Genomic DNA, 112,500 nt, shown 5'->3' on the forward strand with positions numbered 1-112,500 from the left:
GACACCGGCAACGGTGGGGACTGCCGATAGACGGAGCGGTTCCGGGCATTGCAGGTGCCCCGGAGCAAGCCGCTTAGTGGTCTTGCGAGGCGATGGAATGGACTACCATGAAATCGCTAACTGTTAGTTCAGCATCTCCCCACGATAGATCGCACCGGAGGTATGGGTTTCCCTGACCATGATTGTCGAGAGTGGGAGCGTCTCCATGAGCTGTTGCCAGAGCCATACGCAAAGGTTCTCGCTGGTGGGGTTCTCCAGACCGTCGATCTCGTTTAATAGATGGTGATCAAGCTGAGTGAAGAGTGGGGCAAAGGCCGTTGTGATTTCGGCGAAATCCATGACCCAGCCAAAGATTGGATCAACCGTGCCTTGGACATGGATCTCCACGCGATATGAGTGGCCATGCAGACGAGCGCATTTGTGTTCTTCCTCGACATTGGGCAGAAAATGCGCGGCCTCGAAGGTGAACTCCTTAAAGATCTCCATCAGCGAATTCCAGTGTATTTGTGGGTCTGGAGGCTCAGTCTCCACTGTGGATGAGCAAGACAGTACGCGATGGCGAGAGCCGTGTTGTGTTCACGCTCTGGCCCGTCCATCGGCTGGAGGAAGTGATGGTTAAAGTCGAGGTGCTCGAACTGCGTCGGAGGAGCAAGAGGTTGTGGAAAGACCAGTTTGAGTTCATCGCCACGATCCAGTCGAAGGGGAGCGCCAGCTTTGGGGCTGACGCAGATCCAGTCCAATCCAGGTGGCGGGGCTTGGGTTCCGTTGGTCTCCACGCCAACGCTGAAGCCAGCGTGATGGAGCGCCTCCACGGCGTCGGCGTCGAGTTGTAGCAGTGGTTCGCCTCCTGTGCAAACCACATAAGGTTTGGCTCTAGCGTGTGCCTCTCCGCCCCAGGTGCTTAAGACCGCAGCGGCAAGATCGGTGGCTGTCGTAAATCGTCCGCCCCCTGGGCCGTCGGTCCCAATGAAATCGGTATCGCAGAACTGGCAGGTTGCACTCATGCGATCCGACTCACGTCCGGTCCAGAGATTGCAGCGTGAGAACCGACAAAACACCGAAGGTCGTCCGGCTTGGGCTCCCTCACCCTGGAGAGTGTAGAAGATCTCCTTGACGATGTAGGACATTAGCGAAGCCCTTCGACGAGTGCGGGGTCATCAAGGCCAGCTTCGCTGAATCCCTTTGTACGAAGGAGGCAGGAGTCGCATGTACCACAAGGTGCTCCCTGGAGATCGGGGTCATAGCAGCTGTGTGTGATGGAGTAGTCGACCCCAAGGCTAAGGCCGAGTTTGATGATCTCAGCTTTGGGGAGCTCGATAAGGGGAGTGTGTATGCGCAGGTGCTGTTCTCCCTCGACCCCGGCCTTTGTAGCCAGATTTGCCATCGTCTCGTAGGCACCGATATACTCCGGTCGGCAGTCGGGGTATCCAGAGTAGTCGAGAGCGTTGACACCGATAAAGATATCGCTAGAACCAATCGTCTCAGCCAACGCCAAGGCGAAGGAGAGGAAAATAGTGTTTCGGGCAGGTACGTAAGTGGTGGGAATGGTATCACTGAGTTCCCCAAGATCTCGATGATGGGGCACCCCAATGTCGTCCGTGAGGGCTGAGCCACCGAATATGCGCAGATCGATCGTCGTGATGACATGATTCACAACCCCCATTGACTGAGCAACGCGCCGAGCTGCTCGAAGCTCGATTGAGTGTCGTTGTCCGTAGTCGAAGCTGAGAGCATGTGGATCGTAACCCTGATGTTGAGCAATAGCTAGCACTGTTGTGGAATCGAGACCGCCACTGAGCAGTACTACCGCTGGTTGATTGTTCAAGCTTCCTCCTGGAGCCAGATGGTAGGCCTTTCCAGGCTAATCGGAGAGTGTTGGGACTAAGCAAAGACGACTACGTCGGACCGAGGTTAGTCATACCGTTCGGTGACTCGTTGCGTCCAGGTCAAGGTTGGCGAGATTGCCGCGAACAAGAGGTCGTGTGACTAGACATCGTGTATCCTCTGTGGACCGACTCTGTTGGTGAGGGTATCGTTAACCTGGTCTGCGGATCGTCACGCGACGGGAGCTCGAGAGTCCGGGTTGTCTATCTCGATTGTCCCGTCCCAGTGCCGAGGGGAGCGTGTTGGCTTACCGTCGACGTCGGCCTCTCCTGGGGCTAAGCACGGCGGCCAGGAGGATGCCCAGCGCGCCCAGGACGATAGGAAAACCGCGAAAGAGCTCAGCTCGAAACAGGGAGATTCCCGAGAGTTCAGTCAGTGGATCGTTCTGGAAACGACTTCGACTGCTTGCCTCTCTTCGTAATCGGAACTTGCCGATGACAGCGATGCCTCCTACTGTGATGGCAAGCAGTCCGATAGAGGTAGCTGCGGTTGGAAAAGCCAGCACGAGGATCAGGCCCGCGCCAAGGAGTAACTCAGCTGGTTTCGTGGCAAGGATGCTCGACTTCTGTGGTGTTGCATTGGCGTTGGTGGCATGGTAGCTAGCGCCGCCATATCCACCACCGTATCCGGCATCACTGTATCTGGCGCCCTGGCGATTCGCATCACCGTTGGGGTTTGTCCCTGTCTCGGAGCCGGCAGTTCCGTCAAGGCTCACGTTATAGGCTCGTCGAGCCTCGGGGTTCGAGAGCGTTGTCCATGCGTCATTGATGAGCTGGAAGAGGGCCGCCGAGCCGCCTTTATCCGGATGAACCTGGAGTGCGAGGCGGCGGTAGGCTGATTGAATTTCTTGCTGGCTGGCATCACGAGAGACACCGAGAACCTCGTAATACGTTCGATCAGCTGATCGTGCCACATGCCGATTCTAACCCAAATCGATGGTGCTCAACGTTTTAGGGTCAGGAACAAAGCCAAACCGAGATGATGTGACTGGAGTGACCCTCCTTCAGAGGCGCAACCAACTTGCTAGTGGTGTTGCTCAGCAGGCGGTCATGATCCATTAATACCGTGCGGTAGCGATCGATAGCCCATATCGACACACGGTGAGGATCGCCGGTAACCTCTCTCAGTTTTGTGAGCGTGCAGCTACCGACTCCAGCGCTCTAGCGCGGTAACTGGCCGCTAGGTCGAGGAGCTCCGTGATTCGGTATGCGTTTGGGTCACTTTGGGCACTCACTAGGTTGACGAGGGCCAGTGTGGTGGCGGACCGGACACCAGATTCGGCGAGGAGAGCTGCAGTGGTGCCATCTCCGGCGAGGTTGGTGTTGCCCATCTCTGTGAGATGGGCGGCGATCGCTCCGACCTTAATGCCGAGGTTGGCAATGTCCAGCGACACCCGGGCGGCATGTTCGAGACGAGCCCTGACCTGGTCAGCCGCGTTTGTTGAGTGTTGCTTTCGTTCTTCGCGCTGTGCCAGGATCACCTCTGCATAGGCTGTGGCGTCTGCTTGGCAAAGTTCATTGGCTCGGTCCAGTAGCTCTCGTGCCGCGCGTGCGTAATCGTTCGCTTCCATCAATTGCCGGGTCGATAGGAGGGCGGATTTGACGCATAGTGCTGCTGCCATACTCACTGCGATAGCCGCAACAGAGCCTGCGGCGGGGGCAGGTTTGGGTTCGGCGACCGCGGCGATGAAGTCCCTGACGGTGATATCGAGGTACTCGGGGAGGTTAGCTGAGTCCGACAATTTCCCCCGTTTCGTCGATGTCGATCGATTCCGCGGCAGGATGGGCTGATAGGCCTGGCATTGTGGAGATATCGCCGCAGATGAGGTAGACAAAACCAGCTCCGACCGAGGCGCGAGCCTCACGGACCGGCATCCGCCATCCAGTAGGTGCTCCCTTCAGCGTTGGATCTGATGAGATTGAGAGGTGGGTTTTCGCGATAATCACCGGTAAGTTGCCGAAGCCATTTTGCTCATAGATCTCAAGTTGTCGACTCGCGGCCGGCAGGTAGTCGATGCCGTCTGCTCCATACACTTGCTTGGCGATGATCTCGATTTTTTCTCGCAGCGGAGCCTCATCGGGATAGAGTAGGCGAAAGTGGTTCGGTTCGTTGGCTGCCTCTGCTACCATCTCGGCGAGTTCGATCGCTCCTTTGCCGCCGGCGACAAAGTTCGTGCAGAGGGCGACCCGAGCACCCATCGACTCAGCGATCTCACGGATCGCATCGTGCTCGGACGAGAAGTCGCCTGGGAAGGCGTTGATGGCGACGACGGGGCTTACCCCGTGGAGTTTGATGTTTTCGATCTGCTTGCGAAGGTTTGCTCCACCGGCATGGACCTCGTCAGGATTCTCTTGCAAGATGGCAGGTGGCAGTGGCCGGCCAGCGACGACTCGATGTTGGCCCGAGTGCACTTTGAGCGCTCGCACGGTAGCGACCAGGACCGCAGCGTCTGGAGTGAGACCTGAGGCGCGGCACTTGATGTTGAAGAAGCGTTCTGCTCCCATATCGGCTCCAAAGCCAGCCTCGGTGATCAGGAAGTCTCCGGTGTGGATGCCGATCAAGTCTGCGACGATCGATGAATTTCCATGGGCAATGTTACCAAAGGGTCCCGCGTGGACGAGAACTGGAGTGTTCTCCAGTGTTTGCAGCAGGTTGGGCTTGATCGCGTCGCGCATCATGACCGTCATTGCACCGGCGGCCCTGAGTTGTTCCGCGGTGACGGGCTCGTGTTCGCTGGTATAACCGATGACGATCCGACCAAGCCGAGCGCGAAGATCCTGTAAGGAGGTGGAGAGAGCAAGGATGCCCATGATCTCGGATGCGGCGGTGATGTCAAATCCAGTCTGACGGGGGATACCATCATTTTTGTTACCGAGCCCGATCACGATATTGCGGAGGGCGCGGTCGTCGACGTCGAGGACGCGCCGCCAGGTGATATCGTGGGGATCGATATCGAGTTCGTTTCCTCGGAACAGATGATTGTCGAGCATCGCTGAGAGCAGGTTATGGGCGCTGGTGACCGCGTGCATGTCGCCCGTGAGGTGGAGGTTGAGCGATTCCATGGGTACGACTTGACTATAGCCACCTCCTGCTGCCCCGCCTTTGATACCAAAGGTTGGACCCATCGAGGGTTGCCGGATGGCGATAGTGGCGCGCCGACCGGTGTGATGCATCGCTTGGCCTAGCCCGACCGTTGTGGTGGTCTTACCCTCGCCAAGTGGCGTTGGTGTGATCGCAGAGACAACGACATACTTGGCCTTTGGTCGGTCCGCCAGTGCCTCGATGGCCTCAAGTTTGATTTTGGCAACGCTGTTACCGTAGGTCTCTAGTAGTTCTGGCGCGATACCCATCTCGTGCGCGATATCGATGATCGGTCTGAGTTTGGCGGCGCGGGCGATGGTCAGGTCGCTATCCATGGTCATGATCTATCCTTTGACGTGTTTCGATGTGGAGCAAGAGTGCCACATTGTGATGAGCTTCGTTCATTGAGCCTACCCGAACGCGTGCGCATGAACAAAGGTTGGTCTGTCCCGCACCGGGAAAGGTCACCTGGACCAGCCCATTGCTCATCGTGAGCTACACAGAGTGCTTGGCGCTACAACTTGGGGGCTGGTTGGCGTTGGCAGTCAGCACAGCTTGCGAGTATCTGGTAGGTGCGGACTGTAGGGTTGCCGATGATGACGGGTGCGGGTGTGTATGGCACGATGATCAATGAGCTGATAGGTATGGCGTGTTTTGTATTGGAGATATGAGCGACGAGGTAAGCGTCTCCCATATGCAGTGTGGCCAACAATGTCCAACAATGTCCAACGATGGCCAATACGGTCGCGAACCAGCGATCGGTAACGACGCCGTTTTTCCTTTAGCGTTCCTGCAATCCAATCAGGCGTCCACGAGCAAGGGCAGTTCCCGATACCCTATCGAGCAGCATTGGAAAGTTCTTGATTTCGTTGGGGTTGGGAATCTTGGTTGCGAGTGCCCAAAGGCAAAATCCGTAGTGGTGAGGGCCATGACCTGGTAGCGGCCGTGGCCCCTCGTAGCCTCGCCGCCAAAAGGTAGCAGGAAGGAAAACGAGCCCTTCCGTTTTTGGGTCGAGTCCCCCAACGGGCAAACTGGAGTGCTGTGGCTCAAGCAGTGCTATGGTGTGCAAAAAGGGTCGTGGTAGTGGTGCATCGGTGTCTTCGATGATGAAGAGAAGTTGTGCGGTGTGATCAGGTGCTCCACTCCAGGTGAGTTCGGGTGATACGTTCTTACCAACGCCCTTGCCGGAGTGAATGAGCGGAATTTGACCACCATCGGCAAAATCTTGGCTCGTGATGTGGATCGTATCTGGTGCCATCAAACCCGGCAGATCCCACACACTGTGTTGCGTGCCGGCGCGGAACCCTCTCAGCAGTTTGCCAATCGAAGCCAACGCTCCTCCTTCTTAGTCTTGTCCATGGGCCAATCCTATGATGTGGGCCAGCTGGTTGCCAGATCTCGATTGGCCACATCGCTTGGACCAGCCCAACAACAAGCTTGCGTTTAGTCTACCGAGTTGCAGACGGTTGAAGTGAAAGGATCGCCCTTCGTTTGCGGTCTGATGAAGTCGGTTGTTTGGCTGAGTTGACTAGCGTTATATCTGTAGGGTCTTCAGTGTGCGTTTTCTCCTCACGTCTCTGGTCCAGGCTCTCTGGTTGTTGAGTCGCGCGATTGAGCGGCAATCGGAGGGGTGAGAGAATGCGTTGTGAGGGATCTTCTCTATTGGACCCCAGCAAGCGGTCGATGTGGCTGTGCCTGCTAGTCGGGATGCGAGCTGTCGGTTCGGCGGCGCTAGCAATGATCGCTGCCCATATTAGCCAGAAGAGTTAGTCAGAAGAGTTGGCGTGATGAGCGGTGTCGGCTCACCGCAAGGTGCGTGGCAGACACGGTGAAATAGATTGGAGCAAGAGTGGCGAAGAACCCGGCAGTGCGTTTAGTCCTGGCAGATGTTGACGGGACGCTCGTAACCGACGAGAAAGTGCTGACAAAGCGTGCGACCGCGGCCGTCGGGGAGCTTCATGAGGCTGGCATACTTTTCTCGCTTACCAGTGGTCGCCCGCCCCGTGGCATGGCGATGTTTATCGAACCTCTCAACCTCTCCCTTCCATTTGCTGCCTTCAACGGTGGGCAGATCCTCTCTCCAACCTTCGATACCCTCGTGGAACACGTGCTTGATCAAAGTGTGCTTGAAGAGATCGTTGCGGATCTGGCGAAGGCGAAGCTTGAGACCTGGTTCTACGCTGGATCAAAATGGTATGTTCCGAGTCGTGATGGTTCTCACGTCGATCGAGAATCCGCCACCGTAGGGTTTGCGCCTACCGTTATGAGCCAGCACCAGACCCCGCCGGGATCTATCGTCAAAGTGGTGGGCGTCAGCGACGATCATCACCTCATCCAGCGGATGGCCGGACAGATCCAAGAGGCCTATGGCCAGCAGGTCTCTGCTGAGGCCTCGCAGCCCTACTATCTCGATGTCACGCACCCCCTTGCGAACAAGGGTGCGGTGGTGAGCTACCTGGCCGGACAGTATCATCTCGATCCACAACAGATCGCTACGATTGGGGATATGCCTAATGATGTCGATATGTTCACCGTGTCAGGGTTGTCGATAGCGATGGGCAACGCAGCGAAGGAGGTGCGCGACCAGGCCCATCGGGTGACTGCATCGAACAACGATGAGGGTTTTGCCAAAGCAATGGAAGAGTTCGTTTTGGCGACCAAGGGGAGGTCCTAACCCCTAAGCCGAGTGTCCAACGCCCATTTGTCGCCAGCCGGACGCTGATACGAAGTCCAGCCGCAGGAGGCAGGGGTGTCGCTGGCCGAGACTTGTGTTTGGTGAGTTGACGGGTGAGGTTTCAGGGGGGTATGCCTTGCGATGGTGCTGGGGTCTTTTTTGCGAACCGTTTGTGCGAATAGCTCGTAGTTGGCCCCTCTTTGTTGTGAAGGTCTGTCTTTGGTCGCCAATCTTGTCACGCCCTGTCGGGTTCAAAAAAACCTTCCTCTGCGAGCTCGTTGTAGACCTGGTCGAAGACCGAGTCCGACAGACCGGTGCGCAGGGCTAGCTCTCTCCTTGTCGTCACCCCTTGGGCAAAAGCGGCGATGACTCGTCCACGGAGCTGGCGATGAGAACCTTCAAAGGTCGACTGACGTCGTGGCATCGTATAAGGATCTTCTCCGCGACCCTGAAACAGGCAGCCCGCTTCCAGCGGACAGACGGCACATGCGGGTTTTGGGCGACAGATCATGGCGCCGAGATCAAAGATCGCTTGGGCCCAGGCCCATGCCTGTCCGGCGGGCACCAGGTCGTCTGCTCTGCGTTGTAGCTCGCGCGTTTGCTCGGTGGCGCCAAAGAACGCACGGGAAAGGACCCGGCGCGCATTGGTGTCGAGCGCACCGACGTGATGATTGAAGGCTTGCGCAAGGATGGCGTTGGCGATGTAGGGCCCCACTCCCGGGAGGGAACAGAGAGCCTGGTAGTCGTCGGGGACGAGACCGTGGTGCTGGCTTAGCAAGTTGCTTGCACACTCGCGCAGGCGTATGGCGCGACGGTTGTAACCGAGTCCACTCCATAGGGCTAGTAGCTCCTGGATGGGAGCCTCTGCGAGCACAGCAATGGTGGGAAAGCGTTGCACAAAACTTGGATAGATGATGGCGACTCGAGATGCTTGCGTCTGGGTGAGCATGACCTCGGCCACAAGGACCAAGAAGGGATCCCTGGTCTCGCGCCAGGGCAATTCACGTCGATGTTGGTTGCCCCAAGCGAGGAGCTGTGTCTGTAGGCATCGTTGACGGTCGTCGAGTACTCCCATGGATACCGAGGAGCGTAATAGCCCTATCGGTCGATGATGGCCCTTGCGTCGTGATGGCGAGGACCTTCTGATGTACCCGGATGGCTAGAGACTATAGTCAAGGCGGTCGCTAGCGCTTTGCGCGCATAGCTGCACCCTTGGGGCTAGTTGGGTCAACTATCTTCTCGGAGACCTACAGGATTTGTGTTGAAGCCCGATATCATGTTTGTAGCTCAAGAATTCTGTCCTAAGCCCTCCGGCATGACAGAATGGCAACCGCTCCCGCAAGACGGTGCTACCGGAGGAAGAGCTGGTCGGTCGTGGTGACCGGCAAGGCGGGAAGCCTTCGCTGTATAGCTCGGTTTCCCATTGACTTTGGGAGGCGTTTCGTGCAACTCGTTAGAGGCGGAGAGAACTTCAACAATACCCAACAGAGGAATCAGCCGTTGGTTGGTGCGCTGTTGTACGCTGAGAAAAGTGTCAAGAATACCGACACCTGTGTTCTTGCCGTGCGTGCGAAGTGGTGTCGACAAAGCCACAAGCCCAGTGCGCGACACCGTAGTGGTCGCGAGATGTGTAGTGGCTCGCGTGAACCCGGTGATATGTACGCGGAGTTCATCCATTAGCGTCCAGTTCGCTCGATGGCAAGCGCCCATGCGTAAGCGCGGAGGTTGTCTTCTTGGACTTGCTTATTGGTCCCGAACGTTGGTTCGCCCTAGCGACTGACACTGATCGTATAGGCCTAGTGAGGTTGTCGATCCATCTCATCATCGCAACAAGGTTGCAGCAGTTACGTCTTAGAACTCATGATCGCAGCGTCGATCTATTTCAAACAAGGAGATTACCAAAATGTCCCAATGGGGATTTGAAACACAGCAGATTCATGCAGGCGCAGTAGCGGACCCGACAACGGGGGCCCGTGCTGTACCGATCTACCAAACCTCGAGCTATGTGTTTCGTGATACCGATCACGCCGCTGCGCTCTTTGGACTTCAAGAACTCGGTAATATTTACACGCGTCTTGGAAACCCAACGCAGGCGGTCTTTGAGGATCGGATTGCTGTTCTCGAGGGCGGAGTAGGAGCGCTCGCCACCGCCAGTGGGCAGGCGGCAGAGACACTGGCGTTGGTCAACCTCGCCGAGGGTGGCGGTCATATCGTCGCGTCATCATCCCTTTACGGTGGTAGCTATAACCTTTTGCACTACACGCTCGCCAAGCTTGGAATTCAGACGACATTTATCGCCAACGTCGATGATTTGGGTGAATGGGAGTCAGCGATCCGGCCCGAGACTCGAGCCTTTTATGCGGAGACGATCGGGAATCCCAAAGGAGATATCATCGATTTCGCCGGTATCGCTAGCGTTGCGCACGACCATGGCATCCCCTTAGTGGTGGATAACACCCTTGCGACGCCCTTCCTAGCCCAGCCGTTACGCTACGGTGCGGATATCGTGGTGCACTCGGCGACTAAGTTCATCGGTGGTCACGGCACCTCTTTGGGCGGGGTCATTGTTGATGGTGGGTCATTTGACTATGAGAGTTCGGGTCGTTTCCCTAACTTCACTGAGCCCGACGAGAGTTATCATGGTCTGGTTTACGCGGAACTACCAGAGGCATTACGGCCTGCTCGTTATATTTTGAAGGCCCGTCTACAGTACATGCGTGACATCGGTGCTACGGTATCGCCGTTCAACGCTTTTCAGTTCCTTTTAGGCCTAGAGACGCTGAGTCTAAGGATGGAGCGTCATGTCGCTAACGCACAGGCGGTCGCTGAGTGGCTCGAAGCACGAGATGAGGTCGCCTGGGTCTCCTATGCTGGTCTTGCCTCAAGTCCCTGGCACGCACGTCAACAGCAGTATTTGCCACGCGGTGCGGGAGCCATCATCGGCTTTGGGATCAAGGGTTCTGAGACCGCCGGGCAGCGCTTTATTGAAGGACTTGAGCTCTTTAGTCACTTGGCCAACGTCGGGGATGTGCGTAGTCTGGCCATTCATCCCGCCTCGACCACCCATTCGCAGCTAACTGAGGCTGAACGCATCGCAACTGGCGTGAGCGCCGACCTTATCCGTCTGTCGATTGGTCTTGAGACGATCGACGATATTTTGGCTGACTTGGAGGCTGGTTTCCGTGCTGCAAAAGAGAGTTGAGGCGGTGACGACCGCCGCATGGCATACTGGCCTCTTTGCCGGACACCGTCAATTCGCGCGGGTTCTTGATGACTTTACGACCGAATTGGGTGCGGTGATCGGCCCTATCGACGTCGCCTACGAGACATGGGGAACGCTGAATGCTGATCGGAGCAATGCCATATTGGTGCTCCATGCTTTGACTGGGGATTCGCATGCGGTTGGTGAGGTTGAGGATGGACATGCGACACCAGGTTGGTGGAACGGACTGATTGGTCCCGGTCTGGCGATTGATACGAACCGCTACTTTGTGGTGTGCCCTAACGTACTTGGTGGGTGTCAAGGGACCACCGGTCCCTCTTCGGTCGCACCCGATGGCGAGGTCTACGGCTCGAGATTTCCGACGATCACCATCCGTGATCAGGTGGCTGTTGAGTACGCACTCGCCCAGTTCCTTGGCATCGAACGATTCGCTGGAATCGTTGGAGGGTCGATGGGCGGGATGCGCGTTCTTGAGTGGTTGGTTGGCTATCCAGAGGCTTGCGAACGGGCGGTGGTGTTGGCGGTTGGGGCAGCGGCGACAGCGGAGCAGATCGCGCTCACCTCGTTGCAGATCCGCATGATAGAGAGCGACCCCAACTTCTGTGGTGGGGATTACTACCGCTACGGGGTAGTCCCGAGCCACGGACTCCGCCTCGCTCGGGAACTCGCTCATCTTAGCTATCGAAGTCCTGATGAGCTCGATACGCGCTTTGGGCGTCGTCGTCAATCCGATTCGGTGACAGACCTTGGCGTGGGGTCTTCCTTTGCAGTGGAGTCCTACCTGTCCCATCATGGGCAAAAGCTCGTCCAGCGTTTCGATGCCAATTCCTACATCCGGCTCTCGGAGGCGATGAATCATCATGACGTTGGGCGAGATCGAGGTGGGGTTCTCCAGGCTCTCCGACGAGTGAAGGCAAGGGTGACCGTCATTGGGATCTCCTCTGACCGTCTGTTTCCTGTGGGACAACAGCAGGCCCTTGCGGAGGCGTTGCCGACCTGTGATGGTCTCCACATTGTGGACTCGAATATTGGTCATGATGGCTTTCTGGTTGAAGTGAAGGCGATCGGTGAGATCGTTCGCGCGGTACTCTGACCAATCCGGGAGGGCTGCATTTGGACGTGACCCTGGTCGTTAGGCGCCCTCAGCTCGTCGTAGATCCAGTGAGCACAAGCGGGGATGGACGGCCCTGGTGGAGCGACAAGACCAGCGGCCACTAGGCCGGGGTCTGTGGGAATGAGAGAAGATATTGGCTCTTCTGCTGCGATGACGGCTCTGCGTCTATGGGATCGTCGAGCATCGCCATCGTCTTGGTGTATTTGCTACTCCATTGGTGTGCAGGTCTGGTATTGGCGCGCAATTCTGGAGTTATGGTAGGGAGGTCACTGGCGGCCCGTAACGGTTGGGTCCAGGGGTGGAACGTTGCGTCAGAAAGACCAGGAGAATGATGGTGCCGACGAGTGGTACGAACCCTACAAAAATCCATCCCCCGCTGTGGTCGGTGTCATGGAGGCGCCGAAGGGTGAGACCAATGGATGGAATAAGGAGTGCGATTCCATACACGTAGTACAGAATAAAGAACAGAGGGTTGTGTGCTACGATGAAGACGGCCAAAAGTAGGAGTCCAATGACGGCGCCGACCAGATATGCCTTCCAGTACTCGCCTCTGGTAGAGCGGATGCGGAAGTTGGTATAGAGTCGCCACATCCTGAGATAGGCGTCTACGAAGGAGATCGAGGGAACCTGGAAGCCTAAATTTGCCTCTGGTGATCCTTCAAATTTCGGAAGACCATACGACCCTTGACCGCTGTGGTCAGGAGTTGGTGGTGTCTCAGGACTGTCCATTCGATTCCCCTCAGATCTCGTTAGGGCGATTATAGCGCTCGTTTAGTCGGGATAGGCTATCCCGTAAACTGTTTCAGGCGGCCGGGCAAATCTCTAACGACGCCGGGCAAATCTCTAACGACGCTGGGCCAATCTCCAACGACGCCGTGCCAATCTCCAACGACGTTGTGGCCTCTTGGGGCTCTGACCCTTTTGAGGCTGTGGTTGCTAGATCGAGTCGACCAGCTATGTCAAGCTTTTCTTGCTATCACGCCTGCGTCCAGGAACCACCAACCCCAGAGGCGGTTGGACACCTACGGTCACGCATCGGTGGCAATTACCACGCAGCGAGCGAGTGATAGACTCGCCTCGATACGGCGAGACTGGCATAGGAGACGAGATGGACTGGGAACTGGGGCAGGAGCAACAGCGGCATTGGAAGAGGACCTATAGCGAACATCCGGCGATGTATGGATCGTCGGCTAGTGAACCAGGTGCCTATGCTATTGAGCTGCTTGCACGTCAGAGCCTTCGCAACGTACTTGAGCTTGGCGCTGGGCAGGGTCGAGATACCATCCCGATGCTAGAAGCTGGTCTGCGCGTCACCGCACTCGATTACGTGGAGGAGGGATTGGCAGAGATCCGATCACGAGGTGCACATTTTGGCGCACAACTCCAGACCGTTCTTTACGATGTACGGGATCCCTTGCCATTTGCGGACGCCCTCTTCGACGCTTGCTACTCCCACATGCTCTTTAACATGGCGCTCACGAATGCAGAGTTGGTGGCACTCAGCCGAGAGGTCGCGAGAGTGCTCCGACCTGGTGGTGTGGTGATCTACACGGTGCGCCACACCGGTGATGCTCATTACGGCGCCGGGGTCGATCATGGCGAAAACCGCTACGAGAATGGTGGCTTTGTCGTGCACTTCTTCGATCGAGAGCTCGTCACGGGCCTTGCTGAAGGGTTCCGCATCGACGAGGTTGTCGAGTTCATCGAGGGTGAGTTGCCACGGAGACTCTTTCGTGTGACGATGACCCGGTTGCCCACGAACTGAGCTGTGCGTACCTCGATCAGTTCGCTGGTCGAGGTACGCCCACATTGGTGAGCGTAGTTGCTCTGATCAGTCGGGTCTCAGGCTGATGCGGGTCGGAAATTGGCCGTTAGTCTGGTTGCAACACTACAGGTTGCCAGAGCTACAGCGGTGGGTCTGGCTGCGTCGATGGGAAAGTAGCGATGACGGCTCGAGAGCGCATGAAGAATGGACCATGGCGTGCACTACTCGATGATGTTGCGAGCATCGAGCGTTCGGGTATGGCAGTCTCTGTTGGGTTGCGCTGCGCACTTGGCATGCTACCTCCGCTGATTATCGGTGTTGCAACTGGCTTCGTCGGCGATGGGGTGAGTGCTGCTGTGGGTGCGCTCGTCGTTGGGTTCGTCTCCTTCGAGGGCCGTTACCGGAGCACACTCCGGAACATGTTGCTCGCGAGCATTGGTGTGACTATCTCGGCCTTCGTCGGTGCCATCGCAGCACCTCACCTCTTGGTCTTGCTCATCGTTTTGGCCATCTGGGGCTTGCTGGGCGGGCTTGCTGGCGCGTTCGGACCAGGTATGTCGATGGCGGCCATGCAAGCCGTAGAGGTCTTGGTGGTCTTTAGCGCACTCGGTATGGGGGTCCAGAGTTCGATTGTGCAGGCGTTTTGGGTCTTGGGTGGTGCCCTTTTCCAAATCATCCTCCTTCTTCTCACCTGGCCAACACGGCGGCTCGATGGGGAGATGGCCTCGGTAGGTGAGGTCTACCGTCGACTGGCCAACTACGCGAGATCGATGCCCCAAACGGCGCCACCGGCAGATCAGCTGACGTCGGGGGCAGACTGGTTGGGCGATCCCAATCCACTTGGCGACCCCTCGGCCATCGTGGCGCTGAAGGAGCTCTTCCAACTTGCCCAAGATATTCGTCTATCGTTGAGCGCACTGGTTTTCGAATCGCGTGGCAATGGTGAAGAGAACCAGTGGGCGATGGAGTTTCTCCGCCAGAGTGCCGCCATACTAAGGGCCATCGGTGATCAACTCAGTTTGTCGACGTCCCTTCGTGCCAAGGTGCATCTTTGGAGTCGTCGGCGGCGTAGCTTCGTCGCGGCCTTGCCACAACTAGAGATCCCTGATGCCGATGACTCCAAACCTCTTCTCGGACTGATTGCGCGCCAACTGCAACGGGCTATGGACTTGGTGGGCCAGGTCGGCGATGCGAGCCCGCATATGGTGTTGCCAGGCCTGAATCGAGGTCAAAGCGCCCTCGATGAGACCGTACGACGCAGGTTACGTGGGTTTCGCAAGATCCTCACTTCGGATTCGGAGTTGCTCTTCCATGCGGGTCGCTTGGTTCTCGTGCTTGTTGTTGGCACCTACCTTGCCCACGCCTTCTCGCTTCGAAATGGCTATTGGGTTCCCATGACGGCTGCCGTTGTCCTCCAGGGGGATTTTAGCGGAACAGTACAGCGTGGGTTGGCTCGCTTGGGTGGGACGCTTATTGGGGCGGTCGCTGTGACAGAATTGGCGGCACTGGTCGTACCGAGCCACGGGATCCTTATCGTGGTGATTGTGTTGCTGACGTGGGGAACCTATGCAACCTACCGAGCAAACTATTTTCTCTACAGCATCTTTTTGACCTCAGATGTGGTAGCGATGTTTGCGATGATCGGCTCACCAGTGGGCACGACCGCCCAAGAGCGCGCGGTGGCGACGGCTTTGGGAGGGGTGGTGGCGATCGCTGTCTTTTTGCTGTGGCCAACGTGGCGTCGCCGACTGCTGCCGGGGGCACTCGCCTCGATGGTGCGGACCCAGGGAGCGTATGCTGGTGGTGTTCTACGAGCCTTTGATGTATCGCTGGTCGACGAGAGTGACGTCTCTGGCGTCGAGGAGTTACGCGTGCTCTCGGTCAGCGCACGCTCGGCGCGTCAGCTCGCCGCCACGCTGCTCGAGGGTATGTCGACGGAGCCAGGCACCCAACAGGAGGCGGTGGCGACGGCTGGTGCCATTCTTTCGCAGATCAACTTCTGTGCGTTGTTGGCACTCGCGCTCAATGCCGAACTTCTTCATGAGCATCAGTTCTTCACCGGGATGATCGAGCTCAGCGATGCGATTGTTGCGCTATCTTCGTACCAGGCGGACCGCTTAGCATCCTTTGGATCCCTGTCTGATCCAGAAGAGATGGGTCAAGCACCATCCATTCCCCCAGACCTTGTTGTTTCAACGGAGCTCTATCGACAAATTTTGGAACTCGTCGGTGGTTTTCAAGAGCTCGATGTGCTGATCGAGCAGTATGGCTCGGCGGTTCTCACGTTGTGAAGCCGTGGTCATTGGATGAGTCAGACGTTAGCGAACCTTTGTGCAACCCATTTGTTCGATCCCAAGCGTGAGCGAGACCGGCGATCCAGGGCTGCCTGATGATGTCGACAGGCAGTTACTACTGAGACCGGCTAAGGCAATGCTTCGCAAGTCGGGTGGAATACGTACTTGTCGTGGTGGGTTAGATGGGGCACATAAAGGAGATGGCAATGGAGAGTGGACGAGAAGATGTGGACGGTTCCTTGGAGGGCTCAACGCGGCATAACCTCGCGATGGTAGAGGTATTTGGAGCAAATTGGTGTCCAGATTGTAAGCGGACCAAGCAATTTCTCCAGGATCAGCGCATTCCTTTTCGTTCGATCAACGTCGAAGAGGACGAGGATGGGCGCCGCCGGGTCGAGGATGCATCTGATGGCAAACTCATTATTCCGTTGGTCGTCTTTCCTGACGGGCAGGAGCTCATTGAGCCGTCAAATGCACAGATCGCACAGCTGCTTGGGCTAACCATCCAAGGCGAGCGTAGCTTCTATGATTTGGTGATCATTGGTGGTGGTCCTACCGGGCTCACGGCCGGTATCTACGCCGCCCGTGAGGGTATTGCTACCCTGATCTTGGACCGTGGAGCGTTAGGTGGGCAGGCTGGTGCAACGGAGCGGGTCGATAACTATCCAGGTTTTCCTGATGGTGTAAGCGGGGAGGAACTTGCTTCGCTCTATGTCGCTCATGCGAAGCGCTACGGTGTCGAGATGCTCCAAGGGGTGGCGGTCTCCGGTATTGCACGATCCGGTGGCGAGCTCCTGATCACGGTGGATGGTGGTCAGAGCTATCGTGCAAAGGCGGTGCTCATCGCGTCAGGATCTACCTATCGACGTTTGGAGGTCCCTGGCGAGAGTGACCTCATCGGGGCCGGGGTGCATTTTTGTGCTACCTGTGATGGTCCGTTTTACCGCGGTGCTAAGAACTTGGTGGTGATCGGTGGAGGCAACTCGGCCCTTGAGGAGTCACTCTTCCTGTCACAATTTGTCGAGCACGTGACGATTCTTGAGGCTCGTGATCGTCTCAGTGCCTCGACGTTGCTGCAGGAACGTATCGCGTCCGATCCGAAGTTTGCGGTACATACTGGGGTGAAGGTGCAATCGTTCGAGACGGGAGATGATCACCATCTCAGTGCGGTGGTGATCGATGAGGGTCATGGGGAGGAACGAATCCGTGCTGCGGGGGCTTTCGTCTTCATCGGACTTACCCCTAACTCAGCGTTCGTCCGTGACAGCATCGAGCTCGATACGGCAGGATTTATCGTCACCAGATCAGCCATGGAGACCTCCATGCCAGGAGTCTTTGCCGCCGGTGATGTGCGCCTTGGCTCCACCAAGCAGATTGCCTCTGCGGTCGGGGAAGGTGCGGCAGCGCTGATCATGATTCGTACCTATTTGGATGCATTCGAGACTCCTGCTGCGAGCGCCTAGCTCAGGGTCTTTCGATCCAGCGTTGTGACTCGCAAGCACGGGTGTTGTGCGCCCTGGTAGGAGACGGTCATGATGGACGAAGACCTGGAAGGTGGATCCGACCTCCATGGAGACAACCCAGCAGGTTGGTCGAGGGTGATCCACCATCGGTGACAAAACTCGACCAGGTGGTGGATCACTCTAGTGGGATGTCTGTTAGGGGCGTTGGGTGATCCATTGCGTACCTTGACCTCGCGTCCTTTTGCCGTCATTCTCTGACTGGCGGACCAACGCTGTACCGATCGGCGAGACCTCGGATGTGGATGGCGCGGTGGATCCGATGGAGATGGGCTGTGTCAAATGTTTGGACCGTTTCAGTCTTCTCTGAGGCTTGGATGGTCGTCCCTCTCGGGCTAGCGCCTTGGATTGTCATGCAGTCCCGCCTGTCGACTAATGGGATGGATCACAGGTGTTCATCAACCATCTCTCGGTGAACGCTCACTGGTTTGCTCGATCACGGTCACGAAGACGCTCACGTTGTCGGCTGCCCCGCACTGGCTGTTCGGCCTCATCGCGGAGCGTGTCGTCGGAAACCTGATCAGATGAGGTGGTTGGGTAGCGGTGCTGATCCGTGAAGCCGCCGTCTGGGTGCTTGGCCAGTTGCTTTGAGCTCTGCTGGGTGCGAACTATCGGCGATCGCGTAGCGGTGTGGGGAGAACGGCGAGGACCAGGATGCCAAGGAGTGCGATGCCCATGAGGATGACCGTGGCGCTAGCGAGCCACGTGTTCGAGAAGGCGAGTGTGAAGGTCAGCGCGTTGCGAAGTCGCTGCGCGAAGTCGATGGGTGGACCCGTGAACCGTAGTAGGTCGAGATGGACGAGAAGGTAGGTAGCGACGATGAGCGACACACTGGTCACTCCGACGACGAGCCGGCCAAGTCGCGATCGTAACCACCAGAGTACAAAGATCACGAGCGGGACCAGGAGAATGAGCTTCGTCATGGCAACGACGGCGATGATGCTAGGGACGAGAGCGAGTCTTCCGCTCAGTGGTGCATAGGCGACCCAACCAGTGAGGCCCCGCGCGAAGGCGATGTCGACCAGGATCGGGAGCAGCCAAATGACAAGGACAATCCAAATGGTGGTGATGCCAATCCTGTGGCTGGTGTGGGTGTTCATCTCAAGATTCCCAGCGTGGAGATGGATGGGGTCGGCGTTTGCTCATTTGGTGTCCTCTAGTTCGGCGGCCGTATGCCGTAGTGTCCCTACAGGTTATCGCATCCTTGCGTAGTTGCTAGCGGGTAACGCAGCGATACCTCGTTTTGGGTTGAACAGTCAGCTGGCGGTAGGCAGATGGTGCACGGAGCTAATTGATGGAATTAGTTGCCAACAGGAACCTTGAGGAGTCCAGCGCTGTCACGGATCCAGAGGGCGTGGGGGGTGAGCTCCATCGTGACAAAGAGAGTTCCACTCGGTGCCATGATGGTACGCACGATGGTGTCGTTGACTGGGTTGAGGAGCACGGCTTCGCGATCTCCGAGTGACCAGATGGCTGAGGTGGTAGGAGCCACACCGAGACCGATGGCACCAGAAGGGGCATGCAGAACATACGCGAGCGATCCGCTCGTCGCTCTCACCGCCGCCAAGTCGAGATGGGATCGATAGATGCTCCCCCAGAGGAGGTTTCCATGAAGCCCTTGGAGCTGGAATTCGTGCGCGACTGGGAAGGTATGGTTGGCGATCACGGTGGCGTTCGTTGTGGAGAAGCCAATGAGGTGAGCATGTGTTGCGGCGCCACACGGTATTGTCTCAGTCCAAAGGGTTGATCCCTGGGCGATGAGCGTGGGCCCCGCACAGGCTCCTGGCAAGTGGTAGGTTTGGATGACCGATCCATTGCTCGGGTCGATCCGTTGCAGCACAGCAATGATCTGCTTCGAAGCGTTCAACGTGTTGCCGGCGAGCCAGAGATTGTCCCCAACGATGGCGAGGGACTGTGGTGTCCCGAGATGGTCGGGAAGCGTCGCTGTCACTTTGTTGGTGGCTAAGTCAACTCGATACAGCCCGAGGGTCGAGGCAATATAGGCAGTAGTTCCAATGATGATCGGCTGAGCGATCTGGTTTGTTGAGCCAATGGCGCTTCGTGGGGCGATGGTGATATGGCCGGTAATGCGAGGAGGTGATCCAGAGACCTTGACGAGCTCGATCACCGAAGGGGTGGAGACCAGCGTCCAGGTCGCCCCGTCTCCTGTCACAGGAGTCCCGTCAACATTCGGGAGGGTTACCGACGATCCCTGGAGTGATCGGAATGAGATGAGTTGAGGGACGTTTGCGGTCGTTGAAGACTTTGCCGGCGACTTTGCCGGTGCGGGCTTTGTCCGCTCGATCGGCACCGGGGTGGTCCTTGGGTGGGAACGGCTTGCATGGTGCGCGATGACCGTGGCGGTGGTCGCTGCGACGAGAGCGACGACGACGATGACGGAGACTCGCGAGAGGAGGCGTTGGCGCTTGAGCCTGCGCCCACGTCGAACAGTGATGGCATAAAGGTTTTTACGGTCGCCGGTTGCCCTATCTGTCATGATTGTCCTCCTTGGTTCTGGACGCCGAACTCCGTGCGTAAGACCTTCATTCCGCGAGCCAAGTGAGTCTTTACGGTTTCGGGCCCAATACCCATGACCTCGGCGACCTCGGCGACGGCAAAGCCGCCGAGATAATGCATGGCCACTGCTTCGCGTTGGCGTTCCGGTAGCCTCCGCAGGGCCACGACAAGCTCTGCACGATTCGTCGCCAAGTCGCCGGTAGTGTCGAGTGTCGTCGCCGCCGATCCAAGTGGGATCTCGGCAAAAGCCTCGTCGATTCCAGGTCTGGTTTTGGATCTTTTCTGTCTCCGAAGATGGTCGATGCCCAGGTTGAGGGTTGTCCGGAATACCCACGCCCTGCGATGATCGGTTCCGTCAAGCCGCCTCCAGGCAGCATACGCACGCGCCAAGGACTCAACGGCGATGTCCCCGGCCTCCTGGGTATTCTGGACAATCGAGAACGCGTATCCGATGATGCGATCGAGGTTCTCCTCAAAGAAGGTCTGAAAATCCTGTTCGCTCGCTCGGTTCACAGTATCGACGTTCTCATCATGCACACGGACGATCGCGCCGAACATCCTTGCCCGCTCACGGGTGCTTTCGCAGCTGTGCAGTCTCGTGGGTAACTCGAACTCATACCTACTATCACGCCTCGATCACCTTCATTGGGGGACAGCGTAGGGGTTTTATGAGCGAGCAAGCCTCCAGCGAGAGGGCATGTAGTTGGCGTACGGGTTGAGTGGGTTCCATCCAGTGAGGCGCTTGTTCACGACGGCTACCTCGTAGTCACCGACGCTCCACCAGAGACCTGCGACCTGTTGGCTTTGATAGTTCTCGACTGCGTACAGCCGGGAGAGTCCCGGAAGGTCGTACGCCTCATTGAGGAGGCGTTGTTCGGTCGGGTTGTAGTACCCCCCGCCCCAATAGTTCCCCTTTGCGAACTCGACTCCTGCCGTCGGTACAAGCACGTACTGTCCGAAGTCCTCCTGGGCGCCGTAGAGGGCGATGCCCCAGTTGCATGGGCCGGGAGGGCAGACACCTGCAGTGGAATACATAGTATCCTCAGGCTGTGGGTCGAGTGCAATGGTGATGCCCGCGGCGCTGGCAGCGCTTTCAAAGGCTTGGGCTTGGGCTGTCAGGCTCGCGCTCGGCGTCGCATACATCATCGAGATCACAAGCGGCGTCCCTTTCTTGATGCCAGCACCACATTGGTTGCTGCCAGTCCCCGGGTTGATGCAGGTCGATGGGCCAGAGGCCGAGAGTTGCCATCCATGTGTCGTTAGTAATAGTCGCGCGGCTGCGACTGAGTAGGGATAGGGATCGTGGTGCAGCTGGGGGCTGACGTAGTTCGAGCCCGGATAGATCGGTGCTGATCCGTAGTCGAGCATGCCGTTCCCATGGAGAGTTGCCTTCAAATAGAGTGGTTCGTCGACCAGGTGTTGGAGCGCCTGTCGGAGATAGAGCTGGGCGACAAGGTGGCGATAGGGGCCGGTGTAACCCAGTTCCGCAATGTTATCGTAAAAGACTCGCCATGGCTGCACTACGTAGCCATGGGACTGGAAGTAGTGAGTCAACCCGAGATCAGATGTCGGTAGATAGCCGAAGTCGATGACACCTCCGCGGAGCGCGTCGAGTTCGGCTGTTGATGAGGTAAATGAGTAGATCTGATAGCCAGCGAGCCTGGGTTTACCCGCCCCGGTGTAGTGCGGATTGGCGCGAAATGCCGCATGGTAGTTCGTGGGGTTGTAGCTGGTTATCTCCCAGGGGCCGTCGATCGTCTTCCAGAGTGGATTGGTGGCATAGGTGCTGAGCTGAGCCGATTCCTTGTAGAGAAAGTCGATCACTTTTGTCGCACCCGCCGGGGTTGAGGCGATGTTGGTGACGTGACAGGTGGGACAAGTCTTGTCCCAGGTCTGGACCGGGAGTGGGTAGATCCAGGTCAGCTGGTTGCCGGTAAACCAAACTGGGTTGTGGGCGTGGTTGAGGTGGAGTGTAAATTGGTAGGGACCCTGATAGGAGATGCTCTTGATGTCAGATGGCATGCGACCAGATAGGTACGGGGCATAATCGCCGTTCTTGGCTCCTGCAGCCTCGAGCTCGAAGAAGAACCTGATGTCCTTTGTGGTGACTGGTTGTCCATCAGACCACGTGTAGTTGTGGCGAAGATCGATAGTCACCATCGTGTCCCCGTGGGAGTAAATGGGAGCGGTGCCGATCGAGAGTGGATAGTTGATCCCGGTCGTGCCAGCTCCTCCGACATAGTACAACGGACGATAGAGTCCGTTGGAGACGTTGGAGTCGTAGTTCTCGTAGTTGGCTTCGTTCTCGAGTGGGAGGATCCAACTGAACTGGTCTCCCGCACCCAGTGCATAGGAGGCAACGCCACCAGACGTACTGGTAGCCGATGCTTGGGGCTGTTGCGCATTGGTACAGCTCGCGAGCAACAGTGCCGTCAATGCGATACCGATGGGCGCAGCGATCACCTTTAGCTTGGTGCGTTGTGGGCCCCGATCGAGAGCTGCAAGCTTGCCCCAGTGCAAGGCTGCACTTCGGCGAAACAGTCTCCGTGTAGGCGACACCGACAAAACGGGCTCTTTGGTCATAGCTGACGTCCCTCCGCTAGTACTAACTAGATCAGGTTCAACAGGTCTTTCTCAGCCCGACTTCGTCGAGCACCCTGCGTCACTGGTTTCACTCTACTCGATCATGGCTTTGCTGCTGCAGTGCTCGATCGCAGGTGGTCGTGACGAGCACGCTGAGCGTCTCCGAGCGGCGCGGTGCGCAGTGAGCGGTGGGCTACCGGGAGATCGATTGCCCGTGGGCCCGGAGATAATGTTCGCGTACGACGCGTGGGATGCGACCCTTCGCGGCGATGTCGATGTGGTGCTCGCTTGCCCATTGGCGGATCTTTGCTGAGGTTGGATTGGGGGAAGCAGCGAGTGTCTCTTGCCTGTCAACGGGGGCATTGAGTGCTTGGTAGTAGGCTGACGCGAGGTATCGATAGGTCCACTCCTCTGCGAGCTTTCTGTTTTCACAGAAGACGACCGGCACCTCGGGCCAACGCAGAGCGTAATCGGCGACCGCATCGAAGATTAGTGCAGGTCGCATGTAGGTGGACTGGAGAATCGCAGAGTAGCGTGCTTCGACGACGATCGCCGCATGCGGGAGAGCGGCGAGTTGACCGATAGCGTAGCGGAGTCGGTTGTCGGTGAGGCTTGAGATAAGGTCCTCGAGCGTCTTGCGCTCGACCGCTGCGTAGAGGTCATCGCCCAGGTAAATGCCATAATCGCCACAGGGCAGTGCACCTCGTTCGGTGCTGACTGATCGATTGCGAAATTGATAGGGGTAGCGTTCCCTGGTGTCGATCGTGATAGGCACATCCACCACGCCATGCGCCCGAGCCCGTGGTACTGTGCCTTTGGGCCTGGCTTGGCGTTGAGTCCGCTGTGATTGCCAGAAGATCATATCGCGACCCCGTGCGTGGGTGAAGACCAGCTGAGATCGATTCTCTCTTGCTCGGTCTGCTACGATATCGATAGCTGCACCCCGGCGTGCGCAGGAGAGGAGGGAGATCTCCTCGACCACCTCAGGCTCCAGCGGCCAATCGCTGATCGGTATGGGGTGACAGTACAGCGCCTTCTCACGTGGCCATGTACCAGAGGTCTTGACGACCATGCCGCCATCGATTGGAATCATGATCAAATATCCGAGCGCGGAGGTGGGGTCTGGGTTGCGAGCAATCGTGAGGTAGGAACGATCAGTCATCATTGAGCCAGTCGCGTGATGCGCTATGGTGTTGTCCCACATGCTCGTGTCCGATGGAGACCCACAGGGGTCGAAGGCAGCTCTGCTTGAGGGATGCTACGAACGCTAACACTACAGACCATCGTGTATTGTCAGGATTTGAGCCGTTGGACGTATGCGCCAGCTGCTGAGCGCAGAAAGACGATACCAATACCACAGGCAAAGATCGCAGGGATGTAGTGCCAGCTTCCGTGCACGTAGAGTCCAATGGCGACTCCACCGACGATCCAAACCGCGGCGATGATACCAAGCACAATTGGGTTGGCTGGCGGCCCGGGCTGACGAAAACTCGGACGTTGCACTCTTCGACTCGGACGATCAGCTGCCATCCATCCACTTTAGCATCTAGCTGCTCGTCTTGCATGACTCGTAGTCCTTCAAGTGTCTACTAAGCACGTCGTTTGGCACCTAGCCCGCACAGTGGAGGCCTGCGAAGGGGACACTCGCAAGTGATACGGTGCCTGAGATCGAGTAGGTCAAAAAGTAGAGCCTGTGATGACCGGTGATGGCTGTGCCAACGTTTTTTGGGATGAGAGTGCCGGGTAGGTTGCACCAATGCTGAGCATGGGGCACAAGGAGGGAGCCGCCGATGCCATTCTCGAGGCTGAGCAGATCACCTGACTCTGGGAGGACTAGAGTAGTCTGGCCCCAGCTGGTCTGACCAAGCGAGGACGTCCCTGGCGGATTCACCCCTGGCGGGGTAGGGATGTTGCTCACCACGTCATGTGGCTCCGCCATCGGTACTCTGGCGAAGTGGGTACTCTGATTGTGGATCCAGAAGGTACTCGGTCCCAGGATCGCGAAAAGAGGGTGGCGCAGGGCCTGAGAAGAGCTCGTTGATTGCGCAGGCATTTACCGTGCCTGGCCAGGCCGGTTGCCTGAAGCTCCTACCTTGGTCTCTTGTTACCAGGATCGGCTGGGAAGCACTGTTCATTGTGCAGTTCGAGGCACCTGGCATTGGAGTAAACCGAACGCAGGGTCCGAAGCCGGGACACAACAGAATCCCTTGGGTCCAGCTGACCCCATTTTCGGTGATCTCGGTGATCTCCGGGTGATGGAGGAGGGTGAAGTAGGCATGGATGAGATAGCGCGACGACCGTAAGCCAGCGAAGGTTGCGTGAGCGTGCCCAGGGGGAGAGGGGATGACGGTCCATGTGGCGCCGTCATTGGTGGTGATCACTGGGAGATAGGCAAAATTTGGAGCCTGATTCGGGATCTCTATGGCATAGGAGGCTGCGATTACAGTTTTGCCAGCTGGTGAGTGAAGTGCGGCAAGTTCACTACAGGTCGCGCCATGAGCGAGGAAGCTCGGTACTCCACGCGCTTCTAGGAGGGTCGTGATGCCTGCCGTATTGATGAGGGAGGTGTGTCCATGTGAGTACATTCTCATCCCTCTGGCCAGATCCCTTGGGCCAGCACTACAGGTGAGCGCAACCCCGTTAGTTCCACTCTCCTGGAAGATCGATGGATCAGCACTTAGCTGGATGTTGGTGGCACCTTTGAGGCTGATGGACTGGTAGGTGAGTGGGGTGACCACCCGAAACGTTACGGGTCCAAGTAAAACGGAGGTGCCAGCACCAGACCCCGCCTGGGGAAGTTGATAAACTCCCTTTGCAATTATCTTGGTGGGGAGATTGTCGAGGATATCGAACTGGTCGACAATGGGCTGGTCCTTGCCGATGATGTTGCTGAGAGCGATTGTACCTTTCACTGGGGTCATCTCACCCGGGAGTACCTTGTTTGCACTGAGGGTGAGTTGGGGTGTGGCAACCGTCATGGAGCGTGTGAAGGTGAGCGTGGTCGAGCCTTCTCCGTGAGCTAGTCCACATCCTTTATGCACTCCAAGACACTGGATAGCAACACGATAGCTACCCGCCTTCGGCAGCAGGAGCCGGTCAGGATAGCGCTCAAGCCAGGGCCCACTTGGCGTGACGAAGGAGGTTTGAAACGTCGTCGAAGAGATCCAATGGACGGAGGTGCCGTTGTAGTGAAGTCCGTCAACGCAGCCATCAAAACAGACGTTGGTGTGGGCTGGCTGAGGGGATAGCGGGGTAGCGAGGTGACCGGTAATGGTCACCTTGGCCCCCGGCACAACCGAGGATGGTGACACGGCGAGGCTGACTGCCGGGCCACTATGGCCAGGAGGTACGGAGATTCCCTCTTTGGCTGCTGCTGCTCCTCGGGGCGAGAGGATGGTCTCTATGCCGAGGTAATAGGTTCCTGCGGCGAGGTTGGGGATGCGGTAGCACGACTTTGCGAGTTGGCCACTCATCGTTGCGCTAAGGGTACCAGTCGTGCAGCCAGCCTGGGTGGCGCTGGTGGGGATGACAGCGGGATTGGTTGTGGATCGCGACGGGGTAGACCCTTGTCTGTTCGACTTGGTCGCCGCGTGTTGTGAAGTTGTGGAGCCGCAGGCTGCAAGGAATAACGCGAGAATCGCCAGTATGATCCACCAGGGTTGTCGATGAATTGGCAAGGTTGCGCCTCCTCGGTGTACGTTCTGGATATTCCAACAGGACAGCTTATGGTACTTGGTCAACGATAACGTATTTGATCATCGGGTGGTCGTTATTAACGATCATCCTCTGCGAGCGTTTACTCCATCTGTCCTATTCAATAGGGTGCCTGCCTCACTGGGTATTGAGGTCTTAGCATCTGCCTGCCGGCCTCGCACGGTTGGTGGTGAACGATAGCCGATCGCGACATGGGTCGGTTCCTCGCGGCTTACTTGCGCCAGTTGTTAACTCGCGCAATGCAGGCTCGTCAACGGGATACTCGTAAAGGTTGTCGTTGTTGAGTTAGCGTACGTCACGAAGTAGAGACTGTGCTCACCGGTGGTCGCTGTGCCAACGTTCTTTGGGATGATCGTGGAGGGTATGCGGCACCATTGGTGAGAATGGGGAGCCAGCAAAGAACTGCCGATTCCACTCCCGATACTGAGTAGATCGCCTGACCCTGGGAGGACGAGGGTAGGTTGGCCCCAACTGGTCTGGCCAAGCGGGGACGTTCCTGGCGGATTTACCCCTGCTGGGGTTGGTATGTCGCTCACCACTCGCCACTTGACACCGCCATCGGTACTGCGGCGAAGTGGATAACTGGATTGGGGATCGATGAGATACTCGGTCCCATGGACGGAGAAGAGCTCGTTTGGTCCACAGGCGTTGACTGAACTTGGCCAGGTTGATTGAGTGAAGCTCCTTCCCTCGTTTTTTGACACGAGAACCGGCTCTTGGGCACCGTTCATTGCGCAGTTAGAGAGGTCTGCGATGGGGGAGAATAGAATGCACGGTCCGAGAAGCGGACAGCGCAGCGATCCCTGCGTCCAGCTACTCCCGTTGTCGGTGGTCTCGGCGATCACGGTGTGATGAGGGACAGCGAAGTAAGCGTGGATGCCCGACACTGAAGCATGAAGGCCCGCAAAGCGCGCGTCAGTGACCCCACTAGGAGAGGGGATCGCGGCCCACGTCGCACCATCATTGGTAGAGATGACGGGCAAGTAGGCAAAATTTGGAGCCTGATTAGGGATCTCTATGGCATAGGATGCGGCGATCAAGGTCTTGCCTGTCGATGTGTGGAGAGCGGCGAGATCACTACACGGCTCATTGTCGGCGAGATAGGACGGCGGCACTCCTTTTTGTTCCAAGAGAGTAGCGACGCCTTTGGTGTTGATGACGGTGATATGCCCATCAGAAAACAAACTCATCGAATTGGCTTGATCTCCCGAGCTGCCGCTACAGGTGAGTGCGACTCCGCTGGTTCCACGCTCGGTAACGATCGACGGATCGGCACTCGGTTGGATATTGGTGGCCCCTTTGAGGCTGATGGACTGGTAGGTGAGAGGGGTAGTAACCCGGAACTTCACGGGACCAAGAAGGACAGTGTCAGTGCCAGGTTTCGTCTGGGGAAGCTGATATACCCCCTTGGCGATTGCCTTGGTGGGGGGCTGGTCGATGACATCGAATTCAAAGACGAAGGGCTGGTTGTCACCGATGATGTTGGTGAGGGGGATCGTGCCCTTCACTGGGGTCATCTCACCCGGTAGTAACTTGTTTGTACCGAGGGTGAGTTGGGGCTTGGCAACCGTCATGGAGCGTGTGAAGGTGAGGGTGGTCGAGCCCTCCGCGTGACCAAGCCCACACGCTTGATGTACTTCGAGACACTGGATAGCAACGGGATAGCTGCCTGCCTTCGGTAGAAGGAGCCGCAGAGGATAGCGCTCAAGCCAGGGACCACTTGGCGTAGTGAAGGAGGTCTGAAACTCTGTGGGTGAGATCCAATGGACGGGGGTGCCGTCGTAATGGAGTCCGTCAACGCAGCCATCAAAACAGATGTTGGTATGGCCGGGTCGCGGGGAGAGCGGGGTGCTGACCCGGCCGGTAATGGTCACCTTGGCCCCCGGCACAACCGAGGATGGTGACACGGCGAGGCTGACTGCCGGGCCACTATGGCCAGGGGGTACGGAGATTCCCTCTTTGGCTGCTGCTGCTCCTCGGGGCGAGAGGATGGCTTCAATGCCGAGGTAATAGGTTCCTGAGGCGAGGTTGGGGATGCGGTAGCACGACTTTGCGAGGTGGCCACTCATTGTCGCTCCAAGGGCACCAGTTTTGCACCCTGCTTGGGTGGGGATGGCAGCGGGATTGGTTGTGGATCGTGACGGGGTAGATCCGCGAGAGACCGACTTCGTCGCCACGTGTTGTGAAGTTGTGGAACCGCAAGCCGCGAGGAATAGCGCGAGAATCGCCAGTATGATCCACCAGGGTTGTCGTTGACTCGACAAGGTTGTGCCTCCTACAAATACTCCAATAGGACATCTCATTGCCTACTCGGTCAATGCTATATTGCCTACTCGGTCAATGCTATATTGCCTACTCGGTCAATGCTATATTGCCTACTCGGTCAATGCTAACGCATTTGATCATCAGTTTGTCGTGATTGGTGAGCTTGCTCAGCGAACGTTCACACCATCTGTCCTATGCAAATGGCGTGCCTGCCTCGGTGGATATCAGGCCGTTGGCAAAACCGAGAGCGCAGGGGTTGTTGTCTGAGGGTGAGAAGACGGATCTGGTCGAAACCGCAGTTGCGAGTGAATGGGTGTTGCTCGGCTAGGGAGTTCGTAGGATCGAGACTGCAAAGGTGGCTGCCGGCGACCAAGGGCGCAGGTCCCAAGTGGCGAAGCGGTGTTCGAGGATCAGGCCGGCTTCTTGGATGTCGTGATCGAAGGTGGCGAGGTCGTAGCCTCGGTCGAGGCCAAAGCCGACAGCGATCGGTGCATCCCCTTTGAGGTGAATGTTGAGGTTATGTAAAACTCGTGCACCCGTATTAACGGCGAGATAGGTCATGACGTTGCCAGCGACGATTGCGGCGTCGAAGAGTTCCCCCTCTCCAAGTGAGGCGAGATCCATGGTGGCGAGGTCGGCGTTGACCCAGACTGGGCCAGGATGGTCCTCGGTTGCTGCGGCGAGCAAAAGAGGGTCGACATCGACTCCGACCACGCGATGACCACGCGCGAATAGGGCTGCGGCGACTCTCCCTGGACCACAACCTGCATCCAGGATGCGTGAGTGGCGAGAGACAATGGCGTCGAGGAGGCGTGCTTCGCCCTCTAGGTCGGCACCTCGGGCAGCGAGGGTTCGAAAACGTTCGATGTACCAAGCTGAGTGAGTGGCATCGTGTTCGGTTATCCATCGAGGTGGTGAGGGTGTCCCCTCGTTCGTGGTCATGCGTGTAGGCTAACCTAACTTTTGAAGCGCCAGGCTCCGAGACAGCACTGGGTGAGTTGCTCGAGGGCGCGGAGGAGAAGTTTGGGGCCGTGAGCTGCTTGAGTGCGGATGCCTGCCCTGGCCTGTTCGGAAAACGAGCAGCAGGGAAACCAATCGCGGTTCAGCGGCAATCACCCCTAAGGACCATGGTGCCCTCACCTGCTGCTCGCAGTTTGGCTAGCACAGGCTCGTGGGTGGGGATTGACAAGTGCTTGATTGCGTAGGCGTTTGGGGTCAGCAGGCTCAAGGATGACGAAGGGCCTTCCACTGGGCCATGGTCCTGCTCGCGCTATCCGCCACTACCACGATCGAAGATGCATGAGGTGCACATTTGTACGTGTTTGCTTCCATGACTGCGTGTCGCCTATCTCCGTGCCGATGACCGCTGGAGGGAAATCCCTCGCACATGGCCCAGCCGAGTGGAGATCGAAGCATGGAAGTTCGGGAAGATACTCCCTCCAACTTGCACGCAGCAGAACGCTCTACCAACGGAAATCGACCCTTTTTTGAGGGTCGTCATTCAGTATATTCGAGGACACCCGGTTGGCTTCGTGGCGAGTCGCGGATGCGCGATGGGGTGAGATTGATCACTCGGTGATCGCTATATCGCTTCGACCCCTCGGACAAAGCAACCGACAAACCACACCTACATCCCCGCTGGAATAGGTTTGAGATGGACGTGCCCTGCCATCTCAGCCGCGGTTGTTCACGCCCCACCTATCGATCTCCTGCTCGCAGCTCATCAAAATTCGCTCGGCCCACGACTCGGATGGCAGTGATGGTGGCGACGCCGAGAGCCCCGAGAAGCACCAAGACGATGGCGATGAACTCGTTGGCGATTGGAAGTGTGTAGGCAAAGTGGAGATAGTCGAAACCAGAGTCGATCTCAGGGAGTACGGGAAGTGCGAGTCGGGCACTCACCAATCCGGCAGCGATCCCAGCAATTGCGGCGGCGATGACAAGAATCGCGGCCTCTAACACGTAGGAGAGAACAAGTAGGGGGCGACGAAGACCAAGTACCCGCATGGCAGCAAACTCAGGGATTCTCCCGCGACCCTCCACCAAGAGCTCAAAGGCTAGACCCAGGAGTACGACGATAATCCCAGCGACGGCGGCGACTGGGAAGAGTCGAGCAGCAAGGCCTAGGGGTTCGTTGGCATAGGCCAGCGACAGGGTGCGCGCCGAGGTTACGGAATCGACGACAACTCCCTCGTGATGCAGATTAGTCAGGATGGTCTGTGGAGCACCTTCGGCGAGCCAAATCTCGTTGGCGGCCAAGGAGGTCGATGACTGGGAAAGCTCTGCCTGGGTCAGATCGACGAGATTGGCATCAGAGCCAACAGAGGGAAGTGCGTGGAGGAAGAGGAATGGACGGATGTTGATTGGGTTGCCATCAAGGCCCTTGATGATCTTGGTTCCAACAGCCGTAGGGCTCGTGGAGGGAGAGATGGTGGCAGGGGTTTCGCTCACAATCGCCGGGAGGTAGGTAGGGTAGGACGCCGGGACGAGAGCGATGGTAGCCCCACCAGTTGCAGGAAGTGCGCGAAACGAGAGGCGTCCCGGCAGAGACGAAAGCACCTTGGTGGGAGCCTTCAGGGCTTGTTTCCAGGAACTGGTGAGCACGCCTGCGCCATCCGGGTTCCTGATGCCCCCGATGTGCTCGATCGTGATCGTGAAGGATGCCGAAGGGTTCACGACACCACTGTTGGAGATGGCCAGATAGCCAATACCCGACAAGAGACACCCACCCTGTGCGCACGGGATCGCGATCCGTCGAGTGGCCATGGTGCCGTCGACGGGAAGGACGAGTACATCAGGCGTCTCCTGAGCTTGCGCGAACAGAGAGATCGAGAGTTCCACTTGGACGCCCTTGGGGATGGTTCCTTGGGTTTGGGCGGTGACCATCAATGAAGAGGCGTTCGTGGTAAAGGCCTTGTTCGCTAATGGATCAAGACGATGTGCGATCGTGGTAACTGAGGCTGTATCGAGGGCACGTGGCCAAGCTATCGCGCGAAACCGGCTTGCTTGTACTGCCAAGGTGGTGTCGGTTTTGGAACGGTAGAGTTCAGCCCCCATCGCTCCATGACCCCCTGGATCCGCCCGGTCGACGGCGGCGGCCAGTCCGAGGTTCTTTGGCAATGAGACGGTGAGCACTCTACTATCGCCCACCTCATAGCGGGCTACCACACTGCGGTGCCGGCTGATGATCGACTGGGCGCCAAAGCCAAAGATGACCAAAGCAAGAGCCATCCCAAAGGGGATGATCTGGCGGAGCATGCCTGGGTGATGGAGGAGTTGACGGACCCCGAGGTACCACGAAATTGCGCGCCCACGACGAGTGATGTGGCGGGCCACACGAAGACCAAGGCGGGTCAGCCACACTACGATGATCGCCAGGCCAGCACCGAGAAGCGCTGGAGCCGCACCCGCCAAAGGGTCTACCCCGCTCGATGTTGTTGGGGCAATGACGAGCTGGGCAGTAAACACGGCGGCTACGGCCACAATGAGCATATCGGTGAGTGTTCGAAAACGCCCCTGATCTTTCATGGTCGAACGTGAAGACTCGAGAATACTCCGTCGGATTGCCCCAATAGCCGCCACCAAGGTGACGATAAGGGCAGCGACGATGACGACGAGGGCCGCGAGGTAGGTCTGCGGCGGGACATAGAGCTGGCTTCCTGGGGCAAAGTAGGTATGGCCAAGGACCGAAACCGTTAGGTAGGCACCGAGGTAGCCGAGAGGACTCGCAACCACGAGGATGAGCAGTGGTTCTCCAATAACACGCCAGATGATGCTTTTTGTCTGCACCCCTCGCAACTGGGCCAAGCGGAACTCCATCATGCGAGATTGCACCATCCGCCAGATGAGGGTTCCAAAGACAACAAGCCCAAGAAGCACTAACTCCACGATGATGACGCCGACCAATGTCGCCATTGAGCTTTGTGTGGCAATGATGGCCCGAATCTCCGGCGAGAGACCCGACGAGGCGGTGAGGCCATCTTGAGAGGCAACCAGGTTTCGGTACCGTCCAATGACTGATGCCGGTTGGCGAAAGTTGTCGATATTGATGATTGCTGGCCGAAGCGACATCTGCAGCTCTCGGTCGACTCCCTCGTAGCTACTCGTGCTCGCGTTCGTTGTCGCGTCAAAGGTTGCTTTCCCACCAAAGAACCCGGGGATAACAATCATGGGGTCCAGGGATACGGGGTAAAACGACGAGCCAAAGGTGAAGTACTCTTCGTTCCACCAGTAATGGGTTGAGATATCTGGAATCGCGTAGATACCCACGATGCGGTAGCGTGCACTCGCGGCTGCTCCTGGAGCACCTGGGGGCCTGAGGCCGGGAGCGGCAGTGAGCACGGATCCGACCTTGACTCCAAGATATGCCGCGGTTCGTTCCGAGAGGAGCACCTCGGATCTCGTGGTTGGACAGTGACCAGCGTCAAGCTTGAGGTGGGCGCAGCTATCGCTGCGCTCAAGGAAAGCGCTCGTTAGTAACGTCCCCCGCAGGCTCTGAGGCGGTGTTAGCATCGCGGGTACTTCGGCCGAGTAGATGGGATTGTCAAAAAGCGCCTGCCCGTCCAACGTAGGGGCTCTTCGTTCGGCCGCGACAAGCTTTGCCTTTGCGAATGCTTGGACCGATACCACTTTGAGGCCCGTCTTGATCACTGAAGCGGAGCGCAGCTCGCCAATCAAGACGGAGTCTTGGGCAGATCCCAAATACATCGGCCCCACGGTCGCACCAAAGATTGTCACTACCGCAGCGACCAGAAGGAAGATGAGGGCTCCAAGACGGAACCGCATCCCTCGTAGAAAGAGTCGTATCCTGGTGAGTATCATTTGGTCATGATGCACCGGGGCCACGAGGAGAGAGTCTCCTCGTTCCACCAGGGGGAACGGTTCTCTCACGTCTTCCTAAGGCCGCAAGTATCTCTGGCATCCTAACGTTGGGACGTACTATGCGAAGGTTGCCTACATGCCTGGCGTAGCCCCAGGCCGGCAGGAGAGTATGACCTCGTTCCGATGCATTCGTTGTGCAGCCTTGGATCGAAGACTCGGAGCAATTGGTCGTTTTGATGCGTAGTTTCGTGGCCAAGTTATTGGGTCGACAGCGGAATCGCAGCCCGCACTCGTGGCCGCTCGTGAGTGGCAACCGAGCCCTTGGACGCACGTTCGCACCGATACAGACCGGGAAGCAGCAGATGGACTCCGGGCGCGCGAGGATTGGTTGCCTGAACGGCTTCTTTTGATTCAATGACCCCAAATGTTCGCCATCCTCTTGGCTACTTTCTATTCCCAGTCCTTGACGTGTCGTCACAACGCGAGATTCACCGGTTGCCACCAATCTCCGTCTCCAAGCCAGTACGCCCAAGACTCATGCCACAGTACCTTCGCCGAACTATGTTGGTTGCTTTAATCATCACCCCGCTATGGCCATCACGTTGGTCGCGGTGATTGCCTCGTACAACTATGAACCTAACACATTGTGGCGACGGTTGCGCGGTAGTTTTCGATAGTTCCGAAAGTTTATCAGCTAGCAACCGGTTTGGCAGGCTCTCCATTGCGGGCGGTAGTTAGTGATGATCTCTAGGTCGGACGGTAGTCCTCGTGGTGCGAATCCCTGGCTGAGGATTCGTGCCTGCCAGTCGTGGCGTCGTTGAGCGAGCCGGGATGTTCCTTGGAATAGTTGCTCTGATGGAAGGTGGTGTTGCGTGAGAGGAGTGATCTGCGCGTCTCAAGCCGTTCCCAGTCCTTGGAGTGTTGTCGGCGCCTGATCGGAGGTCTAGGCGGGCCAGCACCTATGGACATTGACGGAGCAATAGTCGAGATGATTGCTGCTTCGTGATGATGTAGCAGTTCAGGGTGCTCTCGAGCGGCTTGGGGCAAGGGATACCATGTTCTGATACAGACAGCTGGGCACGGGACGTACCAGCCACAAGATGCTTGAGACTCTTCTTGGCCCCGCCCCGGGGGAAGACTCGTCGATTCCCTACCAAGTCGATCCCGTACCAAGTCGATTCCATTGCAACGAGAGTAGGCGCATCGTTGGGGTTGGTACTTATTCAAGACGGGACAGACCTCGAGTGCGAGGGCCGTTTGTTCGCGCTTGGATCCAAAGGAGTCCTCAGTGCCGCCAACTGGTGCCGGGAAATACTTGAGAAATAGCTGTAGGGTTGTTGTGGCATGGCTGAATTTGTGTCGGTTGTCACATTGCGCTACACTACAGGTTATACAGGGTCGACAGGGGTGTTTGGGGGACACCTCCGTCGGCTCGTTTGCTTTGGTGCAGTCAAGCTAGCCCCGATCAGGTTTGATCGAGCAGGTTAGATGAGGTGCGCGTTCATGCGGTCAACCGCGAAGTGATGATGGATCAGTGTGGGTTCTCTTGTAGTTTCGCGATCAGAGCCCGAGCAACGAAGAGTTCCGTTCCCGCTAGGCCCGTTGAGAGGTACAGTTTGAGGCCAGAGGAGTTGGTGCTTTCGCTCGGAGCTGGCTCGTAGGCAGTCCAGCGTGGTGGATCGGCTTTGTCGGCGAGTGGTCTGAGATAACCCAGCGGGACGACCCGACTCGCTGCAATGATTGAATCCTGGCCCTCTGCTTCAATCTGTGCGGCTGAATCTGAGGTGATACGTTGGGCTCGAGCGAAGAGAGATTCTGGCAGTTCACAGGCGTCATGCCGCTTTGGCCCCAAGGTGAAGATGGTGCAGGAGTCACTGATCCATGAATCCTCTATGACCGGTTCCGATGCCCCCGTGGCAACAATGAGAAGATCGACTTCGCGACACGCGGCTTGGGCGCTCACAAGCGCGCGAGTCCTGATTCCGAGTTCGCTCTCAACTCTTTGGGCAAAGGCGAGATTGGCTTCCTGGTTGCGACGGTATGAACGCACTTCTACGATGGAATGGACCGAACGAATCGCCCATAGCTGGGCAAAGGCCTGGGCTCCCGCGCCGATGACCCCGACGGTGAGTCCGTCGCCAGCTGGAAGAAGGCGAACGGCAGCTGCCGCCCCGAGCGCTCCAGTACGTCGTCGTCCGAGTTCGGGGCCCACGACGACCCCGGACAGGCGGCCGGAATTGTCCCAGACAGCGGTGAGTTGGTCATCGTGCCGGTTGGGAAAGGTGTCATAAGCGCGAAAACCGTAACCCTGACTGAAGGCACCGCTGGTGAAGACGAACGAACCCTCCCCGAGCGAGCTCTGCTGGCGGGCAGGGGCGAGAAGAGTTCCGTTCCGATACTCGCTGAGTGCCTCCTCAATCGATCGGTACGCTAATCCCGCATCGAGGTGAGCGACGACCATGGCATTATCGATGACGGTAACAGTCACCGGGGCTCGAGTGTTGCTACGTCGATCACAAGCTTCCCGCGCACATGACCCTCCATCGAGGCCGCGAAGGCGGCTTTTGTCTCTGCGAGAGCAAAGTGCTCTTGAATCTCAACGTGGAGTTGACCGGAGTTGACCAGATTACTGAGGGCATCGAGGTCATTTGATGACGGTTGAACAAATACGTAATGGCCACCGTGGGCAACAATGGATGGGTCGGCGATCGTAGCGATGCGTTCTGCTCCCTTGAGTAGGTTGATACTCTCCTGGAGTGGCTCGCCGCCGTAGAGGTCGAGAACAGCCGTCGGCTTAATGGTCGCGAGTGTCTGGCGGGCGTCGGTGGGATGTGCGACGGGATGGGCGCCAAGCGACGCAAGGTATCCATGGTTGCCAGGGGATCCGGTGGCGTAGACTTCAGCTCCAAGGGACCGGGCGATCTGGATGGCAAAGCCTCCAACGCCCCCAGCTCCTCCGATGACAAGCAAGCGGTCCTCCGCATCGAGATGAAGGCGATGGACGAGTGCTTGGTAGGCGGTCAGGCCAGCTAGGGGGAGTGCGGCCGCCTCGCCGAACGAGAGTGAGGTGGGACGCTGTGCCAGCACCCGCTCTGGAACCGCAGTAAATTCTGCAAAGGTTCCGTGGTGGACAAAGTCCATGCGGGCGTAGCCAAAAACCTCATCGCCGACGCGTACCTGGGTGACCGATGGGCCGACTTCCTGCACGATGCCAGCGAGATCCCACCCGGGAACGACGGGAAAGACCGAGGTCATCCGCGATCGCAGGCCTCCCGACATCACCTTCCAGTCCACGGGATTGACTGAGGCAGCAGCGACCTGGACTAAGACACTGTCGGGTCCGAGCTCAGGACGGTCAAGTTCACCGTACTCAAGAACATCGAGAGCACCAAACGTGTTGTAGTAGATGGCTTTCATGGTTAAATACCCCTCTCAGGAGCGACCTGTGGCAGTATGGCCCTTGTCAAGTTTATGCGACTTGACCAGAGTCCAGTTGCTGGATGTGTCTAGCAGCGACGTCCTTGAGCGATCGAGCGAGGGTTCCAAGTTGCCGAAACGGATCCCCTCCGAAAGCCCCACCGTTCTGAGGCGGGCTGCTCCTTCATCTTCAATGCTGGTCAGGTTGGGTTCCAAAGTGGCGACTCGTACGATCTCCTCGATCGCTACATCCGCCGACCTCCCCCCGGGGAGCGCGTGGATCAAGATCCGTGAGGTTGGAGTCGTTCTGGACACTTGGGCATTGCAACCGCGTGAGCGTGCCCTCCGGAACTTCTCCTCCTGCGATGGTGGCCGGTGCGAACTCTGGAGAAGATCCCTTCGGGTCAAGGCCCGGTGGCCGGTGCGAACCATTGGCCGAAGGGGCTGTCAAGTTTACTTGACATAGCTCCCATTCCTCGATAGGCTGAGCGTGGGTCTGCGCATTGGCGCGTGCGAGAGGAGGTCGGTGATGGCTGAGGTGTTGGTCGAGGATGGAAAGCTCCACTTTCATTTCACGACGATGGAACATGTCCTTGGGGTCCATCGAGATCAATCGGTTGCTCGTGCCAGCGTGCAAGAGCTCCGTCTGGTGGATGAGCCGATTCAGTTCGTCCATGGCTTTCGTGTTGGGGAGGGAATCCCTGGCCGTGTCGCCGTTGGGAGCTTTACAGGCGATGAACGAATACTTGCCGCGGTCCACTCTCATCAGCACAAGGGTCTGTTTGTCCGGCTTGGAGAGGGCCCCTTTGATGTGTGGGTGGTGGGGCTCGATGACCCACAAGCAACGGTGCGTGCACTCTCTGATGCAGGACTCTCCGTCACGCAATGACGGCAGCGCTGGAACCCTCCGAAGATGAGGCGTGCTGATCGCCATCGAACATACGTCGTGGCGGGACAACGTGTGGATCATGCAAAGGCGTTGCGAGGGAGTGACGAGGTGGCGATCACGATGTTTGGAGTAACGTACTCGATCGTGGTACCGTCGGGCCGATGAACAGTTCCGAGGCCAATCCGAACGATCGCGATGCGACGGCGATGATGAATGATGCACTGTTTGTCGGAGGGCTCGCAATGGCGGCGGAGGTGACCCTGACTGGGCTTCGCGGGGAGGCCGATGTGGACACACTCGACGTGATTGCATCTGCACGAAGTCTTCGTTTACTCACTGACGATGCAATCGCGCGGCTTGTTCGGCGAGCTCGTACGGAACACCAGTCATGGGCGGCGATCGGCACGGCGCTTGGAACCTCACGTCAGGCGGCCTTTGAGCGCTACGCTACCGACACGGAACGTGAGCCCAGCACCGAAGAGCATTCGGTCCGTCTCTCCGTCGCATCAGCTCGAGAGGTCGCCCGATCATTTCTTGATGGCTTTGTGACTCGAGAGTTCGCAACATGTCGTAGGCTGAGCGATCCACAGCTTGCGAGGGGGCTACCCGAGCCCGTTTTGGCAGCGTTGCTCGAGTCCGTTCGTCAGGATTTAGGGGAGATCTTAGAAGTCGGAGACTCTCGTATCACCTCATACGGTTCAATGCAGATTGTTGACACTCCCGTCGTGTTTTCGCGGGGCACGCGCATGGTCAGGGTGGTGGTTACCCCGTTAGGTCTCGCCGGTGGCTTCTTCCTGCTCGCCAGCGAGGTCGACCGACCCGTCGATGATGGTGATGAGTGACCACGTCGTGTGCAACCTTCGACCGGCCTCTTCGAGAATCCCGTGGTCGAAGTCGCTACTCCGGAAGCCTTGCTGGCCTCATTGCTTGAAAGGTCTCTGGGACGGCGGGTGCGAGGTTAGCAAACAGAGTGAGGACCTCGTTATAGGGGACGTGTCTGCTGCGTGCGATCTCACCAATGACCAAAGGATGAGAGCTGATTTGTCGCGGGGAGACGGTCTCCGTTGCGGTGGTGATCCACCTGGATACCGACGTGTCGAGCAGGATCACCCGAGGGGGCAGCGAAGAGGCGCTCGGGCGAAGTTAGGCTCACTCTCTCCGGGGCTTGCTAGGCGACGGGCGCTCTCTCGCTCGACCAGTGCACGCAGAGCCTCGTGAGCAAGAGTGCTCGTATCCGGGATACCGGTGAGACGTTGGGTATCAGTGACCAAGTCGTCATCGAGTACAAGCGTGGTTCTCATGATGACACCTCCGCACTGATGTGAGCACGACAGGATGATTATGCTCGTGCTTGGGTGGCACCACCGCGCAGGCCACAGACGTTTGCGCGCTCATCACGCCGGGACCGGCCGGTCGTTGTATCGACAGTCGATTGATGGGGAGCGACCTTTCATCCCTCGCCCTGGGTGTCGCAGGTGCTGAGGTGAACCGGCAAGAGATGGGGGTGGAGGCTGGTGGCCGGTAGGTGGACAACGAATGTGGCTATGCTCAGCATATGAGCACGCTTATCGTTATCCTGATCGTCATCGTCCTGGTGATCGTGCTTGGCCTAGCGCTCTCTGTGCGCATCGTCAAACAATACGAGATGGGTGTGGTCTTCCGTCTTGGTCGATTGCTTGGCACCCGTGGACCAGGTCTTCACCTGATCATACCGATCGTGGACAACCTGCGTCATGTGTCGCTGCGCATTGTGACGATGCCAATTCAATCGCAGGGAATCATTACGCGCGACAATGTCAGCGTTGATGTCTCGGCGGTCGCCTACTTCCGTGTCGGTGATGCGGTGAAGTCGGTTGTTGCTATCGAAAATGTTGCAGTGGCGATTGATCAGATTGCCCAAACGACCCTGCGTAAGGTCGTTGGACAGCACTCGCTAGACGAGACGCTTTCAGAGACAGATCGTATCAACTTGGATATTCGCCAGATTCTCGATGTGGCGACATTGGATTGGGGCGTGGAGGTAACCCTTGTTGAGCTCAAGGATATCCAACTCCCCGACAGCATGAAGCGGGCCATGGCGCGCCAGGCAGAGGCAGAACGCGAGAAGCGAGCCAAGATCATCAACGCTGAGGGAGAATCGATGGCGGCAGCGGCACTCGGCGATGCCTCGGACATCATGATGGCACACCCGCTAGCCCTCCAGCTGCGTAACCTGCAGAGCTTGGTGGATATCGCTGCCGATAAGAACTCAACCGTGATCTTCCCCGCTCCATTGATGACCACCATCGCCGAACTCGGTTCCTTCTTGAGCGGGGAGAAGGCGGCTTCGCTCTTGCCGCTGGCAAGTCTCACCCCAATCGTTGCCACCGGCGATGCAACCAAGACCGGCGATGCAACCAAGACCGGGGAGCCGTTGACTCCTGATGTACCGCTGGTTCCATAGACGTGCGGATGATCAGGCGACGATGGGTCCGACCGCAGATAGGGTGGGACTCGCTCCTTTGGGGCGATGCCGTGGCATGATCGTCTGACTGAGAGCGGTTCGCTGTGGCGAGACGGATAGACCAGAGTTGGCGAGGGGGGCCGGTACCAACGTTGCCGAAGGTACAGCCTGGAGGCAATACCCACGGGTCGCGCGGTGTCTTGTCTGTGTGGTCGAGACGAACCTAGGCCGCCAAAAAGAGCAGTGACCCTAGCGAAGCTCGGCCTCAAGTTTTGCGAGCACCTCGGGGTCCTCGAGCCCGGTGACATCGCCAGAGGTGTGACCGTCTACTACCAACTCTTTGAGCAGTCGGCGAACGATTTTTCCGGATCGTGTGCGGGGCATAGTGGAGAGAAGGTAGACGCTTTGTGGTCGTGCGATCGCCCCGATCTCGTCGGTGATCTTTTGTTTGAGCACGTCCTCGGTGATGTCGGTCGCGGCAGCGGATAACGAGACGAAGGCGACCGGCACCTGTCCCTTTGTCTCGTCATCGACACCGACGACGGCAGCTTCGGCAACACCGGGCACACTGAGAAGTGCGCTTTCCATCTCCATGGTGGAAAGGCGGTGACCAGCGACATTGATCACGCCATCAACCCGCCCGACGACCCAGATGTGTCCATCGCCATCAACAAGGGCTGCGTCAGCGGTGTCATAGCGGTGAGCGCCAAAGCGAGTGAAGTACTGGGCGCGATAGCGTTCCGGGTCGTTCCAAATGGTACGAAACATCGTTGGAAATGGCTGGGTCAACAGGAGATATCCGACCTTACCGGGACCGACCGGTTCACCGGATTCATCGACAATCTCAAAGGCGTGACCAGGGAGGGCCAGACCGCAGGAACCTGGCTTGGAGCGAGTGATGCCCACCGCGGAGGAGGTCCAAGCGCTGCCAGTCTCCGATTGGCCATAGGTATTGTTGATCTCGATCTCAGGGGCGCCAACGTTGTCATGAACCCAGTTCCACGTCTTTGCGTCAAGAGGCTCCCCGACCAGGCCAATGAGCTTCAAGCTCGATAGATCATGTGCTTTGGCGAGGGATTCGCCGTTGCGAGCGAGCATCCGGAGGAAGGTCGGTGCCGTGAAGATTTTGGTGATATGAAGCTTCTCAATCAGCTCATACGCCCGGTCGGGCGTTGGATAGTCGAGGGCTCCCTCAAAGGCCACCATGGTGGCTCCATGAGCGAGGCCGCCAACGAGTTCGAAGATCGGGAAGGTGAGCCAGCCAGTGTCTGCCGTGCACCAATAGATATCCTCAGGTCCAAGATCGAGGGACCAGAGCACATCATGGTACGTTCCCACTAGGAAGCCGGTCCCTGTGTGGACGAGACCCTTCGGTTTGGCGGTTGTGCCACTCGTGTAGATGATAAAGGCGGGTTCGTTCGCCTCGATTGCGACGGGATCTGCCCGGTTGGGAGTCGCGGCGAGGAGTTCATCGAAGTAGTGGTCCCTGCCGGCTCGCATCGTCACCTTGGCACCTGTTCGGCGTACGACGACGACATGTTCGATGCTTTCGAGGCGATCGAGCACACTGTCAAGGGTGGCCTTTAGCGGTACCGGTCGACCGCGCCGCATCGACTCATCGGCAGTGATGACGACTTTGGCTGAGGTATCGACGATACGATCGGCGAGCGCGCTTGCCGAGAAGCCGGAGAAGATGATGTTGTAGATGGCACCGACTCGAAAACACGCGTGGACAGCGGCGAAGGTTTCGAGCAGATTCGGTAGGTATATTGCGACCCGATCACCCTTGGTTACACCGAGATCAGTGAGCGCTTGGGCAAAGCGAGCGGTGGTATCGAGCAGCTCCTCGTAGGTCCATGATCGTTCGGATCCGTCTTCTCCAACCCAGTGCAGCGCGACTTTGGTCGGATTCTCACGAGCATGGCGGTCGATGCAATTCACGCTCACATTCATGGTGGCGCCGTCGAAGAAGCGATATCCGGTTGCAAAATCTCCACCGAGTGCGACGGTCGATGGCCAACCGTCCATCCACTCGAAACTGTTGGCGACCTCTTGCCAGTAGGCACCGAGATCGTGAAGGGAGCGCTGATAGAGATCCCAAAACTCAGCCTCGGTTGTGACCGGCAACCGCGATGAAGGGGTGAGGGATGGCGGAACAAGGTGGCTATCACGCACCATTGGCGGTAGATCAGGCAGGTTGTCGTTCGAAGTCATCATTCCCCCCTTGGTTATGCGACCGATGGTTAGGAGACCTAATCTATCGCTTATTTGTGTCACGAGCAACTTTTCTTCGTTGCTCCCACCAGGCGGGGAATGATGACGAAGCCCGTGGCTTGCCGCCTAGGCTGACTGCTCCTCGTCGTCATCGACGACCACCTCATTGCCGCGATTGATCCAAGCGATGGTGCCTCCTGCTACCGAAACCGACTCGTAGCCAGCACTTCGTAGCGCCTCCGCAGCCCGTAGACTTCTGCCGCCCGAGGCGCAGATGACGTAGTGGCGAGTATTTGGGATGGCATCAAGGTTGTCGGCCAGGCTGGAGAGTGGTACGTTGACCGCCCCTGGTACGTGGCCAGCCGCATACTCCCACTCCTCACGGACATCGATGATCTCCATCTCATCGCCGTGCATAGCTTCGAATTCGTGAATTTGAATCTCGAGGTCCAATGGACTCCTCCTTCGTGTGTTTCATACCTATTGGGGTATCTTCATTCTACCGGGTCTGCGTGCGTTGGTGATGAAATGGGTGCCGGTGATCGGTCGCGGAGTGGCTGGCTGTTATTTGTGAACGACCAGTTCAAGATAGAGATGATGAATTCTGAACGGCTTTGATGTCTCCGTCATTTCGAGATAGAAGAACATCCATATCTGATATCGTGACGGGGGTGCGCGTGACGGGATACTCTCATCAGCCGGTTGCTATGTGTAGGTTGGAGATTGAGACGGTGCGTGGATGACTAGTTGGAGTTGTTGCACATCTCCGGCGCTCCGCAGCTATTGGTACCTAGAGGGGCGATGTCATGGTTGGACTCGATCAGTACGTGGCATGGCCGGCGTCAAGAAGTTCGCTTTCATCAGGTGGCGGCTGTTGCGTATCGGATGTCATTGGGGCTGGCGATGGGTGATAGGGCCTGGAGCACAAGAGCAATCCGCTGGTGCCGGCTACGTGGGGGATGCTGGTTCGCCATGACTGTGATGTTCGGTGGCCAACTTCATCGTGATGCGTTTGGCGAGGTCGGTTGGGACGACAGTGTTGGGATCGCGCAAAGATCCAAGTGATGCGGTGACGCCGACCAAGGAGGTGTACAGACTTGGACAGGTAGCGCAGGAGGCAAGGTGTGCCTCAAGGAGGGAGGCCTGTTCTGCCGGGAGATCACCGTCGATGTAATCGGATACTTGGTAACGCGCATCCGCACAACTCATCACCACATTTCGATTTGCCACTCTTCGTTCTGCTCCTTTGGCGAGACTTGTCACGAGCATCATGCGACCGCGGCGGAGTCGTTGTTTGATGGCGGGTAGCCCGGCTCCTAGCATGGCTGCGATTTCGGGTGAGGACCACCCCTCCGCATCGTGAAGCACGACGACCTCTCGGTATTTGACGGGCAGATGAAAGAGGGCCTCCTGTAGTTCGCCTCTCAGCTCCAGCCGTTCCAAAATCATCTCGGCGTCCACTCGATAACGTTCGTCATTCCAGGTGGACTCCACCTCTTCAACCAAGTTTTCATGCGACTGATGCCGGCTACGATCGATCGCGATATTCCGCAGGATCTGGTGAAGCCAGCTCCGCAAGGGTGTCTGGTTGTGAAACTGGGTTTGGCGTTCCAAGGCGCGAATCAGCGTTTCGCCAACGACATCCTCGGCCTCTGCTGGTCGGCCGATCAGTGAGTAGGCATAACGATAGAGACCCGGGATCTCTAGCGAGAGAAGGTCCCCAAAATCTAGTTCGGGAACCTTCTGATCGTCATCGGTATTCATCTAGCAAAGACTACGCCTGATCGAAACACGCTCGCGCATTCGGTTCCAGCGGCCCTGGAATGTCGTGCCTATCGACCGATGTGGTGCTTCTTGCTGTCATCGCGGGTGCTGATCTTGGCCATGCTATAGAGCGGGCAATAGGAGGTCGATCCCGTGACGACCATCACGGCTGCCACGATAAAGAGGATGATGCCCCAAGCGCTACTGGCCCCGACAACGAAAGCAAGGACGATAGCGGCGGCTGCGATGACGATTCGAACGATACGGTCTGTGGTTCCAACGGTCTTCTTCATGATATTCTCCCTTTTGAAGTTCGTACTCTATAGACGGATGAGCCCCAAAAAAGGATACAAATGCGTGCGAGATGCGCCAAGAACTCGACAGCTGACACTACTTCTGACGAGAGCCTGGTGGGCTTGATCGGTGAGTGTCGCCGCCAAAGCCGGGGATGGTCCGTTACCTGCGGAGAGGAAAGATGGCGATATGATTGCTCAACTGCGACTATTCAGCTATGGTTGCCCAGTTTCGACTGAGCACGAACAACGCATGGGTGTCAACGGTCAATCCTATGGCACGCGCTTTTGAGGTACTACCAAGCGGTCGAAATTTACGAGGATGCCTGCACATGGGCACCGGTGGAACTCGCGACGAGCCAACTAGTCGCGGAGGATTGATGAATCACCCTGGTAATCTTGCTCAAGACCCACACGCCGAGTGGTGACAAAATCCAGACAAGAAGACCTCCAAAGATGAGTCCGGCCACGACGTCGCCGGGATAGTGCATCCCCACGTAGACCCTGCCAAAGGCGAGGAACACCCCAACTACAATCGCCAACAACGTCATGAGCCGATCACGGCTGAGCCAAAGGCCCACAATGACTGCACCAGCAATCGTTGCGTGTCCACTCGGGAAACTGAAACCATTGGTGCGGGTAAGTAGCACCTCGACATGGGCAAGGGTAAGGTAGGGGCGCCGCTCGGCAATCAATGGTTTCAAAACATCGTGCGAGATACCTTCGGCGATGATGGTGCCACCTGCCGCCCACAGCACCCTCGCGACGCTTCGTTCTGGGTTAGGACGGGAGCGTGCACGCCACCAAGCTGCGAGAAGCAAGAGTGCGAGGAGACCAATGCCGATCAGGTGCGCGTACCCAGCCATGAATCCATGTGCCCATGGGGTTGCGATAGCAAAGTGGTTGACATCGAGGTAGAGCTGACGGTTTAGTTTGACGATCTCAGGCATTCTGCCTCCCAACAACACGCTGCTGCCGTTCCGATGACGGAAGTTTAGCGATTGGTAACCGAATGTTTACCCTGTGCGGTGTCGTTGGGCGGCGCGCCGCAATGAACTGCAGACGATGAGCGCCGTCTGAGGGGAACCGGAGATCGGCAGGCAGTTGTCTGTTTCGCGACTTAAGGCGTGGGCCGACCTTTGGCGACCTGTCTGGCGGTTCTCCATGAATCGAAATCAATGGCAACGACACGCTCTCCGTTGATGCCATGAGACGCATCGGAGGCAAGAAAGACGATCGGTGGGCCCATAATCTCAGGTGGAAGCGCCTGGTTGCGAAGCTCCTCGGGCGAGTCCTCGGGAATCATGCCCGTTACGGTCACCCCTCCGGGTAAAAGCGTGTTCACGGTGACTCCGGTACCATCGAGATCCTTGGCCATGATCTCGGCGAGTGCTTCAGATCCGGCACGGGACGGGCCGTAGGGCACAAATCCCTGGCGTACCATCGTCTCACGGTTCATGGAGATCATGATGATCTTACCGGAGCCACGAGCTACCATTTTCGGAGCAACAGCGCGGGCGACGAGGAAGTAGCCAGTGAGGTTCGTAGCGATCACTGCTTGAAAACCCTCCACCGGCACCTCCCAGAATGGCAGTGGCTCCTCGAAAAAGCGAGGGTTGACGGTCCGCATCCCGATGCCTGCGTTGTTGACGAGTACATCGAGTTCGCCGAAGTGCTCGTAGACCTTCGCGACGGCTCCCGCGACCTCATCGCCGTCGCGCACGTCCATCTCGACCGGCAAGACATCGAAGCCCGAGGATGCGAAGTGCCGAACGGTAGTTGTGAGCCGAGTCCCGCCACGGGCACAGACGGCGACACGAGCTCCCTGCTCGAGTAAGGCTTTGGCCATCGCGGCTCCGATGCCACTCGATGCACCAGTGACCATCGCTGTTCGTCCTCGTAGTGTCTCCATGTAGACGATGCTAGCGCAGCGATTGGGAGGCTGGTCGCTCAAGCACAGCGTTCTGGTCGCACCGGGTTGCTCAAGGATTCGGAGGTCAATCGCTCGATTCGTGCGTTGTGGTGGCAAGCGATCGGGCGCGCAGTTGTGCCTCGCCTGCGGGAGTGAGTCCTACCATCCGCCAACCACGGTCCATGAATCCGCTGGCTTCGGCGACCCGTGCGGATGCGAGGTTACTTGAGGCGTGAAGGTAGGTAGGAAGCATCCCGTCCTCCAGTACGCATTCAGCCGCCTGGGCAACCAACGCTTTGGCCAGACCACGACCTCTCGCCTCTGGTTCGGTTACGACAGCGAGTTCTCGGGCAAAGCGATCATGGTGTTTGAGCCCAACTCCTGCCACGACACGACCGTCTTGACCGTATGCCACCAGCACCTTGCCCCCAAAGGGGTGAAGCCACTCAGGGATCTGACTGCTGTCTGCCGGTACCCAGACGCCAGGTCTTCCCAGGTTTGGTGCATGGAATGCAAAGCGAAAGTATGCCATGAAGCAATGATCTTCTTCGATTCCGAGACGATCCACAAGATGACCTACGACATCAGAGGGGCTTGCTTGGTGCCCACCATCGACCTGGGAATGCAGGTGCTCAGCGTTGGGAGAGAGCGGTTCGTTCGACGAACTGTGTCGGATTGATCGACGAGGATCGTGCGGCCCCCTCTGATCTCGGTCGCCTGGTGCCGGGCCGTCGGCGATCGCGGTGGCGATGGGGACGGCGTTGATGATCGGGTCGATGGAGATGAGAGTCCCAGCGGTAGGGGAGACGATGCCCAACAGTGCTCTGATTGAGCCATCCCACATCGGTTCGCGGCGACGAGGTGTTGGCACAATCTGGAAATCTTCGGTGGGGGGCCACGTCCCGAGGAGTTCAGTAAGGTGTTGGCCGAGGAGATCCCATCCGGTGTGGTGAAGACTGGCTGGTTCCAGGGGAAAGTCTCGCTCCACTCGTACCATTCTAGGGCTGATGCTATCGGATCTTGCATTCCAGTTCTCGACATGCTCGAGCCTGGATCGGCGAAATAACGAACAAAGGTGAGCCAGTGGTGGGCTGAGTGCGGATCCAAGCGATGCTCGCCGAGGTCGACTAAGGTGAACGCACGGGCTCATGTCCCATTGGGATCCTCTAAGCGAATCAAGGAGTGCCATTGGCTATGGATCAGCCGGTTCCACGTCGGAGGCGTTCTGGTGAAGAACGCTTTGAGAGGCGTCAGGCCCACCGAGGCAGATGGGTGAAGTGGGGGATGCTCGCCTTTGGGGCGCTTCTCATCCTTTCGATCCCACTTGAGCTCCATCAGTTCTCTCAGGCGCAAGCGCTTGGCGCCAAGGAGGTCGTCCTCCGGCCGAGTGAACTCCAGTTTGGTACCGCGCCAATCGTCGACTTTGGTCCAAATGGTCGCACGGCGGTCGTTCATTTCGGTACGGGATCATGGATCAAGCCCGCTGCACGGCATCTATGTAACACGGTGGAGGCCTGGACTGGTGATGTGGAGCATATTAGAGTCGGGTTTTTGGAGACTCGTCAGGGGGCGACTGCGATTGTTGCGGCGTCGTGTCAGATGACCGATGGCTTCACTCGTCTTGTCATCGGGCGCTATGCTCCGCCGGGTGTACTGACTGCTGTCGTCTTGGCGGCCACCAAGAACGTAGCGATGGCGACCGTTATTGCCACACCGCAAACGCTTTATTTAGAGAACCCGGTCTATGGGCAAGCCGCTGTTCCGAAGCGATTGACCAAGATAGCGATTGCCACGCTGTAGCGGTCGTTGTTGCCAAGGCTCGGTGTGATCATGCTGATGGGCAACCAACACGCCGAAGTCGACGAGGGCTACATCCGTTCCATCGAGATTGCGGCGGCAAGTTCGCGCTCGCCGGTTCGTCAGGGGAACTCACGCTAGGAGGAGCTGACTGACCCGCGCAACGGAACCTACGAGGGACGGGGAAGGAGCATCTCAAGCTGCAGATGGCCGACGGGGCAGGTGAGCGTGCGCGTCACGCCTTCAATGACCTGAATGCCCTCGACAACCTCACTACCGATCTCTGGGAGCGTCTCTGCCTGCAGCAACGCGATGATGTCGTACGGCCCGGTGACATCATCAGCGCGGGTGACCAAGGGCAATGACCGTATGGCTGGCAGTACTTTCCCTACCGCTCCGATCTCTGTCTGGATTAAGACGTAGGCCTCCACACTTCTCCTTGCCTGCTCTGGTCCCTGGGACTAGACTACCGTAGTCGGAAGGCGATGCGTGGCGCTCATGGGCAACTTCAGCTCCCAGAGTGTTTGTGCGTCGGCATAGGTCATGGTCGTTCGCCTTTGCGATGGTTGGTTGGTGTCGCAAGGGACGGTAGGTAGAAGGTTCTGCAACTATGGAAGGGTCCCAAGATGAGTGGGAGCAAAGGAGGCGTTATTTTCCCTCTGAACGTCGCTTCGACTATGACGATCCGCTGGCGCGTCTCAGGTTGACCCTGCATCGAGACGCCGTCGACGATGCTCGTGATTCCTATCGTGATCCGGCAACCGGTGCTACTGTCCTCTGCTCCACCACCCTATTAGATCAAGGAATCTGCTGCAGTCTTGGCTGTCGACACTGTCCCTATGTCGGTGGTCGCCGGTTGGTGATCCCTGGAATCGTGGACGAGTGAGGACCGATCGGCCGGCTCGATGGCGTACGGAGGCGGTCTCGTTGAGCACGGCTGGGCTCCACGATGCCTGGCCGGTCCTTGGCCATGAGGAGCGGCTTTGTCGGATTGGCGAACCTATTGACCGTGCATTGGTTCTTGGTTCGTCGACCGCTTCTCATGCTTTTGATCTCGAGCGAGCCAGGCGAGACGGTCTCACGGTGGTGCGCCGCGGCAGTGGTGGTGGGGCGGTACTGGTCGAACCCGGATCCCAAATCTGGCTCATGCTGTATCTACGACTCGACGACCCGCTCGTGCCTTGGGACCTTGGTGCCTCTTTTCTTTGGTTAGGAGCTGTAGTAGCTGGTGTTCTTCGCGGTCTTGGGCTTAGAGCGGAGGTTGTCGAGGAGCGCCAGCCACGCACTGATCTTGGGCGCTTGATCTGTTTTGGCGATCTCGGCTTTGGCGAGGTCACTGTTGAGGGTGCCAAGGTGCTTGGATTGGCACAACGGCGTTCCCGCGGCCAAGCGTGTTTCCAACTTTCGCTGTTGTGGTGGGAGCACCAAGGCGCTCTCCGCGATCTGCTCGTAGGCGATCAAATGCTGGATCAACCACTTCGAGTGGCTGGCCTATCACCGTTAGTTAGCGTTTCGCGGCAAAACCTGCAAGATCAGCTTGTTCGGGCCATCACTACGCTTTAGTCGTACATCAGTACGCACATAACCGCTTTCGGGTAAGAAATAGTCATGTTTTGACCCTTTCGTGCCGAAATTTCGGGTGCCAGTGGGTAATTGTGGGGTAAAGTGGGGCCCATTGGTTGGTAGTGGAGAGGACAGTCCGTTCGGTGTGGCAGACAGGTGAGGTAAAGGCGAAGTTTTTCGGTGGCTACACCCACTCTCTTGATCTCAAGGGTCGTTTGACACTGCCCGCTCGCTTTCGCACTAGCTTCTCTGATCGATGTTATGCGACACCGTCGCAGTACGGTGATGCATGCATCGTCATCTGGACGGTCGAAGACTTTGATAGCTTCGTGAATGCGGTACCACCACAGAGTTGGGATGAGTCTCCCGAGCGTCGTCGGCTGCGTGTTTGGAGCCGTCAAGCTTTTGATATTGAGATTGACCGCCTCGGTCGCATTGGTTTGCCGCAGCCGTTGCGGACACTTGCGGGCCTCGATCACGAGGTTCTGGTCAATGGGGCGTTTGGAACCGTTGAGCTGTGGGATCCGCTCCGGTGGAACGAGTATCAAGAAAGCGCTCTCGGTGAGTAGCGCACATAAGGCAGCTGAGCCCTTCGATGGTTCACCTGGCCAGACTGACGACGCAGCTACAGCGCTGTGGGGGAGCCCTTTCGCACACGCCCCAGTGCTCGCAGCCCGTGTCGTTGAGGGATTTAGCGAGCGTGTGAGTACCTCTGTCACGATCGTCGACGCAACCGTTGGCCTCGGCGGTCATACGCAACGAATGCTTGATGATCTCCCCTGGACCCATGTGGTCGGCGTCGACCGCGATCGACAAGCATTGGCTCGCTCACAAGAGCGGTTGGCACCCTATGGTGATCGCGTTCGACTTGTCCATGGAAGGTTTGGTGACCTAGCGGCCGCGACGGCGCCGATCACTCGTGTGGCTGGCGTCCTGGCTGACCTCGGAGTGTCGTCGATGCAACTCGATGATCCAAACCGTGGGTTTTCCTTTCGATTTGATGCACCACTCGACATGCGAATGGACCAAGACAGCGGTTCGATGACGGTGGCACAGTACGTAGCCACGGTAGCACCACAGGATCTCGTCGATGTGTTGCGAGCGAACGGCGTTGGATCGCTGGCGAGGCGATACGCCGATGCGCTCAAGGATCAATTGCCCGCCACCACCGGTCAGTTGGCCGAGGTGATTGCGACGGCAACGCCAGCGCGACTCCGAGGTGGTCGTCTGCATCCAGCCACCAAGGTCTTTCAAGCGCTACGCATCCGTGTCAACCAGGAGGAGGAGGAGCTTGTCCACTTCCTGCCGGCCGCGTTCTCCCTACTTGACTCCGGCGGTGTGCTGCAGGTAATCAGCTATCACTCGGGTGAGGACCGATTGGTCAAGCGCTTTGCGCGTCTTGTTGAGACAGGGGGTTGTCTCTGTCCACCCCGAGTCGGTTGTACCTGTGGGGCTCGGCCGGTTGGTACCCGCCTTACCCGACACGCTATCGTTCCCTCCGAGGAGGAGCTCACCCATAATCCCCGTTCGCGGAGCGCCCGGCTGCGGGTACTGCGACGTAGTGCCGACGACATCACTGAGGCGATCAAACGTTACTGGGAGCAGGTCCCCTCATGGCACGGGTAGTTGCACTTCCACAGAGCCCGCCGAGAGAACGACCACGTCGCCAACGGCCTGAACTAGTACTAGTTGCGCCGACCCGGCGAGTGGCCAAGTCGCACACGCTACGCAACATCGTGATCTATCTGATCGCCATTGCGTTGATGGGGATGGTGGTGCTCGCACGCATCGCGATCGAGTTAGAGGAGTCGTCGGTTGGACAGCTCCAGACAGAGATTACCCATGCCCAGCGCACGCAGAGCGATCTCCAACTCGAAGTAGCGCAACTCTCATCACCAGAGCGCATCATGAGTTATGCGAGTGCCCATCTCCATCTGACGCTACCGAACTCCGTTGAGGTCGTTTCCGGTACGAGCACCAAGCACGCGGTTCCCCTGCCTCAGTCAGAGGCGACGAACCCAAGCCTTCCACTCCCAGCGGGGGAGGTGTTGAGTGGCAACTAAAAGGAGAACACGGCGTACTCGCGTAACGTTGTTGGTGTGCGGTATCGTGACGCTTGCGTTGGTGGTGCAGCTGTTGCGTGTGACCTTGCTCGCCTCGCCGAGCTATACGAACCTCGCCGTGCAAGAGGCAGAGACCACGGTGACGCTTCCCGGTCTTCGAGGGTCGATCCTCGGACGCAATGGCGAGGTGCTGGCGATGTCGGAGCTGCGCGATACCATCATCGCTGACCCGTTCTTGATCAAAGATCCTGCTCCTGAAGCTGCGACGTTGGCAAAACTCCTGGCGCTGCCGGCGACCCAGGTTGAGGGTGCGCTTACTGTGAAGGGAGGTTACTCCGTGGTAGCCCAGTTGGTGACCCAATCGGTTGGTGCAACCATAGAGTCGATGGCACTCAATGGTGAGCTCCCGGGGATCAACGTCACACCAGGTCAGGCTCGCTACTATCCGGCGGGCGCGCTAGCAGAGCCAGTCATCGGAAGGGTGGGGGCCAATGATAATGGTCTCTTTGGGCTGGAGTACCAGTATCAGAAGCTGCTCGCTGGCAAAAATGGTTATGAGGTCGAACGGACGGCTGCTGGCAATCTTCCACTGCCGGATGCGATCGTCAAGCGGCAGGCGCCAGTGCAAGGCAAGAACCTGGAGTTGACGATCGACCCCGGGCTGCAGGCATACGCAGAGCAGGCTGTTGCGGGCGAGATCCAAAAGACGAATGCCATCGGTGGGACCGCTGTGGTGATGGATGTCGCTACCGGTCAGATCTTGGCGATGGTCTCTCTCACCGCCCCACCGCTACCTGGAGCCCAACCGTTAGCCAACGGAGCCCAACCAGTCGACGTCACCCGCGCCCTCCCGACCCAAAGTTGGATCAATCAAGCGGTGGACTACGCGTACGAACCCGGATCAGTGGCCAAGATCGCGACCTTCACCGCCGCTCTCCAGGACCACCTGATCACCCCAACCTCGACTGAGGTGGTGCCGGGCCAACTCAACATCGATGGTTCAATCTTTCATGACGCAGAGCCGCATCCCACTGAGGTGCTCTCGATGCGCCAGATTCTGGCGCAAAGCTCGAACGTCGGTACCATTGAGATTGCTCGGCGCCTCGGCCCCACTCGCCTCTTGGCCTCCTTTGAACGCTTTGGTTGGGGAGAGCCAACTGGACTTGCGTTCCCAGGGGAGACGCAGGGTTATCTCAAACCGGTGAGTCAGTGGTCACCAACTGCCATTGGTTCGACCCCTATCGGGCAGGATCAGTTGGTGACGCCACTGCAAGTCCTTGACTCATATAATGCCATCGCCAACGGTGGCGTCATGGTGACACCAAAGCTCGTGCTTGGCACCGTGGGTGCCAACGGTCATCTCCTTCCGATGTCCTCACCGAATCCGCGCCGAATTGTCCCAAAGACCATCGATGAGGAGATGATCCATCTCTTGTCCGGAGTGACAGGGGCCAATGCGACGGCACCGGACGCAAGCATTCCCGGGTATGTAGTGGCTGGCAAAACTGGAACCTCACAGAAGCCCTTGCATACCCAGGCGGGCTATCAGATGGGTGCGTACTGGGGTACGTTCGTCGGAATGGTACCAGCCCAGCACCCCGTTTTGAGTGCGGTGGTCATGTTGGACCAACCGGTTCCGATCTATGGTGGCATGACGGCCGCACCAGTCTTTAGCCAGATCATGCGGTACGCACTCGCCCGTTATGGGGTCACCCCTACGGGTGGTGTTGACTCCGCATTGCTACCGAAGCTACCGAAGTCTTCTTCCCCAAGGTCGCGTGAGTGACTATTACGAGCACTCGAGGCCTGTACCATAGTTATGTTCATGGTCCGGGTTGGGGTGGAGGAGTGGGTGAGACGAGGCATGCCGCGATGACGTTGGGCGAATTGACTCGTCAGCTTCATGCACAGCTGATAGGGCAAGGTCGAGAGGGTGCGACGGCAACCGGCATCGCCATGGATCACCGACTTGTGAACGCTGGAGATATCTTCGCCGTGGTGCCGGGTGCCCACGTGGACCCACGCGTCTTTGTGCGCCAGGCCGAACACCAGGGTGCCATGGCGCTGCTGGTGACCGAGCCGGTGCTGGAGACGGCGCTACCACAGATTGTCGTCGAGCCTGCTCGCGTGCGCGATTGTGTCGCGCTGGCGAGTCAGCTTGTCTATGGAGAGCCCTCGAAACGACTCAAGGTTGTCGGTGTGACCGGTACCAACGGTAAGACCACCACGGTCTCGCTCGTCTCGGAGATGCTCAGTCTTCTCGGCTATGGGGTAGGCACGATGGGGACATTGTGGGGACGTCTCACGACACCGGAGGCCCCCGAGATCGCCCGCCGGCTCGCCACCTTCGTCGCAGAGGGGAGAAGCTACGCGGCGATGGAGATCTCCTCGATTGCGCTCTCCATGGACCGGGTCCGGTACCTCAACGTTGAGGTCGCTATGTTTACCAACCTGAGCCAAGACCATCTTGACTTTCACCCATCGATGGAGGAGTACTTCGCGGCCAAGGCTTCGCTCTTTCACCCAAGCTATGCCAAACTTGGGGTGATCAACGCCGATGACACGTGGGGACAGCGTTTGCTCGAGAGGGCCGAGATACCTGTCGTCGGTGTCTCCGATGCTGAGTTGAGCCAGATCACCCTTGGTCCTTATGGCTTGAGCTTCGATCTACGCGGTCATCGCTTTGCTGCACCGCTGATCGGGCACCATAACCTGGTGAATCTCCACATGGCGTTGATCGCCTTAGAGACCCTCGGGTTCGAGCTCCATGACTTGGTGGAGGTGGCTCGAGAGGTCCAGGCACCTCGGGGTCGACTCGAACGTGTCCCCAGTCGCCATGGATCGATCTTTATCGACTACGCCCACTCGCCAGGAGCGTTGGAACAGGTGTTAACGGCGGCACGGCTGTCGCTTGGCCGTGCCGGTAGACTCATGGTGGTTTTTGGTGCCGGCGGGGAGCGCGACCACGGGAAACGACCACTCATGGGCTCGACCGCGGAACGTCTTGCTGATGTCGTGATTATCACGAGCGATAACCCTCGCTCAGAGGACCCCCAAACCATCGCTGACGACATCGCGGCAGGATGGGTCGCTGCCACAAAGCCGCGGATCATTCTCGATCGTCGGTTGGCGATTCGTACCGCGGTGGATGAACTCTGTGACGAGGACGTCTTGGTCATCGCCGGCAAGGGACATGAGCGCAGCCAACGCATTGGATCAGCGAGTTATGACTTTGATGACTACGATGAGGCGTTACGGGCGGTGCTCGAGTTGCGGGATGGTGAACGTTGATCCCTATTCTCACCGGCAGCGGACTCGCGCTCATCATCGCTATCTTTGTCACCCCAATCCTGATCGATCGGCAGCGTTCGCGCGGCGTTGGCCAGCAGATCCGCGAGGATGGACCGAGTCGACATCTCGTGAAGGCAGGTACGCCGACGATGGGTGGCATCGCTATTCTCATCGCCATCGTGCTGAGCTATCTGCTTGTGCACATCCATCTCGGAGTGAGTTTTTCTCGCTCTGGAGTCCTTGTCGTCGGCGTCACCATCTTCTCCGGGATTATTGGGTTGATCGATGACCTACTCAAGGTTCGCAATCGCCGTAGCCTTGGCCTGACCAAGACGGCGAAGTTTGGCAGCCAAGTGCTGATTGCCATTGCCTTTGCGCTGCTGGCGCACTTCTGGGCCCATGTCCCGACGGCTATCTCGTTTGTCCGGCTGGGGAGCCTCAGTATCGGTCTCGGCACGGTGGGGTGGTGTATCTTTGCCGTCTTGGTCATTGTGGGTACCTCCAACGCCGTTAATTTGACGGATGGTCTCGATGGTCTTGCTGCGGGAGCGAGTATCTTCGCCTTTGCTGCCCTCGCGCTGATCTCCTACTGGATGTTCCGCCATGTCGTCGCCTATGGTGTTCATGATGCGCTTGACTTAGCAGTCTTGGCGATGTGTTTTGTCGGCGCAATTCTCGGTTTTCTCTGGTGGAATGCTCCGCCAGCCAAGATTTTTATGGGTGATGTGGGCTCGCTCGCTATCGGCAGCGGTCTTGGGGCCTTTGCACTCGTGCTACGGCTTGATCTGCTGCTTTTACTCCTCGGTGGCCTCTTTGTCGTCGAGACACTCAGCGTCATCGCGCAGGTCTTTTCCTTCCGCGTTTTTCATCGGCGAATCCTCAAGATGGCCCCTATCCATCATCACTTTGAACTCTATGGTTGGCCAGAGACGACCGTTCTGATTCGGCTCTGGATCTTTGCTGGTGTGGTGACGGCGATCGCGGTAGGGGCCTTCTATGCCGACTTCCTCTCGCTCGGAAGTTTTGGACGATGAACCTAGCTGGGGCTCGGGTACTGGTCGTTGGCTTTGGTGTCAGTGGGCTCGGCGCTGCAAAGGCCCTTGCGGATCGGGGAGCGCGGCTTTCGTTGGCTGAGGATAAGGCGAGACTCAGAGAAGCAGCATCACTTGGGGAGCAGAGGTTCGAACACAGTGGGACGATCGCTGAGCTACGCAGTGAGACATGGGACCTCGTGGTGGTGAGTCCTGGAATCTCGCCGGAACGGCTTGGGCTCGAACCCCTTGCGAACCGGGTGATCGGCGAACTTGAACTCGGTTGGCTGCTTGCGGATGCACCGGTCTCCGCCATCACCGGCACCAACGGCAAGACGACGGTGGCGACCTTGACGCAGATGATGCTCGGGTCAGAGGCAACACTGTGTGGGAACGCTGGAGTCTCCTTCGCAGCGGTGGCATGCTCGGGTGCGACACGATACGTAGTCGAGGCGAGCTCGTTCCAGCTCACCTGGGCACCGACGCTTGCACCAGCGTCCGCTACGTGGACGAACTTCACTCCTGATCATCTCGATTGGCACGGCACGCTGGAGGCCTATCGGCTCGCCAAAGCGAAGCTTTTTGCACAGCTCCCTCGCACAGGAGTGGCGATTCTCAACGCTGATGACCCGGTGGTTGAGGCGACCCTGCTTCCCGAGGGCGTTGCACGTAGGACCTTCTCGATGGAGGGACCGGCTGATTATCACGTCGCCAAGGGCAACCTGGTTGGTCCAGATGAGGTGGTGCTGACCTCGCTCGCATCGCTCGGGCGGGGTGGCCCGATCGGTGTCGCCAATGCCTTGACGGCATGGGCTACCGCCGATGCGGCGGGTGCTGATCCGGAGCGAGTGCGCGCGGTCTTAGAGGAGTTCCGGGGGCTCGAACACCGACAAGAACTCGTAGGCGAGTGGAACGGTATTCTCTGGGTCAATGACTCCAAAGCCACCACGCCGGTCGCGGCTGCGGCTGGGATCAGCTCCTTTACTCACGTCATTCTCATCGCTGGAGGACGGGGCAAGGGCCTCTCCTTCGAGCCGATGGCCGCCGTGGCGGACCGGGTGGGCCACTGCATCACCATCGGCGAATGCGGGCCCGAGATCGGTGAGCTTTTTCGTGCCCACGATGTCCCCACAACCATGGCGACCTCGATGCGCGAAGCGGTTGCCTTGGCGACCACCAAGGCCCAGGCAGGAGATGTGGTGTTGCTGGCACCTGGTGCGGCCTCCTTCGACTGGTATGACAGCTACGCCGTACGCGGACGCGATTTCAAGGCTGCGGTGAGAGAGTTGGCGGCTGGGGCGTTCCCGTCGAATGGGGTGTCGGCGTGATGTGTCGCCAGGAGGAGTTTTGTGCCCAAGAGCCAGGCAAAGAGCTAGGCCAACAAAGGGAGAGGGGGAAGCGGTGACGACCTACCTGCGCAGTGCCGTCGACAAGATTCGACTGCGGGCCGCGTTTTACTGGCTCGTGCTCATCCTGTTGACAGCTGGGGCCATCCTCGAGGTGGCCGCAGCCTATGTCGCCACTATCGCCGCGCATGCCTCCGTGACCTCCTTGATCGCCCATGAGCTCCTTTGGCTGGTGATCGGAGGATTGGCCTTTGTCGTCATGGCGGCGGTGCCGTTACGGGTCTGGTTGAAGCTCGCACCACTCATCTTGTTGGGTGCGGCCGCGATGTTGCTGGCGGTGATGCTTCCTGGTGTTGGCCGTAGTGTCGGAGGCGCGGATCGATGGTTTCAGTTTGGTCCGATTCAGGTGCAGCCGTCAGAGTTTGCCAAGCTCGCCCTCGTACTCTTTCTGGCTCGTCTTGTCACCAGCCGTCGTCCCACCCAGCTGGTTGGGCCCGTCATCGTCGTCACAGCCCTGATGGCGGGGGTGATTTTTCTCGAGCCGGACATGGGCACCGCGATGATCGTCTTCTCCCTCGGCCTTGGAGCACTCTATGTCGGTGGCGTACGGGGTCGCGCCTTGACGGTCGTGACGGGTGGCTCGGTCTTCATCGGAATCATTGGCGCCTTTTCGAGCACCTATCGTCGATTGCGGCTGCTCTCCTTTTTGCACCCGTGGAGATATCGAGCGAGTTACTCCTACCAAGAGGTCCAGGCCCTCAACTCGTTCGCGTCAGGTCATCTCCTTGGAACCGGATTGGGTACAGGCTTAGCAAACTGGGGGTATGTGCCCAATGCCCAAACTGACTTTATCTTTGCGGTGGTGGGCCAGGATTTTGGGCTATTGGGTTCGGTCGTCATTCTGTTGTGTATTGTTGCCTTGGTGATCGTGATGTTCCAACTGTCGGAGCACGTCACAGATCCTGCGGAGCGCGCGGTCATCTTCTTGATCGCTGTCTGGTTGATGGTACAGACGACACTCAACATCGGGGCAGTGATCGGCTTGTTGCCGGTGACGGGCGTTCCTCTCCCACTGATCTCTGCGGGAGGCTCCTCGACGGTGGTGACGCTCGCGGCCTTGGGCATCGTCAGTGGAGTCCTGCGTCGAAGGAAGATCGCGTGAGCCGAGTGGTTTGGGTGGTGGCTGGTGGAACCGCTGGCCATATCCATGCCGGCCTCTCCATGATCGAGGCCTTCGATGATGAGGTGCATCCGATCCTCATCACCACGGATCGCAAGGTCGACTATGAGGTGACGGCTGGTCTTGACATCGCTGTTGTGCGGGTCAGCGGGACTGGGCTGCCCCGAGGGCTCCGCCACATCGCTGCGGCGCTGATGACCAATAGTAAGGCCATCTCGGCAAACCTCTCGCTTCTTCGTTCCTTGCCTCGACCGGAGATCGTGATCAGTTTTGGTGGCTTCCATACGCCACTGGTCTCACTCCTCGCGCGTACACGCGGCGCTCGATCCTATCTACTCGAACAGAATGCTGCGCTGACGAGATCGAACCGTCTCGTTGGCCTCTGGTCAGCCGGCATCTTTCTTGCCTGGCCGGTACCGCTGCCAAAAGCGTGGCTTCGACGGGCTGCGGTGGTGGGCAACCCTCCCCGTCGTGAGGTCACCGAACTTACCGATAGAGAGGGTGTACGTGCCTCCTTGGGTTTTGGGGTCGACGATCTGGTGGTGGTAGTCACCTCTGGTTCCCTCGGCGCTCGAAGCGTCAATATCGCTGCGGTGGCGGCCGCGGAAGAACTCGTCGACCTGAGCCGTGTTAAGGTGGTTCATAGCATGGGTGCGAAGAATGGACTGAGTCAAGCGGAATCGCACGTGCGTAACCCCCGCTACCACGCGCTTGGATGGGACCCTGAGTTGTATCGCTATCTGATGGCAGCTGACCTTGTCGTCGCTCGTGCGGGGGCGAGTACGCTGACCGAGGTCGCTCTGTTCGGGTGCGCCTCGATCTTGGTGCCATTGCCGAACTCGCCCAATGATCATCAACGGCGCAATGCCGCTGTCTTTGCCCGTGCGGGTGCCTCCATGATCATCGAAGATGATGAGCTAACGGGATCGGAGTTGGCCAAGGCGATTCGGGGACTTGTCGAGGATGAGCCGCGGCGACTTCGTATGGCAACAGCCGCTAAGACGCTCGCCCATCCGGAGGCTGCACGGCTGATGTGGGAGGAGATGGTGAGACAATGAGTCTCCTTGATGGTGTACAACGGGTCCATATCGTCGGTGTTGGTGGAGCTGGCATGAGTGCGCTTGCCTCGTTGTTGCTCGAGGCCGGCTACTCCGTGACCGGCTCGGATCTCAAGGAGTCGGCGGTGATGGAACGGCTCCGCCTACTCGGCGCTACGGTGTTCCTTGGCCATGACCGTTTACATGTCCAGGGTGCACAACTCGTCGCCTACTCGAGTGCCATCGCTGCGAGTAATGTCGAGCTCGCTACGAGTGTGGCACTTGGCATACCGATAGCTTCCCGAGCCGAGCTGCTCGTGGCGCTCACGCAAGGGCGAGAGGTGATCGCGATCTCTGGAACCCATGGCAAGACGACCACTACCTCCATGATTGGCCTCTCCCTCGCCCAAGCCGGGTACAGTCCGAGCTATGTGATCGGTGCTGAACTCAACGAGGCTGGCGCTTCAGGGCACTATGGTTCTTCTGCGTTGATGGTGGTAGAGGCCGACGAGAGTGATGGTACCTTCTTAAAACTCGATCCTGCTTTGAGCGTGATCACCAATATTGAGCCCGATCACTTAGAGTTTTATGGCGACTTCGATCACCTGCAGGAGGCGTTCGTTCGTTTTGCTCGTCGATCGCAGCTTCCTCCGGTGCTCTGTGTGGAGGATCCGTTTCTGGCTGCACTTGCCGCGCAGATGGAGTGTCGCAGTTATGGATTTTCGGAGTCGGCGATGTACCAGATCAAGAACGTCTCGATGTCTCCGATGTCAACTGCCTTCGAGGTCTTCGAACACAAGCGACGGCTTGGCAGTGTCGAACTCTCGGTCCTGGGACTACACAACATTTTGAATGCCACTGCGGCGATCGCGGCCGTCGCGGCCATGGGCGTGACACTGGCCGAGATCGCCCCTTCACTCAGTCGTTACCTCGGTGTTTCGCGTCGTTTCCAACACCGTCGTGTCCTCGACTCCGTGCGGATAATCGATGACTATGCGCATCTGCCGAGTGAGTTGGTCTCGACGCTCGCAGCGGCCCGACAGCTCGGAGCACGGCGGGTGGTGGCTGTCTTCCAACCGCATCGGTATTCACGGACGCAGGCCATGGCTGAGGAGCTCGGTGAGGCGTTGGCGGGAGCCGATGTCGCGGTGGTCACCGATGTCTATGCCGCAGGGGAGGACCCTATCCCAGGCGTCAGTGGTGAGGCGGTCTATGAGGCGGCCCGCCGGGTACTTGGAGATCGAGCCCATTACTGCGCCTCTCGGCATGAGCTCGCCCTCGTCGTGCGTGGTCTGCTCGAACCGGATGACGTCTGTTTGACCTTGGGTGCTGGTGATATCACCATGCTCGATACCGAACTCGCGGATGTGTGGTAGCGCGGTGGCCGAAGGGCTCGCACGGACGATCGATCAGCTGAGGGCTGGTGGATTTTTTGTTCTTGAACAAGCTCCTTTCGGGGCGAGAACGACCTATCGGGTCGGCGGCGCGGCCGCTGCTGGCGTAGAGGTCGCCTCAGTTGAAGAGCTTGAGCGTCTCCGTGACATCCTGTCGCAGGGCGTGGCGAACATTCCTCTCTTTGTGCTCGGCCGTGGTTCGAATGTTCTCGTGGCTGACGGAGGCTTTCCTGGTTTGCTCATTACATTAGGGGCTGGGTTCTCCTGGTTGCAAACCCATGACAGCCAGGTCGAGCTCGGCGGAGCCTCCCCGCTTCCTGTCATGGCGCGTAGGATCGCCAAGCTTGGGCTCGATGGGTTCACCTGGGCGGTTGGTGTGCCAGGTAGCGTAGGGGGTGCAGTGCGGATGAATGCTGGTGGCCACGGCCATGTCCTAGCGGAAACGTTACAGTCGGCACTCCTTGTCGATCTTACGGCCGATGCGCCCCCCACGTGGCACTCCACCGCTGCCTTGGAGCTGGAGTATCGTTCCTCGGCAGTGGGTGCGAGCCAGGTCGTCATCGCCGCACGCTTTGCATTTGAAGCTGGTGATCCCCACGAACTTGCCGGCCAGTTGAGTGACATCGTCGCCTGGCGTCGTGCCCATCAACCAGGAGGGCAGAACGCTGGCTCGGTCTTTGTGAATCCGGAGCGCTCCCCGGCGGCGGTCTTGATCGAAGAGAGCGGTCTCAAGGGGTATCGATACCGGAGCGCGGCGGTATCGGCCAAACATGCAAATTTTATTCAAGCTGATCCGCAAGGATCGGCTGATGACGTCTTCCATTTGATGCAAGTTGTTCGTGAGCAAGTGGAACGCCGGACGGGTATTGAGTTGCGCTCAGAGGTCAGACTCGTCGGGTTTTCATAAGACCGAAAGGGAACCGCGTGACAGGAGGCAGCGATCGCAGAGACAATCAGGTCAAACGAGAGGCTCGATTGCACGTGTTACGCCACCTTTATCTCGCACATCGCAGTGGAGATCACCAACGACATGGATGGGCACCCTACCTGGCACTGGCCGCGAGGTGGTAGGTACACCCATGCCCAAACCTCAAGGTGTTCGCCAGCCAGCACGGCCCTGGAGATCGATGGTAGTGGCGGTCGTGGTGTTTGTAGTCGTGGTGGGCGCTGGCTGGCTCTACGCAGGACCGGTTCTACGCATTCGCTCGGTGACCGTTCTAGGTGGCACCGAAACCGAACGCCAGGCGGCGGTCGAACAGCTAAGCGAACGATTGGGCGGCCACCATGTCTGGTCGGTATCGACCCACGATGTCGACACTGGCCTCATGCTCCGGAACAGCCTCCATGGAGAGGTCCGTCTCCGCGCATGGGCCATCCGTTGGCCCTCTTCCTTGGAGGTAGAACTCTCCAGTCGGCTTCCCGAGGGCTATCTCGGAGACGGGTATGGGGTGACCAGTGCGGGTATCGTCATCTTGGCGCACTCCCCAAGACCGGGACGTTCGATCTCTTTATGTCCGCTCGTTCTGCGCACGCTGTCAGTGAGCTGTCCGTGGAGGCCCCAAGTCGGTGATGAGATACCGCTGCGATTGGCTACGGTGGTAGCGGCCATCGAGTCCGAGCACCTTCCCTCGTTGGGTGGTCAAACGACGGCGGTCTTTGCGCTGCATGGATCCGGAATTGTATTACGGTTGGGTGATTCTGTCGAATGTTTGCTGGGGCGAGGTCTTCATGCCCTCGCGGAGGTGAGCGCTTGTGGGCTCTTCGCCGCACCGGGGGCAGTTGTCGACGTGATTAACCCAAATAGTCCAGCGGTTCTCTTCAACGATCGTGTAGGCTAGTCAAATTCAGAGGTAGCGCAGAGGGTTATGCGACGAGCTGCCCGAATTTTATGTAATTGGAGGCCGTGTGGTGGTTCGAGCCAAGGTGCAGCGGAGGTGGGACGCGAGATGAGTGACGCGCAGAATTACATCGCCGTGATCAAAGTCGTCGGTGTCGGTGGTGGCGGCGGCAATGCCGTGAATCGGATGATTGAGGCTGGTCTCAAGGGTGTTGAGTTCATCGCGATCAACACCGACGCGCAGGCATTGTTGATGAGCGACGCTGATATTCGGCTCGATATTGGACGCCAGCTCACCCGTGGGCTCGGTGCAGGTTCGAACCCTGATATTGGGCGCTCGGCAGCTCAGGAACATAAGGATGAGATCCAGGAGGCACTCACCGGTGCTGACATGGTCTTTATCACCGCCGGCGAGGGTGGTGGCACAGGGACCGGTGGTGCCCCGGTCGTTGCGGAGATCGCTAGAGGGATTGGCGCGCTCACGATCGGTGTGGTCACACGACCCTTTGGCTTTGAGGGTAAGCGCCGAGCGACCCAGGCTGACGAGGGTATTGAGCGCCTGCGTGAGCATGTCGACACGCTGATCGTGATACCAAATGATCGGCTCTTGACGATCGCAAATGAGAAGACCTCAATGATCGCAGCTTTCCGGATGGCTGATGATATCTTGTTGTCAGGAGTCAAGGGGATTACCGATCTCATCACGACTCCGGGTGTCATCAACACCGACTTTGCCGACGTGCGGGCCATCATGGCCTCTGCGGGCACGGCCATCATGGGTATTGGTATCGCCAGTGGTGAGAACCGCGCGACGACGGCTGCGCGCAATGCGATCACCTCGCCGCTCTTTGAGACCTCGATCGATGGTGCGCAAGGTATCCTGCTGAACGTCGCTGGCGGCACTGATCTCGGTATTTTCGAGTTGAATGAGGCCGCCAATATCATCCAAAATGCTGCCTCAAGCGATGCCCTCATCATCGTCGGTAGTGTGATCGATGAGTCCATGGAGGACGAGGTCAAAGTGACGGTCATCGCTGCTGGCTTCGACGTCTGGGGAGAGGATACGCCAAAGCTTCGGGTTACGCCTCCACCTCCTAGTGAAGAACTTGATTTTGGCGTACCGGTGGTACCCCAAGAGCCAGTGCCGACTGAAGTCAACACGGATCCGGAGGATCCAGACGACGGCGACGTACCCTTCTTTCTCCGCTGATGATCGCGCTCTCGCTCCGTGAGAGTGGCGTGAGAGTGGCGTTCACCGATCGCATGGATGTCCCCTCTGAGGCCCTCGCGTTGATCGGTGGTGGTGGTCCACTGGCGCAACTGCAACAGGTTCACAGTGCAAGAGTGGTGGCCATCGACGACACCCTGGGCGAACCTGGGGCCGTTGAGGCGGATGGAATCTATGTTCCTGCTGGACACCATGCTCTGGCCGCCATCCGGACGGCAGACTGTCTCCCACTCGTGGTGGCCAACCGTAAGGGTGATGCCGTTGCCCTCCATGTCGGGTGGAGAGGGTTGGCCGCTGGAGTCGTCGAGGCGGGCCTCGCGCACCTTGGTGGTGATGGCCTCGTAGCGGTGATCGGCCCCCATATTCGATCTTGCTGTTACGAATTCCGTGGACCCGAGCGTTACGTGGTCGCTCACCGTTTCGGCGAGTCGAGTTTTGTGGGAGATAATCTCTCACTCGAGTCAGCCCTGTCGGGTCTCCTTGTGCAGCAGCGTGTTCGAGAGGTGCATTCAGTCGGTCACTGTACATTCTGTAATGATGCGTACCACTCCTATCGTCGCGATGGTACTGGTGAGCGTCAAATGACCTACGTCGGCGCTGGTGGCCACTGATGCCCGCCTACGAGCAGGTTGGGGAACGCTTGGCTGCGGTGAGAGACGAGATACGGCGTCATGGCGGTTCGGATGCGGTTCGGATCGTTGCGGTGACCAAGACCCATCCAGTCGAAGCGGTAGTGAGCGCGCTCGATGCTGGCTTGACCGATGTTGGTGAAAATTACGCGGAGGAGTTGGCGTCGAAGGCAGTCCAAGCTGAGCGTCTTGGCCTTCGGCCCCGCTGGCATTATCTGGGTGCTATTCAGCGGCGACGCCTCAAACTCATTTGTCAATATGCATCGGTGATCGAGACGATTTCGCGACCCTCCGAACTTGAGGGGTTGGCCAAACTCGATTATCGCGGTGACGTACTCATTCAGGTCGCTCCTCCAGGGCACCATGAGGGGCGCAACGGTGCCCAAGTCGACGAGGTCGCATCATTGCTGGCACTCGGTCGTGATCTCGAGGTTCGTGTGATCGGTTTGATGGGTATGGCGCTCCCCGGTACGGAGGAACAGACTCGGCGATACTTCGAGAGCGTCCGTCGTCTCGGGCAAGATTTGGGAATTCGGGAATATTCTATGGGAATGTCCGCCGATTACCAGGTGGCGGTCGCTCAGGGTGCTACTATGGTGCGGTTAGGTAGTGTTTTATTCGGGGCACGTGGTCAAGAGCGTGCTACGATAGAGCGTTAACGAGTGGGGTAGGAGGACAAATGCCGGGATTGAAGCGTGCGCTTGCGTGGCTAGGGATAACTGAGGACGACGAGATGGACGGAGAGGTTACCGATCTTGAAGGGTCGGTTCCACCAGTCTATGAACGGCGCGAGCAGGCTCCCCGCGTTCAGGTGGTCTCTGGCGGTGTCTCCAACGTGGCCGAGCAGCCTCGGGAGGATCCCCAAGAACATCGTGCCGCCGTGCTTCGCCCCTTTAATCCGCAGCCAGAGCGAGCAAAGATCCACCTCGTGCTTCCCACGAAATACGCCGATGTGCAGGAGATCGGCGATCGGATGAAATCTGATCAACCGGTGATTATTAATCTCGAGGGTGTGGATCGTGACCTGCGTCGCCGAATTATCGACTTCTCCTCAGGGCTTACCTACGCATTGGGTGGTAAAGTGAAGGAGATAAGTACGAGTGTGTATCTGCTCTCGCCGGCTCGTGTCGAGGTGGCCGATGAGGAGATGTTTCGCATGCGTCAGCGTACGGTAGCGAAGGGAGTTGGCCTGCATGGGTCTTAATGGGATCATCGTCGAACTACTAGAGCTCTATGTCATTGTGATCGTGCTCTATGTGGTCATGACGTGGTTCCCGGTTACGAACCCGGGTGGGCCGATGGATCGTTTCCGTTTCTTGCTCACCCGCCTATCGGAGCCGGTATTAAATCCGATTCGTAGGTTGATTCCGTCGGTGGGGGGTAGCTCGATTCGCTTCGACTTCGCGCCTCTCATCGTTATTTTGCTGATCGAGTTGATTTTGATCCCAATAGTCAGCCGGATCTAAGGTCGAAGCTGACTTCAATCGATAGATAACCTAGCAGCCACTGATTCGTTCCGATGGTGAGCGGTGGTGTGAGTGCTCGTAAGGGAGGGGTGCTGTGGACGCAAGTGCAGTCGATGCGCAAAAGATTCGCGAGGTAGAGTTTCGCGAGCGCATGAGAGGCTATCACCAAGAGGATGTGGACGAGTTTCTTGAGCAGGTAGCCAAGGGTGTTGAGGTACTTGAGACCCAACTCAGTCAGGCACGAGAGGAGCTCGCACGGCTCAAGGCAAATCCTCCTGCGGTCACGAGTAGTGGCGTACCTGCCGGTGGTGAGTTTGGCGATGACGTCATTCAAAGGACGCTGATTGTAGCACAGAAGGCAGCCGACCAGCTTCGCAGTGATGCGGAAAACGAGGCGCGCGAGATTCGCGCAGAGGCACAGCGCCAGGCAGAGCGTATTTTGGGTGAGGCGAGGACCACATCCAGACTCATCGAAGAGGAACGGCGCAAGAACTTGCTGGAGGAGCTCACACAGTTGGAGGGCGAGTTTGCTCGACGACAGGAACAGTTAGCGAATATCGTCAGCCGGGACCGTGCCGTTCGTCAAAGGATCACTGACGAGATCGGCGGTTTGTTATCGTTGGTGCGAGCCGCTGAGGTTCCCACTGGTGAGTCGCTCGCCACGACGGCGGCGCCAGGCGGCCTTCGTCCACGCGAGTTCGATGATGCTGAAGTTGAGGAACCGGCAACTGTCGCAGAGGTGCGTAATGTTGCGGACCTCCAAAATGGTGCAGATAGCACGCGGTATCAGCTTGCCGATGTGCCTTCGCAACCGGAGGAGCAGCACCCCGTTCAGGAGTTCGTGTTCGGTCATGACTTGAGCGGTGATGCTGCCGACGACGAACCCTTCATGCTCTGGCGCCAAGACGATTAATTCGGATCAATGGGTCGGGTCGTCGTGATCTGGTGCTCGGCTGTCCTGTAGCAGCACTACTGGTCGCAATTAGGCACCACTCGATCCTGATCTGGTCCTTGCCCGGTGCGAGTTGGGTACGATTTCCCGTTGGCTTCGATTCCCCGTTGGCTTCGATCCCCGGTGCAGTGTCGAGGCTCGACAGCGGTAGACGATCTCGCTGAGTCGGTACGGCGGTGTCAGGACCGGTGGCGGTATCGAGATGACCGAACAACGGGTCTTGTGCGCATCGGGATGTTAACACCTGGCGATCGAGGTAGTCTCCGACCAGCAGTATCATCACACCGACTCACAGTATGGTGCCGGTCAGCGCCGTTGGTTGGATCAGTTGCTCCGCCGTGGGGACTGTATGGTCGCGTGAATGCGATACAGCAGATGCGCGAGTCGGCGTGATTCGGTAAGGCTCCATGAGGGCTCGTGTCCGTTGGAGAAGGATGCAAAAACCTCGTCGACCATCGCTTGGTAGGGGTCACAGCCAGCGACGGCATGGTTTGTTACCTCACGGTTGGTCGTAACCGTCCAGGTCGTATCCTCAAGTCGAGGCGTGCAGACATGGTCCATCTCAATGGTTGCCTCACGGGTGAGAATGCGCAAGGCCTGTGACTCCCCGGTGATGAAGGAGGTGGTGAAGGTTGCGGCCACGCCACCGTCATAGGACAACAGGGCTTCGAGCGTGAGGTCAACCGGGTGTTCCTGCTCGGATGGCATTACGGTTGTCCAGATGTCTCTGGGCTCTGCACCCAGCAGCGAGATGATAGGGTAGATGGCGTAAATGCCGACATCGAAAAGGGAACCACCGCCGCGCGTAGCGTCAAGTCGATAGCCAGACAGTGGCGTTAAAGTGCCGGTAAACGTTGTTTGTACATTGATGACGGGACCGTAGCTACCGGCGGCGACCTGGCTGAGTACGGCACGGAGTCTCGGGTGATAGGAGCTCATGAAGGCCTCGCTGACCAGTATTCCGGTGTCAGCGAGCAGGTTGTCGAGGCGTGCGTAGTCGCCTTCGGTGAAGAACAACGGTTTTTCGCATAGTACGTGTTTGCCTGCTTCCACGGCGCGCTGGATGTAGGCGAAATGGAGATCGTTGGGGAGCGGGAGGTAGATCGCTTCCACCTCAGGGTCAGCGAGCATGGTGGCATAATCCCGATAGTGAGTTTCATCGGTGGTGAGCACCTGCGATGCGGTGGACAAAGACCGCGTGGTCCCTCCAAGAAGTCGCGTCCATGGGGAGCGCCGAAGAGCAGGTATCACTCCAGCCTGGGCGACATAACTGCCGAGACCACAGACGGCGACGTTCACCGTGGTGTGAGGGTCTGGATGCTGCCGAGCGCACTTGAGCGATGCGCAAGTTCGAGGACGCCGACGACCTCGCGTACCTGACCCGGCTGGACGGCGAGTGGTGTGCCAACCAGGAGGTGGTCGGCCAAGTCGCGGTGAAAGCCAAAAGTATCGGGAGGCAGTAACGCTGGGTGATAGTGACTGAGCCGTCCTGGTCCTTCGTAGAGGGCGACTTGGAGAGCGACAGGCGCCTCCGCGTAGTGATAACGATCAACCTGGTAGCCGGTTACCGGTGCCACACGTGGCTGCTCAAACGGCATGTAGTTGCCCACAATGGTACCCTCAGTGCCCTGTACGTAGAACTTGGGCCGCCGGAAACCGTCGAGTTCGCTTTGGAAGAAGGTGGCCTCTCTTCCGCCAGTGAACTGCAGATGAATGCGTAGTTGGTCCAGATTTGTCATCTCGTGCCAACGAGATTTGTGTCCGAAGGCGAAGATGCGTTCAGGTGCAGTCCCATAGAGTTGGTGAATCCAGTCGATGTGATGTGCACCCCAATCGTAGGCGAGCCCGCCGGATACGGTTGCATCGGAGTGCCAAGCGCGACAGGGGTGGTCAAAACCGCCAACTGAGGTTTCGATGTTGAACACGTCTCCAATGACTCCGCGGTCGAGAAGATCCACGAGGGTACGGTAGTCCTGGTCCCAGCGGCGGTTCTGGTGGACGGTGAGGACTCGTTCGTTGCTTTCGGCGACGTCGATGAGCTTGTCGGCTTCATCAGTGGTGAGGCAGAGAGGTTTTTCGACCACCACGTGCTTACCACCCTCCAGTGCCTGCAGCGCCAAATCGAAGTGGGTGTTAGGTGGAGTAGCGATGATGGCGATGTCGGTGATGGAATCACGGAACATTTCAGCGGCGCTACGGTAGCCGATCAGATTTGGGAAGTCCTGTTGTGCCTGAGTGAGCCGAGCAGGGTTGGCATCAACTGCGGTGACGAGCTGGAGTCCCGGAGTTTCCTGGGCACCGGTGCCATGATAGAGCCCCATGCCGCCATAGGGTCCATAACCGATCACCCCAATGCCGAGCGTGTCATGCTTGCGTGATGGAGGCGTCGCAATCAGCAGTTCCATCGTGCGTTCGAGCCAGGAATGACTGCCGGCAAGGGCTTCGAGGTCGAGGCCAATGATCGTCAATTGACCCTTGCCGAGCGTTTGCTGACTTGCGACTACATGATCACTGAGCGCAATGTTGACCGTCAAAAGCGTGGTGGCATCATCGGGTGGGGTGAAGGTGGTGATGGCGGTTCGAACGGAGAACTCATCTGGGGTACGCGTTAACGGGCTGAACGCGTGATTGGGTGTGACCATCCACTCACCCCATGGGGCGGCCTTCTGATGACGATAGTTGGGTAGTGATTGGAGTAGCTTCGCACCGTGGAGTTGGTTGATAAGAACAAAAACACTTGCGCCCTCTTGGATGGCACGCAATGCCGATGGTGTCAGTGTCTCCGGCTCAACGAGTACAGCAGGCTGGCCAAAGGAGAGAGCATCTGGGGAGTCAAGGACCTGGACGCCTTTTCGCCAGCTTGCTCGTTCCAGTAGGGCTATGGTTGATCGTTGGTTTGCTGGTACCATCATGGGATTATCCTCTCAAGGGTTGCTCTAGCATTCAGGTTTGTCAACGCCGGGGATAGGTAAAGGCTTCCCGAGACACCCAGTTAGGTTCTACCGTGTGGGCCTCGGTTGTAGCTACGCCGAGGCGAGTTCGCTCGTGATCACGATCGTGAGTCCATCCAATTCGAGGGTGGTGGATCTAGTCGAGGTCACCTCGTCACGGACGACCTCAAGCGTAGCTGCAAGGGTTTGGGCGGTAATGTCGGCCGCGTGCGCCCCAAGTGCCTTGCTGAGCCGGTGGTTCGGATCTGCTAGGCCGATAAGGAGGTCGATTCGGTCGCTGACGTCATAGCCTGAGTCCTTGCGGTGTTGTTGGATCGCACGGATGAGATCGCGAGCAAGACCCTCGAGTTCGAGGGACTCGTCGGTGATGAGATCCAGTGCGACGACCGTCGTTCGGTCGTCGAGGACACGCATGGAGCTAGGATCGGTTGGTTCGAGGGTGAGCGAGTACTCGCCTGGCGCAAGGCTGATGCCGGCCACGACCGGATTCTCATTGTCCATGACGTAGTCCCCCTCCCGGACGGCCCGGATCACCTGTTGGGTGACGGCACCGATGCGTGGGCCCAGTAGGGCTGGGTTGACGGTGAGCCGTTGGTGAGCGAAACGATCGAAGTCGTTGGTGACGTGTACCGCTTTCACATTGGTCTCTGCTTTGATGAGGTCGACGTAGGGCGCTAGATCCCGGTCGACCAAGCTGGCGACGGTGATGGAGCGCAGTGGAAGGCGAGCTCGATGGCCGGTTGCTTTGCGAATGCTGTGGACCTGGGAGCAGATCTCGCGCACCAGCTCCATCTCCTCTACGAGCTGAGGATTGCTCGCTCCAAGCGAGGTGGCTGATGGCCAGTCGGCGAGATGTACACTGCGTGCTCCTGTGAGTGAACGATAGAGGTGTTCGCTCAGCATCGGGAGTAGCGGTGCGGTCAGAGTGGCGAGGTTCTCCAACACGGTGTGAAGGGTATTGTAGGCCTGTTGCTTGCTGACATCGATCTCTGGTGCGCTGCCTTTGGCGGCCCAGAAACGATCACGGCTACGTCGAATGTACCAGTTGTTGAGAGCATCGAGGAACTCCTCGATACGGCTGGTAGCTCGAGAGAGGTCAAAACGATCAAGGGCATCCGTCACCTCGGTGGTGAGCTGATAACTCTTTGCAAGGATATAGCGGTCGAGCAGGTGATCTGAGGAGATCGCAAAGTGTCCTCGGGTCCCGTCTGCATCGGCGTACAGCGTCAAAAATGAGAAGGCATTCCAGATCGGGTTGATGACACGCTTGACGGTGTCAAACATGGCCTGACGCTCCAGTAGCATCTCCTGTCCACGAAGGACCGATGACGAGAGCAAAAACCAGCGCATGGCGTCGGCGCCGATCTCTTCAAAGACCTCCCATGGGTCTGGAAAGTTTTTGAGCCGCTTGGAGAGCTTGCGTCCATCATTCCCAAGGAGAATGCCATGCGCCATGCAATGCCTAAAGGGTGGCGAATCAAAGAGTCCGACGGAGAGCACGTGCAAGGTATAAAACCAGCCCCGCGTCTGCCCGATGAATTCAACGATAAAGTCAGCCGGAAAGTTCTCTTCAAACTCCTGACGATGTTCGTACGGGTAGTGAAGTTGGGCAAAAGGCATCGATCCCGACTCGAACCAGCAATCAAGGACATCGGGTACGCGTCGCATCATGGAGCGACCCGAGGGATCGTCAGGGTTTGGACGCACGAGTTCATCAATGCCGGGCCGATGCAGATCCCCAGGACGGACACCGAAGTCCGCCTCGAGCTCATCGAGCGAGCCGTAGACGTCGATCCGTGGGTAGTTGGGATCGTCGCTCTTCCATACTGGAATGGGTGAACCCCAGTAACGATTGCGGGTGATAGACCAATCGCGCGCACCCTCGAGCCACTTCCCAAAGGCCCCGTTTTTCACGTGTTCAGGAACCCATTCAATCTCTTGGTTGAGCTCCAGCAGACGAGATTTGATGGCGGTGACATCGACGAACCAGGAACTCACCGCCTTGTAGATCAACGGAGTGTCGGTCCGCCAGCAGTGCGGGTAGCTATGCTCATAGGCCTTTGCCTCAATGAGGACACCCTGTTCGTTCAGGTAGGTCTTGATCGCCTCGTTTGCTTCAAAGACTTGCGTGCCTTCGTACCAACTCACTTCGTGGGTATAGCGGCCCTTTTCATCGACTGGGCAGACCACGTCGATCGAGGCAACGGCACAGGCCTGTTGGTCCTCTTCGCCAAAGCCCGGCGCCATTTGTACGATACCCGTTCCCTCGTCGATCGTGACGAAGGCGCCTTCGATGACGCGAAAGGCATTCTTCGCTTCGGCGAAAAAGGGGAAGAGGGGGACGAAGGGGCGGCCCAAAAGGCGTTCTCCCATGACGGTGGTGAGGATCTGTGGATCTGCGAAGCGATCCTGGTAGGCACTGAGACGATCGGCGGCCATCACAAAGACGCGGGGGTCAGCACCATCGCGAAAAAGCACGTATTCGAAGTCTGGGCGTACGGCAAGGGCAAGATTTGAGGGCAGCGTCCAGGGGGTGGTTGTCCATGCGAGGAGGTACAGCTCACCCTCGAGGAGAGGAGTAGCTCCTGCGTCGCTCTCGGTGCTAGCTGGGAGGCGGAAGGCCACCGTGATGGCTGGGTCGATACGGGGACGGTAGGAGTCGTCTTGGCGTGTTTCGAAGTTTGACAGCGGTGTCTCGCACTCCCAACAGTAGGGGAGTACGCGGTAGTTCTCATAGACGAGACCCTTCTCATGAAGCCGCTTGAAGGCCCAGATCACCGATTCCATGAAACTCACGTCCATCGTCTTGTAGGAATCGATGAAATCGACCCAACGAGCCTGTCGCGTCACATAACGGAACCATTCATCGGTGGTGCGCTGGACGAGCGAACGGCAGTGGTCGTTGAAACGATCGATGCCGAGCTGTTCGACCTCGTCACGACCGCTTACGCCGAGCTCTTTTTCTGCCGCCATCTCAGCGGGAAGGCCATGACAGTCCCAACCAAAGCGTCGTTCCACCACCTTGCCCTTCATGGTCTGGTAACGGGGGATTGCATCTTTCACGAATCCAGTGAGGAGGTGGCCATAGTGGGGAGACCCGTTGGCAAAAGGAGGGCCGTCGTAGAAGACAAAAGCCTTACCGCCGCTAGCTCGACGTTGGGCAATCGAAGCCTGAAAGGTGTCATCTCGTTCCCAAAAGGCGAGAATCTCGTGCTCTAGCGTTGGCAGGTTGAGGGCACCAGGCTGATGTGGGTAAGAGTTCTTTTCTTCGCGGTCGCTCATGCATTTACGCTAGTCGGCGTAGGGAAGTGCTCTGTTCGTGGTCCGCCCCTGCACGACGCGGCGCAGCTGCTGGGGCGATAAGTGATTCGATCGGCGGCTATGCTTGGCTCACCTCTGCCGTTCGTGCGTTGATGGCGGCTAGAGTAGAGCGATTCAAATGGGCAGTACGGTGGTTCGTACCGCGGTGCTCCGTAATAGATTGGAATGACGATGGCGAAGACGACGCAAGAGCAGAGCAATTCTATTGATCCCGTCGAGGCGTACCTTAATCTCGATGATGAGACGATCGAAGCCCTTAGCGATGAAGACTTCGTGGCTCAGCAGCGCCTCCTTCTCGAGACGGAACGGGCTCACTATCGCGAGCAGGCAGCACAACTGCGGGCGGAAGCGGACAGCATGGTGCAAAATAATGAGCCTGCCGAAGTTCAGTTCGATGAGGAGTCTGGTGAAGGGGGAACGACCGCCATTGATCGGGAGCGAGACCTTGCCTTAGCAGGCTCGGCGCTCGCGGCGATCGAAGAGGTTGATCTGGCGCTCAGGAAGATGGATCGCGGCGTCTATGGACTCTGCGAGAGCTGTAAGCAGCCGATCCCTCGTGCACGGCTTCGAGCACTTCCTTTTGCGCGGCTCTGTGTCCGTTGTAAAGAGGGTGGTTTGCCGCGAAGTCGATGACAAGCCTTCGGTCGCGAGCACTAACCGTTGGTGCGGTGGTGCTGTTGGTGATCTTGATCGATCAGGCCACCAAGACTTGGGCAGAGAATGCCCTGAGACACGGGCCAATCGATATTCTTGGTCCGATCAAGTTCGAACTCACCTTCAACTCGGGGTTTTCGTTCTCCATCGGTCAGGGGCACCCACTGCTGATCACGGTCGCCGCCGTGGTGCTCGCTATCGCGGTTGGTGGCTACGCACTGATGACGCCATCGCGTCTCAATCGGATTGCGGCCTCTCTGGTCACAGGGGGGGCGCTCAGTAACGTATCGGATAGGCTCTTTCGGCATAACCATGGAGCGGTGATTGATTTCATCCGCTTTCCGCACTGGCCTATCTTCAACCTCGCTGATTCCGCGATCACGGTGGGGGTTGTTCTTCTTCTGATCGCTGGAGTAATCGATGGACGCCATGAACGTTCTCAACGTTGAGGTAGGGGACACGCTCACCCAAGAACGTCTTGATCGCGCGGTTTCGGTCGTCGGCGACGTCTCGCGGTCGATGGCCGGAAGGATGATCGACCAGGGGTTGGTCTCGGTCAATGCTCGAGTACTGCGTGACAAGTCGCACCGGCTTGATCATGGTGATCACCTTAGGATCGACCTTGCTCCAACCGCGCAGCAAGATCGTCTCCGCATCCCGTTGCCGCTCCTCTACTTTGACGAGGCAATGTTTGTGGTGGATAAGCCAGCAGGACTTATTGTGCACGCGACGACGCTCAACGATGCCACTCCGACCCTAGCGAGTGCGGTGGTGGCGTTGGATCCAGCGGTGACCGGTGTGGGTGACGAACCATCGCTACGACCGGGCATTTACCAACGCCTCGATAAGTCGACGTCAGGGGTCATGGGCGTCGCACGGACCGATTCGGCCTTCCGAGTGCTCAAGGAGCAAGTCGCCGCCCACGCAATGCGTAGGACCTACCGAGCGCTCGTCGAGGGAGAGCTTGCGGAGGAGGAGGGCGTTATCGATGCCCCACTTGGTCGCGACCAGAGAAGTCGCACGCGGATCGCCGTCATCGCTGAGGGGCGACGCGCGGTGACACGGTTTCGGGTCATCGAGCGGCTCCAGGGGTATACCTATGTGGAACTTACTCTAGAGACAGGCCGTACGCATCAGATTCGCGTTCATATGAGTGCGATCGGGCATCCCTTGGTCGGGGATCAAACCTATGGAGGTGGGAGCAGACTCCTGCGGGACCGCGTCTTCTTGCACTCCTCTGTGCTTGCCCTTACCCACCCGTCCAATGGGCTTCCCCTGGAGATCCAGTCAGCACTCCCGCCCGAGCTAGTCAAGGTTTTGGCGGAAGTTCGGTTGCCGATGGAGCAGCCGGAGTCACGTCCCGATCTGTCAAGGGAGACGATTTCCTAACGTCGCGATCCGGTCATCGAGAGCTTGTGTGGTGATCGGGCTCTATGGGTAGCGCTAGGACGACTCGTGCGGCTCACCCACGTGGGCAGACATCTGACGGTTCGGCCAGTGGCTTCCGTGGAACTAGTGACTTCCGTGCAGAAGGACCCAAGGCCCGACCGGGCCTGACAGATCCGCTGGGAAGGTATTGTCCAACAACACCATCACACGATCGGCGGCGTTACCCCAGCAGAGGTCAGGCTGCAGATGTCTTCAGGGCAGGATGATCCGCTAGGCGACTGAGTGCAGAAGCTTCAAGCCTGCGGGCCCTTCGCGGTCCAATACCAAGCATCCTGGCCGTAGCCTCAAGGGACGCAGGCCGATCGCCGTTGAGGCCAAAACGGAGGGTGACCACGTCTCGCTCAAGTTGGTCGAGCTCTTGGACTGCCTTGCGTAGCATCTCGCGGGAGATGGAGTCATCGATGTCGTCTTCAAAGGAGGTATCCGGCCCGACGACTAGATCTCCAAGACTGGTCTCTCCTTCAGGCCCTACGGCTTGATCGAGGCTTGCGACGACACGTGCCGCATGACGGACGTCCGCCAATTGGGAATGCGAAAGGTTCGACGCCACTGCAATCTCGTCCTCGGTTGGAGGGCGACCGAGGTCGGCAGCGAGCTCACGGGAGACGTTATCGACTCGACGCGAACGTTCCGCAGCCTCCATCGGGAGTCGTATGGCCTGTCCATGGTTGTGCACTGCCCTCTGTAACGACTGGCGCACCCACCATGTCGCGTAGGTGGAGAACTTGAATCCACGGCGCCAATCGAACTTCTCGACGGCACGGATGAGCCCAAAGGTGCCCTCTTGGATGAGATCAGAGAGCTCCACTCCTCGATCCTGGTAGCGGCGAGCCCAGTGAACAACCAACCGTAAGTTCGCTGCCACCATCTCCACCTTGGCTTCTTCATCGCCATCGCGCACACGTTTGGCCAACTCCACCTGTTCGGCAGAGGAGGGGAGTGGGTGCTTTGCGAGATCGTCGAGGAAGAGGCGAATGGAGTCGGCACCGAGCCCAGCCGCGGCCAAGGCCGTATCGACCTCGGCTTGCGCTGAACGGCGACGCCCCTTTGCCTCACTCGTCACTGCTGTCGTTTGCTTGTTCGCCATCGCTATCTCTTCTCATTCATATGTACGTTTGGAAACTCCTCAGTATGCCAACAACCACTGCATGCCCAACAACCACTGGAAGCGTGGCCACCATATGGCAACGCACACCATAGAACTATCGTATCAAAAATTTGCCGGATATTCAAGGTCGTGCTGAAAAATTGGCACAAAGTTCTATCGGCACGCATGAGGCCGTGAGTTGAGCAGTGAGTCCAACATCCTTGGGATTCGATTATAGTCGGTGGACCCCGACCGCCCCACACGTCCAGGGTATCCAGCCCCAGGCGCAACCGACGTGATCGGTGCGCCCGCCGTTGCAACTGGAATATCGTTCCTTCAGGCAGTGTTAAGACAAATATCAGGTAAACGAGTTAGGCTGTGCAAAGAGTAGTAACAAGGGCGGTTACCGGTTTCGGACCAACAGGAAGGTTGTGAGCAGCGAGAAGGTTGTGAGCAACGAGACTTCTTGAGGGTATCCTCTCGAACGGGGATCATTTGGCGAGTGGTGGTTATTCCATAGTGTTCAGCTCGGGAGTATTCTGGCTAGGAGTGCGTTGGTGAAGTCATGGCCCTGGTTGGGCCAGACAATGACCCAAGGTTTTGGTTGTAGAAGGAGAGAGTAATGGCACGTTGGAAGTATCGATTTGGAATCCCGCTCGTCGGTGCCGCGGTGGCGCTCGGTGCGGCATCGCTGACGCCAGCACTGACCAATGCGCAAACTCCCCTGTTGCAGCCAATGTCAGCGTCTCAGCTGATCGCTGCGGTCATCGGAGCGGCACCGGTGCAGTACTCAGGCCAACTGCAAATCACCTCCAACATTTTGGGTTCAGATGCCTCCCTTCTCTCTAGTGTGGGTCAAGGCGTCGCGCTGCCTGAAGGCACCTCGCAGGTGATGGTCTATCGAGGCGCAGGAGCAAATCTTCGCCTTCAGGAGATCAATGCCCAGTCGGAGCGCGATCTCTATGTGAACAGCGCTGGGGCTTGGTCATGGAACTCAGCGAATACCTCTGCCGAACATGTAGCGTTCGGATCCTCGACGCAAGAAAGTTCCTCCATGCAACAGATGAATCCGACGGAGATGGCGGATGCGCTTGTTGGGCGTCTTGCTCCGACATCTGACGTCACCGTCGGCGCGAACACCTATGTCGCTGGTCATGCCGCGTACACGCTCTCGCTCGCTCCGCTGCAGTCAGGATCCACCATCTCGTCGGTACGAATCTTTGTGGATGCCAAGAACTATCACGTGCTGGCGGTGTCCGTGAACTCTGTGTATTCTTCGAGTCCGGTGCTACAGATGGGTTATCAATCGATCACGTTTGCGGACCCGAGTACCTCGAACTTTGCCTTCACGCCCCCAACGGGCGCGACGGTGAAGACGGTGACTACCACACAGCTGCAGGCGATGTTCGATCCAATGAGCACCTCCACCAACCCGGTGACCCTAGGGACGAGTTGGCAGACGGTCGATGAGTTGCCTGCGACGCTGCTGGGTCAGCTTTCGAGTTCGATTGGGGCAAAGGGTCTTGCGGAGCTTGAAACCCCGGTTGTATTGGCCAATGGCGAGACGGCGGAGTCGATCCATACTGCGCTGTTTAACCTCTTGGTCTTGCCCAACAATGGTCCCATCTTGGCTGGTGCGGTGCGTGGTTCGGTACTTGAGAGTGATGCTGGGGCGCTTGGCTTCTAACGGCATTTCGGTTATAGCCTAGGTGGTTGCTGTTCTCGAGGCCGATGGCCTCACGAAGCGTTTTGGCGGTCAGCTGGCCGTCGATTCAGTTACGTTTTCGGTAGGCGAAGGTTCCGTATTCGGTTTTTTAGGGCCCAACGGCGCTGGGAAGACGACCACCATTCGTATCGCCCTCGGTCTCATCTTCCCCGATGCTGGCGGATTTACTCTTTTGGGTGAAAGTCGGCGTTCACGGTTGCACCGAGTACTGCCTCGCGTGGGCTCGTTCATCGAGGGGCCTGGCTACGTACCCTATCTCAGCGCTCGTCAGAACTTGGATCGCTTCCTTGCTGCCGAAGGCATCCGGAGGAGCGGGCGATCTCGATTGATTGGGGATGCTCTTGAGGCGGTTGGACTTGAGATGGTTGTTGATAAGCCGGTGGGACGGTATTCACTCGGCATGCGTCAGCGACTCGGGATTGCGCAGGCACTCTTGGGCGAGCGAGACCTGTATATCCTTGACGAGCCGACCAATGGACTAGACCCGAGTGGTATGCGAGAGGTGCGCCGACTGATCGGTGAACTTGCAGCCAAGGGCAAAACGATCTTCATCTCTACCCACTTGTTATCCGAAGCCGAACAGATCTGCTCGCATGTAGCGTTCATGTCGCAGGGTCGACTCATCAAGGCGGGATCGCTTGATGAGTTGCGGAGTGATTATGCACCCCAGCTCAAGATTGTTGGCACCCCGGTGGCATCGATTCTGGAACTCGCTGGCCCGACGGCGCGACTCGATGGGCCTTGTGTGATCGTTGATCGCGAGTTGAGCGATGGTCCCTCACTGTTACATGAGTTGGTCAGCGGTGGCGTCGATGTGACCGAGTTCACTTGGTTGATGCCAAACCTAGAGGAGATCTTCATCGCCGAAGTGGGTGAGGGTTTCGATGTTCGTTGAGGAGTTAAAACGTGTCTTTCGGAGACCGAGAAACCTGATTATCCTTGGACTGATTGCGCTGGTCCCCATTCTTCTGGGTGTCGTGGTTCGTTTTGCGAGTCACGGGGGCCCTCGAGGTGGCGGACCGGCCTTTTTTGCCGAAATCACGCAGAATGCAATTTTTCTGCCATTAGCGGCACTCGCTTCGTTGGAGACACTGATTCTTCCGCTTGCCGCAGCCATTATCGCCGGCGATTCGGTGGCTGGTGACGCGGCTAATGGTTCTTTGCGTTACTTGCTGGTCCGACGAGTTTCGCGAACTCGGATCATCCACGCAAAAATTGTCGCGGCCCTTGCCTATACCCTTGCGCTGAGTTTCATGATCGCGATTGTTGGGTTGATTATGGGTTCGATCCTCTTTCCCCACCATCAGGTGGTTACCTTGTCAGGGGTGTCGATTACGTTTCTGCATGGGGTCGCTGAGTCGTTGTTGGCGGCGCTTGTGGTGGGTGTTTCGATCTTTTCGGTGACGATGGTGGGGATTGCAGTCTCGACTTTTACCACATCGTCATTGGCGGCAACTTCGATTGCGGTGACGGTGGCCATCGCCTCTGAGGTGCTCGATGCGATCCCTCAGCTCGAAAAGATCCGCCCTATCTTGTTGTCAAATTATTGGTCTGCGTTTATCAATATTTTTCGCTCTCCCATCCTCGCTGGACCGATCTACAAGGATCTGCTGGAGCAGTTGGGTTGGATGGCGGTGTTTTATCTCCTCGCGGTCTTTAATTTCTCTCAACGTGATATCACCGCCTAGCACCTCGTTTGTTTGGGGAGACACTGAGTTTGCGAAGAAGCCACCTTGGGGTGCGCGCCGCGGTCTGACTAGAATGGATAAAGAGAGGAGGTTGCTATGAGCAGCATCATCAAGGTAGTCCTGGGGGTCCTCGGAGTGATCATTGCATTCGCCTTGATCTCCTTTGTCCTGAAACTCATTTCGATGATCTCCACCATCGTGATCATCGTTGTGGTCGTTGTGGTCGTTGTTGGACTGCTACGACGTGGTCGATCTCGACGCAAAGATTCCACCGCATAAGGCGAGAGGGTTGCGCTAGCGAGTCACACCTGGACGGGCAGGTAGCCTAGCGACGTAGCGTTCAGGGTCGACGGAGGGACGGAGCCGAGCCTTGGGGCTGCGGATTCGTTTGGATCGTCTTTGGGTGTGATGGAGGGTAACAGGGGTCTCCCTGTTTTGATTCGGGATGCCCTTGATGCTCAACTCCTAGTCGGCTGGCGGCGGGTCGCCTCTTTGATCGGTCGCCGCATGGACGCTATAGTAGGGTAGCAGTCAGCGTGGGCATCAGCCAAGGTTGATGGCTAGGCTTTCGGAGCTCGGTGATGAAGGAGTGACAATGACGATGAGTGTCGAAGAGAGTCGGGTAGTAGGAGACGTTCCTACTGGGCTGCTGATCGGCGGGGAGTGGCGGCATGCTCGTTCCGGCAAGGAGTTCCATGTCGAGGATCCGGCGACCGGAGAGGTGATCGCGTCGGTTGCTGACGCGGGTCCAGAGGATGCGCTCGATGCGCTCGAGGCTGCCACTCGTGCGCAGGTGAGTTGGGCGGCCACGGCTCCTCGCTTTCGTGCCGAGATTCTTCGTTCGGCCTACGAGAAGATCATGGCTCAGCAAGAGGAGTTAGCCCTCTTGATGACCTTAGAGATGGGTAAGCCGGTAGCTGAGTCAAAGGGAGAGGTCGCCTATGCGGCTGAGTTCTTCCGTTGGTTCTCAGAGGAGGCGGTTCGCATGAAAGGTGAGTACTATCGCTCACCTGATGGGATGACGAAGGTTTTGACGTCGCGGTCACCCGTTGGTCCGAGCTACATGATTACTCCCTGGAACTTTCCGCTCGCCATGGGGACACGTAAGGTGGGACCTGCGTTGGCAGCCGGCTGCACGGTTATTCTCAAGCCTGCTGAGCAGACGCCCCTCTGTTCACTGGCACTTGGTGCGATCCTACTTGACGCAGGATTGCCGGCCGGTGTCCTCAATATCGTCACCACCTCAGAACCTGGGGAGATTACCGATCGCCTGGTGGATGACGCCCGGTTGCGTAAACTTTCGTTTACGGGCTCAACCGAGGTGGGTAAGATGCTCATGCGAAAGGCGTCTACGAACCTGCTTCGCCTGTCGATGGAGTTAGGTGGCAACGCTCCCCTCATCGTCTTCTCCGACGCGGACCTGGACAAGGCCGTACCGGGAGCGATCTTTGCCAAGATGCGTAACGGTGGAGAAGCGTGTACGAGCGCGAACCGCATTCTGGTTCACAGAGATCTCGCCGAGGCCTTCACGGAGCGTTTAGCCGATGAACTCTCAAAGATGAAGGTCGCCCGTGGTACGGTAGCTGGCGCACAGGTTGGACCGCTGATCGACCAGGATGCCCTGCTTAAGGTGACTGGCCTCCTTGAGGACGCGACGGCGGCAGGTGGGCGCGTGCTCACTGGTGGAACGCGAGTTGGGTCGGACGGTTATTTCTATGCTCCCACGGTTATCGCAGGTGTTCCAACGAGTGCGAGGATCTTTCGCGAGGAGATTTTTGGTCCGGTGGCGCCGGTCTATACCTTCGATGACGACGACGAGGCCTACGCTGTGGCCAACGACACCAACTACGGGCTTGTTTCCTACATCTTTACCGAGTCATTTAGGCGAGTGCATCAGGCGATCGATGCTCTGCAATCGGGTATGGTAGGTGTGAATCAAGGTCTGGTCTCCAACGCCGCCGCACCCTTTGGTGGCGTTAAACACTCGGGCTTCGGTCGCGAAGGGGGTTTCGAGGGGATCAACGAGTATCTCGACGTGAAGTATGCCGCGCTCAATCTGAGTTAAGGAGCCCGTAAGGGATCCCCAGTCAGAGGAGATCGCTCAAACATCGATGAGTGGCCACGGTGTCGGATGCTCTGTGTTGCACTCTCACCCATAGGTAACGAGTCGGCTCATCGGCTGGTTGGATATGGTTTGGAACCAAAAGCGGTGCCCAGCGCATGCCGGGTGGTCGTTGGGATTAAGTACGTCCTCTTCTGGGTTGTCAAAGGTATCCAACGAGGGAGGTTATGTTGTTTCCGTATGAGTTAGAGATGGAACGTCTGGATGGTTCGCGCGAGTCGCTTAATGAGCGACGAGGTGATGTTTTGCTGGTGGTCAATGTCGCATCGCGTTGCGGTTTAACACCTCAGTATGAGGGGCTGGTGGCGCTGCACAACAAGTATGCGGATCAAGGGTTTACCGTTCTCGGATTCCCCTGCAATCAGTTCGGTGAACAGGAACCTGGCTCTGCCGAGGAGATTGCGACGTTTTGCTCGACGACGTACGGTGTCGATTTCCCGTTGTTTGCCAAGCTTGAGGTCAACGGGGAAGGTCGGCACCCGCTGTATCAGACCCTCACCTCAGTCGAGGACGCCGAAGGTGTAGCTGGAGATGTGCAATGGAACTTCGAGAAGTTCCTTGTGTCACGCGATGGAGCGACGGTGCGTCGCTTTCGGCCGATGGTGACGCCAGAGGATGCGTTGCTCGTCGCAGGTATTGAGGAGATGCTTTCGGTTTAGGTCGTTCTGCATGGGACCGGCTGGAGGGTCGAGTGGTGCAATGAGTGGGTTGGCCATCCATGATCATGCTGCACCGTTGGGCAACGCTCGGATCGGTAGCGCTGGGTCGAGCTAGGCTCGCTCGATCCAGCCCCCATCGACGGTGGGTAGACCCGCCGGCGAGCGGCACAGTTGGGTCTTGGTTACGCGTCCATGGGTGGCTCTTAGTGAAGTGCACCGGGCGCACGTAGGCTTCGGGTGACCATTTGTGGTTCAAGCAGGGAATCTCGTATCAACAGTCGTGCACCGCGCACGTAGACGCCCTTGGTGGTGAGCGAGATCGGGTCGAGCAAAAGTGCGTGGACGGGGTAGAACTGGTCCGCAATGGCGATGAGGGTTTTCGTGATCTCAAAGAGGGAACTTCGATCCATCTTCGGAAGCTTTGCGTAACCGTCGGTGATGGTGATACCCGGTATCGAATCGATGAACTCTTCAATGTCTTGTTCTGTTTGGGGCAGTGCCCGTAGTGAGACGGCTCCGAAGAGGTCGAAAGCAACTCCGGAAAGGCTACCACGTAGAAAGGGTCCAAAGCGGTTATCGTGGATCAGCTCGATGCGTAACAGTGCGGTACGACCCTCTAACTCTTCACGACGTGCACCGGTGGGCGGCTCGATGGGTATGCCGAATTGCCCGGCCGCTACGCGCGCAGGTTCACCGTCGAGGAGGGCCGACCCGGCGGCCAGGGTAGACAGCAATTCGTCTGGAATGACTAATGGTTCCGTGGTGATTGGCTCTCCACTCGGTCGAAGTTTCCAGCGAGAGTAGTCAGCCATTCTGCCGAGGGCAATGGCGGCGCTCTCAGGGAACGAGTATGAGGGGATGGTGTTGCCGTGGCTCGAGAGCGCTGCTGGCACGCCCGGCAGTGCGAGGAAGTTGGCCAGGACTGGCTTGGTCGCATTCTCTGCGGAGGCTCGGGCGATCGCATCAGCGACACTTGCCGCCGCGTTGACCGCTGGGTTGGGGTTACCGCTGAGACCACGTTCGGTTGGCGGCGCTAAGGTGCGAGGGTCGTCGTTTGAGCCAACGACAGTGGGAATATAGCAGACGATGACGGCGTCGACGCCGGTATCAGCGAGTACCGCCGCCAAATCCTGCCCCCAGTCTGCTGGCGTCGACGATGGTGCGAGTTCGATTGGGTTCTTGGTGCCGACCGTTGGAGCAGCGCTTGAAAACGTCGCGAGCTCCAAGCCGGCGGGCGTAAGGGCATCGGCCACGAGCGGTCCGGTGCCGCCGGTGTTCGTAAGGATTGCGACTCGGTTGCCGTTGGGTATGGGTTGGTCCAAGAAGGCCCGTGTTAACTGTATGAGTTGTTCAAGTGTGTCCAGACGGATGACGCCGGTCTGTCGCATGAGCGCCTCGACAGCAGCGTCATCATCTAATTCGCCAAAGGCTAAGGGTATCTGCCCTTCTCTTCGGCGACGGGACTTGACTGCAAGTACTGGTTTTGCAAGGGATACTCGTCGCGCAATGCGGGCGAAGCTTCGTGGGTTACCAAATCCCTCCATGTAGAGGAGTACAATGCTCGTTAACGGGTCGTCCTCCCAGAACGAGAGCAGGTCGTTACCGGAGATATCCGCCTTATTGCCGGAACTGACAAACCCTGAGACTCCGATATCAGCTCGTTGCAGTTCCGCGAGGATCGCCAAGGAGAGTGGTCCGGACTGCGCATGGACACCGGCACCCCCCTGATGGATCCTGATGGGTGCCAAAGTGGCCTGGAGGCCGAATGGAGGTGTGGCGATTCCCATCGAGTTGGGGCCGACCACACGGATACCGTTGCGTCGCGCAAGTGCTACCAATTGACGTTCGACCTCTGCACCATCCCGAGAGGTATCGGAAAATCCTGCGGAGATGATCACCACCCCCTTGGCTTGGGTGGTGATCGCATCCTCGACGACTTTGAGAACCTCAGCAACATTGACGGCAATGATGACGAGGTCGACAGGTTCGGGGAGGGAAGCGAGATTCGGGTAACAGCGAACGCCACGAACGGCGGTGGCTTCACTATTGATTGGGTAGATAGTTCCAGAGAAATTGCCATCAAGAAGGTTGGCGAAGATGAGGTCGCCTACGCTCCCAGCGACTCTGCTTGCACCGACGATAGCGACCGAGTTCGGTCGTAGTATCGTCTCGATCGATCGTGCCGTCGCGCGATGTTCTCGAGCCGCCATGGCATTGCGCGACTGTTGTGTGGGGGTGAGATCGAAGCGAACTTGGACGACACCCTCTTCGGTGTGCCGTATCAGTTGGTAGCCAGCGTCGCGAAACACTTTGAGCATTCGCGTGTTGTCGGCGAGTGTGTCAGCGACGAAGCGAGTAATGCCATTTGTCTTGGCAAAGGCAGCGAGCTGCTCGAGCATGATGGAGCCAAGCCCACGGCCCTGGTGGGCATCGTCTACGAGGAACGCGACTTCGGCTACCGGGTTGCCAGGGATTCGGTCATAGCGAGCCACCGCGATGAGGCGACCGCGGTAGTCAGCGACAAATGCCATGCGGTCTTGATAATCGACATTGACAAAGCGGTTGAGCATGGGCTCGCTCAAGTGCGGCATCGGCGTAAAGAAACGGTAATAGACCGTCGCAGGCGAGAGTCGCGCATGGAGCTCGGTGATCCCTTGGGCGTCACTAGGGCGGATTGGGCGCAGGTGAACCGTCCTTCCGTCCGAGAGGATCGTGTCCGATTCCCAGCTGGCCGGGTAGTGGCTTTCTGGTGTCATCCGCCGATGACCTTCTGTTCATCTGGGGCCATTCCACGCGCCCGGGCAACCATATCAGCAAGGGTGTACGAGCGTAAGTGTTCACGCATGTGATGCCCAACCTCGGCCCAAACGTCGCGAAGCACGCATTGCCCCTCGTGTTCGCACGCCCCGTTCTCATGTGGGGCACCGAAGTTGTCCAGGGTCAGAGGGCCGTCGACCGCGGAGATGATCTGTGCCAGGGTGATCTGTGTGGGGTCCCTGGAGAGGACATAGCCTCCGCTGGCCCCTCTCCGTGAGGTGACGAGTCCTGCACCCTTCAGAGTCAAGAGGATCTGCTCCAAGTAGGGCTGGGGTAGACCGGTACGGCGCGAGAGTTCCGCAACCGAGGTGGGTTTCTCAGGAACCCGGCGTAGGGCTAGCGACAAGAGCGCCCTTGATGCGTAGTCTCCACGAGTTGAAACCTTCACTGATGACCATCGTAGCCGATACGGTGAGTCTCTGGCTTGGCCCAGCACGTGCTAAGGTGGGCTAGCCTGGAGGAGGAAAGAGGATCGATGGGCATCATACAATTGGATGAGATCACCCCGGACGACTCCTTTGTCTTACCAGAGTATACGGCCCCTGGCCTGGCGACGCTCATGCCGACGGTGGTGGACATCGTTCGCGGCCGAACAGGAGCAGCTGACGCGTTTCTGGGAACCGGAGTAGACAACGTAGAACGGGTGGTCGTTCTCGCCCTTGATGGATTGGGTTATTTTCAGCTTCTGCCACGACTGGCGTCGCTCCCGATTCTGGCGAGTGGGGTGCTGCGTCGAGGCTACTCGGTGGGACCGACGACCACCGCTACCGCACTCACCTCCTTGACGACTGGCGCAACGCCGGCCGAGCACGGGGTGCTGGGGTACCGGGTACGGTTGGGATCGCATGCCATCTTAAATACGTTGCGATGGAGTTCCTCAGAACGCGAGGTCACCCCGCCGATTCCCGTGGACTTTCAGCCGGTGCCGCCGTTTTGTGGCGAGACCCCGACGGTGGTAACGAAGTACCTTTTTGCTAAGACTGGCTTCACGCAGGTCCATCTCCGTGGCGGAAGGCTCCGCTATTGGCATGCGATGTCGAGTATTGTCGCCAAGATCCTTGGGGCACTTGAGGAGGGTGAGCCTCTCGTTTTTGCGTACTATGACGGCATCGACACCGTGGCCCATGAGTTTGGGCTTGGTGATGCCTATGAACGCGAGTTGTTGATGGTAGACATGCTCGTCGGGATGCTCGTTGAGCAACTGCCGGCCAGAACGGCACTCGTTATTACGGCAGATCACGGGCAGGTCGAGGTTCCTACAGCTCCGATCCGCATCGATGCCACCATCATGGAGCTCGTGAAGCTTCTTTCGGGAGAGGGGCGTTTCCGATGGCTCCACTGTCAGCAAGGCGCCACCGAACGGGTAGCGGCGATGGTCTCTGAACGCTATGGCGACATCGCTCGTGTGTTGGTGCGAGACGAAGTTGTGGGGCTTGGTATCTTTGGAGGTACGCCTTCAAAAGGGGTGATGGCACGGGTGGGGGACGTCGCCATCGTGCCGACGACCCCGGTGAGTTTTTATGATCCAGACGATGTCGGTGCACTCCAGTTGGTATGTCGACACGGAGGCTTAACGGCCGATGAGGTGATCATTCCGATACTGACGTTTATCAGGTAGGCTTTTGGTGGGTGTTCGGGTCGGCGACCCGTTGAACGGAGGACGAATATGGCAGATGCACATGAGGAACCTAAGTTACTGATGCCAGGTGATAGTGCGGCGCCGGAGGCGAACTCCGAGGTCATTATGTCACCGGCAAAGGTACTGCGCATCGGTTCGATGATACGGGCACTCCTGGAGGAGGTCAAATCGGCTCCTCTCGACGTGAATTCTCGTAGCCGACTGGCAGAGATCTACGACACCTCTGTGGCAGAACTCGGGGGCGTGATGTCGGAGGATCTCACGGAGGAGCTCCGAGGTTTCGCCCCAGCGTTCCATGGGGGGGAGGTACCATCTGAGGCCGAGCTGCGCATCGCGCAGGCCCAGCTCGTCGGATGGCTCGAGGGATTGTTTCACGGCATCCAAGCGACGCTCATGGCACAACAGATGGATTCGCGATCCCAGTTACAAGAGCTCCGTAATCGAGGGCTCCCGCAGGGAACGCCAGCACCAGGGAACTATCTGTGAACCTAGCGCTCGATGGTGTCGTTGTCGCTATCGGCGGTGACCATGCTGGTTTTCCGCTGAAGGGTAAAGTCGCCCAGTACCTCGAGGATGAGGGTGCGGTGGTCATTGACTTTGGTACCGACTCGGAGGAGAGCGTCGACTATCCGCTCTACTGTGAACCGGTCGGTCGAGCGGTAGCGAGTGGAGTCGCCACTCTCGGGGTAGTGTTGGGAGGATCCGGCCAAGGCGAGCAGATCGTTGCGAACAAGGTGGTCGGCGTGCGAGCAGCGCTGTGTTGGAACGAACTCTCTGCCAGGCTTGCCCGGGCGCACAACGATGCGAACGTACTGGCCCTTGGTGCTCGGTTGCTAGGAGATGAGCTTGCGCTTGCCATCGTTGCGGCCTTCGTGTCCGGTGTGTTTGACGGCGGACGACATGAACGGCGGATCGCACAGATCCACCAGGTAGAAGAAGGGGTGTCGTTCGTTCAAGATGCAAGTAGGTAAACCTGCACGTTCTACGTTATTGGTCGGCATCGTTGGGGCAGTTGTCGTATTGATTGCCGCGTTGTTTGTCGCCAATCGATCGACAACCGTTCCCGCTCGTTTGAGTGTCCCCACCGCGACGACCGCACCGGGAAGTTCATCCAGCACGACATCTATTCCACCTGTTGAGACACAGACGAGTAGCTCGCCTATCCGTGGTGTCGGCGAGTACTCTACGACCGTGGTCGAAGATGGACGGATTCTGTGCGTGCCGTCGACGGGAGCCTGTTCGACGAGAAGCTATCTTCTGCACATCTATTACCCCTCCACAAAGTCCACGCAAGTGAATCCTGTGGTGGACGCGAATCCTGCCAGTGCGGGCTCTCCGTACCCGTTGATTGTGTTCGCGGCTGGATTCGACGTAGATCCATCAAACTACCTGCCATTGATCAGCGGATGGGTACGGCACGGATACGTAGTAGCGGCACCTCGATTTCCGCTCTCCTCGGCGTGGGCGATCGCACATTATGGGGTAAATCTGTCGGATGCGGAGCTATCAGATGCCTTTGAGTCGGACATGCTCAATCAGCCAGGTGACATGCGAGCCGCGATTGCCGAGGTCGCGTTGTTGAATCAGAACCCATCGACGCCGTTGACGGCGCTTGTCAATATGAATGAGATCGCCGCCGCTGGTCAGAGCGATGGGGGGGACACGACGCTGGCCTTCACTGATAACACCTGCTGCCGTGATTCCGCGGTGAAGGCGGCAATCATACTCTCGGGGGCTGAATTCACTCCCTACGGCGGAGAATATTTCCCGTCACCTGCGATGCCACTCATGGTGGCGCAAGGCACGGCGGATACGGTCAATGCTCCAGCTCTCTCGACCCAGATCTACGACCAAGCTCCTGCTCCTAAGGTCTATTTACAACTTCTCGGCGCAGACCATCTCGAGGCGTACACGCAGACAAACGCCTATGAACAGGCAGTGCTCAAAACTTCGCTCGCGTTTCTAGCCACCTACGTCCGCGGCATATCCCCCTCGATTACGCATTTGACGACCATCGGTACTATCGCTCATGTCAGTAGCGAGGAGGCTGATCTTTCGTGAACAGTCCGTGGATGATCGGTGAAGTGGAGCCGTATCAGCCAGGGAAGGTGAACGCCGTTGTGAAGGACGTGCTCGACGTTGAGGGGTTGCCGACCACCTGTGGTTCCAGGCTGGTCGCTTCCAGGGCGTTGCCAGCCATGCGGGACGCAGCGGCGGTGGCTCGACTGCGTGCGACGGGGGTCTTCATTCGCGGTAAGGCGAACCTTGTGGAGTTTGCCTTTGGCGTCCATGGGGTCAATCCGTGGTTCGGTACCCCGAGCAACCCCTGTTCCCCGGATCTGATCCCTGGCGGCTCCTCCAGCGGCTCTGCCGTTGCTGTCGCCCTTGGCGAGGCGGAGGTTGGAGTTGGTACCGACACCGGGGGATCCATACGCATCCCGGCGGCGTGCTGCGGGATCCTAGGTCTCAAACCAACCTATGGTCTGATCGATGAGACCGGGTGCGCCGCCTTAGCCCCGAGCTTGGATACCGTCGGTGTGTTGGCCCGCACGATCGCCGATCTTGAACGGGGTTTTGTCGGTATTGGTGGTGTGTTGGAAGGTCCAACGCCGACATGGATTGCACAGGTGCAGTGTGGGGTGCCGTCCTTTGACGCGGTCGTCTCCGATGTGCTTGCAGCCATCGATCTACCCGTCCGTACAACACCGGTGCTCGAGCTCGATCATCTCTGGGAGGATGGCAATACGGTACTCCTATGGGAGGCCTATCGGCAATTGAGCCCCTATCTATCCCAAGCCCACCGGCTCGATCCGCGAGGGCTAGCACGTCTTCGCGGTGCGGCCCAAGTGAGTGAGTCCGATTATCGCCACGCAGGTCAACGGCGAGAGAAGGTACGTGAGCGTTGGTTTCGAGGGCTTGGCATGGGTGAGGGTGTCGTGGCACTCCCAACCTTGGCACGGCCTGTTCCTGCTCGGTGGCCACTTGATGTTTCTGGTGTCAACCAGTTGACGCTGCCCTTTAACTATTTGGGTTTTCCCGCTCTGACCCTGCCGATTCGCATTGGTGTAGATGGGTTACAGGGGCGCGGAAGTGCCGGTACAGTTCCGTTCGCTCTGCAGTTGGTCGCAGTCGACCATCGAGAGTCGCAGCTCTTTGGGGTTGCACGGCGTATTTACGAACGTTTCCACGGTGTTGAATAGACTGGGTTGATGCAACGGTTCGGTACGCTCCATAGACCGGTTGCGGCATGGGTTGATCAAGGAGGTTAGGGCAATGATGCGGGTTAAACATCTGTTAGGTGGGCAGTGGGTTGATGGTAGCGGTGAGGGGACGGTGTTGCGAGATCCCGCGACGGGTGCTCCTGTTGCGTCGAGCTCAGCTGATGGGGTAGACGTTGCAGGTCCCCTTGCCTGGGCGCGCCGCACCGGCGGGGCTGAGCTTCGGGCAATGACGTTTCGTGAGCGGGGAGCGCTTCTCGCGCGTTTTGCCGAGAAACTTCGTGAGGGGCGACCAGCCTACTATGACGCGGTTCTTGCGAACATGGGGGCGAACAAGCGCGATGCCGTCTTTGATATCGACGGTGCTATTGCCGTTCTTCGCTACTATGCGGGTCTTGGTGAAGAGCTTGGCGATCGGCATACCTTGATCGAGCCAGGCTTCGCACAGATGACGCGTTCGGAGGAGTACCGGGTGGCGCATCTGCTCACTCCTCGCCAGGGTATTGCCATTGGCATCAATGCCTTTAACTTCCCCGCATGGGGCATGTTTGAGAAGGTAGCAACCGCGACGTTGGCCGGTATGCCCTCACTGGCCAAGCCTGCGACCCAAACGGCACTGGTCGCCTATCTTATGGTGCGCGACCTGCATGCAGCGAACTTGATCCCCGACGGGGTTCTATCGTTGTTGAGCGCTGGTGGTCGTGATCTTGTAGATATGGTCGAGGAAGAGGACACCCTCGCCTTTACTGGGTCTGCAGATACCGCGATCATGCTGCGGTCGAATCGGAATCTCATCACGCATGGAGCTCGGTTCAACGCGGAAGCGGACTCGTTGAATGCGATCTTTGCACTGGGAGATCTGAGCGCAGCATCGATGGAGAGCTTGGTGGATGCGGTGGTCACAGAGATGACCATCAAAGCTGGCCAAAAATGCACCGCGATCCGTAGGGTGATCGTACCCGATGAGTTATTGGGATCGGTGAGCGAACGACTCGTAGCACGAATGAGTTCATTGAAGGTCGGGGACGCGAGGAATCCCGAGGTTGAGATGGGTCCCCTGGTGTCGCGGGCACAGCAGGAATCGGTGATTGCAGGTGCAGCGCTACTGGCGCAAGAGGGCAAAAGCCTCCTCGCGGGGGCAAGTTCGGTGGAGTTCATCGATGTCGACCCGCACGTCGCAGCGGTGGTTGCACCCTCACTCATCCAGATTAGCGACCCTTCTTCAGCGAGGCTCGTGCACGAACTTGAGGTTTTTGGCCCGTGCGTGGCCTTGATGGGATATCGAAGCATGAGCGAAGGCATCGAGTTGGTGAGAAGGGGGCGAGGTTCGCTCGTGGCGACGATTGTGACTGATGACGATGCTGCCTTTGCTGCGACGGCTGTGGCTCTTGGATCACTCCACGGGCGTCTTGCACAGCTCAACAGCGCGACCGCAGCCCTCAATCCGGGGCATGGTGTGGTGATGCCGCAAGGGATTCATGGCGGTCCTGGTAGGGCCGGTGGAGGAGAGGAGCTTGGCGGGCTGCGAGCACTACAGTTTTACTGTCAGCGCAGCGCGATACAGGCGACCGTCCCCGTTCTTGAGTCGCTGCGTAGGGGGTCGGCCGAGCTGGGCTGAACGGCTGAGGTTGTTCCGGCGAATGGATCCATTCGCGCGAACGTGTTGGAATAGCGAGACCACGATGAGGGGAGTGAGGTATGGTCGAGGAGAGGAACGTCGGATCGCCCGGGACTAAGGCAGAATCTGGGGCAGAATCTGGGGCAGAATCCAGGGCAGGGTCTGAGGCGGCGTCGGAGCCGAAGCTGACCCGTAGGCGGTTGGAGCCGCGAGTCGATGAAGGTGCGGACGAGCCGCTCATCGTCGTAGAGATCATCGATATTGATGGGATCTGTGGCGTCTACTGACCCCGATGCAGGGGAGGGGACGCCATCTGCGCGGTCCGATGCATTAGGCGAGTTGCGGTGGCGATGGTCGCCGTCTGTACAGGTGCGCTCGGAGCAATTCGGCGCGATCGCCTACCACCGCTGTGAGCAGCGACTCATCCTCTTGCAATCGGCATTGGTGGCGCACCTGCCTGAGCTGCTTGTAGGCCGCGCGGCGGCCATCGTAGAACTCGCACCACTTGACTTGACCGAAGGCCAGATCGAGGAGATACTTCTCCAACTCCGGATAGCCGGAGTGGTGGAGCTCTTGGAGTGGGACGGTGAGCCCTGGTACTTGATGGATGCAGAGGTGCCATGAGCAGTGTCCGCGAATCCTTGATGGGGGGCTTGTCATCTCCCCTCTGTCTCACTTGGGAGTTGACGTGGGCATGTAACCTCTCGTGTCGACATTGTCTTTCGTCATCAGGGAGACCCGACCCTGACGAGCTGGACTTTGAAGCCTGTCGAGACGTATTAGATGATCTGGCCGCAATGGGTGTCTTCTACCTCAACATCGGCGGTGGAGAACCGATGTTGCATCCGAGTTTTTTTGCGATCATCGAGTATGCGGATTCCCTTGGCCTTGGTGTGAAGTTTTCGACCAATGGTACTCGTTTGAATCAGGAGGCTGCTCGCAGGATTGCGAAGTTACGCTACTGCAACGTTCAGGTCTCGGTTGATGGCGCGACGGCTTTGGTCAATGACGCGATCCGAGGGGTCGGTAGCTTTGACCGTGCGGTATGGGCGCTTGAGAATCTTGCACAAGCTGGCGTGCGGGGTACCAAACTTTCGGTTGTGGTCACCAAGGGCTCGATCGTTCAACTCGATGCACTCCAAGCGCTTGGGAAACGCTTTGGCGCGCAGCTTCGACTGACGCGTCTTCGACCATCGGGAAGAGCTCAGGATTGCTATGAGGAGTTGGCGCTCGATGATGCTGAGCAGCGCATCCTCTACGACTACCTTCTGCAACACCCTGAGATCCAGACTGCGGACTCCTTTTTCCATCTGAACCCTTTGGGAACCTCTCTGCCCGGCCTCAATTTCTGCGGTGCTGGTAGGGTAGTCTGTTTGATCGATCCAGTGGGTGATGTCTACGCTTGTCCTTTCACAATTCACCCTGATTTCCGTGCTGGTTCGTTGCGTCATGATCGATTTAGGACCATATGGCGCGATGCTCAACTCTTTCGAGACCTCCGTGCTGAGGCGCCAGCGGTGGGATGTCGAAGCTGCGCTGCGTATGCACGTTGTCACGGTGGGTGTTTGGCGGCAAAGTTCTTCACCGGGAGGTCGTTGGCAGGGGCCGACCCATCCTGTGTCCGCTCTGTCGCGAATCCAGTGATGCTTCCTACGCCACGACGCCTCCTCGATCACACTCGCCGCACCAAGCGAGGTGATGCTGAGCTTCGCGATGACGCCGAGTCGGCTCATCGGCATTGGGCCAATATCAAGCCGCTCATGGGTCGAAGTGAAGAGCTTTGAGCGATGGTGTCGGACCCTCGGCGTAGGAAAGCTTGTGGTCTGATTCAAGCGAAGTATTGTTTCACCCGATTGTACACCGAGGGAACTGATGAAAATGGATGTAGCGACAGATGAGCTCTCTGATATCGAGGGACGATTACAAAAGGTCCTCAGTGTTGCCCGGGATCTGAGCGTGACCACCGACCGCAATGAACTCCTACGCAAAATTACGCAGACCAGCTGCGAGGTGCTGGGATTTGGGTCCACTTCTGTCGCGATTCTCGAAGGTGACGGACGTTTTCGCATCAAGGCGATGACGAGTATCCGTGGCGACCTGAAGATGGAGGATTTTCACGACTACTCGATGCCTTTGGGAGAGCTAGAGGAGCTTCTTGGGGTGGCACGCCGGATCGGCGACATCTACTGGGTGGAAGGTTCGGAGCCGCTACTTGACACGTTAGTGGAGCGTGGCTCGGTGGTCGCAACGGTGCCATCGGTGCCCGGCGGCCAGTGGCAGTCACGTTCGCTGTTGATTGCTCCACTCTATCGGCCGCCTGCTGAGATCTTCGGTGTGGTCTTTCCTGATGACCCACTCGATGGGAGAGTGCCCACGCTCGAGCGTTCTATTCTGATCGCGACGTTAGCGCACTTTGCTTCGCTCGCCATTCAGCTGCACGAGAACCGCAGCTACGCTGATGCACAGCTGCGCATTCTGACTGCGCAACGGGAGCGGTTGAGTGAGCTCTTCCGCGCGAGCAATGACGTGCAACGTGCCGGGCAGCTGGAGGAGATTCTGCAGACGACAGCGGATGCGGTCACTTCGGCTGGTGGTTTTCGCCGTTCGGCCATCTACCTGCGCAGTGACGACAACCTTGAATTGCGGGTGACCTCTGGGATCGAGCAGGACGAGCGAGCCCGACTCCATGAGAGCGGTCCGATCGAACTCAGTCGCTTTGCCGAGATAATGCAACCCCAAATGCGGTTGTCACGTTCCTACCTCTTCGACCACCGCAAGTATCCACTGCCCGACCAACTAGGTCGCCAACTCTCCATCCCTGATCGGCCGCATGTGGAGGAGGGAGACGGCCTTTGGGATCCTAGAGACTCGCTGACGATTCCCATCATCGAATCGGGACAACTCCTGGGAGTGATCTCGGCTGATGAGCCAGGCGATGGACGGTTCCCAGACCTTGAGCAGATTCAGGCGCTGGAGTTCTTTGCGGACCAGGCGGGTATTGCGGTGTCGCAGATGATGCAGTACGATCTCTTGCGAGAGCTTGCAGAGACCGATCCACTCACCGGATTGATGAACCGCAGGAGCTTTTGGTCGCTTGCTGAGCGACTCGTTGTCAATGCACGCGGTAGCGGTTTCGAGATGGCAGCCATGTTCATCGACCTTGACCACTTCAAAGTGGTCAACGATCATTTCGGACATTCGGTTGGTGATCTCGTTATCAAAGAGGCAGCACTCAATATTCAGAATCGCCTACGCACGCAAGATGTCGTCGCACGATTTGGCGGTGAGGAGTTTGTCGTCTTTTTGACTGGCGTTGACCAGGTTCAGGCGCTGAGCCTGGCTGAGTCGCTTCGGATGGTGCTTGCGTCGGTCTCGGTTCCTACTATGGAGGGTGCGATCACCGCCTCGATTGGCGTGGCGGTAGCCTCCCCTGCGGTGCGTCGATTCTCCCCGAGGGGGCTCATCGAGGAGCTGCTACGTATGGCGGACTCCGGTCTCTACGACGCAAAAGCGCGTGGGCGAAACCGGGTCCAGCTTGGAGGAGTTCTAGACTCCTAAGCATCTGGCCACACGCTAGCGACGCGAGGAGAACCTATGAGCAACTACTGGCATCCCTTTGGACAGCTTTATCAAGCGAGTCACGATCCGGTCATCTTTGATCATGGCGAAGGGGTCTACGTCTATGACGAAGCGGGAAGACGCTACCTTGATGGTACGGCAGCACTTTGGTACGCTAACATTGGCCACGGCCGGACTGAGATAGCTGATGCCATCTACGCACAGGCAAAGAAACTCGCCGGCTACTCGACCTTTGGCAACTTTTCGAATCGACCAGCGGAAGAGCTCGCCACTTTTCTCTCTGAGCGGGCGCCGATGAAGGATGCTCAGATTTTCTTTGTGCAAGGTGGGGGTGATGCCGTCGAGACGGCAATTAAGTTGGCACGCCGCTATCAGTTTGAACTGGGCCATCCGGAGAGAACGGCCATTATTTCACGGATGAATGGTTACCACGGGACGTGGGGTTTTGGCACGTCGGTTGGAGGTATCGAAGCCAACCGCCAGGGGTTTGGCGATCTAGTACCGGACACCTATCGGGTTCCTTACGATGAGGTAGAGGCGGTTGAGGCAGAGATCGTTCGCCTCGGCGAGGAGCATGTTGCGGCGGTGATCGCCGAGCCGGTCATCGGTGCGGGCGGAGTGTATCCTCCTCCAGTCGGTTATTTCACCTCGTTGAGGGAGATTTGTGATCGACACGGGGTGCTCTTGATCGCGGACTCTGTCATCTGTGGATTCGGAAGATTGGGGAGTTGGTTTGGAGTCGAGCGTTTTGACATCTCCCCTGACCTCATCACCTTCGCCAAAGGGGTAACGAGTGGATATCTGCCGCTTGGTGGTGTCGTTGTTGCCGAGCATGTCGCCGCACCTTTTGCTCGCCAGGACTCTCCCGTATTTCGACATGGTCCCACCTATGGTGGGCATCCGACGTGCACGGCGGCTGGTATGAGGAATTGTCGGATACTTGAAGAGGAGGCGATTCTGGAGCGCGGTGCCCTGCTTGAGGGTACGCTGCTAGAGAGCCTGCAGCCTGCGCTGCAATTCTCGGCCATCTCCGAGGTGCGCGGTGGCGTGGGTCTGTTGGCGGCCGTGGAGGTCGCGCCTCAGGTACGCTCCCAAGATTCCTCGGCGGTTGATCGATTGGCAGGCATCGTCCGTCGGAATGGACTCATCACTCGGGTGTTGGGTCAGGGCCTCGCCTTCTCACCGCCGCTGATCATTGAGCCGGGACAATTGGAGGAACTGGGTCAGATCGTCATGACCTCCCTTGCGGAGTGGGAGTCCTCGCTGTCCAGCTGAGCCGATGGTACCGGGTTGATTCTGCGCTGATATCGCGCGAGGAGCTGATATCGCGCGAGGAGCTGGTTTCGGGCTTGTCATGCTCGGTGATTCTCTCGTTCTGGGTCGGGAGTCGTCAACCCAGAAAGCCTCGGTCGACCGCGATAGTGGCGGCGTTAATACCGCTGGTGGGGTGCGTGGCGAGGAAGGCCACGACACTGGCGATGTCGTCGGGTGTGTTGAGTGTGGGTTCGAGTTGCTGGGCCAGGAATGCAGTTGGCGATGCAAGATTGTAGACCGCGGCGGTGGCCTGAAGAAGAGCGGTATCCGTCGAACCGGGGGCGACCATATTGATGTGCACACCGTTTGGTAGCTCCTCGCGAGCGAGGGCGGCGAGGAATCCGTGGACGGCGTGCTTGGCTCCACAGTAGTGCCCGAGTTGGGGAAGTCCGCGTAGTCCTGCGGCTGAGGTGATCGCGATGAAAACGCCCTGGGTGGTCCTCAACGAGGGCATCGTGGCCATGGCGAGGTGGACGACTCCCCAATAGTCGACGGCAAAGATCTCGTGGGCCTGTTCTGGATCCAACTCGAGCGATGAAGCGGATCCGGCAAGGACACCAGCACATGCCACCACGACTTGGACTGGACCAAAGGTGCTTACCAAGCGCTCAACAAGGGCTGATAGCTGGGCTGAGTCGCGTACATCGCAGGGTTCTGGTTGGATGTGCTCTCCTTTGATGCCCTCAAGATCGTGCAAAGAGGAGAGGGGGTAAGGCATGCTCGATGTCCTCGGAGCGTCAACCGCCACGACATAGAAACCCAACGAGGCCAGCGCCTGCACCGTCGCCAGTCCGATTCCACGAGCGCCGCCGGTGACGATGGCGAGCGGACGATCTCGATCGCTAGGAGCTCCGATCACTGGCTGACCTGATCGAAGGTTCGGACGAGATCAGCTGCCAAGGCGGCGAGGATCGCCAGACCTTCTTCGCGGTTCGCGCCAGCTGGATCACCAAGGACGCCGCTCGAACTCACCCCGCGGATACCGTCACTCGCCAAGATTGTCCCTACCGACGAGAGGGAGCCATTGTACCCGGATACTGCTTGGTTGAGATGGACGAGATCTGGACGCAGTGCGAGCATGACGGAGGTCTCCGTGCGACCAGCGTGGGCGTCTGGCTCCCAGATTCCCCTGGCGTCGGCGGGCAGTTCCCACTGGGCGGCCGCCTCGACGAGTACGTGGGTTCTTGGTATCCAGAAGGGTTGGCTCGCTGTCAAAAATGCCGGTAAGTTGCCCCCGTGGGCACTTACGAGTAGTGTTCGGGATTGGACGGGGTCATTGGTCGTGAGCACCTTCAGCAAGGAAGCGAGGAGATTGGTGCCCATCGAGAAGGTTCCTTGAAAGGACGAGTGTTCGTCCGATGCTGAGAGCGGTAGTGGCGGTGCAAGGAGGAGTCGGTCTCCCCGAAGACGACAAAGCTCCTCGATGAGTGCTGTGGTGATGTGAGAGTCAGTTCCGATGGGAAGATGGGGGCCGTGCTGTTCGATGGAGCCAATCGGGATGACGAGAACGCGATTACGAATACGTTCCTCAAACTCGGGTCGTGTGAGATCGGCAATTGTGGTCGTCATCGGCAACACCCCCTTGCTAACGAGAGTAGACGAGGTGCGAGAGCTCTCGGCTATGGATACCTACGATCACAGGCGACGTGGAGTACGCTACCCAGCAGTTTGCTGCGGCGTTGAGCGTTCGCGTCGCTAATTTGGTGGAGCTATCGGCACGGTCTCGGATCCGGTTATGGACGCGCCCGCTGGGGCGTTGCAGACGGACTTCTCGGCTGATGCGCAGGTTATCGGTCGTGGTGCTTGAAGGTACTCCCGCGAAGGACGGTACGCGTGATAGGTGCAACGGTGGTAGTTGATTCGGGGTCACGCCGAAGGCAGTACCTGGTGTTTGCCTATCGGGTAACGCTACGCTGGTGGTAGAGGTTCGAGTCCACCACGTCTGCGCCGCTTGTCCTCGTACATCAGTTTATCTACTTGTTGGAGGGCGTCACTGAGTGGGAGGTTATTGCACTCTACAAGGCCGACGGAGACGGCGGGAGAGACGGATCGAACGCGGTCGATGACAGAAGCTCCATCTTGGAGACCCAAGTGAAGACAACAGAACTCATCACCCCCGATTCGATAGACCAAGTCCTCCTCCTTCAGAGCTCCGCGGAGGACATCAGCAAAGGCGAGGAGCGTGTCGTCTCCTTGGGCATGTCCGTGCGTGTCGTTGATCTGTTTAAGGTTGTCAAGATCCCACAGCGAGAGAAACATCGACACACCGCGCTTCGCCGCGGTGACTTGGAAGGCGAGGTATCCCTGTTCCATCGCCCGTCGGTTTCCAAGTCCAGTGAGGGGATCGGTGAGGGCATGGCGGCTCCACTGGTCATGTGACCGAATCAGCTCCGCGATGGCCACCCGGATCGCAGCTCCAGCGGCAGCTCCAAGGGCGAGTGCCACAAGAGTCGGTATATTGGTGACAAAATGGCTCGACAATACCGCGAGGCCCACGCCCAAGGCGACGCTGGCGATGATCGGACCACCGTAGATGGCAAGGGCAAAAATACCGACGGTGGTAAAGATCGTCAATGCCGGTCGCCATTCGGATGGCGTCAGTACGGTTATCACCGCTGTGGCAGGTAGGACAAGCTCGACGAGCGCTGTGGAGTAGGCAATGCCCACATGGATGAGGATAGCTGCGCGAGGAATTCGACGGCGAAGCGGAAAGAGAATGACCAGCGAGAGGCCAAAGGCCACGGTAGCAAGTCGCAGTGCCCAAGCTCCGAAATAGAGCGCAGGAATCATCGACGGGATGAGCACTAGCGTGACTCGCCAATACAGTTGCTGCATACGAGCCCATGACGTAGTCACAGCACCAGTAGGTCCGCCTATCTTCTCATCACCACTCATGCAACAATGAGAATAACTGAAGAATGCTCACGCTGGGTCTACACACGAGCACCAATTCATATTTTTTAACAGGTCTTGCACCTTCTTTGTGGCCGTCTCCTTATGGGTCTATGTCGTGTCGCAGGTCTGCCGTGATCTCAGGTGTTGTGGCAGCAGGGAATGCCATCTCCGTTCGATGGCCGATCGAGCGACGGAGCTACTATCGCATGCTTGGCGCGACCATTGTGACGAGCACCATCATGGGCGACGTCGCCGAACCCAGGTTTGGGTGTACACGTACGACAGCATACAATTGGGTGGGTGGGTTCGGTGTGAGCGGGTAGCGGCTGCCGACCACATTGACGATGGATTGCACTGGCTAAGGACGGACGCCGTGGACATGCGTGGCGGCTAACGGACAGGGAGGTTTCAATGGCAGCAGTTCTCTTGAGGCACGCGAAGGCGCGTGCAAGCGTCGGATATGGTGGCGATCTGGCGCGAACACTCGATCGTGAGGGAATGGAGCAGGCCATCGTATTGGCGAGTGTCCTGGGGCAGGCGCTTGCCCATGAGATACCGCTTCGCATCATCACTAGCACCGCGCTACGGTGTGAAGCGACGGTTACGCCGCTGAGCGAACGCTTTGGGGTGGCATGCGAAGAGGATTTGCGACTTGTAGAGTGTGCCTCTGACGAGGAGCTCATCGAGCTGGCAGATCTTGCTCATGCGACACCTGGTTCGTTGGTGCTGTGTGGGCATGCACCTTCGCTTGGTCGTCTCGCACGAGTAATGCTCAGTTCCCAAGCGATGATCATCGCGCCGAGCGAGCTTCAGCTCGGGTTGGCGTCGTTCCTACTTTTCGATTTTGCCGTCGGCTCGGGCCGCCGCCTGACGTCGTTGGCTCGCTATGGAGCCCCGCGCTATCGTCACGTCGACTTGATCGGTTGAGGGATTACACGCCGTTGTGGTGGCAGCTCGCCCCTCGGCGGCACACGAAGGGCGCTAAGCTCAAGAGTTGTGAGCCTCGAACCGTTTCCTGTTTTCTCCGTCGCGAATCTTTGGGAGATGATTGAAGGAAGTCTGGAACCATTGATGACGAGCCGCTTCCGGCTGAGAGGGACGTTACAGGATGTTTCCTTGCGACGTCATCTGTACTGTGCGCTGACTGATAACACCATTGGTGCAACGGCGGCGAAGATCAATACGGTCATTTTCGCCAACGATCTCAGCCGGATCCGGCAAGAACTCAAAAATCGTGGATTGGGTGAGCTCGAGAGCGATGTGGAAGTGGTCGCTATTGGTCGTTTAAGCACCTATCGTCCTGCTGGCCGGGTCAGTTTCGTGGTCGAACAGCTCGATTACGATGAGATGAGACGGCTCGGAAAGCTCGACGTGGAGCGACTGCGCTCTGCTCTCATTGAGGAGGGCAGTTTTGAGCGCAACAAGAGGCGTGAACTCGCTGCCGTGCCGTTGGCGATCGGTATCGTCACCTCGGAGGCAGGCACGGTGCAGCACGATTTCACCCGAGTCCTCGCGCGAAGCGGCTTTCACTTCTCCTGGCGACTGTATCCAACGCGGGTGACTGGTATGCAAGCCGCTAATGAAATGGCCACGATGATACAGCGAGCCGATGCAGAGGACAACGATCTGATTGTCGTTCTTCGAGGAGGCGGCGCGGAGAGTGAGCTTGCGCTATTCAATACCGAGCCGGTGGTTCGCGCAGTGGTCAATGCGGTGACGCCGGTCTGGTGTGCAATCGGCCATGCGGCCGATGAAGTCTTGCTCAACGAAGTGGCGCATCGGGCGCTTGATGTCCCCCAAAGTGTGGCCACCGCGTTGGTGGAAAGGATCGAGCGCTATCTAACGGATATGGCTGAACTTGTTGAGCAAACGATCGAGTTGGTCGGCGCCCGGCTGCGTGAGGAAGCGTCGCGTCGTCGGACGATGGCTTCGCGGGTGATTGGTTCCTGTCATGCTGGACTGACCCAACTTCGGGTCAGTCAGGCTGAGGAGTTGGCACTACTCCATCGGCTTGGGGAAGGGCGTTGCCGCCGGGAGCTGGAGGAGACAAGACATGCGGCGCAGGGGTTACGTGCAGCCCTACAGCTTCGCGTGGCTCATGAGCGTCCGCGTCTCTTGAACCCAGCAGCGGTTGTACGGGCGGTGTACCAGCAGATCGACGCCGAGGCTCGCGGCATGAGCGAGCGGCACGCCATGCTGGATCTTCGCGATCCACGGAGCCAACTGCGTCTAGGGTATGCAATACTCCAAGATAGCGCGGGACGGTGGCTCACCTCAGCGGCGGAGGTACGTGGTGAAGAGTTGGTGAGGGCCATCATGGCTGACGGTGTGGTGGCGATGAGAAGCGAGGGAGACGTACGAGAGTGAGCGAAGTTGATTGGTTTCATATCAGCGACGAGGAATTCCGACAGGAGTTGGTGAAGGCGAGCTTTGAGGAGTTGCGTGATGAGAGTCAGGCGGTGATTGATCGGCTCGCTGGCAGAGAGTTCGGTCTTGATCAACTCGCAGTGGTCGTCCGAAGAGTTCGAGCGATGCTCGATGAATGTGATCACCGGATCGGTGCGGTGGAGCATGAGATTGCAGAACTTGATAGTGCGGGTACCGATCGCTAAAGGAGTGTCGGCCCAGACGTCTCGGCGAACGAGCGGTGCTCTCGCAGCGATGCAGTGGCTTTACGCTAGCGTCGCAGTTCTTTGACTGACCCAAACGATCCCGTGGCTTTGCACGGCTCCTGATCTGATCGCACGTTCGTGCTGAGAGGTTTGCTCACGTAGAGGGGAGTATGCGTGATGGCCAAGGCGCCAACGGCCTGACGTCAGGTAGCGTTCCCGTTGAGGAGGACGGTTGGTGGTGGCCATGCAAATAACGTCGCGACACATTCGTTAGACTAGGCTGGGTGGCCATGCCCCCGTAGCTCAGGGGATAGAGCAGTGGTTTCCTAAACCATGTGCGCAGGTTCGAATCCTGCCGGGGGCACTCATCGACCCTTCGATTCTTTGCGCGTGCCGCGGATACGGTCTTGTGCGGTAAATAGGGACAACCGGCTGTCATCGTGGCCATGGTGTGACGTTGTTCGATCTGGTGGGTTCATGGTTGAACACACACACTGTTCACTAGGATCAGAGCATGAGAATACTTGTGATCGGTGGAACGCAGTTTATTGGAAGACACGTAACCGAAGAACTGCTGCGAAGGGGCGATGAGGTCACGCTTTTCCACCGTGGGAAGACGAACCCTGAACTGTTTCCAGAGGTAACGCACGTTCTCGGGGATCGGAATAGTGACCTGGGAGGTCTTGCGGTGGGTGAGTGGGATGCCACCATCGACACTTCGGCCTACTTCCCGCGACAGGTGCGCGCACTCGGTGCCGCGTTGGGCAAGCGCGGCGGTACGTATCTGCAGGTCTCATCGATCGCTGCCTATGCTGGCCCGGTGGCGCCTGGGTACACCGAGGATGCGCCATTGGGCGACTTGGTCAATCCAGATGTCGAGGAGGTGACAGCGACCACCTATGGAGGACTCAAGGCACTCTGTGAACGAGCGGCGAAGGAGAGCTTTCCTGAGGCACCCCTTGCTATCGTGCGACCAACCTACGTGGTCGGCCCCTACGACCCAACGTATCGTTTCACCTGGTGGGTGGAGACGATCGCGAGAGGTGGCACTCTCTTGGTTCCCGGACCGATGGATAACCCGTTTCAAGTGATCGATGTTCGTGATTTGGCGGAGTTCATGGTGACGCTGGTTCACACACAGACCGCTGGGGTGTATCATACGGTGAGCCCGTTGACCCCCTTGGACTTTGCGGGCTTCTTGACGAGTGTGCGTGACACCATCGTCCCTGAGGGTGGGGTTGAGTTTGTATGGGTGGAACCCACACTCCTTAACGAGGTTGGGGTTAACGAGCAGGTCTTTCCGCTTTGGGAGGGTCTCAGCCCCGAGCGGTGGAAAAGTGCTGCCGCTCCTGATCGTGCGTATCGGGCTGGACTCAAAACCAGGTCACTCGCAGCGACGATCGCCGATACGCACGCATGGGCGCTCCAGGCAGGCTATGTTCCCTCATCGACTGAGAGTTTTGGACTGTCTGCGCTCCAGTACCAACAACTGCGCGCCCGTCTCGCGTAGGCGCTTGCGCACAGAGTGGCTGCCGTGGTCATCGCGCGTGCATCCGATGGTCGTTTGGGGTGCTCAGTCCTCATCGTATTCGGTAGTCAGGGCCAGCCATTGATCCTCAGCGTCGTCGAGTTCTGACTGACAACGAGCGAGATCGGTACCGAGCTTTGCGAGTACTTCGTGGTCGGTCTGCTCTTGGAAGGCGAGCGTGAGTTGATCTCGTTCTCGGGTGAGGCGTTCGATGAGTGACTCCAGTTTGCGCAGTTGAAAACGGATGGTGCTTGGAGACTTTCTTGATGCAACGGAAGAGCTCGGCGGCGGTGTTGCGTCGCCAGCTCGCTCACGTTGGGAAACGTCGTCTCTGGTCCCGCGAGTTGGTCGTAGTGACGTCTCAGCGATCCAGGCCGTGAGTCCGCCAGGTACTTCGCTGACTCGTCCTGGCAAGCAGGCCACAATACGGTCGGTCACTCGGTCGAGGAAGATGCGATCGTGACTCACTGCCACGAGCGCCCCGGGCCAGTCTTCGAGGTAGTCTTCGAGCGCGCGCAGTGTGTCGAGATCGAGATCGTTCGTAGGCTCGTCAAGCAGCAGGACATTGGGACGAGTCGCGAGGACAGTGAGGAGCTGTAGACGGCGACGCTCACCCCCCGAAAGTGTACCGACGGTGGCCCACGGGAGTTCACCAGTGAACCAGAACCGCTCCATGAGGTGAATGTCTGCTGGGTCCCCAGGCACGCGATGTGGGCCGGCGACGACATCGCGCACCCGCGCGTTCGGATCGAGATCGGGACCTTGTTGGGCGTAGTAGCCAATACGTACGGTGGTGCCGACTTCAATCCGTCCCTGTGTGGGGTGACGCAGCCCGGCGAGCATTTCGAGGAGAGTTGTTTTTCCTGTGCCGTTTGATCCGACGATGCCAAGGCGCTCTCGTGGGGCAAGGCTCATCGTGACATCGCGAAAGGTCGGGGACTGATCATGGGGATATTGATAGCTGGCAGCCACGACCTCGAGCACTTTGTTGCCTAAGCGAGGTGTACCAAAGGTGAGATCGATGTCGCCAGGGCGAGCAGCTTGTGGGGGAAGGGTGCCAATCAGCTGGCGTGCAGCATCGATCCTGGCTTGTGGCTTACGGGTTCGCGCCTTTGCACCGCGCCGCAACCATGCCAGCTCATGGCGCGCGAGGTTCCGGCGTATGGCGTCGGCCGCCTCAGCCTGGGCGTCGCGTTGAGCACCAGCCGCGAGGTACCCAGCGTAACCACCATTGTGTACGTAAGCCTTCCCTCGATCTAGCTCGAGCATGCGGTTGGTTACGCGGTCGAGCAGATAGCGGTCATGACTGACCAAAATGACCCCACCGGAAAATCGAGCAAGCCACGTCTCCAACCACGTGATGGCTGCCAAATCAAGATGATTCGTCGGCTCGTCCAAGATCAAGAGATCGCCAGGGCGGCAGAGGGCGCGAGCGAGAGCAACCCGTTTCTTCTGTCCTCCGGAGAGGCCGGAGATGTTGCGATCGATGGCGCTGATCATGTCGAGACGATCGAGCACCGCCTCACCCTCCCATCCAGATCCGACCACCTCTCGCACCGTGACATCGGGCAGGTTGTCCTCCTGGTCGAGGCGGGAGATGCGCACCCCCTTGCCTCTGCGCACTTCACCGGCCTCCGGGGCCTGTTCCCCGGCAAGGACTCGTAAGAGCGTGGATTTTCCGGTGCCATTGATGCCTACCACGCCCAGACGATCTCCGTCAGAGACGGTGACCGACAGATCAGCAAAGAGCACTCGATCAGAGCGCCTCACAGCGATAGTAGCGGCATCAACGAGAATAGTCACGACTTCACGGTAGGGGGTGGAGGGTCAAGAGTGGTTCGTGGCGGAGCGAGGATCTGCAGCCACCGAACGAGCAGCGGTGTGAGCGGTCAACGGTCAGTCTCGTCGGCGAAGACGAGGAGGAGACGAGTGCCTTCTTCCGTCGCTGATCGACCAGGGCTGTTTGACGCATCTCTCCCAGCGTAGTTGCCACTGACGCTGTAGCTCGGCGAACGGGCGCTTCCTTGCTCGTGCAGAAGCACTGGTTGCGCACTTCTGTGTCATCAGACGGTCTCCCTCGGTCTGGTCTCATCGGCGCTCCTCCCTGCGCGACGGGGGCCAAGCGTTTGACGTCTGCGTCCTCTGCAGCTCTTCGATGCTGGGTAGTTCAATAGGATCATTGGGTCTTCCACCGTAGCCAGTAGGGTGCTGTGCTCGAGTGGATTGCGGTGGACGAACCTTGGATCGTGGAGGCGTTCTCCACCCTTGGGTTACGGTCACCGCGATAGCCGTGGCGTCGATCCCCGAGGGGTTCGCGACAGTCCGACGTCGGTAGGGCGCGCATCCCCATGATCGATGCGAACCAGGTGCACTGACGCCTCACGTCATGGTCGTTGGGTTTGCCCACGCGTGTGCTGCTTGACATTCTTGCACGGGGTTAGATCCAGCTATTGCTCATGGGTGGTGACTGGGATAGGCGGTGCGTCTTTACCGTGGAAGACATAGGTACCCTTGACGCGGCGCAAGGTAACGAGCACGAAGATGACACCAGCGAGGAGCAGCACTACCAGCGTTTGGTCAATCCCTGCTCCAATCGCTTTTGGTCCGTAGATAAAGAAGGCCACGAGTAGCGCGCCCATGACGGTACCGGAGAAGATGGCACCGATGAGGAGCCATCGATGTTGGTGCGGTTGGAACTGGACATCGGGTAGTTTTTTATGCCCGACGGTGAGAAAAATAATTGCCGTCATGATGTCAAAGAAGAATTCGGCCAAGAGGAAGAACCCAGCCGCTGAGAGCACCAAGTTGAAGAAGCTACCCAACGAGGAGACAAACAGTTGTACTGCGACGACGACCAAGGTCAAGCCCAGTACTGCAACGGTAGCGAAATGTGGTACGTGACGCTTACTCAACTTGCCAAACGCCTGCGGAATCAATTGCTCACGCCCCATGGAGTAGAGGGCTCGCGTCAGAATGTAGGTGGTGAGCCAAAGGCCTCCGGCTGTTGATGCGAGGATGGGGACGAGGATCACCCAGTGCGCCGATGGGAGCACGCGTTGCGCCCAGAGCGCAAGAGGGTCCGAGTCATTCGGCGCTGCCAACATCTTCATCGGCGTTTCAGAGAACATCAAGGGGTAGAGGATCGCATAGAACACCAGCGCTAGAAACGCACCGATGACGCCGCTGATACCGGGATCCTTGCGAGGCTTCTCGGACTCTTCTGCCGCGTAGGAGTCGATCTCCCAACCATCGAGTACGGTCGCGGCGACCACCGCCACGACCAGCATGCCACCGACTGGAATGGCGCCAAAATGGATACCAACCGAGGTGGCGTGTAAGCGAGCGAGCCCGAGAATTCCGAACCCGAGAAGTGAGATCATCTCGAGAACGAAGAACGCCTTCGTGATCTGCGCGGTTGGCTTTGAGCCGAGGAGCAAGGGAACGGCCGCAAATATGATCCAGAAGATGGTCACCATAATGGTCACGATGTTGCTCGCGTGATAGTGGGGAGCCACGAGCGCGAGCGTGTAGCTCGCTGCCGGAATCGCTATGGGGGGAATGGAGAAGAAATAAGCAAGGATCAGGATCCAGGCTTGGTACTGGGAGACCCTTCGGCCCATCACTCGTGAGGACCAGTGATAGGAGGCACCGGAGTTCGGGAAGTGGCGATTGAGCAACCGGAAGACGAAGGACGAGACGACGAAGGGAATGGCCAAGATGGCGATGGCTGGTAGGGCCCACCATCCCGCATCCGCTGCCATGACGCCTCCTGTGGCCGCCACGGAGAAAACGGGTCCAATGCTAGAGATGGAGAGCGGGAAGAGGTCAAAGAGCCCGAAGACCTGACGCATCTTGCGCGGTGACTCTTGGAGGTGCGAGTCCGAGGGGGTTAGCTGGTCGCTCATGCCTTCACTTTCTGGTAGCTCATCTTCGATGATCATGGGTGACAGTTCAACACTAGTTGCGAACTGTTTGCAATACTTCGCTATTCCCGGTGCGTGAGGATTTTCTTGATCAGTCGTGTGTTGGTGGACACACTGGTGTCTGCCGGCCGGCACAGTGGGTGGATTCGCGGCATCGGCTCCTTCGTTGTTGGCTCCAATATGCTGGTGCGTTCCGACGGTAGGACTCGCGTGTAGTGGGAAGGAACAAGTCGTACTGTCGGTTGTAGAATCCTGATACACCGCGGTTGCGGTCACGTAAGCCGGTTCACCCAGCAGAGAGGAACGTTGGCATGGCCAAGGAGATGGGAACGAGGGACACACGCAGCGGGCTTGCGCTTCTGGTGATCGTCATCGGCGTACTGATTACAGCGGTCGATACCACCATCGTTGTCCTTGCCCTCCCTGAGATCCAACGGAGTTTGCACGTTGGCCTGGCCTCCATTATCTGGGTGATCATCGGTTACCTTTTAGTCATTACCTTGCTGGCCACCCAGCTCGGGCGTCTCGGAGACATGTTCGGGCGGGTCCGGATGTATGAGCTAGGGTTTTTTGTCTTTATCGTTGGGTCTTTACTCTGTGCGCTTGCATGGAATGAGGCCTCCATCATCGGCTTCCGACTGCTCCAGGGCGTGGGAGGTGCTTTGGTGGCTGCCAACTCTGGTGCGGTGATCGCCGATACCTTCCCACCGGAGCAACGGGGTAGAGCCTATGGATACAACGCGATCGGTTGGAATATCGGGGCCGTCCTCGGTGTCTTGCTCGGTGGTCTGATTGTGACCTACTTCTCATGGAGATGGATCTTCTGGATTAACGTGCCGATTGGGTTAGTGGCTTTGGCTATTGCGTTCAAGGTGCTCCATGACCATGGAGAGCGTGAAAAGCGTCGACTCGACTATCTGGGCACGGTGACTCTTGGATTGGGTCTTTTTGGTATCCTCTGGGGACTCACGAAGCTGACGAGCGAATCCTTGAATGCGTCAATCATTGCGTTCGTAGTAGCTGGCCTCCTTCTTCTGGGGGTTTTCGCCTTTGTCGAGGTTCAGCAGAACGAACCGATGCTGAATCTGTCCCTGTTTAGGGTGCCAACGATGTCGCCTACGCTGCTGGCAGCGCTCTTCCAAGGGCTCGCAAGCTTTTCAGTTCTCTATCTTTTACTTATGTATCTACAGGGGGTTAGGGGATATACACCGCTGCATGCCTCTCTCCTGTTGCTTCCGGGATACGTGGTCGGTGGGGTGGTTGGCCCTATTGGTGGACGATTGGCTGACCGTTACGGTGCTGTCTGGCCAGCGACGATTGGATTAGTCGTGCAGATGCTGGCGCTGGTGATCTACGCGCAGTTGGGGACCGGTTCAGCGATCTGGATCCTTTCAGGCGCGTACGTGATCGGGGCGATAGGCTCCGGTGGCTTCTATCCGGCCAACAATGCCGCCGTGATGAAGGCGGCACCTGCTGGTAGCTTTGGTATCGCTTCGGGGATGCTGCGGACGTTTGCCAACATTGGAATGGTCTTCTCTTTCGCAGCGGCCATCGTAGTGGCGTCAGGAACTATCTCGAAGAACCAGGCATTCGCTATCTTTGTTGGTACGTCGAAGCTCAGTGCGCACATCGGCACCGAGTTCACTGCTGGCATCCATGACGCGTTTTACCTCTCAGTGGTGTTGATGGCCATCGCCGCCGTGTTCTCTGCGACCAACTTAAAACAGCACTTGAGCAGCGCAAATGCCAATCCCCCAAATTTCCTCCCCAAAACCGTCACCCCCACCGAGTAGAGCACACTAGATTTATCTATCCCATGTGGTTGTCACCTCTACCAAGAGAACAACTTCCACCGCTGGGAATGAGGAACTGAGAACCTCTGCACTGGTAACACAGCACAGAGACTCAGGGACTCGCAAACGACACACCACAGTCGCTCAAGCCTTCGGGATTGAGATCGATTGCGCTTGTGCCAAGGAGGTAACTCGCAAGAGCCCATCCAAGGTCAAGCTGGTGTGGCACATTGAAAACTGAAGAGGGAAGACATGCCAGTGCGGGTATGAGAGGAAACCCTAGGTCAGCCTCGATCCCACCGGTGAAGACGTACCACTTGGTACCAATCACTCAACAGGATCGAAGTCGTTGATCTAGTACCTCGTCAACCTAACACTTTGAGATACAACAATCCAGCTCGGATTAACTCGTCTCCTTGGAAGATGGCACCACCCACGAACGAGACCTTGGATTCGTCCAAGATCTCCCAGTGAGGGGACCATCAACCAAGAGACATTCGTTTATGACGGAGAGTTTGATCCTGGCTCAGGACGAACGCTGGCGGCGTGCTTAACACATGCAAGTCGAACGGGGTACCAGGGTAGCAATACCTGAAGTACCTAGTGGCGAACGGGTGCGTAACACGTGAGCAACCTACCCCAGAGCTTGGAATAACACCGGGAAACCGGTGCTAATACCGAATACTCTCATTCGGCCGCATGACTGAATGAGGAAAGATTTATCACTCCGGGACGGGCTCGCGGCCTATCAGCTTGTTGGTGAGGTAACGGCTCACCAAGGCTACGACGGGTAGCTGGTCTGAGAGGACGATCAGCCACACTGGGACTGAGACACGGCCCAGACTCCTACGGGAGGCAGCAGTGGGGAATATTGCGCAATGGGCGAAAGCCTGACGCAGCAACGCCGCGTGGAGGATGAAGGCTTTCGGGTTGTAAACTCCTTTCAGCAGGGACGAAAATGACGGTACCTGCAGAAGAAGCCCCGGCTAACTACGTGCCAGCAGCCGCGGTGAGACGTAGGGGGCAAGCGTTGTCCGGATTTATTGGGCGTAAAGAGCTCGTAGGCGGCTTGGCAAGTCAGATGTGAAATCTCCAGGCTTAACCTGGAGTCGCCATCTGATACTGCTATGGCTAGAGTCCGGTAGAGGATCGTGGAATTCCTGGTGTAGCGGTGAAATGCGCAGATATCAGGAGGAACACCAACGGCGAAGGCAGCGATCTGGGCCGGTACTGACGCTGAGGAGCGAAAGCGTGGGGAGCGAACAGGATTAGATACCCTGGTAGTCCACGCCCTAAACGTTGGGCACTAGATGTGGGGCCTATTTCGACGGGTTCCGTGTCGTAGCTAACGCATTAAGTGCCCCGCCTGGGGAGTACGGTCGCAAGGCTAAAACTCAAAGGAATTGACGGGGGCCCGCACAAGCGGCGGAGCATGCGGCTTAATTCGATGCAACGCGAAAAACCTCACCTGGGTTTGACATGTAGGGAAAAGCTACAGAGATGTAGTGTCCTTTTTGGGCCCTTCACAGGTGGTGCATGGCTGTCGTCAGCTCGTGTCGTGAGATGTTGGGTTAAGTCCCGCAACGAGCGCAACCCTTGCCCTATGTTGCCAGCGGATAATGCCGGGGACTCGTAGGGGACTGCCGGAGTTAATTCGGAGGAAGGTGGGGACGACGTCAAGTCATCATGCCCCTTACATCCAGGGCTGCACGCATGCTACAATGGCCGGTACAAAGGGTCGCCAACCCGCGAGGGGGAGCCAATCCCATAAAGCCGGTCTCAGTTCGGATCGCAGTCTGCAACTCGACTGCGTGAAGTCGGAGTCGCTAGTAATCCCGAATCAGCACGTCGGGGTGAATACGTTCCCGGGCCTTGTACACACCGCCCGTCACACCACGAAAGTCGGCAACACCCGAAGCCGGTGGCCCAACCAGTAATGGAGGGAGCCGTCGAAGGTGGGGTCGGTGATTGGGGTGAAGTCGTAACAAGGTAGCCGTACCGGAAGGTGCGGCTGGATCACCTCCTTTCTAAGGAGCACACGCCAAACCCATCTGAGTCCACATCCATCCAACGGCTACGCAAGTAGCCAGAGGAAGAGTGGGTGTGACACAGATGGTAAGGCGCTCTCAAAGAAAGTGTCGAAGCCTGGCATCCCTCTTCAGCTACAATGCGACCCTTGGTCGCGCACTTTGAGAATGAAAGAGCGAGCACGAGTAATCAACATAAGTACTCCAAGTTATTAAGAGCCAACGGTGGATGCCTTGGCGCCTGAAGCCGATGAAGGACGTAGGCGACTGCGATAAGCCATGGGGAGCTGTCTACCAAGCTTCGATCCATGGATCTCCGAATGGGGAAACCCGACATCAGTAAATGCGATGTCACCCCTGCCTGAATATATAGGGCAGGAGGAGGGAACAAGGGGAATTGAAACATCTCAGTACCCTTTAGGAAAGGAAAACAACAGTGACTCCCCAAGTAGCGGCGAGCGAAAAGGGAAGAGCCCAAACCGAACCGGTGTGATAGCCTGGCGGCGTTGCCGGTTCGGGGTAGTGGGAGTGATCATCTTGGTTCGCCAGAATCAAGAAGGAGTTACAAAGTTGGTCGGTTAGTCAAAGCAGTCTGGAAAGCTGCGCCACAGAGGGTAATGGCCCCGTAGACGAAAACCCCCAACCTCCTTCGATCGCCACCCAAGTAGCGCGGGATCTG

98 protein-coding genes, 1 tRNA gene, 2 rRNA genes and 2 riboswitches (1 of these 103 only partly in view) are annotated in these 112,500 nt (G+C 58.1%); of the genes, 59 read left to right on the top strand and 42 right to left on the bottom strand.

Annotation, left to right across the window (positions count from 1 at the left end):
• Positions 1-123: 123 nt before the first annotated feature.
• From queD to M7Q83_RS07585, 7 genes are all read right to left on the bottom strand, one after another.
• The gene (gene queD / locus M7Q83_RS07555; protein ID WP_298336963.1) at positions 124-486 is read right to left on the bottom strand and encodes a 6-carboxytetrahydropterin synthase QueD; all 363 of its coding nucleotides are present in this window, start codon (positions 484-486) and stop codon (positions 124-126) included.
• Entirely contained in the window at positions 486-1,127 is a 642-nt protein-coding gene (gene queE / locus M7Q83_RS07560; protein WP_298336965.1) for a 7-carboxy-7-deazaguanine synthase, read from the bottom strand. The genes queD and queE overlap by 1 nt, the downstream gene beginning before the upstream one ends.
• On the bottom strand, positions 1,127-1,825 hold the full coding sequence (queC, locus tag M7Q83_RS07565) for a 7-cyano-7-deazaguanine synthase QueC (RefSeq protein WP_298336967.1): 699 nt from the start codon (positions 1,823-1,825) through the stop codon (positions 1,127-1,129). The genes queE and queC overlap by 1 nt, the downstream gene beginning before the upstream one ends.
• A gap of 306 nt (positions 1,826-2,131) precedes the next feature.
• Positions 2,132-2,797, bottom strand: coding sequence for a J domain-containing protein (locus M7Q83_RS07570; protein WP_298336969.1), 666 nt, complete (start codon positions 2,795-2,797; stop codon positions 2,132-2,134).
• 210 nt (positions 2,798-3,007) lie between these two features.
• Complete coding sequence (locus tag M7Q83_RS07575) at positions 3,008-3,625, bottom strand: cyclodeaminase/cyclohydrolase family protein (RefSeq protein WP_298336971.1); 618 nt, start codon at positions 3,623-3,625, stop codon at positions 3,008-3,010.
• Positions 3,609-5,306 (bottom strand): formate--tetrahydrofolate ligase, encoded by a 1,698-nt coding sequence (locus tag M7Q83_RS07580; protein ID WP_298336973.1) that lies wholly within the window; start codon positions 5,304-5,306, stop codon positions 3,609-3,611. The genes M7Q83_RS07575 and M7Q83_RS07580 overlap by 17 nt, the downstream gene beginning before the upstream one ends.
• Before the next feature lie 440 nt (positions 5,307-5,746).
• A complete protein-coding gene (locus tag M7Q83_RS07585) occupies positions 5,747-6,298 on the bottom strand; it encodes a YbhB/YbcL family Raf kinase inhibitor-like protein (protein ID WP_298336974.1) in 552 nt (183 codons plus the stop codon).
• Between the two features lie 516 nt (positions 6,299-6,814).
• Between M7Q83_RS07585 and M7Q83_RS07590 the strand changes: the two genes are divergently transcribed.
• Positions 6,815-7,639, top strand: a complete 825-nt coding sequence (locus M7Q83_RS07590) for a Cof-type HAD-IIB family hydrolase (RefSeq protein WP_298336976.1) — start codon at positions 6,815-6,817, stop codon at positions 7,637-7,639.
• A gap of 235 nt (positions 7,640-7,874) precedes the next feature.
• On the opposite strand, the gene M7Q83_RS07595 is transcribed toward M7Q83_RS07590, so the two are convergent.
• Entirely contained in the window at positions 7,875-8,714 is an 840-nt protein-coding gene (locus M7Q83_RS07595) for an A/G-specific adenine glycosylase (RefSeq protein ID WP_298336978.1), read from the bottom strand.
• A gap of 210 nt (positions 8,715-8,924) precedes the next feature.
• A riboswitch (SAM riboswitch) is annotated at positions 8,925-9,036 on the top strand.
• A 46-nt stretch (positions 9,037-9,082) separates the two neighbouring features.
• Between M7Q83_RS07595 and M7Q83_RS07600 the strand changes: the two genes are divergently transcribed.
• The 3 genes from M7Q83_RS07600 to M7Q83_RS07610 all read left to right on the top strand — a co-directional run bounded on the left by M7Q83_RS07600 (position 9,083) and on the right by M7Q83_RS07610 (position 11,955).
• The gene (locus M7Q83_RS07600; protein ID WP_298336980.1) at positions 9,083-9,319 is read left to right on the top strand and encodes a hypothetical protein; all 237 of its coding nucleotides are present in this window, start codon (positions 9,083-9,085) and stop codon (positions 9,317-9,319) included.
• A gap of 223 nt (positions 9,320-9,542) precedes the next feature.
• Positions 9,543-10,841 (top strand): bifunctional o-acetylhomoserine/o-acetylserine sulfhydrylase, encoded by a 1,299-nt coding sequence (locus M7Q83_RS07605; protein ID WP_298336982.1) that lies wholly within the window; start codon positions 9,543-9,545, stop codon positions 10,839-10,841.
• Positions 10,822-11,955 carry a homoserine O-acetyltransferase gene (locus M7Q83_RS07610; RefSeq protein ID WP_298336984.1) on the top strand — a complete coding sequence of 378 codons (1,134 nt, stop codon included), beginning with the start codon at positions 10,822-10,824 and terminating at the stop codon, positions 11,953-11,955. The genes M7Q83_RS07605 and M7Q83_RS07610 overlap by 20 nt, the downstream gene beginning before the upstream one ends.
• A gap of 273 nt (positions 11,956-12,228) precedes the next feature.
• Here the strand turns inward: M7Q83_RS07610 and M7Q83_RS07615 are convergent, their stop codons facing one another.
• Positions 12,229-12,705: a DUF805 domain-containing protein gene (locus M7Q83_RS07615; protein WP_298336986.1), complete on the bottom strand. Its 477-nt coding sequence runs from the start codon at positions 12,703-12,705 to the stop codon at positions 12,229-12,231.
• Between the two features lie 379 nt (positions 12,706-13,084).
• On the opposite strand from M7Q83_RS07615, the gene M7Q83_RS07620 reads away from it, so the two are divergent.
• The 3 genes from M7Q83_RS07620 to M7Q83_RS07630 all read left to right on the top strand — a co-directional run bounded on the left by M7Q83_RS07620 (position 13,085) and on the right by M7Q83_RS07630 (position 17,498).
• Positions 13,085-13,741: a class I SAM-dependent methyltransferase gene (locus M7Q83_RS07620; RefSeq protein WP_298336988.1), complete on the top strand. Its 657-nt coding sequence runs from the start codon at positions 13,085-13,087 to the stop codon at positions 13,739-13,741.
• Positions 13,742-13,920: 179 nt separating this feature from the next.
• The gene (locus tag M7Q83_RS07625) at positions 13,921-16,032 is read left to right on the top strand and encodes an FUSC family protein (RefSeq protein ID WP_298336990.1); all 2,112 of its coding nucleotides are present in this window, start codon (positions 13,921-13,923) and stop codon (positions 16,030-16,032) included.
• A gap of 209 nt (positions 16,033-16,241) precedes the next feature.
• Complete coding sequence (locus tag M7Q83_RS07630) at positions 16,242-17,498, top strand: FAD-dependent oxidoreductase (protein ID WP_298336992.1); 1,257 nt, start codon at positions 16,242-16,244, stop codon at positions 17,496-17,498.
• 665 nt (positions 17,499-18,163) lie between these two features.
• Here the strand turns inward: M7Q83_RS07630 and M7Q83_RS07635 are convergent.
• From M7Q83_RS07635 to M7Q83_RS07695, 13 genes are all read right to left on the bottom strand, one after another.
• Complete coding sequence (locus M7Q83_RS07635; RefSeq protein WP_298336994.1) at positions 18,164-18,655, bottom strand: hypothetical protein; 492 nt, start codon at positions 18,653-18,655, stop codon at positions 18,164-18,166.
• Positions 18,656-18,855: 200 nt separating this feature from the next.
• Positions 18,856-20,052 (bottom strand): hypothetical protein, encoded by a 1,197-nt coding sequence (locus M7Q83_RS07640; RefSeq protein WP_298336997.1) that lies wholly within the window; start codon positions 20,050-20,052, stop codon positions 18,856-18,858.
• The gene (locus M7Q83_RS07645) at positions 20,049-20,630 is read right to left on the bottom strand and encodes an RNA polymerase sigma factor (RefSeq protein ID WP_298336999.1); all 582 of its coding nucleotides are present in this window, start codon (positions 20,628-20,630) and stop codon (positions 20,049-20,051) included. The genes M7Q83_RS07640 and M7Q83_RS07645 overlap by 4 nt, the downstream gene beginning before the upstream one ends.
• Positions 20,631-20,738: 108 nt before the next feature.
• Entirely contained in the window at positions 20,739-22,655 is a 1,917-nt protein-coding gene (locus tag M7Q83_RS07650) for an ABC transporter substrate-binding protein (protein ID WP_298337001.1), read from the bottom strand.
• Positions 22,647-22,742: riboswitch (TPP riboswitch) on the bottom strand. Its footprint overlaps the gene before it by 9 nt.
• Before the next feature lie 106 nt (positions 22,743-22,848).
• Positions 22,849-23,817, bottom strand: coding sequence for an ERCC4 domain-containing protein (locus M7Q83_RS07655; protein WP_298337003.1), 969 nt, complete (start codon positions 23,815-23,817; stop codon positions 22,849-22,851).
• A 131-nt stretch (positions 23,818-23,948) separates the two neighbouring features.
• Entirely contained in the window at positions 23,949-24,185 is a 237-nt protein-coding gene (locus M7Q83_RS07660) for a hypothetical protein (protein ID WP_298337005.1), read from the bottom strand.
• Positions 24,186-24,264: 79 nt separating this feature from the next.
• Positions 24,265-24,594 carry a hypothetical protein gene (locus M7Q83_RS07665; RefSeq protein WP_298337007.1) on the bottom strand — a complete coding sequence of 110 codons (330 nt, stop codon included), beginning with the start codon at positions 24,592-24,594 and terminating at the stop codon, positions 24,265-24,267.
• Positions 24,578-26,332 carry a hypothetical protein gene (locus M7Q83_RS07670; RefSeq protein ID WP_298337010.1) on the bottom strand — a complete coding sequence of 585 codons (1,755 nt, stop codon included), beginning with the start codon at positions 26,330-26,332 and terminating at the stop codon, positions 24,578-24,580. The genes M7Q83_RS07665 and M7Q83_RS07670 overlap by 17 nt, the downstream gene beginning before the upstream one ends.
• Before the next feature lie 264 nt (positions 26,333-26,596).
• Entirely contained in the window at positions 26,597-28,438 is a 1,842-nt protein-coding gene (locus tag M7Q83_RS07675; RefSeq protein WP_298337012.1) for a hypothetical protein, read from the bottom strand.
• 520 nt (positions 28,439-28,958) lie between these two features.
• Positions 28,959-29,576 carry a methyltransferase domain-containing protein gene (locus M7Q83_RS07680; protein ID WP_298337013.1) on the bottom strand — a complete coding sequence of 206 codons (618 nt, stop codon included), beginning with the start codon at positions 29,574-29,576 and terminating at the stop codon, positions 28,959-28,961.
• Positions 29,577-30,332: 756 nt separating this feature from the next.
• On the bottom strand, positions 30,333-33,524 hold the full coding sequence (locus M7Q83_RS07685; RefSeq protein WP_298337015.1) for an ABC transporter permease: 3,192 nt from the start codon (positions 33,522-33,524) through the stop codon (positions 30,333-30,335).
• A gap of 1,462 nt (positions 33,525-34,986) precedes the next feature.
• On the bottom strand, positions 34,987-35,943 hold the full coding sequence (locus tag M7Q83_RS07690) for a hypothetical protein (protein WP_298337017.1): 957 nt from the start codon (positions 35,941-35,943) through the stop codon (positions 34,987-34,989).
• Positions 35,940-36,872 carry an NADP-dependent oxidoreductase gene (locus M7Q83_RS07695; RefSeq protein WP_298337019.1) on the bottom strand — a complete coding sequence of 311 codons (933 nt, stop codon included), beginning with the start codon at positions 36,870-36,872 and terminating at the stop codon, positions 35,940-35,942. The genes M7Q83_RS07690 and M7Q83_RS07695 overlap by 4 nt, the downstream gene beginning before the upstream one ends.
• Before the next feature lie 529 nt (positions 36,873-37,401).
• Here M7Q83_RS07695 and M7Q83_RS07700 point away from each other — a divergent pair.
• Both M7Q83_RS07700 and M7Q83_RS07705 read left to right on the top strand, forming a co-directional pair.
• The gene (locus tag M7Q83_RS07700; protein WP_298337021.1) at positions 37,402-37,761 is read left to right on the top strand and encodes a hypothetical protein; all 360 of its coding nucleotides are present in this window, start codon (positions 37,402-37,404) and stop codon (positions 37,759-37,761) included.
• A gap of 161 nt (positions 37,762-37,922) precedes the next feature.
• Positions 37,923-38,603 (top strand): hypothetical protein, encoded by a 681-nt coding sequence (locus M7Q83_RS07705; protein WP_298337024.1) that lies wholly within the window; start codon positions 37,923-37,925, stop codon positions 38,601-38,603.
• Between the two features lie 264 nt (positions 38,604-38,867).
• Here M7Q83_RS07705 and M7Q83_RS07710 read toward each other — a convergent pair whose 3' ends face one another.
• A complete protein-coding gene (locus M7Q83_RS07710) occupies positions 38,868-39,062 on the bottom strand; it encodes a type II toxin-antitoxin system VapB family antitoxin (protein ID WP_298337026.1) in 195 nt (64 codons plus the stop codon).
• A 254-nt stretch (positions 39,063-39,316) separates the two neighbouring features.
• Between M7Q83_RS07710 and M7Q83_RS07715 the strand changes: the two genes are divergently transcribed.
• Positions 39,317-40,204, top strand: coding sequence for a slipin family protein (locus M7Q83_RS07715; RefSeq protein WP_298337028.1), 888 nt, complete (start codon positions 39,317-39,319; stop codon positions 40,202-40,204).
• Between the two features lie 249 nt (positions 40,205-40,453).
• Here the strand turns inward: M7Q83_RS07715 and M7Q83_RS07720 are convergent, their stop codons facing one another.
• From M7Q83_RS07720 to M7Q83_RS07750, 7 genes are all read right to left on the bottom strand, one after another.
• Complete coding sequence (locus M7Q83_RS07720) at positions 40,454-42,418, bottom strand: acetate--CoA ligase (protein WP_298337030.1); 1,965 nt, start codon at positions 42,416-42,418, stop codon at positions 40,454-40,456.
• Between the two features lie 126 nt (positions 42,419-42,544).
• A complete protein-coding gene (locus tag M7Q83_RS07725) occupies positions 42,545-42,871 on the bottom strand; it encodes a rhodanese-like domain-containing protein (protein ID WP_298337032.1) in 327 nt (108 codons plus the stop codon).
• Between the two features lie 495 nt (positions 42,872-43,366).
• Entirely contained in the window at positions 43,367-44,182 is an 816-nt protein-coding gene (locus M7Q83_RS07730) for a sigma-70 family RNA polymerase sigma factor (protein WP_298337034.1), read from the bottom strand.
• A gap of 68 nt (positions 44,183-44,250) precedes the next feature.
• The gene (locus M7Q83_RS07735) at positions 44,251-44,475 is read right to left on the bottom strand and encodes a DUF2892 domain-containing protein (RefSeq protein ID WP_298337036.1); all 225 of its coding nucleotides are present in this window, start codon (positions 44,473-44,475) and stop codon (positions 44,251-44,253) included.
• A gap of 314 nt (positions 44,476-44,789) precedes the next feature.
• Positions 44,790-45,425: a phosphatase PAP2 family protein gene (locus tag M7Q83_RS07740; protein WP_298337037.1), complete on the bottom strand. Its 636-nt coding sequence runs from the start codon at positions 45,423-45,425 to the stop codon at positions 44,790-44,792.
• Between the two features lie 170 nt (positions 45,426-45,595).
• Positions 45,596-46,387, bottom strand: coding sequence for an SDR family oxidoreductase (locus M7Q83_RS07745; RefSeq protein WP_298337039.1), 792 nt, complete (start codon positions 46,385-46,387; stop codon positions 45,596-45,598).
• Between the two features lie 85 nt (positions 46,388-46,472).
• Entirely contained in the window at positions 46,473-47,375 is a 903-nt protein-coding gene (locus M7Q83_RS07750; protein WP_298337041.1) for a GNAT family N-acetyltransferase, read from the bottom strand.
• Positions 47,376-47,575: 200 nt separating this feature from the next.
• Here M7Q83_RS07750 and M7Q83_RS07755 point away from each other — a divergent pair, with 200 nt between their 5' ends.
• Positions 47,576-48,187, top strand: a complete 612-nt coding sequence (locus M7Q83_RS07755; protein ID WP_298337043.1) for a hypothetical protein — start codon at positions 47,576-47,578, stop codon at positions 48,185-48,187.
• Positions 48,188-48,354: 167 nt separating this feature from the next.
• On the opposite strand, the gene M7Q83_RS07760 is transcribed toward M7Q83_RS07755, so the two are convergent.
• Complete coding sequence (locus tag M7Q83_RS07760) at positions 48,355-48,615, bottom strand: Lrp/AsnC family transcriptional regulator (protein WP_298337045.1); 261 nt, start codon at positions 48,613-48,615, stop codon at positions 48,355-48,357.
• Positions 48,616-48,794: 179 nt separating this feature from the next.
• On the opposite strand from M7Q83_RS07760, the gene M7Q83_RS07765 reads away from it, so the two are divergent.
• The 20 genes from M7Q83_RS07765 (at position 48,795) to M7Q83_RS07860 (ending at position 67,162) form a co-directional block, all read left to right on the top strand.
• Positions 48,795-49,070, top strand: coding sequence for a DUF5522 domain-containing protein (locus tag M7Q83_RS07765; RefSeq protein ID WP_298337047.1), 276 nt, complete (start codon positions 48,795-48,797; stop codon positions 49,068-49,070).
• Complete coding sequence (locus tag M7Q83_RS07770; protein ID WP_298337049.1) at positions 49,067-49,747, top strand: hypothetical protein; 681 nt, start codon at positions 49,067-49,069, stop codon at positions 49,745-49,747. Before M7Q83_RS07765 ends, M7Q83_RS07770 begins: the two co-directional genes overlap by 4 nt.
• A 122-nt stretch (positions 49,748-49,869) precedes the next feature.
• Positions 49,870-50,316, top strand: coding sequence for a hypothetical protein (locus M7Q83_RS07775; protein ID WP_298337051.1), 447 nt, complete (start codon positions 49,870-49,872; stop codon positions 50,314-50,316).
• Positions 50,240-51,373 (top strand): 16S rRNA (cytosine(1402)-N(4))-methyltransferase RsmH, encoded by a 1,134-nt coding sequence (gene rsmH / locus M7Q83_RS07780; protein WP_298337053.1) that lies wholly within the window; start codon positions 50,240-50,242, stop codon positions 51,371-51,373. The genes M7Q83_RS07775 and rsmH overlap by 77 nt, the downstream gene beginning before the upstream one ends.
• Positions 51,361-51,810 carry a cell division protein FtsL gene (ftsL, locus tag M7Q83_RS07785; protein ID WP_298337055.1) on the top strand — a complete coding sequence of 150 codons (450 nt, stop codon included), beginning with the start codon at positions 51,361-51,363 and terminating at the stop codon, positions 51,808-51,810. Before rsmH ends, ftsL begins: the two co-directional genes overlap by 13 nt.
• Positions 51,800-53,596 carry a penicillin-binding protein 2 gene (locus M7Q83_RS07790; RefSeq protein ID WP_298337057.1) on the top strand — a complete coding sequence of 599 codons (1,797 nt, stop codon included), beginning with the start codon at positions 51,800-51,802 and terminating at the stop codon, positions 53,594-53,596. The genes ftsL and M7Q83_RS07790 overlap by 11 nt, the downstream gene beginning before the upstream one ends.
• An 86-nt stretch (positions 53,597-53,682) precedes the next feature.
• Complete coding sequence (locus M7Q83_RS07795) at positions 53,683-55,101, top strand: UDP-N-acetylmuramoyl-L-alanyl-D-glutamate--2,6-diaminopimelate ligase (RefSeq protein ID WP_298337060.1); 1,419 nt, start codon at positions 53,683-53,685, stop codon at positions 55,099-55,101.
• Entirely contained in the window at positions 55,098-56,135 is a 1,038-nt protein-coding gene (gene mraY / locus M7Q83_RS07800; RefSeq protein ID WP_298337062.1) for a phospho-N-acetylmuramoyl-pentapeptide-transferase, read from the top strand. Before M7Q83_RS07795 ends, mraY begins: the two co-directional genes overlap by 4 nt.
• Entirely contained in the window at positions 56,132-57,460 is a 1,329-nt protein-coding gene (murD, locus tag M7Q83_RS07805) for a UDP-N-acetylmuramoyl-L-alanine--D-glutamate ligase (RefSeq protein WP_298337064.1), read from the top strand. Before mraY ends, murD begins: the two co-directional genes overlap by 4 nt.
• 73 nt (positions 57,461-57,533) lie before the next feature.
• Positions 57,534-58,640: an FtsW/RodA/SpoVE family cell cycle protein gene (locus M7Q83_RS07810; RefSeq protein WP_298337066.1), complete on the top strand. Its 1,107-nt coding sequence runs from the start codon at positions 57,534-57,536 to the stop codon at positions 58,638-58,640.
• Entirely contained in the window at positions 58,637-59,716 is a 1,080-nt protein-coding gene (locus M7Q83_RS07815) for a UDP-N-acetylglucosamine--N-acetylmuramyl-(pentapeptide) pyrophosphoryl-undecaprenol N-acetylglucosamine transferase (protein WP_298337068.1), read from the top strand. The genes M7Q83_RS07810 and M7Q83_RS07815 overlap by 4 nt, the downstream gene beginning before the upstream one ends.
• Complete coding sequence (gene murC, locus M7Q83_RS07820; protein ID WP_298337070.1) at positions 59,713-61,071, top strand: UDP-N-acetylmuramate--L-alanine ligase; 1,359 nt, start codon at positions 59,713-59,715, stop codon at positions 61,069-61,071. The genes M7Q83_RS07815 and murC overlap by 4 nt, the downstream gene beginning before the upstream one ends.
• A 4-nt stretch (positions 61,072-61,075) precedes the next feature.
• Positions 61,076-61,996, top strand: coding sequence for a UDP-N-acetylmuramate dehydrogenase (murB, locus tag M7Q83_RS07825; RefSeq protein ID WP_298337073.1), 921 nt, complete (start codon positions 61,076-61,078; stop codon positions 61,994-61,996).
• A 172-nt stretch (positions 61,997-62,168) separates the two neighbouring features.
• Positions 62,169-62,927, top strand: a complete 759-nt coding sequence (locus M7Q83_RS07830; RefSeq protein ID WP_298337075.1) for a hypothetical protein — start codon at positions 62,169-62,171, stop codon at positions 62,925-62,927.
• Between the two features lie 108 nt (positions 62,928-63,035).
• A complete protein-coding gene (gene ftsZ, locus M7Q83_RS07835) occupies positions 63,036-64,136 on the top strand; it encodes a cell division protein FtsZ (protein WP_298337076.1) in 1,101 nt (366 codons plus the stop codon).
• 35 nt (positions 64,137-64,171) lie between these two features.
• Complete coding sequence (locus M7Q83_RS07840; protein WP_298337078.1) at positions 64,172-64,765, top strand: polyphenol oxidase family protein; 594 nt, start codon at positions 64,172-64,174, stop codon at positions 64,763-64,765.
• Positions 64,765-65,442, top strand: coding sequence for an alanine racemase (locus tag M7Q83_RS07845; RefSeq protein ID WP_298337079.1), 678 nt, complete (start codon positions 64,765-64,767; stop codon positions 65,440-65,442). The genes M7Q83_RS07840 and M7Q83_RS07845 overlap by 1 nt, the downstream gene beginning before the upstream one ends.
• Positions 65,443-65,462: 20 nt before the next feature.
• Positions 65,463-65,987 (top strand): cell division protein SepF, encoded by a 525-nt coding sequence (locus tag M7Q83_RS07850; protein WP_298337081.1) that lies wholly within the window; start codon positions 65,463-65,465, stop codon positions 65,985-65,987.
• Entirely contained in the window at positions 65,977-66,249 is a 273-nt protein-coding gene (locus M7Q83_RS07855; protein ID WP_298337083.1) for a YggT family protein, read from the top strand. Before M7Q83_RS07850 ends, M7Q83_RS07855 begins: the two co-directional genes overlap by 11 nt.
• Positions 66,250-66,343: 94 nt before the next feature.
• On the top strand, positions 66,344-67,162 hold the full coding sequence (locus M7Q83_RS07860; protein WP_298337085.1) for a DivIVA domain-containing protein: 819 nt from the start codon (positions 66,344-66,346) through the stop codon (positions 67,160-67,162).
• Between the two features lie 363 nt (positions 67,163-67,525).
• On the opposite strand, the gene M7Q83_RS07865 is transcribed toward M7Q83_RS07860, so the two are convergent.
• The 3 genes from M7Q83_RS07865 to ileS form a co-directional block, all read right to left on the bottom strand.
• Entirely contained in the window at positions 67,526-68,500 is a 975-nt protein-coding gene (locus tag M7Q83_RS07865) for a Gfo/Idh/MocA family oxidoreductase (RefSeq protein ID WP_298337087.1), read from the bottom strand.
• Positions 68,497-70,113: a Gfo/Idh/MocA family oxidoreductase gene (locus tag M7Q83_RS07870; protein WP_298337089.1), complete on the bottom strand. Its 1,617-nt coding sequence runs from the start codon at positions 70,111-70,113 to the stop codon at positions 68,497-68,499. The genes M7Q83_RS07865 and M7Q83_RS07870 overlap by 4 nt, the downstream gene beginning before the upstream one ends.
• 111 nt (positions 70,114-70,224) lie before the next feature.
• Positions 70,225-73,434, bottom strand: coding sequence for an isoleucine--tRNA ligase (gene ileS / locus M7Q83_RS07875; protein ID WP_298337092.1), 3,210 nt, complete (start codon positions 73,432-73,434; stop codon positions 70,225-70,227).
• A 210-nt stretch (positions 73,435-73,644) separates the two neighbouring features.
• Here ileS and M7Q83_RS07880 point away from each other — a divergent pair, with 210 nt between their 5' ends.
• From M7Q83_RS07880 to M7Q83_RS07890, 3 genes are read left to right on the top strand one after another with little or no spacing between them, the layout of a single operon-like run.
• Entirely contained in the window at positions 73,645-74,106 is a 462-nt protein-coding gene (locus tag M7Q83_RS07880) for a TraR/DksA C4-type zinc finger protein (protein ID WP_298337094.1), read from the top strand.
• Positions 74,103-74,576 (top strand): signal peptidase II, encoded by a 474-nt coding sequence (gene lspA, locus M7Q83_RS07885; RefSeq protein WP_298337096.1) that lies wholly within the window; start codon positions 74,103-74,105, stop codon positions 74,574-74,576. The genes M7Q83_RS07880 and lspA overlap by 4 nt, the downstream gene beginning before the upstream one ends.
• Positions 74,557-75,516, top strand: a complete 960-nt coding sequence (locus M7Q83_RS07890; RefSeq protein ID WP_298337098.1) for an RluA family pseudouridine synthase — start codon at positions 74,557-74,559, stop codon at positions 75,514-75,516. The genes lspA and M7Q83_RS07890 overlap by 20 nt, the downstream gene beginning before the upstream one ends.
• Before the next feature lie 235 nt (positions 75,517-75,751).
• Here M7Q83_RS07890 and M7Q83_RS07895 read toward each other — a convergent pair whose 3' ends face one another.
• Positions 75,752-76,663 carry a sigma-70 family RNA polymerase sigma factor gene (locus M7Q83_RS07895; protein WP_298337100.1) on the bottom strand — a complete coding sequence of 304 codons (912 nt, stop codon included), beginning with the start codon at positions 76,661-76,663 and terminating at the stop codon, positions 75,752-75,754.
• A gap of 622 nt (positions 76,664-77,285) precedes the next feature.
• Here M7Q83_RS07895 and M7Q83_RS07900 point away from each other — a divergent pair.
• The 6 genes from M7Q83_RS07900 to M7Q83_RS07925 all read left to right on the top strand — a co-directional run bounded on the left by M7Q83_RS07900 (position 77,286) and on the right by M7Q83_RS07925 (position 82,858).
• Positions 77,286-78,350 carry a hypothetical protein gene (locus tag M7Q83_RS07900; protein ID WP_298337102.1) on the top strand — a complete coding sequence of 355 codons (1,065 nt, stop codon included), beginning with the start codon at positions 77,286-77,288 and terminating at the stop codon, positions 78,348-78,350.
• A 22-nt stretch (positions 78,351-78,372) separates the two neighbouring features.
• The gene (locus M7Q83_RS07905) at positions 78,373-79,284 is read left to right on the top strand and encodes an ABC transporter ATP-binding protein (RefSeq protein WP_298337105.1); all 912 of its coding nucleotides are present in this window, start codon (positions 78,373-78,375) and stop codon (positions 79,282-79,284) included.
• Entirely contained in the window at positions 79,274-80,077 is an 804-nt protein-coding gene (locus tag M7Q83_RS07910; RefSeq protein WP_298337107.1) for an ABC transporter permease subunit, read from the top strand. The genes M7Q83_RS07905 and M7Q83_RS07910 overlap by 11 nt, the downstream gene beginning before the upstream one ends.
• 96 nt (positions 80,078-80,173) lie before the next feature.
• On the top strand, positions 80,174-80,356 hold the full coding sequence (locus M7Q83_RS07915) for a hypothetical protein (RefSeq protein WP_298337109.1): 183 nt from the start codon (positions 80,174-80,176) through the stop codon (positions 80,354-80,356).
• 316 nt (positions 80,357-80,672) lie between these two features.
• The gene (locus tag M7Q83_RS07920) at positions 80,673-82,142 is read left to right on the top strand and encodes an NAD-dependent succinate-semialdehyde dehydrogenase (RefSeq protein ID WP_298337111.1); all 1,470 of its coding nucleotides are present in this window, start codon (positions 80,673-80,675) and stop codon (positions 82,140-82,142) included.
• A 248-nt stretch (positions 82,143-82,390) separates the two neighbouring features.
• A complete protein-coding gene (locus tag M7Q83_RS07925; protein WP_298337113.1) occupies positions 82,391-82,858 on the top strand; it encodes a glutathione peroxidase in 468 nt (155 codons plus the stop codon).
• A 203-nt stretch (positions 82,859-83,061) separates the two neighbouring features.
• On the opposite strand, the gene M7Q83_RS07930 is transcribed toward M7Q83_RS07925, so the two are convergent.
• The gene (locus M7Q83_RS07930) at positions 83,062-85,614 is read right to left on the bottom strand and encodes a GNAT family N-acetyltransferase (protein WP_298337115.1); all 2,553 of its coding nucleotides are present in this window, start codon (positions 85,612-85,614) and stop codon (positions 83,062-83,064) included.
• On the bottom strand, positions 85,611-86,063 hold the full coding sequence (locus M7Q83_RS07935; protein ID WP_298337117.1) for an Rrf2 family transcriptional regulator: 453 nt from the start codon (positions 86,061-86,063) through the stop codon (positions 85,611-85,613). Before M7Q83_RS07935 ends, M7Q83_RS07930 begins: the two co-directional genes overlap by 4 nt.
• A gap of 87 nt (positions 86,064-86,150) precedes the next feature.
• Here M7Q83_RS07935 and M7Q83_RS07940 point away from each other — a divergent pair, with 87 nt between their 5' ends.
• From M7Q83_RS07940 to M7Q83_RS07990, 11 genes are all read left to right on the top strand, one after another.
• Entirely contained in the window at positions 86,151-87,293 is a 1,143-nt protein-coding gene (locus M7Q83_RS07940) for an alkaline phosphatase family protein (protein ID WP_298337119.1), read from the top strand.
• A gap of 81 nt (positions 87,294-87,374) precedes the next feature.
• Positions 87,375-87,800 carry a proteasome activator gene (locus M7Q83_RS07945; protein WP_298337121.1) on the top strand — a complete coding sequence of 142 codons (426 nt, stop codon included), beginning with the start codon at positions 87,375-87,377 and terminating at the stop codon, positions 87,798-87,800.
• Positions 87,797-88,285 (top strand): ribose 5-phosphate isomerase B, encoded by a 489-nt coding sequence (rpiB, locus tag M7Q83_RS07950; RefSeq protein ID WP_298337123.1) that lies wholly within the window; start codon positions 87,797-87,799, stop codon positions 88,283-88,285. Before M7Q83_RS07945 ends, rpiB begins: the two co-directional genes overlap by 4 nt.
• Entirely contained in the window at positions 88,272-89,375 is a 1,104-nt protein-coding gene (locus M7Q83_RS07955; RefSeq protein WP_298337125.1) for an alpha/beta hydrolase, read from the top strand. Before rpiB ends, M7Q83_RS07955 begins: the two co-directional genes overlap by 14 nt.
• Complete coding sequence (locus tag M7Q83_RS07960; protein ID WP_298337127.1) at positions 89,372-90,514, top strand: amidase; 1,143 nt, start codon at positions 89,372-89,374, stop codon at positions 90,512-90,514. Before M7Q83_RS07955 ends, M7Q83_RS07960 begins: the two co-directional genes overlap by 4 nt.
• Before the next feature lie 73 nt (positions 90,515-90,587).
• A complete protein-coding gene (locus M7Q83_RS07965) occupies positions 90,588-92,150 on the top strand; it encodes a 3,4-dehydroadipyl-CoA semialdehyde dehydrogenase (RefSeq protein WP_298337129.1) in 1,563 nt (520 codons plus the stop codon).
• Positions 92,151-92,230: 80 nt separating this feature from the next.
• Entirely contained in the window at positions 92,231-92,437 is a 207-nt protein-coding gene (locus tag M7Q83_RS07970) for a hypothetical protein (protein ID WP_298337131.1), read from the top strand.
• Positions 92,424-92,774 (top strand): mycofactocin biosynthesis chaperone MftB, encoded by a 351-nt coding sequence (gene mftB, locus M7Q83_RS07975; RefSeq protein ID WP_298337133.1) that lies wholly within the window; start codon positions 92,424-92,426, stop codon positions 92,772-92,774. Before M7Q83_RS07970 ends, mftB begins: the two co-directional genes overlap by 14 nt.
• A gap of 20 nt (positions 92,775-92,794) precedes the next feature.
• Positions 92,795-93,934 carry a mycofactocin radical SAM maturase gene (gene mftC / locus M7Q83_RS07980; protein WP_298337158.1) on the top strand — a complete coding sequence of 380 codons (1,140 nt, stop codon included), beginning with the start codon at positions 92,795-92,797 and terminating at the stop codon, positions 93,932-93,934.
• A gap of 88 nt (positions 93,935-94,022) precedes the next feature.
• Complete coding sequence (locus M7Q83_RS07985) at positions 94,023-95,708, top strand: sensor domain-containing diguanylate cyclase (protein ID WP_298337135.1); 1,686 nt, start codon at positions 94,023-94,025, stop codon at positions 95,706-95,708.
• A gap of 36 nt (positions 95,709-95,744) precedes the next feature.
• On the top strand, positions 95,745-97,004 hold the full coding sequence (locus M7Q83_RS07990; protein ID WP_298337137.1) for an aspartate aminotransferase family protein: 1,260 nt from the start codon (positions 95,745-95,747) through the stop codon (positions 97,002-97,004).
• 115 nt (positions 97,005-97,119) lie between these two features.
• On the opposite strand, the gene M7Q83_RS07995 is transcribed toward M7Q83_RS07990, so the two are convergent.
• From M7Q83_RS07995 to M7Q83_RS08005, 3 genes are all read right to left on the bottom strand, one after another.
• On the bottom strand, positions 97,120-97,902 hold the full coding sequence (locus M7Q83_RS07995) for an SDR family oxidoreductase (protein ID WP_298337139.1): 783 nt from the start codon (positions 97,900-97,902) through the stop codon (positions 97,120-97,122).
• The gene (mftE, locus tag M7Q83_RS08000) at positions 97,899-98,612 is read right to left on the bottom strand and encodes a mycofactocin biosynthesis peptidyl-dipeptidase MftE (RefSeq protein ID WP_298337141.1); all 714 of its coding nucleotides are present in this window, start codon (positions 98,610-98,612) and stop codon (positions 97,899-97,901) included. The genes M7Q83_RS07995 and mftE overlap by 4 nt, the downstream gene beginning before the upstream one ends.
• A 339-nt stretch (positions 98,613-98,951) precedes the next feature.
• Positions 98,952-99,899 (bottom strand): diguanylate cyclase, encoded by a 948-nt coding sequence (locus tag M7Q83_RS08005; RefSeq protein ID WP_298337143.1) that lies wholly within the window; start codon positions 99,897-99,899, stop codon positions 98,952-98,954.
• 450 nt (positions 99,900-100,349) lie between these two features.
• Here M7Q83_RS08005 and M7Q83_RS08010 point away from each other — a divergent pair, with 450 nt between their 5' ends.
• From M7Q83_RS08010 to M7Q83_RS08030, 5 genes are all read left to right on the top strand, one after another.
• Positions 100,350-100,865 (top strand): histidine phosphatase family protein, encoded by a 516-nt coding sequence (locus tag M7Q83_RS08010; protein ID WP_298337145.1) that lies wholly within the window; start codon positions 100,350-100,352, stop codon positions 100,863-100,865.
• Between the two features lie 69 nt (positions 100,866-100,934).
• Entirely contained in the window at positions 100,935-102,305 is a 1,371-nt protein-coding gene (gene xseA, locus M7Q83_RS08015; protein ID WP_298337147.1) for an exodeoxyribonuclease VII large subunit, read from the top strand.
• A complete protein-coding gene (locus tag M7Q83_RS08020; protein WP_298337149.1) occupies positions 102,302-102,550 on the top strand; it encodes a hypothetical protein in 249 nt (82 codons plus the stop codon). Before xseA ends, M7Q83_RS08020 begins: the two co-directional genes overlap by 4 nt.
• A 292-nt stretch (positions 102,551-102,842) precedes the next feature.
• A tRNA-Arg gene (locus tag M7Q83_RS08025) sits at positions 102,843-102,914 on the top strand.
• Between the two features lie 150 nt (positions 102,915-103,064).
• Complete coding sequence (locus M7Q83_RS08030; protein WP_298337150.1) at positions 103,065-104,060, top strand: NAD-dependent epimerase/dehydratase family protein; 996 nt, start codon at positions 103,065-103,067, stop codon at positions 104,058-104,060.
• 63 nt (positions 104,061-104,123) lie between these two features.
• Here M7Q83_RS08030 and M7Q83_RS08035 read toward each other — a convergent pair whose 3' ends face one another.
• Complete coding sequence (locus M7Q83_RS08035; protein ID WP_298337152.1) at positions 104,124-105,881, bottom strand: ABC-F family ATP-binding cassette domain-containing protein; 1,758 nt, start codon at positions 105,879-105,881, stop codon at positions 104,124-104,126.
• A 644-nt stretch (positions 105,882-106,525) separates the two neighbouring features.
• Positions 106,526-107,983 carry an APC family permease gene (locus tag M7Q83_RS08040; RefSeq protein ID WP_298337154.1) on the bottom strand — a complete coding sequence of 486 codons (1,458 nt, stop codon included), beginning with the start codon at positions 107,981-107,983 and terminating at the stop codon, positions 106,526-106,528.
• A 329-nt stretch (positions 107,984-108,312) separates the two neighbouring features.
• On the opposite strand from M7Q83_RS08040, the gene M7Q83_RS08045 reads away from it, so the two are divergent.
• The 3 genes from M7Q83_RS08045 to M7Q83_RS08055 form a co-directional block, all read left to right on the top strand.
• Positions 108,313-109,794 carry an MFS transporter gene (locus tag M7Q83_RS08045; RefSeq protein WP_298337156.1) on the top strand — a complete coding sequence of 494 codons (1,482 nt, stop codon included), beginning with the start codon at positions 108,313-108,315 and terminating at the stop codon, positions 109,792-109,794.
• 503 nt (positions 109,795-110,297) lie between these two features.
• A 16S ribosomal RNA gene (locus M7Q83_RS08050) occupies positions 110,298-111,821 on the top strand.
• 202 nt (positions 111,822-112,023) lie between these two features.
• Positions 112,024-112,500: ribosomal RNA gene (locus M7Q83_RS08055) — 23S ribosomal RNA — on the top strand; its annotated part runs 1,614 nt beyond the window's last position; the annotation flags it as partial.

It is taken from the genome of Ferrimicrobium sp., from assembly GCF_027364955.1.
Classification (GTDB): domain Bacteria; phylum Actinomycetota; class Acidimicrobiia; order Acidimicrobiales; family Acidimicrobiaceae; genus Ferrimicrobium.

Excerpts from the sequence above, each read along its gene's own strand:
- queD (WP_298336963.1), bottom strand. The coding sequence starts at position 486 with ATGGAGATCTTTAAGGAGTTCACCTTCGAGGCCGCGCATTTTCTGCCC.
- queE (WP_298336965.1), bottom strand. The coding sequence starts at position 1,127 with ATGTCCTACATCGTCAAGGAGATCTTCTACACTCTCCAGGGTGAGGGA.
- M7Q83_RS07580 (WP_298336973.1), bottom strand. The coding sequence starts at position 5,306 with ATGACCATGGATAGCGACCTGACCATCGCCCGCGCCGCCAAACTCAGA.
- M7Q83_RS07595 (WP_298336978.1), bottom strand. The coding sequence starts at position 8,714 with ATGGGAGTACTCGACGACCGTCAACGATGCCTACAGACACAGCTCCTC.
- M7Q83_RS07605 (WP_298336982.1), top strand. The coding sequence starts at position 9,543 with ATGTCCCAATGGGGATTTGAAACACAGCAGATTCATGCAGGCGCAGTA.
- M7Q83_RS07615 (WP_298336986.1), bottom strand. The coding sequence starts at position 12,705 with ATGGACAGTCCTGAGACACCACCAACTCCTGACCACAGCGGTCAAGGG.
- M7Q83_RS07620 (WP_298336988.1), top strand. The coding sequence starts at position 13,085 with ATGGACTGGGAACTGGGGCAGGAGCAACAGCGGCATTGGAAGAGGACC.
- M7Q83_RS07625 (WP_298336990.1), top strand. The coding sequence starts at position 13,921 with ATGACGGCTCGAGAGCGCATGAAGAATGGACCATGGCGTGCACTACTC.
- M7Q83_RS07630 (WP_298336992.1), top strand. The coding sequence starts at position 16,242 with ATGGAGAGTGGACGAGAAGATGTGGACGGTTCCTTGGAGGGCTCAACG.
- M7Q83_RS07635 (WP_298336994.1), bottom strand. The coding sequence starts at position 18,655 with ATGAACACCCACACCAGCCACAGGATTGGCATCACCACCATTTGGATT.
- M7Q83_RS07640 (WP_298336997.1), bottom strand. The coding sequence starts at position 20,052 with ATGACAGATAGGGCAACCGGCGACCGTAAAAACCTTTATGCCATCACT.
- M7Q83_RS07645 (WP_298336999.1), bottom strand. The coding sequence starts at position 20,630 with ATGTTCGGCGCGATCGTCCGTGTGCATGATGAGAACGTCGATACTGTG.
- M7Q83_RS07650 (WP_298337001.1), bottom strand. The coding sequence starts at position 22,655 with ATGACCAAAGAGCCCGTTTTGTCGGTGTCGCCTACACGGAGACTGTTT.
- M7Q83_RS07655 (WP_298337003.1), bottom strand. The coding sequence starts at position 23,817 with ATGACTGATCGTTCCTACCTCACGATTGCTCGCAACCCAGACCCCACC.
- M7Q83_RS07660 (WP_298337005.1), bottom strand. The coding sequence starts at position 24,185 with ATGGCAGCTGATCGTCCGAGTCGAAGAGTGCAACGTCCGAGTTTTCGT.
- M7Q83_RS07665 (WP_298337007.1), bottom strand. The coding sequence starts at position 24,594 with ATGGCGGAGCCACATGACGTGGTGAGCAACATCCCTACCCCGCCAGGG.
- M7Q83_RS07675 (WP_298337012.1), bottom strand. The coding sequence starts at position 28,438 with ATGAGTGGCCACCTCGCAAAGTCGTGCTACCGCATCCCCAACCTCGCC.
- M7Q83_RS07680 (WP_298337013.1), bottom strand. The coding sequence starts at position 29,576 with ATGACCACGAACGAGGGGACACCCTCACCACCTCGATGGATAACCGAA.
- M7Q83_RS07695 (WP_298337019.1), bottom strand. The coding sequence starts at position 36,872 with ATGAAAGCCATCTACTACAACACGTTTGGTGCTCTCGATGTTCTTGAG.
- M7Q83_RS07700 (WP_298337021.1), top strand. The coding sequence starts at position 37,402 with ATGGCTGAGGTGTTGGTCGAGGATGGAAAGCTCCACTTTCATTTCACG.
- M7Q83_RS07705 (WP_298337024.1), top strand. The coding sequence starts at position 37,923 with ATGAACAGTTCCGAGGCCAATCCGAACGATCGCGATGCGACGGCGATG.
- M7Q83_RS07710 (WP_298337026.1), bottom strand. The coding sequence starts at position 39,062 with ATGAGAACCACGCTTGTACTCGATGACGACTTGGTCACTGATACCCAA.
- M7Q83_RS07715 (WP_298337028.1), top strand. The coding sequence starts at position 39,317 with ATGAGCACGCTTATCGTTATCCTGATCGTCATCGTCCTGGTGATCGTG.
- M7Q83_RS07720 (WP_298337030.1), bottom strand. The coding sequence starts at position 42,418 with ATGACTTCGAACGACAACCTGCCTGATCTACCGCCAATGGTGCGTGAT.
- M7Q83_RS07730 (WP_298337034.1), bottom strand. The coding sequence starts at position 44,182 with ATGAATACCGATGACGATCAGAAGGTTCCCGAACTAGATTTTGGGGAC.
- M7Q83_RS07735 (WP_298337036.1), bottom strand. The coding sequence starts at position 44,475 with ATGAAGAAGACCGTTGGAACCACAGACCGTATCGTTCGAATCGTCATC.
- M7Q83_RS07740 (WP_298337037.1), bottom strand. The coding sequence starts at position 45,425 with ATGCCTGAGATCGTCAAACTAAACCGTCAGCTCTACCTCGATGTCAAC.
- M7Q83_RS07745 (WP_298337039.1), bottom strand. The coding sequence starts at position 46,387 with ATGGAGACACTACGAGGACGAACAGCGATGGTCACTGGTGCATCGAGT.
- M7Q83_RS07765 (WP_298337047.1), top strand. The coding sequence starts at position 48,795 with ATGGAAGGGTCCCAAGATGAGTGGGAGCAAAGGAGGCGTTATTTTCCC.
- rsmH (WP_298337053.1), top strand. The coding sequence starts at position 50,240 with ATGGGGCGTTTGGAACCGTTGAGCTGTGGGATCCGCTCCGGTGGAACG.
- ftsL (WP_298337055.1), top strand. The coding sequence starts at position 51,361 with ATGGCACGGGTAGTTGCACTTCCACAGAGCCCGCCGAGAGAACGACCA.
- M7Q83_RS07795 (WP_298337060.1), top strand. The coding sequence starts at position 53,683 with ATGACGTTGGGCGAATTGACTCGTCAGCTTCATGCACAGCTGATAGGG.
- murD (WP_298337064.1), top strand. The coding sequence starts at position 56,132 with ATGAACCTAGCTGGGGCTCGGGTACTGGTCGTTGGCTTTGGTGTCAGT.
- murC (WP_298337070.1), top strand. The coding sequence starts at position 59,713 with ATGAGTCTCCTTGATGGTGTACAACGGGTCCATATCGTCGGTGTTGGT.
- M7Q83_RS07830 (WP_298337075.1), top strand. The coding sequence starts at position 62,169 with ATGCCCAAACCTCAAGGTGTTCGCCAGCCAGCACGGCCCTGGAGATCG.
- ftsZ (WP_298337076.1), top strand. The coding sequence starts at position 63,036 with ATGAGTGACGCGCAGAATTACATCGCCGTGATCAAAGTCGTCGGTGTC.
- M7Q83_RS07845 (WP_298337079.1), top strand. The coding sequence starts at position 64,765 with ATGCCCGCCTACGAGCAGGTTGGGGAACGCTTGGCTGCGGTGAGAGAC.
- M7Q83_RS07850 (WP_298337081.1), top strand. The coding sequence starts at position 65,463 with ATGCCGGGATTGAAGCGTGCGCTTGCGTGGCTAGGGATAACTGAGGAC.
- M7Q83_RS07855 (WP_298337083.1), top strand. The coding sequence starts at position 65,977 with ATGGGTCTTAATGGGATCATCGTCGAACTACTAGAGCTCTATGTCATT.
- M7Q83_RS07870 (WP_298337089.1), bottom strand. The coding sequence starts at position 70,113 with ATGATGGTACCAGCAAACCAACGATCAACCATAGCCCTACTGGAACGA.
- ileS (WP_298337092.1), bottom strand. The coding sequence starts at position 73,434 with ATGAGCGACCGCGAAGAAAAGAACTCTTACCCACATCAGCCTGGTGCC.
- M7Q83_RS07880 (WP_298337094.1), top strand. The coding sequence starts at position 73,645 with ATGGCGAAGACGACGCAAGAGCAGAGCAATTCTATTGATCCCGTCGAG.
- lspA (WP_298337096.1), top strand. The coding sequence starts at position 74,103 with ATGACAAGCCTTCGGTCGCGAGCACTAACCGTTGGTGCGGTGGTGCTG.
- M7Q83_RS07890 (WP_298337098.1), top strand. The coding sequence starts at position 74,557 with ATGAACGTTCTCAACGTTGAGGTAGGGGACACGCTCACCCAAGAACGT.
- M7Q83_RS07895 (WP_298337100.1), bottom strand. The coding sequence starts at position 76,663 with ATGGCGAACAAGCAAACGACAGCAGTGACGAGTGAGGCAAAGGGGCGT.
- M7Q83_RS07900 (WP_298337102.1), top strand. The coding sequence starts at position 77,286 with ATGGCACGTTGGAAGTATCGATTTGGAATCCCGCTCGTCGGTGCCGCG.
- M7Q83_RS07910 (WP_298337107.1), top strand. The coding sequence starts at position 79,274 with ATGTTCGTTGAGGAGTTAAAACGTGTCTTTCGGAGACCGAGAAACCTG.
- M7Q83_RS07915 (WP_298337109.1), top strand. The coding sequence starts at position 80,174 with ATGAGCAGCATCATCAAGGTAGTCCTGGGGGTCCTCGGAGTGATCATT.
- M7Q83_RS07920 (WP_298337111.1), top strand. The coding sequence starts at position 80,673 with ATGACGATGAGTGTCGAAGAGAGTCGGGTAGTAGGAGACGTTCCTACT.
- M7Q83_RS07925 (WP_298337113.1), top strand. The coding sequence starts at position 82,391 with ATGGAACGTCTGGATGGTTCGCGCGAGTCGCTTAATGAGCGACGAGGT.
- M7Q83_RS07930 (WP_298337115.1), bottom strand. The coding sequence starts at position 85,614 with ATGACACCAGAAAGCCACTACCCGGCCAGCTGGGAATCGGACACGATC.
- M7Q83_RS07940 (WP_298337119.1), top strand. The coding sequence starts at position 86,151 with ATGGGCATCATACAATTGGATGAGATCACCCCGGACGACTCCTTTGTC.
- M7Q83_RS07945 (WP_298337121.1), top strand. The coding sequence starts at position 87,375 with ATGCCAGGTGATAGTGCGGCGCCGGAGGCGAACTCCGAGGTCATTATG.
- M7Q83_RS07955 (WP_298337125.1), top strand. The coding sequence starts at position 88,272 with ATGCAAGTAGGTAAACCTGCACGTTCTACGTTATTGGTCGGCATCGTT.
- M7Q83_RS07965 (WP_298337129.1), top strand. The coding sequence starts at position 90,588 with ATGATGCGGGTTAAACATCTGTTAGGTGGGCAGTGGGTTGATGGTAGC.
- M7Q83_RS07970 (WP_298337131.1), top strand. The coding sequence starts at position 92,231 with ATGGTCGAGGAGAGGAACGTCGGATCGCCCGGGACTAAGGCAGAATCT.
- mftC (WP_298337158.1), top strand. The coding sequence starts at position 92,795 with ATGGGGGGCTTGTCATCTCCCCTCTGTCTCACTTGGGAGTTGACGTGG.
- M7Q83_RS07985 (WP_298337135.1), top strand. The coding sequence starts at position 94,023 with ATGAAAATGGATGTAGCGACAGATGAGCTCTCTGATATCGAGGGACGA.
- M7Q83_RS07990 (WP_298337137.1), top strand. The coding sequence starts at position 95,745 with ATGAGCAACTACTGGCATCCCTTTGGACAGCTTTATCAAGCGAGTCAC.
- mftE (WP_298337141.1), bottom strand. The coding sequence starts at position 98,612 with ATGACGACCACAATTGCCGATCTCACACGACCCGAGTTTGAGGAACGT.
- M7Q83_RS08010 (WP_298337145.1), top strand. The coding sequence starts at position 100,350 with ATGGCAGCAGTTCTCTTGAGGCACGCGAAGGCGCGTGCAAGCGTCGGA.
- M7Q83_RS08030 (WP_298337150.1), top strand. The coding sequence starts at position 103,065 with ATGAGAATACTTGTGATCGGTGGAACGCAGTTTATTGGAAGACACGTA.
- M7Q83_RS08040 (WP_298337154.1), bottom strand. The coding sequence starts at position 107,983 with ATGAGCGACCAGCTAACCCCCTCGGACTCGCACCTCCAAGAGTCACCG.
- M7Q83_RS08045 (WP_298337156.1), top strand. The coding sequence starts at position 108,313 with ATGGCCAAGGAGATGGGAACGAGGGACACACGCAGCGGGCTTGCGCTT.